Annotated in this window: 101 protein-coding genes and 1 riboswitch (2 of these 102 cut by a window edge); of the genes, 44 read left to right on the forward strand and 57 right to left on the reverse strand. The window is 48.0% G+C overall.

Annotated elements, in window-relative coordinates; translation table 11 throughout:
* From KW844_RS20430 to KW844_RS20490, 13 genes are all read left to right on the forward strand, one after another.
* Window positions 1–1,016 carry the 3' portion of a hypothetical protein gene (locus KW844_RS20430; protein ID WP_218378642.1) on the forward strand. The gene continues 259 nt to the left of window position 1, outside the view, so the window shows 1,016 of its 1,275 coding nt (coding positions 260–1,275); its start codon lies off the left edge, out of view; it ends in the stop codon at window positions 1,014–1,016.
* A gap of 3 nt (window positions 1,017–1,019) precedes the next feature.
* Window positions 1,020–1,601, forward strand: a complete 582-nt coding sequence (locus KW844_RS20435) for a hypothetical protein (protein WP_218378643.1) — start codon at window positions 1,020–1,022, stop codon at window positions 1,599–1,601.
* 596 nt (window positions 1,602–2,197) lie between these two features.
* A complete protein-coding gene (locus KW844_RS20440; RefSeq protein WP_218378644.1) occupies window positions 2,198–3,070 on the forward strand; it encodes a hypothetical protein in 873 nt (290 codons plus the stop codon).
* A 457-nt stretch (window positions 3,071–3,527) separates the two neighbouring features.
* Window positions 3,528–4,718 (forward strand): ankyrin repeat domain-containing protein, encoded by a 1,191-nt coding sequence (locus KW844_RS20445; RefSeq protein ID WP_218378645.1) that lies wholly within the window; start codon window positions 3,528–3,530, stop codon window positions 4,716–4,718.
* A gap of 4 nt (window positions 4,719–4,722) precedes the next feature.
* Window positions 4,723–6,057 carry an ankyrin repeat domain-containing protein gene (locus KW844_RS20450; RefSeq protein ID WP_218378753.1) on the forward strand — a complete coding sequence of 445 codons (1,335 nt, stop codon included), beginning with the start codon at window positions 4,723–4,725 and terminating at the stop codon, window positions 6,055–6,057.
* 82 nt (window positions 6,058–6,139) lie between these two features.
* A complete protein-coding gene (locus tag KW844_RS20455) occupies window positions 6,140–8,767 on the forward strand; it encodes a sigma 54-interacting transcriptional regulator (RefSeq protein ID WP_218378646.1) in 2,628 nt (875 codons plus the stop codon).
* A 160-nt stretch (window positions 8,768–8,927) separates the two neighbouring features.
* Window positions 8,928–9,689, forward strand: coding sequence for an SDR family oxidoreductase (locus KW844_RS20460; RefSeq protein WP_218378647.1), 762 nt, complete (start codon window positions 8,928–8,930; stop codon window positions 9,687–9,689).
* A 290-nt stretch (window positions 9,690–9,979) separates the two neighbouring features.
* A complete protein-coding gene (locus KW844_RS20465) occupies window positions 9,980–10,165 on the forward strand; it encodes a hypothetical protein (protein WP_218378648.1) in 186 nt (61 codons plus the stop codon).
* Between the two features lie 108 nt (window positions 10,166–10,273).
* The gene (locus KW844_RS20470; protein WP_218378649.1) at window positions 10,274–10,576 is read left to right on the forward strand and encodes a hypothetical protein; all 303 of its coding nucleotides are present in this window, start codon (window positions 10,274–10,276) and stop codon (window positions 10,574–10,576) included.
* A gap of 58 nt (window positions 10,577–10,634) precedes the next feature.
* Window positions 10,635–11,663 carry an alpha/beta hydrolase gene (locus KW844_RS20475; RefSeq protein ID WP_218378650.1) on the forward strand — a complete coding sequence of 343 codons (1,029 nt, stop codon included), beginning with the start codon at window positions 10,635–10,637 and terminating at the stop codon, window positions 11,661–11,663.
* Window positions 11,664–11,679: 16 nt separating this feature from the next.
* Window positions 11,680–12,444 carry an SDR family oxidoreductase gene (locus KW844_RS20480; RefSeq protein WP_218378651.1) on the forward strand — a complete coding sequence of 255 codons (765 nt, stop codon included), beginning with the start codon at window positions 11,680–11,682 and terminating at the stop codon, window positions 12,442–12,444.
* Between the two features lie 41 nt (window positions 12,445–12,485).
* Complete coding sequence (locus tag KW844_RS20485; protein WP_218378652.1) at window positions 12,486–13,247, forward strand: alpha/beta fold hydrolase; 762 nt, start codon at window positions 12,486–12,488, stop codon at window positions 13,245–13,247.
* A gap of 43 nt (window positions 13,248–13,290) precedes the next feature.
* A complete protein-coding gene (locus KW844_RS20490; protein ID WP_218378653.1) occupies window positions 13,291–13,638 on the forward strand; it encodes a YciI family protein in 348 nt (115 codons plus the stop codon).
* A gap of 62 nt (window positions 13,639–13,700) precedes the next feature.
* Here the strand turns inward: KW844_RS20490 and KW844_RS20495 are convergent, their stop codons facing one another.
* The 5 genes from KW844_RS20495 to KW844_RS20515 all read right to left on the reverse strand — a co-directional run bounded on the left by KW844_RS20495 (window position 13,701) and on the right by KW844_RS20515 (window position 20,906).
* On the reverse strand, window positions 13,701–14,909 hold the full coding sequence (locus tag KW844_RS20495; RefSeq protein WP_218378654.1) for a CHASE2 domain-containing protein: 1,209 nt from the start codon (window positions 14,907–14,909) through the stop codon (window positions 13,701–13,703).
* Window positions 14,910–16,235, reverse strand: coding sequence for a caspase family protein (locus KW844_RS20500; RefSeq protein ID WP_218378655.1), 1,326 nt, complete (start codon window positions 16,233–16,235; stop codon window positions 14,910–14,912). It lies immediately after the preceding gene.
* A gap of 20 nt (window positions 16,236–16,255) precedes the next feature.
* Complete coding sequence (locus KW844_RS20505) at window positions 16,256–18,178, reverse strand: C1 family peptidase (RefSeq protein WP_218378656.1); 1,923 nt, start codon at window positions 18,176–18,178, stop codon at window positions 16,256–16,258.
* Between the two features lie 218 nt (window positions 18,179–18,396).
* Entirely contained in the window at window positions 18,397–19,950 is a 1,554-nt protein-coding gene (locus tag KW844_RS20510; RefSeq protein WP_218378657.1) for a S41 family peptidase, read from the reverse strand.
* 83 nt (window positions 19,951–20,033) lie between these two features.
* Window positions 20,034–20,906 (reverse strand): AraC family transcriptional regulator, encoded by an 873-nt coding sequence (locus tag KW844_RS20515; RefSeq protein WP_218378658.1) that lies wholly within the window; start codon window positions 20,904–20,906, stop codon window positions 20,034–20,036.
* Window positions 20,907–21,033: 127 nt separating this feature from the next.
* Between KW844_RS20515 and KW844_RS20520 the strand changes: the two genes are divergently transcribed.
* The 5 genes from KW844_RS20520 to KW844_RS20540 are packed head-to-tail and all read left to right on the forward strand — an operon-like array spanning window position 21,034 to window position 26,408.
* Window positions 21,034–21,795: an SDR family NAD(P)-dependent oxidoreductase gene (locus tag KW844_RS20520; RefSeq protein ID WP_255578555.1), complete on the forward strand. Its 762-nt coding sequence runs from the start codon at window positions 21,034–21,036 to the stop codon at window positions 21,793–21,795.
* A gap of 21 nt (window positions 21,796–21,816) precedes the next feature.
* Complete coding sequence (locus KW844_RS20525; RefSeq protein ID WP_218378660.1) at window positions 21,817–23,043, forward strand: enolase C-terminal domain-like protein; 1,227 nt, start codon at window positions 21,817–21,819, stop codon at window positions 23,041–23,043.
* A 9-nt stretch (window positions 23,044–23,052) separates the two neighbouring features.
* Window positions 23,053–24,690: a sodium:solute symporter gene (locus KW844_RS20530; protein ID WP_255578556.1), complete on the forward strand. Its 1,638-nt coding sequence runs from the start codon at window positions 23,053–23,055 to the stop codon at window positions 24,688–24,690.
* 18 nt (window positions 24,691–24,708) lie between these two features.
* On the forward strand, window positions 24,709–26,007 hold the full coding sequence (locus tag KW844_RS20535; protein WP_218378661.1) for an alpha-L-fucosidase: 1,299 nt from the start codon (window positions 24,709–24,711) through the stop codon (window positions 26,005–26,007).
* On the forward strand, window positions 26,004–26,408 hold the full coding sequence (locus tag KW844_RS20540) for an L-rhamnose mutarotase (RefSeq protein ID WP_218378662.1): 405 nt from the start codon (window positions 26,004–26,006) through the stop codon (window positions 26,406–26,408). Before KW844_RS20535 ends, KW844_RS20540 begins: the two co-directional genes overlap by 4 nt.
* Here KW844_RS20540 and KW844_RS20545 read toward each other — a convergent pair.
* Entirely contained in the window at window positions 26,405–26,752 is a 348-nt protein-coding gene (locus KW844_RS20545; RefSeq protein ID WP_218378663.1) for a PKD domain-containing protein, read from the reverse strand. The genes KW844_RS20540 and KW844_RS20545 overlap by 4 nt on opposite strands.
* Window positions 26,753–26,952: 200 nt before the next feature.
* On the reverse strand, window positions 26,953–27,696 hold the full coding sequence (locus KW844_RS20550) for an SDR family oxidoreductase (RefSeq protein ID WP_218378664.1): 744 nt from the start codon (window positions 27,694–27,696) through the stop codon (window positions 26,953–26,955).
* A gap of 85 nt (window positions 27,697–27,781) precedes the next feature.
* Between KW844_RS20550 and KW844_RS20555 the strand changes: the two genes are divergently transcribed.
* Window positions 27,782–28,114, forward strand: coding sequence for a helix-turn-helix domain-containing protein (locus tag KW844_RS20555; RefSeq protein WP_218378665.1), 333 nt, complete (start codon window positions 27,782–27,784; stop codon window positions 28,112–28,114).
* Between the two features lie 90 nt (window positions 28,115–28,204).
* Here KW844_RS20555 and KW844_RS20560 read toward each other — a convergent pair whose 3' ends face one another.
* The 5 genes from KW844_RS20560 to KW844_RS20580 form a co-directional block, all read right to left on the reverse strand.
* Window positions 28,205–28,429: a helix-turn-helix transcriptional regulator gene (locus KW844_RS20560; protein ID WP_218378666.1), complete on the reverse strand. Its 225-nt coding sequence runs from the start codon at window positions 28,427–28,429 to the stop codon at window positions 28,205–28,207.
* 3 nt (window positions 28,430–28,432) lie between these two features.
* Complete coding sequence (locus KW844_RS20565; RefSeq protein ID WP_218378667.1) at window positions 28,433–28,975, reverse strand: DUF2975 domain-containing protein; 543 nt, start codon at window positions 28,973–28,975, stop codon at window positions 28,433–28,435.
* Window positions 28,976–29,072: 97 nt separating this feature from the next.
* Window positions 29,073–30,308, reverse strand: a complete 1,236-nt coding sequence (locus tag KW844_RS20570; protein ID WP_218378668.1) for an MFS transporter — start codon at window positions 30,306–30,308, stop codon at window positions 29,073–29,075.
* A gap of 10 nt (window positions 30,309–30,318) precedes the next feature.
* Window positions 30,319–31,008, reverse strand: a complete 690-nt coding sequence (locus KW844_RS20575; protein ID WP_218378669.1) for a DUF2461 domain-containing protein — start codon at window positions 31,006–31,008, stop codon at window positions 30,319–30,321.
* A gap of 18 nt (window positions 31,009–31,026) precedes the next feature.
* Window positions 31,027–31,386 (reverse strand): hypothetical protein, encoded by a 360-nt coding sequence (locus KW844_RS20580; protein WP_218378670.1) that lies wholly within the window; start codon window positions 31,384–31,386, stop codon window positions 31,027–31,029.
* A gap of 133 nt (window positions 31,387–31,519) precedes the next feature.
* Between KW844_RS20580 and KW844_RS20585 the strand changes: the two genes are divergently transcribed.
* The 3 genes from KW844_RS20585 to KW844_RS20595 all read left to right on the forward strand — a co-directional run bounded on the left by KW844_RS20585 (window position 31,520) and on the right by KW844_RS20595 (window position 33,672).
* On the forward strand, window positions 31,520–32,377 hold the full coding sequence (locus KW844_RS20585) for an AraC family transcriptional regulator (RefSeq protein ID WP_218378671.1): 858 nt from the start codon (window positions 31,520–31,522) through the stop codon (window positions 32,375–32,377).
* Between the two features lie 91 nt (window positions 32,378–32,468).
* Window positions 32,469–33,011, forward strand: coding sequence for a YbhB/YbcL family Raf kinase inhibitor-like protein (locus KW844_RS20590; RefSeq protein ID WP_218378672.1), 543 nt, complete (start codon window positions 32,469–32,471; stop codon window positions 33,009–33,011).
* A gap of 151 nt (window positions 33,012–33,162) precedes the next feature.
* A complete protein-coding gene (locus tag KW844_RS20595; RefSeq protein ID WP_218378673.1) occupies window positions 33,163–33,672 on the forward strand; it encodes a hypothetical protein in 510 nt (169 codons plus the stop codon).
* A gap of 41 nt (window positions 33,673–33,713) precedes the next feature.
* Here KW844_RS20595 and KW844_RS20600 read toward each other — a convergent pair whose 3' ends face one another.
* The 5 genes from KW844_RS20600 to KW844_RS20620 form a co-directional block, all read right to left on the reverse strand.
* The gene (locus tag KW844_RS20600) at window positions 33,714–34,433 is read right to left on the reverse strand and encodes a DUF1080 domain-containing protein (protein ID WP_255578557.1); all 720 of its coding nucleotides are present in this window, start codon (window positions 34,431–34,433) and stop codon (window positions 33,714–33,716) included.
* Window positions 34,434–34,463: 30 nt separating this feature from the next.
* Window positions 34,464–35,213, reverse strand: a complete 750-nt coding sequence (locus KW844_RS20605) for a DeoR/GlpR family DNA-binding transcription regulator (protein WP_218378674.1) — start codon at window positions 35,211–35,213, stop codon at window positions 34,464–34,466.
* Between the two features lie 113 nt (window positions 35,214–35,326).
* Window positions 35,327–36,199 carry a sugar phosphate isomerase/epimerase gene (locus KW844_RS20610; RefSeq protein ID WP_218378675.1) on the reverse strand — a complete coding sequence of 291 codons (873 nt, stop codon included), beginning with the start codon at window positions 36,197–36,199 and terminating at the stop codon, window positions 35,327–35,329.
* A gap of 166 nt (window positions 36,200–36,365) precedes the next feature.
* Window positions 36,366–37,550, reverse strand: coding sequence for an MFS transporter (locus tag KW844_RS20615; RefSeq protein WP_218378676.1), 1,185 nt, complete (start codon window positions 37,548–37,550; stop codon window positions 36,366–36,368).
* A 192-nt stretch (window positions 37,551–37,742) separates the two neighbouring features.
* A complete protein-coding gene (locus tag KW844_RS20620) occupies window positions 37,743–38,726 on the reverse strand; it encodes an aldo/keto reductase (protein ID WP_218378677.1) in 984 nt (327 codons plus the stop codon).
* A 251-nt stretch (window positions 38,727–38,977) separates the two neighbouring features.
* Between KW844_RS20620 and KW844_RS20625 the strand changes: the two genes are divergently transcribed.
* Window positions 38,978–39,871: an AraC family transcriptional regulator gene (locus KW844_RS20625; RefSeq protein WP_218378678.1), complete on the forward strand. Its 894-nt coding sequence runs from the start codon at window positions 38,978–38,980 to the stop codon at window positions 39,869–39,871.
* Between the two features lie 132 nt (window positions 39,872–40,003).
* Here the strand turns inward: KW844_RS20625 and KW844_RS20630 are convergent, their stop codons facing one another.
* From KW844_RS20630 to KW844_RS20640, 3 genes are read right to left on the reverse strand one after another with little or no spacing between them, the layout of a single operon-like run.
* A complete protein-coding gene (locus KW844_RS20630) occupies window positions 40,004–42,217 on the reverse strand; it encodes a xanthine dehydrogenase family protein molybdopterin-binding subunit (protein ID WP_218378679.1) in 2,214 nt (737 codons plus the stop codon).
* A 9-nt stretch (window positions 42,218–42,226) separates the two neighbouring features.
* Window positions 42,227–43,204, reverse strand: a complete 978-nt coding sequence (locus KW844_RS20635; protein WP_218378680.1) for a xanthine dehydrogenase family protein subunit M — start codon at window positions 43,202–43,204, stop codon at window positions 42,227–42,229.
* A complete protein-coding gene (locus KW844_RS20640) occupies window positions 43,201–43,791 on the reverse strand; it encodes a (2Fe-2S)-binding protein (protein ID WP_218378681.1) in 591 nt (196 codons plus the stop codon). Before KW844_RS20640 ends, KW844_RS20635 begins: the two co-directional genes overlap by 4 nt.
* Window positions 43,792–44,353: 562 nt before the next feature.
* Between KW844_RS20640 and KW844_RS20645 the strand changes: the two genes are divergently transcribed.
* The 3 genes from KW844_RS20645 (at window position 44,354) to KW844_RS20655 (ending at window position 48,639) form a co-directional block, all read left to right on the forward strand.
* Window positions 44,354–45,004: an NAD(P)-dependent oxidoreductase gene (locus KW844_RS20645; protein ID WP_218378682.1), complete on the forward strand. Its 651-nt coding sequence runs from the start codon at window positions 44,354–44,356 to the stop codon at window positions 45,002–45,004.
* Between the two features lie 536 nt (window positions 45,005–45,540).
* A complete protein-coding gene (locus KW844_RS20650; RefSeq protein WP_218378683.1) occupies window positions 45,541–47,454 on the forward strand; it encodes a zinc dependent phospholipase C family protein in 1,914 nt (637 codons plus the stop codon).
* A gap of 39 nt (window positions 47,455–47,493) precedes the next feature.
* Window positions 47,494–48,639, forward strand: coding sequence for a hypothetical protein (locus tag KW844_RS20655; protein ID WP_218378684.1), 1,146 nt, complete (start codon window positions 47,494–47,496; stop codon window positions 48,637–48,639).
* 80 nt (window positions 48,640–48,719) lie between these two features.
* On the opposite strand, the gene KW844_RS20660 is transcribed toward KW844_RS20655, so the two are convergent.
* Window positions 48,720–49,391 (reverse strand): YceI family protein, encoded by a 672-nt coding sequence (locus KW844_RS20660; protein ID WP_218378685.1) that lies wholly within the window; start codon window positions 49,389–49,391, stop codon window positions 48,720–48,722.
* Between the two features lie 256 nt (window positions 49,392–49,647).
* On the opposite strand from KW844_RS20660, the gene KW844_RS20665 reads away from it, so the two are divergent.
* Window positions 49,648–50,313, forward strand: coding sequence for a hypothetical protein (locus tag KW844_RS20665; RefSeq protein ID WP_218378686.1), 666 nt, complete (start codon window positions 49,648–49,650; stop codon window positions 50,311–50,313).
* Between the two features lie 66 nt (window positions 50,314–50,379).
* Here KW844_RS20665 and KW844_RS20670 read toward each other — a convergent pair whose 3' ends face one another.
* Complete coding sequence (locus tag KW844_RS20670; protein WP_218378687.1) at window positions 50,380–50,682, reverse strand: DUF493 domain-containing protein; 303 nt, start codon at window positions 50,680–50,682, stop codon at window positions 50,380–50,382.
* Between the two features lie 165 nt (window positions 50,683–50,847).
* On the opposite strand from KW844_RS20670, the gene KW844_RS20675 reads away from it, so the two are divergent.
* The 3 genes from KW844_RS20675 to KW844_RS20685 are packed head-to-tail and all read left to right on the forward strand — an operon-like array spanning window position 50,848 to window position 52,736.
* On the forward strand, window positions 50,848–51,501 hold the full coding sequence (locus KW844_RS20675; protein ID WP_218378688.1) for a FadR/GntR family transcriptional regulator: 654 nt from the start codon (window positions 50,848–50,850) through the stop codon (window positions 51,499–51,501).
* Between the two features lie 3 nt (window positions 51,502–51,504).
* Window positions 51,505–52,338 (forward strand): sulfite exporter TauE/SafE family protein, encoded by an 834-nt coding sequence (locus KW844_RS20680; protein ID WP_218378689.1) that lies wholly within the window; start codon window positions 51,505–51,507, stop codon window positions 52,336–52,338.
* 5 nt (window positions 52,339–52,343) lie between these two features.
* Entirely contained in the window at window positions 52,344–52,736 is a 393-nt protein-coding gene (locus tag KW844_RS20685; protein ID WP_218378690.1) for a DUF1634 domain-containing protein, read from the forward strand.
* Window positions 52,737–52,827: 91 nt separating this feature from the next.
* Here KW844_RS20685 and KW844_RS20690 read toward each other — a convergent pair whose 3' ends face one another.
* From KW844_RS20690 to KW844_RS20720, 7 genes are read right to left on the reverse strand one after another with little or no spacing between them, the layout of a single operon-like run.
* The gene (locus tag KW844_RS20690) at window positions 52,828–54,750 is read right to left on the reverse strand and encodes a hypothetical protein (RefSeq protein WP_218378691.1); all 1,923 of its coding nucleotides are present in this window, start codon (window positions 54,748–54,750) and stop codon (window positions 52,828–52,830) included.
* An 11-nt stretch (window positions 54,751–54,761) separates the two neighbouring features.
* A complete protein-coding gene (locus tag KW844_RS20695; protein WP_218378692.1) occupies window positions 54,762–57,038 on the reverse strand; it encodes an FAD-dependent oxidoreductase in 2,277 nt (758 codons plus the stop codon).
* 26 nt (window positions 57,039–57,064) lie between these two features.
* On the reverse strand, window positions 57,065–58,807 hold the full coding sequence (locus KW844_RS20700) for a sodium:solute symporter family protein (protein WP_218378693.1): 1,743 nt from the start codon (window positions 58,805–58,807) through the stop codon (window positions 57,065–57,067).
* Window positions 58,804–61,350: a glycerophosphoryl diester phosphodiesterase gene (locus KW844_RS20705; protein WP_218378694.1), complete on the reverse strand. Its 2,547-nt coding sequence runs from the start codon at window positions 61,348–61,350 to the stop codon at window positions 58,804–58,806. The genes KW844_RS20700 and KW844_RS20705 overlap by 4 nt, the downstream gene beginning before the upstream one ends.
* Before the next feature lie 6 nt (window positions 61,351–61,356).
* Window positions 61,357–62,175 (reverse strand): sialate O-acetylesterase, encoded by an 819-nt coding sequence (locus KW844_RS20710; protein ID WP_218378695.1) that lies wholly within the window; start codon window positions 62,173–62,175, stop codon window positions 61,357–61,359.
* On the reverse strand, window positions 62,141–63,637 hold the full coding sequence (locus KW844_RS20715; protein WP_255578558.1) for a RagB/SusD family nutrient uptake outer membrane protein: 1,497 nt from the start codon (window positions 63,635–63,637) through the stop codon (window positions 62,141–62,143). Before KW844_RS20715 ends, KW844_RS20710 begins: the two co-directional genes overlap by 35 nt.
* Window positions 63,638–63,664: 27 nt before the next feature.
* Complete coding sequence (locus tag KW844_RS20720) at window positions 63,665–66,685, reverse strand: TonB-dependent receptor (protein WP_218378696.1); 3,021 nt, start codon at window positions 66,683–66,685, stop codon at window positions 63,665–63,667.
* A gap of 215 nt (window positions 66,686–66,900) precedes the next feature.
* Between KW844_RS20720 and KW844_RS20725 the strand changes: the two genes are divergently transcribed.
* The 4 genes from KW844_RS20725 (at window position 66,901) to KW844_RS20740 (ending at window position 70,285) form a co-directional block, all read left to right on the forward strand.
* On the forward strand, window positions 66,901–67,941 hold the full coding sequence (locus KW844_RS20725) for a LacI family DNA-binding transcriptional regulator (RefSeq protein WP_218378697.1): 1,041 nt from the start codon (window positions 66,901–66,903) through the stop codon (window positions 67,939–67,941).
* Between the two features lie 161 nt (window positions 67,942–68,102).
* The gene (locus KW844_RS20730) at window positions 68,103–68,549 is read left to right on the forward strand and encodes a hypothetical protein (protein ID WP_218378698.1); all 447 of its coding nucleotides are present in this window, start codon (window positions 68,103–68,105) and stop codon (window positions 68,547–68,549) included.
* Window positions 68,550–68,677: 128 nt separating this feature from the next.
* A complete protein-coding gene (locus KW844_RS20735; protein WP_218378699.1) occupies window positions 68,678–69,058 on the forward strand; it encodes a hypothetical protein in 381 nt (126 codons plus the stop codon).
* A gap of 15 nt (window positions 69,059–69,073) precedes the next feature.
* The gene (locus KW844_RS20740; protein WP_218378700.1) at window positions 69,074–70,285 is read left to right on the forward strand and encodes a hypothetical protein; all 1,212 of its coding nucleotides are present in this window, start codon (window positions 69,074–69,076) and stop codon (window positions 70,283–70,285) included.
* On the opposite strand, the gene KW844_RS20745 is transcribed toward KW844_RS20740, so the two are convergent.
* On the reverse strand, window positions 70,282–70,755 hold the full coding sequence (locus KW844_RS20745; RefSeq protein WP_218378701.1) for a MarR family winged helix-turn-helix transcriptional regulator: 474 nt from the start codon (window positions 70,753–70,755) through the stop codon (window positions 70,282–70,284). The genes KW844_RS20740 and KW844_RS20745 overlap by 4 nt on opposite strands.
* 3 nt (window positions 70,756–70,758) lie before the next feature.
* Window positions 70,759–71,247 (reverse strand): GNAT family N-acetyltransferase, encoded by a 489-nt coding sequence (locus KW844_RS20750; protein ID WP_218378702.1) that lies wholly within the window; start codon window positions 71,245–71,247, stop codon window positions 70,759–70,761.
* 102 nt (window positions 71,248–71,349) lie between these two features.
* Between KW844_RS20750 and KW844_RS20755 the strand changes: the two genes are divergently transcribed.
* On the forward strand, window positions 71,350–72,138 hold the full coding sequence (locus KW844_RS20755; RefSeq protein ID WP_218378703.1) for an acetolactate decarboxylase: 789 nt from the start codon (window positions 71,350–71,352) through the stop codon (window positions 72,136–72,138).
* Here the strand turns inward: KW844_RS20755 and KW844_RS20760 are convergent, their stop codons facing one another.
* Window positions 72,139–72,741, reverse strand: coding sequence for a hypothetical protein (locus tag KW844_RS20760; protein WP_218378704.1), 603 nt, complete (start codon window positions 72,739–72,741; stop codon window positions 72,139–72,141).
* Window positions 72,742–72,834: 93 nt separating this feature from the next.
* Between KW844_RS20760 and KW844_RS20765 the strand changes: the two genes are divergently transcribed.
* Window positions 72,835–73,275 carry a PepSY-like domain-containing protein gene (locus KW844_RS20765; RefSeq protein WP_218378705.1) on the forward strand — a complete coding sequence of 147 codons (441 nt, stop codon included), beginning with the start codon at window positions 72,835–72,837 and terminating at the stop codon, window positions 73,273–73,275.
* Here KW844_RS20765 and KW844_RS20770 read toward each other — a convergent pair.
* From KW844_RS20770 to KW844_RS20785, 4 genes are all read right to left on the reverse strand, one after another.
* Window positions 73,238–74,248: a hypothetical protein gene (locus KW844_RS20770; RefSeq protein WP_218378706.1), complete on the reverse strand. Its 1,011-nt coding sequence runs from the start codon at window positions 74,246–74,248 to the stop codon at window positions 73,238–73,240. The two genes, KW844_RS20765 and KW844_RS20770, sit on opposite strands and share 38 nt — an antisense overlap.
* 1 nt (window position 74,249) lies before the next feature.
* The gene (locus KW844_RS20775) at window positions 74,250–75,686 is read right to left on the reverse strand and encodes an MBOAT family protein (protein ID WP_218378707.1); all 1,437 of its coding nucleotides are present in this window, start codon (window positions 75,684–75,686) and stop codon (window positions 74,250–74,252) included.
* Window positions 75,687–75,819: 133 nt separating this feature from the next.
* The gene (locus tag KW844_RS20780; protein ID WP_218378708.1) at window positions 75,820–76,482 is read right to left on the reverse strand and encodes an NAD-dependent epimerase/dehydratase family protein; all 663 of its coding nucleotides are present in this window, start codon (window positions 76,480–76,482) and stop codon (window positions 75,820–75,822) included.
* A gap of 33 nt (window positions 76,483–76,515) precedes the next feature.
* Window positions 76,516–76,893 carry a helix-turn-helix domain-containing protein gene (locus KW844_RS20785; RefSeq protein ID WP_304502640.1) on the reverse strand — a complete coding sequence of 126 codons (378 nt, stop codon included), beginning with the start codon at window positions 76,891–76,893 and terminating at the stop codon, window positions 76,516–76,518.
* Window positions 76,894–76,970: 77 nt separating this feature from the next.
* Between KW844_RS20785 and KW844_RS20790 the strand changes: the two genes are divergently transcribed.
* Entirely contained in the window at window positions 76,971–78,374 is a 1,404-nt protein-coding gene (locus tag KW844_RS20790) for an MFS transporter (protein ID WP_218378709.1), read from the forward strand.
* 75 nt (window positions 78,375–78,449) lie between these two features.
* On the opposite strand, the gene KW844_RS20795 is transcribed toward KW844_RS20790, so the two are convergent.
* The 14 genes from KW844_RS20795 to KW844_RS20860 form a co-directional block, all read right to left on the reverse strand.
* Entirely contained in the window at window positions 78,450–79,031 is a 582-nt protein-coding gene (locus KW844_RS20795) for an alkylphosphonate utilization protein (RefSeq protein ID WP_218378710.1), read from the reverse strand.
* Window positions 79,032–79,100: 69 nt separating this feature from the next.
* Window positions 79,101–79,400, reverse strand: coding sequence for a GNAT family N-acetyltransferase (locus KW844_RS20800; protein WP_255578559.1), 300 nt, complete (start codon window positions 79,398–79,400; stop codon window positions 79,101–79,103).
* Window positions 79,401–79,547: 147 nt separating this feature from the next.
* On the reverse strand, window positions 79,548–80,132 hold the full coding sequence (locus KW844_RS20805; protein ID WP_218378711.1) for a pentapeptide repeat-containing protein: 585 nt from the start codon (window positions 80,130–80,132) through the stop codon (window positions 79,548–79,550).
* Window positions 80,133–80,324: 192 nt separating this feature from the next.
* The gene (locus KW844_RS20810) at window positions 80,325–80,708 is read right to left on the reverse strand and encodes an acyl-CoA thioesterase (RefSeq protein WP_218378712.1); all 384 of its coding nucleotides are present in this window, start codon (window positions 80,706–80,708) and stop codon (window positions 80,325–80,327) included.
* 32 nt (window positions 80,709–80,740) lie between these two features.
* Window positions 80,741–83,059, reverse strand: a complete 2,319-nt coding sequence (metE, locus tag KW844_RS20815; protein WP_218378713.1) for a 5-methyltetrahydropteroyltriglutamate--homocysteine S-methyltransferase — start codon at window positions 83,057–83,059, stop codon at window positions 80,741–80,743.
* Between the two features lie 146 nt (window positions 83,060–83,205).
* Window positions 83,206–83,398: riboswitch (cobalamin riboswitch) on the reverse strand.
* A gap of 206 nt (window positions 83,399–83,604) precedes the next feature.
* On the reverse strand, window positions 83,605–85,206 hold the full coding sequence (locus KW844_RS20820; protein WP_218378714.1) for a PKD-like family lipoprotein: 1,602 nt from the start codon (window positions 85,204–85,206) through the stop codon (window positions 83,605–83,607).
* 22 nt (window positions 85,207–85,228) lie between these two features.
* Window positions 85,229–86,104, reverse strand: a complete 876-nt coding sequence (locus KW844_RS20825; RefSeq protein WP_218378715.1) for a DUF4843 domain-containing protein — start codon at window positions 86,102–86,104, stop codon at window positions 85,229–85,231.
* Between the two features lie 19 nt (window positions 86,105–86,123).
* The gene (locus KW844_RS20830) at window positions 86,124–87,497 is read right to left on the reverse strand and encodes a RagB/SusD family nutrient uptake outer membrane protein (protein ID WP_218378716.1); all 1,374 of its coding nucleotides are present in this window, start codon (window positions 87,495–87,497) and stop codon (window positions 86,124–86,126) included.
* 10 nt (window positions 87,498–87,507) lie between these two features.
* Window positions 87,508–90,852 (reverse strand): SusC/RagA family TonB-linked outer membrane protein, encoded by a 3,345-nt coding sequence (locus KW844_RS20835; RefSeq protein ID WP_218378717.1) that lies wholly within the window; start codon window positions 90,850–90,852, stop codon window positions 87,508–87,510.
* Window positions 90,853–91,053: 201 nt separating this feature from the next.
* Window positions 91,054–92,190 carry a FecR family protein gene (locus KW844_RS20840; RefSeq protein WP_218378718.1) on the reverse strand — a complete coding sequence of 379 codons (1,137 nt, stop codon included), beginning with the start codon at window positions 92,188–92,190 and terminating at the stop codon, window positions 91,054–91,056.
* Between the two features lie 104 nt (window positions 92,191–92,294).
* Entirely contained in the window at window positions 92,295–92,924 is a 630-nt protein-coding gene (locus KW844_RS20845; RefSeq protein ID WP_218378719.1) for an RNA polymerase sigma factor, read from the reverse strand.
* Window positions 92,925–93,018: 94 nt separating this feature from the next.
* Entirely contained in the window at window positions 93,019–94,278 is a 1,260-nt protein-coding gene (locus KW844_RS20850) for an MFS transporter (protein WP_218378720.1), read from the reverse strand.
* 33 nt (window positions 94,279–94,311) lie between these two features.
* Entirely contained in the window at window positions 94,312–94,905 is a 594-nt protein-coding gene (locus tag KW844_RS20855; RefSeq protein WP_218378721.1) for a TetR/AcrR family transcriptional regulator, read from the reverse strand.
* Window positions 94,906–95,033: 128 nt separating this feature from the next.
* Window positions 95,034–95,414, reverse strand: a complete 381-nt coding sequence (locus tag KW844_RS20860; protein WP_218378722.1) for a nuclear transport factor 2 family protein — start codon at window positions 95,412–95,414, stop codon at window positions 95,034–95,036.
* Between the two features lie 270 nt (window positions 95,415–95,684).
* On the opposite strand from KW844_RS20860, the gene KW844_RS20865 reads away from it, so the two are divergent.
* The 4 genes from KW844_RS20865 to KW844_RS20880 all read left to right on the forward strand — a co-directional run bounded on the left by KW844_RS20865 (window position 95,685) and on the right by KW844_RS20880 (window position 101,066).
* Window positions 95,685–97,679 (forward strand): sigma 54-interacting transcriptional regulator, encoded by a 1,995-nt coding sequence (locus tag KW844_RS20865; RefSeq protein WP_218378723.1) that lies wholly within the window; start codon window positions 95,685–95,687, stop codon window positions 97,677–97,679.
* A 26-nt stretch (window positions 97,680–97,705) separates the two neighbouring features.
* On the forward strand, window positions 97,706–99,643 hold the full coding sequence (locus tag KW844_RS20870; RefSeq protein ID WP_218378724.1) for a tetratricopeptide repeat protein: 1,938 nt from the start codon (window positions 97,706–97,708) through the stop codon (window positions 99,641–99,643).
* A 2-nt stretch (window positions 99,644–99,645) separates the two neighbouring features.
* The gene (locus KW844_RS20875; protein ID WP_218378725.1) at window positions 99,646–100,011 is read left to right on the forward strand and encodes a response regulator; all 366 of its coding nucleotides are present in this window, start codon (window positions 99,646–99,648) and stop codon (window positions 100,009–100,011) included.
* A gap of 197 nt (window positions 100,012–100,208) precedes the next feature.
* Window positions 100,209–101,066 carry an AraC family transcriptional regulator gene (locus KW844_RS20880; protein ID WP_218378726.1) on the forward strand — a complete coding sequence of 286 codons (858 nt, stop codon included), beginning with the start codon at window positions 100,209–100,211 and terminating at the stop codon, window positions 101,064–101,066.
* A gap of 42 nt (window positions 101,067–101,108) precedes the next feature.
* On the opposite strand, the gene KW844_RS20885 is transcribed toward KW844_RS20880, so the two are convergent.
* The 3 genes from KW844_RS20885 to KW844_RS20895 are packed head-to-tail and all read right to left on the reverse strand — an operon-like array spanning window position 101,109 to window position 104,490.
* Window positions 101,109–101,777 carry a hypothetical protein gene (locus KW844_RS20885; protein ID WP_218378727.1) on the reverse strand — a complete coding sequence of 223 codons (669 nt, stop codon included), beginning with the start codon at window positions 101,775–101,777 and terminating at the stop codon, window positions 101,109–101,111.
* 55 nt (window positions 101,778–101,832) lie between these two features.
* Window positions 101,833–103,023: a M20 family metallopeptidase gene (locus tag KW844_RS20890; protein ID WP_218378728.1), complete on the reverse strand. Its 1,191-nt coding sequence runs from the start codon at window positions 103,021–103,023 to the stop codon at window positions 101,833–101,835.
* Between the two features lie 39 nt (window positions 103,024–103,062).
* Complete coding sequence (locus KW844_RS20895; protein WP_218378729.1) at window positions 103,063–104,490, reverse strand: DNA/RNA non-specific endonuclease; 1,428 nt, start codon at window positions 104,488–104,490, stop codon at window positions 103,063–103,065.
* 380 nt (window positions 104,491–104,870) lie between these two features.
* Here KW844_RS20895 and KW844_RS20900 point away from each other — a divergent pair, with 380 nt between their 5' ends.
* Window positions 104,871–106,376 (forward strand): succinate CoA transferase, encoded by a 1,506-nt coding sequence (locus tag KW844_RS20900; RefSeq protein ID WP_218378730.1) that lies wholly within the window; start codon window positions 104,871–104,873, stop codon window positions 106,374–106,376.
* A gap of 213 nt (window positions 106,377–106,589) precedes the next feature.
* On the opposite strand, the gene KW844_RS20905 is transcribed toward KW844_RS20900, so the two are convergent.
* Window positions 106,590–107,051 carry a GNAT family N-acetyltransferase gene (locus KW844_RS20905; RefSeq protein ID WP_218378731.1) on the reverse strand — a complete coding sequence of 154 codons (462 nt, stop codon included), beginning with the start codon at window positions 107,049–107,051 and terminating at the stop codon, window positions 106,590–106,592.
* A gap of 299 nt (window positions 107,052–107,350) precedes the next feature.
* Between KW844_RS20905 and KW844_RS20910 the strand changes: the two genes are divergently transcribed.
* Entirely contained in the window at window positions 107,351–108,586 is a 1,236-nt protein-coding gene (locus KW844_RS20910; protein WP_255578560.1) for a multidrug effflux MFS transporter, read from the forward strand.
* Window positions 108,587–108,724: 138 nt separating this feature from the next.
* Window positions 108,725–111,097 carry an ABC transporter permease gene (locus KW844_RS20915; protein ID WP_218378732.1) on the forward strand — a complete coding sequence of 791 codons (2,373 nt, stop codon included), beginning with the start codon at window positions 108,725–108,727 and terminating at the stop codon, window positions 111,095–111,097.
* Between the two features lie 70 nt (window positions 111,098–111,167).
* On the opposite strand, the gene KW844_RS20920 is transcribed toward KW844_RS20915, so the two are convergent.
* The 3 genes from KW844_RS20920 to KW844_RS20930 form a co-directional block, all read right to left on the reverse strand.
* Window positions 111,168–112,949, reverse strand: coding sequence for a glycoside hydrolase family 9 protein (locus KW844_RS20920; RefSeq protein WP_255578561.1), 1,782 nt, complete (start codon window positions 112,947–112,949; stop codon window positions 111,168–111,170).
* A gap of 97 nt (window positions 112,950–113,046) precedes the next feature.
* Window positions 113,047–115,197, reverse strand: a complete 2,151-nt coding sequence (locus KW844_RS20925; protein WP_218378734.1) for a glycoside hydrolase family 3 N-terminal domain-containing protein — start codon at window positions 115,195–115,197, stop codon at window positions 113,047–113,049.
* Window positions 115,198–115,287: 90 nt separating this feature from the next.
* Window positions 115,288–115,343, reverse strand: partial view of an aldo/keto reductase gene (locus KW844_RS20930; protein WP_218378735.1) — the end only. Its footprint extends 778 nt past the window's final position; the window shows 56 of its 834 coding nt (coding positions 779–834); the start codon falls outside the window, past its right edge — the gene reads right to left on this strand; it ends in the stop codon at window positions 115,288–115,290.

Below are 115,343 nucleotides of genomic sequence, written 5' to 3' on the forward strand. Positions count from 1 at the left end.
CACCAACAGCAGATTTCAAACTGAACAACGACAAATATGGGTTCCTCCGAAAGGCAATATTCGTTGAAAAAGAGGGCGAAATAATTTCGGGAAATATTGTGGAGGCTTACGGAGATCCCAAAGTCCTTTCAAGTAAGAATAATAGCCTATTTGAACAAATTAACTCTTCCACAATTCCGAAATTTAATGGTGCTATCATAGTATACGATATAACCTATTTTCGATTAGAAGGACGCTACTATAAAGAAGGCATAGTACAGGGCAACTCAAAGTTAACATCCGGCGACACTTATCAGAATACCCTATCAGGCAAGCACACCACTCCCAGCCTGAGTACAGAGAGCGAACAGGATTGCAGATATGTTTTTCTCGTTACTTATTGGAGTGATGGTACTCAAACCTGGGATTTTCTATATTCCTATTGTATAGATACCGGGTCAAATCCAGGAGGCGGTGGTGGAAACACAACGGAAAATGCCTTAAGTAGAAACTTTAATGTTAATTCGGTTTATGGAGGTAATGGCAACAAACCAATCGCAGAATACCCTATAACATGCTCTGGTGTCCAGGGATCATGGGATAGAGCAGCCACTCTGGATAAAGAAGTTGTTAGTGTATTAACCGTTGACAACCGTGTTATGACAGTTGCTGTCCTGGGATATGATGGAGGTAGGGCTAGTGGCTTTTATATGCATGAAGGCCAGGCATATTATACTTATCCTGAAAGCCAGGGTGCTCCTCAACAACAATACGCTGGAATGATTAAAGCCGCAGGACAATATTTCATACCAATTCGGGCTACAATTCATACCCATTCACCATGTATACAAGATGGAACGGATGGTGTCTCTAATCAAACTTTAAGTAACGGAGACCAAAATATGGCAACCAGTTATCCATCCATCGTTCACTATATAATTGGTTGTGGGGCAATTGGACAATTCAAGGCCGGTGAAACAAGTGCTACTGTAATTGCTACCGGCCCTTTAAACGTAACGTGTTCCAGTATAAAATAAATTATGAAAGTCATTTTTCTATTTCCTGTATTACTTTTTTTCACACTTGATTGTATTGCTCAATCAAAATGCAATTTTGTTATTCAGCAAATTGTAATTAAGGATAGTGTAATTATTGAGGTAATTCAACAAGTAATTAATGAAGAAGAGAAAAGTCCTGATTCATTAAATCTCTTTAAAAGAAGACTCGGTTATGTGAACCTTTTTGTCTCAGAACAAAACAATGGAGATACAGTGTTGAAATACTTCATAACTCCCGCTATGTATTCAATAAAGAATGATGACAAGGACGAAATATATTCACCATATTATGCCTACATTAACAACAGACTGGTATTAGTATATCTCAATACATTAAAAAACATTTCTGATTGCCCTTATTCCGCTAAAAGCAAAAGGGCAATCAGAAAAAAAATTAATAAGTGCCTTGAAGCAACGAAAAAAGTGACCTTTTATGACATGAATAACCAACCTGTATTTACAGATAAACATTTCAGGAAGGACTATTTTAAATTTCATGCTGGCAAAACTGTCTATATACTAAAAAATCAAAAACGACTGATAATCAATAATAAATATCAGTAATATATCCGAATTACAGTGCTATTCAGAATATGATCGCTACTTGATTCACAAAATATATTACTAATAAACGGCATCAAAATGGGAATTACCCACCCCATAAAAAATATATACAAGACACTATTACTTACATGTTTCTACTTAGTGGTAACAGGTTTCTTCTCCATTCAAATATTCACCACAGAAAGCAGAAAGAACAAGTTTATTGAATATGACCAGCATCTGCTATTTTTCCTTTCAGGAATTGCAGGTATATTGTGTATAAATTTTCTGATCTCTTCAAAAGTACTAGTATTCAATAGGATTGACGCAATTATTATCCTTTTCACAATATATGCATTACTTAACCTAATCATTTCGCACCAAACCTATTTTATACCCCATTTTGTGGGATTTCCACTTTTAATCGCATATTTTTTCTTTAAATATATCAACAAATTAAAGTTCAATAAATCACTTATAAACTGGGGATTTATAGTTTCTTATATCACATTTCTTTTTTTAGACTTAACAAATGAGTCACTATTTCATAGTGGCCATATAGAGATAAAAGTCATAATTGGAATACACTTTTTGTTAGCGATAGCGCTAAAACGATCATGTTTCTTGGAACAGAAGACAATCCAGGATCACCTCATAAACCGTTTACAAAAAAGGCAAAAGTTTATAGACGAACTTTTTCGAAGAATAACAATAGCCTAGCAGCTATTAAATCAGAGGCTGAAATTGTTCCATCTCTATTTCTGGATGACAAAATAATAGATGTTACTGACCAATATGTGACTTGCAAGGACATAACAATACCTGTTAAAGAAATAGATTCAAATAAATACGCTTACATTGGTGTTTTTGACAACAATGACTGGGTTCCTATTGACTGGGGAAAAATTAAGAATAATCAGGTAACATTTAGAAAAATAGAAGTGGGTATTGTATACGCCCCATTATATTTCGGCAGAAATGGTATCCAAATGGCTAATTCTCCATTTATTCTGGATAGCATGGGAAAAACTACCTTTCTAATTCCTGAAGCTCATAAATTAAGTATACATAAAAGGATGGAGATAAACAGAGTATTTCCCGACACACCAGATGATTTTTACGTAGGTGATTTTGACAGTGCGCGCTTTCAAGGATCCAATGATCCAAATTTTAATGCGAATACTGATTTGTATATTGTCCCCAGACACCCTCTACCTTATTGGAATACAATAAGTCTCAATTCTAAACAAGCTTTCAGATATATCAGATGTTTACCCTCCCATTCAATGAATTGTTGTTTGGCTGAAATTGCTTTCTATAGTGGGCCAAATAAGCTAAAAGGAAAGATTGTCAGCTTCAATGAAAGTACAATTAAAAACTCCCAGACAGGTCCTGAAATGGCTATGGACGATAATTTTTATACTGCTTTCGAGACACATAAGGGGAAAGTGGGTTGGATTAGATTTGGGAAAACCTATTCAAATCGATAGCATTAAGTTCTCCTCAAAAATTTATAAAAAAAGGGAAAATTATCTTGTGGAAGGTCATTTATATGAATTGTCTTATTGGGATCGTGATGGATGGAAATCATTTGGGAAAAAATATGCAAGGGAAGAAAAATTGATATTCTACAATCTACCCCAAAATGCCTTGTTTATTCTAAAAGATTTGACTAAGAAAGCTAAAAGTAGAATTTTCACGATAAATGCTGGACGGCAAATTTGGTGGTAACTACCAAGGCATGGTTGCTTAGTCCTTCCATTAGGCGCGAAAAAATGTATCCGTTCCCGTTAGTTTTCAGGGAGATGTAAATGCTGCATATTCAACCCCATCGGATATCCCTGGAACCAGGGATTTATCCTGCTGCCTATTGCATTTTTATTTTTATCCCTTACATTTGAAGCCCAGGCCCAGCCTGATACCTTAACCCACATATCTTTGGTAACCATGACTGATGTGAATAACCTGGCGGCTGCGCTCAGGAAAAGCCAATGGGCCGATGCCCTGCAACGGATACAACAGAACGAGCAATTGCAAAAAGATCTTGCCGATCATGATAAACGATATATCTACGATCAGTTAGCCAGAGCAAAGCAATATGAAATACTGCTTGCACTGGCCGATAATGGCAGTATTGATACCGACGTATACGAATACGAATCGCTGGACAGGTCGGCACTGGAATGTGTACTCCGATACACCACCCATGAGCCGGCATCACTTGATTTTCTCACAAAATTCATCGCAAAGTTCGACAATATCAATGATGCCGTCAACAATAAAACATTGCTGCAACTGGCTTTCACATTAAACGTTCCCGTAGAAGCCATCGCTATCCTCGTAAACGCCGGCTGTGATCCCCGGTTCAAAAATAATTATGAGGAGAACTACCTGTTTAATATCACCAGGGAATTCAGCATCAGGGAAGATACCGGTATTAAGTACCTGGAATATCTCATGGATCAGGGCATTGACCCCAACGATGGTAATATCGTGAAAGAAACGCCGCTGCACATCGTAATAGGTAACCGAAAATTAAAATACATGCAGCTGCTCCTGGAGCGGGGCGCTGATCCTAATCAACCCGGTAAAAATGAAGAATCAGCCTATTATGCTGCACTCGTACACCAGGTATGCGAAGCTGCGATGTATGAGCAACTGACAGCGTATGCCCCGGCAGATTTCAACCAGGCCAATAAATCAGGTGAAACACTGATCTGTGGAGCTTTACGTATGCGCAGCAGGGCTTCTGCTGAAGAAGTGGCATTAATAAAATTATTATTGAGAGACGGGGCCGACATCTATCAAACCTCCCCGTATTATAGCAAACTAAAAGCAGCACTCGACTGGGTAGCTGAATACCCTGCTGAAATGCTCGCCGGCATACTGGAATCCGGAGTGGTTGACGTCGACCGGAGAGACGATGAAGGGAACACACTGCTGCATAAAGTATGTGGTTACAACGTGAACTACGACCAAAAGGCCGCACAACATCTCTACAAAAAAGTAAAATTATTACTTGAAAACGGTGCAGATGCCAGCATCACCAACGACCGTGACCAAAGTGCCATGGACCTGGCCGGACAGGATAACCTGAAAGCCAAAGCGGTGGAACTTCTTCTCAAACAAAAAGCATAGTATTATGTCCATGTCTTTTATTGTTGCCTGTGAAAGCGGCAAACGTAAAATTGCCGAAATCCTGCTGGCCAACAACGAAGTTGATGTTACCTATACAGACGAAAAGGGCCGCACTGCCCTGCATTACGCCGCACACCACGGCTACCTGGACCTCGTAAAGCTGCTCCTGGATGCAGGCGCCGCACTCGACTACGAAGACCATAACGGCGAAACACCCTTTTATTTCGCCTGCCTGCAAAAACAAAAACAAACAGCCCTGCACCTGCTGGAAAGCGGCGCACGTACGGATATCAATGATTACAATGGTAATAGTCTCCTCCACCTCACTGCCCGCAGCGGTCAGAAAGAAGTGATGGAAGCCCTGCTCCGCAGCGGCAGCAATGCAGACGTTGCCAACAACGAAGCGGAAACGCCACTACTCATTGCGGCCGCCTGGCGTAATAAGGACATTGTACAGCTACTGCTGGACAACGGTGCGGATGTAAACACCACCAACAAAGCGGGCGACAGCCCTCTGCTGGTGGCCGTGCGCGCCAAAAATCCGGTGATTGCCGCCCAGCTCATTGACCATTACGCGAACCTCAATCACACCAACCATGCCGGCGAATCCGCCCTCCTGATCGCCTGCTACGATACCAACCGCGCATTAACCAACCTGCTGGCAGATAAAGGCGCAGATGTGAATATTACTTCTAAAGACGGATTGTCGCCCATCTGGTACGCCTGCGCCAACAACCAGAAAGAAATTGTGAGCATGCTGCTGGGCAAAGGCATTGACGTGAATTTCAGTCAGCCCGTTTCCGATAACACCACGGTGGTCAACAGCTACCTCGAATGGGTGGAAACAGCCAATAACTTCTCGCTCACCAGCACTTTTTCCTTTAACCACAGCTATTCCAACGGTGGCGAAAGTTTGCTGCATGTAGCCGCCAAAAACGGCCACCTCAGCATGGTGAAGCTGCTGCTCGAACAAGGCGCAAATATCAACATCCAGGATGAAGCCGGCAACAGTGCCCTGCACTACGCCGCATCGGCCGGAAAAAAAGATATCGTGAAATACCTGTTGGAACAGGGTGCGGACGTCAGCATCGTCAACAGCAAAGAGCAGAAAGCCATAGACTACGCTGCCATCAAAGGGTTTAATGAAACAGCTGCCCTGTTGTTGTCGTACAACTCCTCGCCGGCGAAAGCAGGCCCTGCTCCCGCTACTGCCGCTGAAGCCATCAATCCCATGGCCGATAAGAAAAAAGCGCTGCTGGATTTGAAAGAGCTGCTGGATGCAGGAATTTTATCGCAGGAGGAATTTGATGCAGAGAAAGCAAAGATCCTGAAAGGATAACCCTAAGCCCCGGATGCCGTTGACATCCGGGGCCGTTTCCCCCCAAACGAACATTTACCATTTCCCGTTGGTTCTTTTCAGTATGAAAAGAAACGTTAAAAACGACGCCTCTCACGCACCATCAAAAGCTATACTGGAACAGGAAAGGAAGGTATTGCTCGAACTTGGCAATGACATCACCAAGATCCGGGAGAAAAATGACCTGATTACCCTGTTCAAAAAGCGTATCAAAGGCCTGTTTTACTTCACTCATACCATCATCACCCTCATTGATCATAAAGACGAAACCTACTGGCCTTTTCTGCTCGATAACGAAGGCTCCCCCATCCGCTCCCATCCCCGTTACAAGGAAATGGTGGCATCGCACTTTTCATTGAACGACCCCTTCATTCAGGGCGTATTGCATTCGGAAGAACCGGTGTCTTATATCCTGGAAGACATCATGGACAATCCGCAAAGTCCCCCGTTCCTGCGGGTCAATTACGACGGTGGGGTGCGGGAAATCCTCATGACCCGACTCATGAAAGAAGGAAAGCCCATGGGCTTTATACACCTCTACTCCGATCGGACAGACAGCTTCACCGCCGAGCTGAGAGGAGTCATGAAAGGCTTTGCCCCACAGCTTTCCAGCGCAGTATCCAATATTATCAAGAATGAAGAAATACTGAACAAGGAAAAGGAAAAGTCGTTTCTGCTGGACTTCAGCAGTGAGATTGCAGCAGTGCGCACCAAGGAAGACCTCACCCGTGCCCTGCGCGCCGCCCTACGTAAACTGGACCAGGATAGCGGCTTTGTGATCCGCAGGGTCAATGAAGATAAAACTACACTCACCGCCTATGTGTACGACCTCGGCACCATTCAGCGGGATGAAAAGGCCTTGCAGGTGCTGGTGAAAACGAAATACCCTATTAACGACGGCCTTCAAAACCGGGTACTTAACAGCTCCATTCCCCTGTTGTTTAACGTAGAAAGGGAAATACAACGAGGCATCACCTCCAGCTATCTGCCCCTCTGGAAAAAGATGGGCTTCAAAAATTTTGTTGGCGTGCGCCTGCGCAATGGAACAACCAACCTTGGTATACTATTGCTCGATATCCAGGAGATAAAAATAGAATTGCTGCAGGGCATCTGCTCCCAGATATCCACCGCACTGGCCAATATCATGGCCAATGAGCAGGTGATCAAAAAGCAGGAAGAACAGGCCTTTCTGCTGGGTTTCAGCAGCGCCATCACCAAGGTACGCACCAAAGCAGAGCTGCAGGCAGCGATTTCGGAAGTGCTGGCACAAACCATGAATACCCAGCTGGCTATGATCCGCGTATTGGAAGATGATGGTATTCATATGAGTTTGTTCATGTCCGACCCCACCTTGTTTGCAAAGGCAAAGGTGGATTTCGATAAGAAGTCGTCCCGTACCATCACCGTGCATGAGCAGTATACCTCACAGGTGCTGGCCAGCAGGGAGGGCGTGGTTTTCAACGTGCAGGAAGAGCTGAAAAAAGGCAGTGAGTATGCGAAGCTTTGGAATACTACCGGGTTTAAAAATATGTACGGCCTGCCGCTGCGGGTGGGCGATAAAAACATTGGTACCATATGGTTGCTGGCAGACATGCTGGGGCCATTGCTGCTGAAAGGCATCTGCTCGCAGATTGCCATTGCCGTGGCTAATATCCTGGCCAACGAAAAGCTCATCGCCTATAAAAAGCAGCTGGAAATTGAAAATGACTACCTCAAAGAACAGATCAAAACCATCTATAATTTTTCAGAAATCATAGGCAGCGGAGAAACCATGCAGGAGGTATACCGCCTGATGGGACTAGTGGCAGAATCCAATACCACAGTTTTGATTTTGGGAGAAACCGGTACCGGCAAGGAATTGATTGCAAGGGCCATCCACAGCAGCTCCCCGCGAAAAGAGCATTTAATGGTGAAGGTCAACTGCGCGGCGCTTCCTGCTAACCTGATAGAAAGTGAGTTGTTTGGCCATGAAAAAGGTGCATTCACCGGCGCCATCGACCGGCGGCTGGGCAAATTTGAACTGGCAGATAACAGCACGCTGTTCCTCGATGAAATTGGGGAGCTGCCGCTTGAAGCGCAGGCCAAGCTGTTGCGTGTGATCCAGGAAAGAGAGCTGGAACGCGTAGGCGGCAAACAGGTAATCAAAATAAATGTGCGGTTGGTAGCTGCTACCAACCGTAACCTGGAAGAGGAAGTAAGGGCCGGCCGTTTTCGTGCAGATTTGTATTTCCGGTTAAATGTATTCCCGATTTCACTGCCGCCACTACGGGATCGGATGGAAGACTTAGAAGCCCTCACGCAGTTCTTTGTCCGCAAATACAGCAGGAATACAGGTCGCAACATCCGCAAGATTTCCCCGCGCGTTATACAGCAGCTCCGCAGTTACACATGGCCGGGTAATGTGAGAGAGCTGGAGCACCTGATTGAAAGAAGCATATTATTGACCACAGACTGCACTTTAAATGATATTTATATACCGCGGAACAATGATTCCGACAAGCAGGAGCAGGCATTTCTATTGAACCGGACACTGGAAGAAGTGGAGCGCGCCTATATTATAGAAACGCTGAAACGCTGTGCAGGAAAGATCTCCGGTGTGGGCAGCGCCGCAGAGGTATTGGATATTCCCGGCAATACACTACACTCCAAAATGAAGAAACTGAAAATTACTAAAACCGACTACTTCTCGTGATGTCAATTCCCCATATTTGGTGAAAGCGATGGTGGTTTCACTGAATAAAGTGAAAAATCGATAGGGCAATTTTATATTTTTTATTGATTATCAATTATTTACGCGCATTGGCACAGCGTTGGCCTAATAGGTAACATCACTAAAAAATAAAAATCAAATCATGAAAATCGTCGTAATAGGAGGTTCTGGCCTCATAGGAACAAAAGTAGTAAACAACCTTCGTCAGGCGGGTCACCAGGTAATTGCGGCCTCACCGGCAACCGGCATCAACACCATTACCGGTGAAGGGCTGGCGGAAGCGATGCAGGGTACAGATATTGTAATAGATCTGGCAAACTCTCCTTCATTTGAGGATACTGCGGTGATGGAATTTTTCCAGACAGCCGGCCGTAACCTGCTGGCAGCAGAAATTAATGCAGGAGTGAAACATCACGTGGCATTGTCTATCGTAGGTACCGACCTGATGCAGAACATTGGTTACATGCGTGCCAAACTGGTACAGGAAGACCTGATCAAACAATCGGGTATCCCCTATACCATTGTACGCAGCACCCAGTTCCTGGAGTTCCTGGGCGGCATTGCCAACCAGGCCACTGAGGGCAACGAAGTACATTTATCGGATGTGCTCGTTCAACCAATTGCCTCCGACGATGTTGCTAGATATGTCGCCAACCATGCAACCGGTACACCAGTGAATGGCTATGTTGAAATTGCAGGGCCTGAACGGTTTAAGATGTATGAGATCGTTGAGCATTACCTGCAACAGGCTAATGACCCCAGGAAAGTAATACCTAATGGCAAGCCGATGTACTTTGGTGGCGAAGTTTCCCATGAAGCCCTGGTTCCTGCCGGAAAAGCAGAATTAGGCGCTATCAATTTTGATAAATGGTGGGCCACACAGGCTCAGACTGTAAAGGCATAACCACCTGAATTGCTACTTGTTGATAAAACGAAGATGACGGGTGTCAGCCTGTAGAGGCAGTTGTAACGGGAGTGCACTTTCCACCTGTTCGTGCACGAGGATATCCCCACGCCGGCGTATTTATCCGTACGGAAATCCGGTCAGCTACACTACAGGTCAACAGGAGGCAATTCATCTACTCCACTTTTTCAATGATTCCCATATGGCGGTATAATCTGCACGCTCTCTTACGGAGCGGCCTGGGAATCTTTTGTCTGAAAAACGATCTCTCACCATAAAAATCTTGCGTCATGAATATTCCATTTTTTCATCCTCATCACGAGAAGGATTTACAAAACGGCGAACCTGAATACCTCCATGTTATCCATGTAGAGCCGGATCATAATGAAAGTGAAGGTGCTGAATTCATGAACGATAACCTCCGCATGGTGGAACAACCTTTCGCCGGCGAAGATGCACCAACGCATGAGGAATAGCAGATAAAGTGCCGCGCTGCAAAAATGCAACAATAGCCAGGATTTAATACAATATAACGGATACGCATACACTACCCGAACATTTTTAAACCTATAATGATTAATCATATGAAAGATTACGTTTCACTCGCAGCAGCGCTGCAAGACCTGTACAGCATCGGCTACTGCGTGGACTTCACCACCGACACCGTGTGTTTGTACTGTGGCGAATATGATATCCGCCTTGATCCGGAAGATTTTCATATCGATGAATATGTTGAGTTGACAGCCAGTGCAGGTAGTGATGCCGGAAAAATAGTTTACGCCATCACCTCCGTTTCAGGAGAGAAAGGCACACTCGTACTCAGCGCAGGCACTTATATCGCTTCCATCAATGCCCAAATGGCAAGAAAGTTAAGGCTGGACCTCTAGGTCCCACACCCCGCTTACCACTATTCTACATGCTATTATTAACAATAATTTTCAAACCATGACACAAATTGTTAAAGCAGAAAACGACCCCCAGATCCTCAAAGAAGTGAGAGCATTTTTAAAAGTATTAAACGCCGGAAAAGGCAAGCCCATTGAGGAGCTGACCCCGGCAGCGGCGCGACAGGTACTGACGGATGCACAAAATTCCGTGGCAGTTGATTACTCCGGCATCGAAGAGTCCCAGCTCACCATCACACAGGATGGGCTGGAAGTAAAGCTCCATATTACCAAGCCGCTTAATTGTCCAGTTAACGCACCCGTGTTCCTGTACATTCACGGTGGCGGCTGGGTGCTGGGCGATTATCCCACTCACCGGCGGCTGGTGCGCGACCTGGTGGTAAATTCCGGTGCCGTAGCCGTGTTCCCGGACTACACGCCATCTCCCGAAGCAAAATACCCGGTAGCTATTAACCAGATCTACGCGGCATTGAAGTGGGTAGCAGAACGAGGTATTGAAATAGGCGTAAACGGTAAGAACCTGGCAGTAGTGGGCAACAGCGTAGGCGGTAATATGGCGGCAGCCACCGCACTGATGGCGAAAATGAAACATGGCCCCGCCATTAAACAACAGGTGCTGCTGTGGCCTGTTACCGATGCAGATTTTAAAACGGAATCCTATAAAGCCTTTGGCGAAGGACGCTTCCTCACCAGGAATATGATGAAGTGGTTCTGGGATAACTACCTGCAAGAGAAAAAAGACCGTAAGGAAATATATGCGTCACCGTTACAGGCGAGCCTGGAGGAGCTGAAAGGCCTGCCACCGGCGCTGATCCAGACAGCGGAAAATGATGTACTGTGCTCCGAAGGGGAAGCATATGCCCGCAAACTGAACGAAGCCGGGGTGGCGGTTACTCTCACCCGGTATGGTGGCCTGATTCACGACTACGGTTTACTCAACCCACTGGCCTCCGTACCTGCTGTACAAACAGCGCTGTTACAGGCAGCAGCAGTGATCCGCCATGCGTTAAAAGTAGATGTTGCAAAGCATACCTACGAAAACGCTGAACGCTCCTTTGTAATTAACTAACTAAAAATCTGAGGTTATGAAAATTGTAGTTATAGGAGGTACCGGCCTGATTGGTGCGCGACTGGTAGACAAGCTGAAAAAGGAAGGTCATACCGTAATTGCTGCTGCCCGGCAAACCGGCGTCAACACCCTCACCGGTGAAGGTCTGCCCACCATCATGCGCGATACTGAAGTAGTGATAGATGTTTCCAATACGCCTTCTTATGAAGGCCCCGCCAGTGCTGCATTTTTTCCCGCATCTACCACTAATCTGCTCTCGGCAGAGCAATATGCAAACGTGCGCCATCATATAGCCTTGTCCGTTGTAGGTGCAGAGCGGCTCCAGGAAAGTGAGTATATGCGCTCCAAAATAGCGCAGGAAGCACTCATCGAGGCTTCCGGTGTACCTTACACCATCCTGCGCTCCACCCAGTTTTTTGAGCTGGCCGGACGTATCGCCAATGCTACCACCATCAACGACCAGGTGCATATTTCTCAAACGCCGATGCAGCCCATTGCAGCAGATGAAGTGGTAGCTGCACTGGCCGCTATCGCCATCAGACCGCCACAAAACGGTACCATCGAAATCGCCGGCCCGGAAACCATGCCGATGTATGAACTCATCCGCTACTTCCTCAACGAAACGGAAGACTCCCGGCAGCTGATTGAAGATCCCCAGGCGACCTACTTTGGCGCATCATTACAGGACAACTCCCTCCTGCCCGGCGACCATGCCATCCTCGGTAAAATAAGGTACGAGGACTGGTACCACCGCCGCCTGACAGGACAAACCATTGCATAACCTCAGCTTCATCTCTCTTTACAATTTTAAAAACAACGATCATGACTCCAATAAAAAAAATAAGCGCCGCCTTATTACTGTTAACCATTGTGTTTCAGACAGCCACTGCCCAGGTGGCCCCTAACAAAATCAAGAATATCGTTTTTGTACACGGCGCATTTGCCGATGGCTCCAGCTGGGCAAAAGTATTCCCCCTGCTACAGGCGAAAGGCTACAATGTAGTAGCGGTACAAAATCCGCTAACCTCCCTCACAGATGATGTGGCGGCCACTAAAAGAGCCATCGCGCTGATGGACGGTCCGGTGCTCCTCGTAGGCCACTCCTATGGCGGCATGGTGATATCCGCCGCAGGTAATGATCCCAAAGTAGTGGGCCTGCTGTATGTATGTGCGCTGGTGCCGGATGAAAACCAATCAGTCGTAGATGTAACCACGCCATACCCCGCGCCAGGCAGTGCGGAATTCAGACCGGATGCAGAAGGTTTCCTGTCCCTTTCTCCTAAAGGCATCAAGGAATATTTTGCACAGGACTTGCCCCTGGAAGAACGTAAAGTAGTATACGCCACGCAAGTACCATGGGCTACCCGCGCTACTACCGAAAAAGTTGCAAACCCAGCCTGGAAAAACAAGCCATCCTGGTTTATCATAGGCCTGGAAGACTACATGGTACCTCCGGCACTGGCAAAAGCGGAAGCAAAAATGATCAATGCTAAAACACTGGAGTTGAAATCCAGCCATATCCCAATGGTATCACAACCTAAGCGTGTAGCAGAATTCATCGCAACTGCCAGCCAGCAGTTATAACCGAATACAAACTCAAATTTATAACGACAAAAACCCAGAAAAAATGAACGAATTTTTGATTGCAATCCACAGAGATCTGACCAGCAAAACCCCGGTTCCAACACCAGAACAGATGAAAGAAGCCATCCAGCCATACCAGGAATGGATTGCCAGCATTGCCGCACAGGACAAGCTCGTAGCGCCTGTTAAAAGATGGGATGTTGATGGCCGGGTGATCAGCCACGGTAAAAAAACACATCACGGTCCTTATGTGGAAGATCATACCTCCATTGGTGGTTTATTCCTGATCAAAGCAAAAGACTATGAAGAAGCTGTTGAAATTGCGAAGGCTTGCCCGATTGTGAAATACGGTGCAGTTGTGGAAGTACGCATGGCCGTACCGGCAGCTTAAGAGTGGATGTACAGGAGCGCCCCTTCCAGGTGCTCCTGTTTTATTATTCTTACGGTAGATTGCTATCTCTCTATCACCTTAATAGCAATACCCCAGCGCGAGCTTTTACGGTCCAGCTTACCCGCTACCAGGCGCCATACATCTGACAGTGAAAAAATAAGAATCAGGTGAAACATACTAATGTTGACCTGAAATACCAACGCCGACATTACCGTAAATACGATCAGCAATAAAGTCACGGAAATAATATTGAACGGCAGCTCAAAAGGCAGGAAATACCTGGGCTGCAAAGCAATGTGATAAATAAAGGACTTCCTTTTCCACTGCACCCAAACCAGGAAATAAATAAACAGGTACAAAACTACCAGGTACCAAATGCTTACAATTTGCCGCTGCGCTTGTAACTGCCAGAAAGCATTAAAGAGAATCAGCGAACCCGGCTGGGTATTTAGATAGGTATCGTGCAGGTCCTGCTTAAAATCGCCCACCAGGATATACCTGTTCTTCAGGTACAGATCAAACAGCTCCGGTGTAATATTCATAAGCGACACCAGTTCCCCTAAACCAATTTTCGTATAGCCTCCCTCTGTGAAATCATGCGCCCGCAGGTATAATTCAGGTATCTGTGTGTTAAAAGCAATACCCGCCTGCCGGAAACGAGTATAGAAGGGATGCAGCACAGCGCCACCGGGGTTCATATCCAGATACATTTGAAATGGAACCATAGTATCACCCCTGGCCCCGGTAAACGGAATTTTATATATACTTCCGGATTGCAGGCGCAAGGTAGCCGTAGCAGCACGCACACCTAATATATTCCGCTGCAACGTATCCGCTTCGTAGCTGTTAACCGCAAGAAATTTATTACCCAGGACTTTAATACCGGCTACCAGTGCACTATCGTCAGGAGTGGATATATCAAACACTACATCAGCCAATATATACCGCACCTGCTGCTGATGCGCCACTATATATGCCAACAAGTCCGCCAGGTATTTCCGGTTGGTAATTACGTCATTTGCTGAACCTTCTTCATTTAACGGCACCAGGTATTTTGCGGCCGACACATCAATAAAAATCACGGAATCCGCCGATGGCTTTCGCATTTCTGGCCCTGCGATTTTGAGCAGCTGGGTCCATTTATGCACCGTCATATCCAGCCCGTTATTGTATGGCAGCGCCATCCAGACAAAGGTGGCTGCCATCAATAAGAGCGTGTAGACATGCAAACGCAGCAGCCCTAAAAACCGCCATGCAGAAGTAAATTTCATTTATCGGATATATGCGGCGGTATGCCTTACAGAAGAAATGCCCGAACACTTTTTCCGGTTAGGAGAATCGATTTTTTTAAGCTCCTCCCTGAATTCAACCACGTTATTGGTGCCGGGAGGTAATGTAAGCACCTTTGTCCAGAAACCATCTTCCACGAAATTATCCGGATCAGCCACACAATTTTTGTAATAACCATATGGCAATTGAACACCTATTTTGATCGTGTATTTTGAATCGTTGAATACACTGTATGCCCTGATATAAATATGCCCGTCCGAGGTAGACTCACTATCACGACTATACTCACTCACCCGAATAAAATCCGCTGCTGGCTTAGCCGGAAGTGGCTCTTCCACCACAAATACTTCACCTTTATTGGAATAAATTTTACCATATAGCAGGTTGCGCTTCATAAAGCCTTCCGCATCTGCTACTGACGCAAACTGTTGACTGCCTTTGGTTCCACGTTGATCTACATAGTAATAGTATTTCTTTTCCACCACAACCGGGGCAGGTATCTCATTGGTTTTAGGGAGAAAATAAAAATCGCTCCGGATACTGCTGTTTTTAAACGGCGTTTGTAAGTCGTTGGTAAGCGTAGCCACATCATTGGTTACATTGTTGAACACCTGGTCGATGGTGAGTCCTGGCTTCACAATTTCCTGTTTGAGGTAGTAAGTAAATACACCATTCGGGAGATTGTAATTGCCTCCATCCTGTGCGGTGGAGCCGGGCAGGGCGGCAAACGCGATATAAGTACCTTTTGGGGCCGACATGGTAGCCAGTCCCGGGCTGCTGGCACTCCTGGACCAGCTCCGCGAAAAAGGATTATCCCGGCATGCATCCAGGATAAGCAACTTCATACGCACTCGCTTTTCATCCATATTTCCCAGTACCTGGTTTACATTCAAGGTATTAAATTGTGCATCGGTAGCGGAATTCAGCGTAGCGCCAACAGGAATCAGATAGTTCTGTCCATTGATCTCGATGCCATGGCCGGCGTAATAAAATACGGCCATATCATTACCGCTGATGGAGTTATACCATTCCGTGAGGTTGGTAAGCAGGGTACGTAAGTCATTATTTTTAAGGAGGGTCACTTCAAAGCCAAGGCGGGTGAGCACTTCCGACATATCATTGGCATCATTGAGTGTATTATCCAGGTTTCTGCCTTTTTCATAATCACTCATCCCTATCACCACTGCTTTGCGCTTCTGGCCGGTGGGATTTTCTGCAGGAACTTTTATTACACGGAAGTTCCTGGTTTGCGCTGATACAACTAAGGCAAACAGCATACACAAACACATAATTATCAGGTAACGCATATGGGGGTTATTTTCAGGGTCTATTGATGTTTAAAACCGATAAAAACCGGCACAGCAGTGCGTTTAGCGGATGCTGCATCAAATGAAATTTTATTTTTATCGAATGCTACCTCTTCGTCATTCACAATCCTGCCGGCTAGCGCTTCTTTTACCGCTTTCACAAAGCTCTTGCTGGAATTTTGCAGACTGCTTTTGATCACGTTCATATCCAGTGGTTCCTTAGAGTAGATCACGCAGAGATAATCTTCTCCGGGTGTTTCATCCATTTGAATATAATGGCTTTCATCCGGGATGCTCACTTTCACTTCGGAGCGGAAGTCGAGCAGGGCGGAAATATTCCTGGATTCATCCGGAAACAGCTGTACTACCGGGCTGCGTTTGGCATCGGTACCCAGCAGGTATACATATGCGGGCTGGGCGCTGGTAAACTGCAAGCGAAAATTAGTATTGGAAGGATACGCCTCTGCGATATTGTAAGTCATTTCATCTACATTGGTGAGTCGCAGGCCGCGCACGCCATTTTCATTTCTTACAGCTTTCATATCGTTGCCATTGGCCAGTACCAGGCTGAAGGAGCCCGATAATTTTTTCAGGGTATCAACCACGATTACCGGTGTTATAGTATCCGCAGGCACCAGTGGCTGTGGTTTCACCTCGTCATATACGGCAATGGCTGCACGCAGTATTCTCCGGAGGTCCGCATATTTCACGTGTATAAACCCACCGTTACCCCAGAACGGGCTCCAGCTGTTGAGGATTTCCACCGCGCCTTCTCCGTTTGAAAAGTTGTCGTCATAACCGATGATGCAGATGGCATGGCCACCCAAATGATTATCAAAAACGCCGTTCCAGACTTTGCCTTTAAAGGTGCCATAGCAGTCGATTGCCGCGATGATGGGCTTTTTCTGACTGATAGCAGTTTTAATATTAAATAGTGTTTTCTTAAACTCTTCTTCTGGTGCGTTGGCGCCATAGCGCTCATTCAGCGCCTGAAAATCCTTGATGGTATAGTTCATCGCTGCGGTACGGTAAGGTTGCAGGTTGGCGTTGCAGCTGAAATTCAGATCGCTCAGGAAAGGAACACCGCTGGTTTTCATCAGTTGCACTGCCCTGGAAATGGAGGCGCCTTTGGAGCAGTTGAGGTCATCGCTGTCTTTGATTTGCTCGTATATAAAAGTGGGTGAAAATGCCTGGTTGGTGATGTCATTGGTGGCGGTGAGGTTGTTGCGCACGGCCCAGGAAATGGTCCTGGTACCGTAGGCTGCCGACCAGCCAACACAGGTGCCAAAGCGGCCCTGGTCGCCCGGGATGGGACAATATTTTTTCAGGGAAGCGGCGTTCGGCAGGTAGTCCCTGGTTTTCACGCTGGCCATTTTCGGAATCGCCTCAAACGCTGCGGCAGTAAGTGTATTACCGGTGCTGGCATTCACCTGAAAACCGTATTTGGTTTGTAGTATTTCTCCTATTGCTGTCCAGTAGGGAGATGTAAAAGTTGCCACGCAATAAGGGCTGATGTAGGTAAACACCAGTTCGGAAATATTGCCTGCATGAGCTCCCAGCAAACGGCATAGAGAATCTACCAGCTGCACCTGTTGCTGCGCGCCGTATTCGGCCTGATACGCTCTGGTGCCCAGCGTAGCCACGGAATTTTTGTGGATGGTAGCTGCCACCAGCTGCATCAACTCCGATTTTGGCTGCTGCTGATAATCTTTATACCGGATCACACAAACACCCTTAGGTGATAACAGATGTACTTCCGGGCTTACCATTCCATTTGGCCGGAATAACAATACCGCATTGTTTTTGATATTATCTCCCTTCTTTACTGGCTGGGAGTTTTCCAGCATAATATTTCCCTTTACGGCGATGACAATATTCTGGCTATGTAATGGAGGGATGACTACAAACAAACACAGAATAAACAGGAGTGCTGCATACTTCATGACTGGTATATTTGGATATGATTTTTGGGGGACGTGACACTATTATTTTACGCGCACGTTTTCATTTTTGGAATTAATTTTTATCTCGTACAGAATTCACACAACACAAAAATAGCGGTTTTCCTGATATCACTTCATAATTGTTTGGTGAACGGGTTGTTAACAAACAATCCCCACCGGGATGGTGAGGATTGTATAAAATTGCTGTTGCCTGCCGGCTACTTTTTCTCTCTGATTAATCGCAGCACATATTCCATCTGCGTATCTTTTCCGTTCATAAAATCGGCGTAGCTGGGCCATACTTCATAGTCCGGCATAGTACCGCGGCCTTCCGGCTGATTAGGTTTTACCGGCGCATCCTGGGTAACGGCTACCATAGAGAACTGCGTTTTTATTTTGGAATTCGGCAGTTCATATACCAGTGGAGCGTGACCGTTATGATAGTAATAACCACCTACGGTTTCCACACCCACGATGGTGGTATTTCTGGCGTATGCCCGTACCAGTGAGGCCAGGTGTGAGGCTGCTGAGGCGGTATTTTCATCTATCAGTAAATACAGATGGCCTTTGTAGGCAGGCTGCTTGGGATGGTATACCGGGTTGATCTTCGGGTTTTGCATACTCTTGCCATCCTTGTAAGGCAGGTAGGTTTCCTGCAGATACTGAAGGCCTGCTTTGATTTCCTCCGCGCTGTATTTCTGACTGGCGCTTACTCCCCAGAAATACTGTGAAAAAGGTATTGCATCCCGGTTAAAGGAAATATAGGCAGATTCATTTTCTTTGAAGTCATGGTCGGTCAGGTACATCATCGGTTGCTCGAAGTTAGGATCGCTGCCACCTGGATTACTTCTGATATCGATCACCAGGTTAGGCACTGCCTGTTTATCCAGCTGTTGGAAGATGCTATCTACCCACCTGGCATATCCCGGGAATGCCGGATCATCTGATCCCCAGGCCATGCTGAAAATACGGAAGTTAAGCAGGCCGGTTTTATCATCCAGCATACGGAAGCTATATTTCGGCTGCACGTTATAGTCGATAATACTATCCAGCTTAGCGCTGTAGCGGCCCACGAGGTTTTGCTTGCGCGTTTCCAGGGTCACTGCCGGCAGTGTGGCAGATTTCACTTCGTTGGAATTGGGTGGCGTGAACGTGAGTACGAATTGGTTGTGTATACCATATTCCAGGAGGTAGCGCACACCGTAGGCGCGACTCACACTGCCCGACAACTTCTGCGTGGTCGTATAGCCGTCGCCGGTAAGGTATTTATAGAACGACTGCATCAGGGTAGTATCCCTGACACCGTTGATACTCAGGATTCGGGAGCCGGCAGGGATTTCAGGTAGCTGCTGGTTGAAAATCATTTTGCCTTCCAGGTACTTCAGGTCATAAGGAAAAAAGCCCTGCGAGCGGTTAAGATACTTGAACAGGTCCGCGCCCACCTCGGTGTAGTTATGGCAGCTGCCCTCAAAATCAGTGAGCTGGAGGATGATCTTAAAAAATCCTGTTATCGGCAATGGCTTTTTAACAGCCGCATAGGCCCATTTATAAATGCTGTCAGTTTCCTTTTTGGAATGATAACGGTATATGCCTGAATTGGCTTTTTCGCGGATATCGCGGAACAACTTCAGGTCCGCCTGCATTTCTTTGGGTTGCAGCATCCTGTTATAGATTTTAAGGCTATCAGTTGCCGGCGCAGGTTTGGTTTGGGCTACAGCTGTAACTGCCGGCAGTTGGGCGGCGAGCAGTACAAGCAAAACTAGTTTTCTCATAAATCGTTGCTGCGTTTTGCAGAATTGGTTGAAATGTTATACTGCAAGCTACAAAACTAATCCCTTCAGCACAATATTTATTCCTACTCCACCAGCCTGAGTTTATAATCCCGTGGCGCCATCCCTTTTATTTTTCTGAAGTAGCGGTTAAAATTGGTGAGCGTGTTAAATCCGCAGGTTGCCGCAATTACACCGATGGAGTGCTGATCCGCAGCAATAAGTTTACAGGCATGCGCGATGCGGACCTCATTCACGAAGTCCACAAACGTTTTTTGGGTGCGGGATTTAAAGTAACGGCAAAATGCCTGCTTGTTCATGAATGCCAGGGCAGCGGCTTCGTCCAGGCTAAGCGTATCCGAAAAGTTAGCGAAAATGTATTTGAATACCCGGTCCATTTTTTCATTATCCTTGTTGGAGTAGGTATTAACGTACCCGGCACCTGCCAGCTGTTCATATTCCGCAGTCGCAGTTAGCAGCTGCAATACTTCCAGCAATAAAATCAATTTCGCCGGCCCGGGTGGCTGGTCGGCCATCCTTAACAATAACTGTTTCAGGTCCTCTTTCGTTTGCCCATAGAATTTCATCCCTCTCCTCGCCAGCTCCAGGCAGGTGGCGATTTTTTTCACACTAAAAAACGGCGATAAGAGTTCAGTAAGTTTACCGGCATGAAAAAACAGGGCTACCGATTTAGCTGGCGTTCCTGTTGTGATTTCCTTATCCCCTGTACGGTTATACCATACATGTGGAATATCCGGCCCCAGGAGGGTCAGTTCTCCCGGTTCAAAATTTTCTACACAATCCCCTACTACCTTATGCCCTGCACCCTGCACGATATAGGTCATCTGGCACTCCGCATGAAAATGAAACTCGGTGGTAAAAAACGGGCGCTCAATCAACCGGGTGGTAAACACCTCATTTTCCAGTCCCTCTAATACCTTGGCATATACAGGCTTCATATTAGCACTTATTTAAACCCTATTCATACATTTTGCTAATATAAGCCCAAAAATCATCACTTCCCGTTTAAAATTGCATCACATTTGTCCATACTTTCGTAACAGTTTCACGTTTACAGCTATGCACATGCTACATCAAAAGATCATATTACTTACCGGAGGTGCTGCAGGCATTGGGTGGGCCTGTGCTCAGGCCTATGCGGCCAATGGAGCAACCGTATGCATTGCCGACAAACAAGCGATTTCGCCGGCGCAAATGGCTGTATTGGGCAGCGGACATCTCTACCTGCCTTGCGATGTGAGCAAGGAAACAGCCGTAAAAGAAGCAATTGCACAGGTAATAAATACCTACGGCCGTCTTGATGCGATTCATAACAATGCTGGCATCACCCATCCTTCCAAACCCTTACACGACACTACAGATGAGGAATGGGACCTGTTGTTCCAGGTGAACCTGAAGAGCATACTGTACACTGTACGTCATGGCATCCAGCATCTCACCAAAACAAAAGGCTGCATTTTAAATACCAGCTCTATGGTAGGCGACATAGGGCAGGACAACCACGCCGCCTACGTAGCCACCAAAGGGGGTGTAAATGCCCTTACAAAAGCGATGGCGCTCGATTACGCCCCTTTAGGCATCCGCGTAAATGCCATTAGTCCGGCAGCCGTTAAAACGGAGGCTCTGGATGCCTGGAGCAAAGCGCAGCCTGGCCACGCTGCCATCCAACAATACCTGGATCACCTCCATCCCCTTGGCAAAATGCCGGAAGGCGATGTGATTGCCGATACGGCCGTGTTTCTGCTCAGTCATGCCGCCCGGTTTATTACCGGCTGTATCATGCCGGTAAGCGGAGGCGCTGAACTAGGCTACCGTACTATACTTTAAAGCAAAATATTCCTGAAATAAATGATCGCAAAAGTAACAATCAGCGACCGGCGGTTTGCACTCGCAAAAGGCGCCGGCAGCGACGCCGTGCACAGAGATCCGGTATACTCCTATGCTGTTACACAGCTCACAGACGAACAACACCTTACCTCCAGCGGACTCGCCTTCACCGTAGGCGCCGGCAATGAACTGGTGTGCAGCGCCGCTAAATTTTATGCGGACACCCTGGTGGGCAGAAATGTGGAAGAACTCATGGCCGATTTTGGTACCTGGTTCAGAAACGCCTCCAATGAACAGCAATTCCGGTGGCTGGGACCACATAAAGGCATCGTACACCTGGGCCTGGCCAGCGTTACCAACGCCTGCTTTGACCTGTGGGCCAAACAAAAACAGGTGCCTCTCTGGAAACTCCTGATCGACTTATCACCAGAGGAAATTGTGAATACCCTGGACCTCTCCTACCTCGAGGATGTACTCACCCGCGAAGAAGCCATAGCAATGCTTCAGGAGCAGCAGGCTACCAAACAGGAAAGGATGAAGATCCTCACCCAGGGCTACCCTGGCTATGATACTTCAGTAGGCTGGTTTAATTATAACAATGAACAGGTACGCGAAAACTGTAAAAAAGCCATCGATGCAGGCTTCAATGCCATGAAGCTGAAAGTAGGCGCCACCGATGCTGCCAGGGATATTGAACGTGCTAATATTGTGCGGGAAGTAGCGGGTGCCGACAGAAAAGTGATGCTCGACGCCAACCAGCAATGGACCTTACCGCAGGCGATTGCTATTTGTGAGCAGCTAAAACAAATGAATCCTTACTGGATCGAAGAGCCCACTCACCCTGATGATATCCTGGCGCATCAAACGCTGGCTAAACAGATTGCACCATTAAAGCTGGCGCTGGGTGAGCATGTACCTAACCGCATCCTCTTTAAAAATTACTTACAGACGGGCTGCGCTTCTTTCATGCAGGTAGACGCCGTGCGGGTAGGTGGGGTAAGTGAATTTATCACCGTCAGTTTGCTATGCAAAAAATTCGGCGTACCGGTTGTGCCACACGTAGGTGATATGGGACAGCTACACCAGCACCTGGTGCTGTTCAATCATATTGCCATGGGACATGAAGCATTGTTCCTGGAGCACATCCCACATCTTAAACCGTATTTCACACAGCCTGTGCACATCGAAAACGGCGTGTATGTAACACCGATGGAGGCAGGCAGCAGTTGCGATCTCTTACCGGCCTAATACTTTAATATGATGATATCCACAACAGACATCACCATTAGCATTTTATACCTGCTGCTGATTGTTACCATCGGGTTATGGATTCCTAAGAAAAAACAGGACACCATCAGTAGCGATGAGTATTTTCTGGCAGGAAAAAATCTGAAATGGCCTATGATCGGCCTGGCATTATTTGCCAGCAACATTTCCTGCTTGCATCTGGTGAGTCTTGCCCAGAGCGGGTTCGACTCCGGGTTGCTCAACGGCAATTTTGAATGGATGGCCTCCTTCACGCTGATCCTGCTAGCCTTATTTTTCATTCCATTTTATATCCGTTCCGGTATTTCCACTTTGCCCGATTTCCTGGAGAAGCGCTACAACAGGGCATGCCGGGACTGGCTGGCCTTTGTATCCATTTTATCCGCCATCGTTATCCATATTGCCTTTTCGTTTTTAGCCGGTGGTATTGTGCTGGAAACCTTGTTTGGGGTAAACATGTACGTTAGTATAGGTCTTATTGCCCTGCTGACGGGAATATACACCATCATTGGCGGTTTGCGGGCGGTGGTAGTAACGGAAACTATCCAGAGTATTGTACTCATTGGAGGGGCGCTTATCATCACCTGGTTTTCATGGCAAAAGGTAGGCGGCTGGGAGCCACTTACACATGTTTTATCTGTTGAGGGAGAGATGAACAGGCTGAGTATGATACGGCCCATAGGTGATGCCAGTGGCCTCAGCTGGATCGCCGTATTTTTGGGTTATCCGGTGCTCGGTATCTGGTACTGGTGTGCCGATCAAACCATCGTACAGCGGGCATTAGGCGCTAAAGATGAAAACCATGCAAAAACAGGCGCTATCTTTTGCGGGTATATAAAACTGCTGCCGGTATTTATTTTTGTACTACCGGGTTTACTGGCCTATGTGTTGTATAAATCCGGCACACTGGATCTGTCGGGCTTACCCATGATACAGCAGGGCGACCATATGGTACCCGATTCCAAAGGCATTTACACGCTTATGATTACGCAACTACTGCCGAAAGGGCTGGTGGGCGTACTCATTGCGGCTTTGCTCTCCGGATTAATGAGCCAGATTGCCGGGGCACTCAACTCTATCAGTACTCTGGCCAGTTATGATATTTACAAACGCTTTAAGCCAGCGGCTACAGACAAAAATCTGGTCGCAGCCGGACGTTGGTCCGCCGCTATTGCACTCGTAGTTTCGCTGCTGTTGCTGCCGCTGTTGAATAGATATACCAGCCTGTTTGAAGGCATCAACGATGTGATTGCCCACATAGCGCCACCTATTACCTGCGTGTTTCTGACAGGTATTTTCTGGAAGAAAGCATCCGCAAAGTCGGCCCAATACACCCTCTGGTGGGGATCGCTGGCGGGGATCATTGTATTTGTAACCGGTAAACTCGGTGCAGGCCCTGCTATTCCTTTTATGATGATGGCATTTTACCTGTTTGCGGGCTGTTTGCTATTGCAGATAGTATTATCCTACTGCTACCCGGTGGTACATACGGAGCAAAGCAACCAGCTATACTGGCGTTCCATTGCGGCACCGCTGCGGATTCCGGGCTGGAAGGGCTTAGCCAACTACAAAGTGCTTTCCGGCGGACTGCTGTTGATCATGGCAGTATTATATTTTCTTTTTCGATAACTATTAATCTCGTGTACAATGAAGAAAATTAGATTAATCGGGGTGCTCTTCCTTTTGGCCATCACTAACGTGTATGCGCAAACGAAAGATATTGCACTCAAAAAATTCATGGGTGATCGTTTTGGCATGTTCATTCATTGGGGACCTGTTTCACTCCGAGGCACTGAAATTGGGTGGAGTCGTGATAAAGAGGTGTCCAAAGCGGATTATGATAATTTATATAAAGAATTTAACCCGGTGCTGTTTAATGCAGACGATTGGGCAAAGGCAGCCAAAGATGCGGGCATGAAATACCTGACTATAACTGCCCGCCACCATGATGGGTTTTGCTTGTGGCCATCTAAATTCACCAGTTATACCATTGCCAACACACCGTATAAAAAAGATATTGTAAAGGCGCTTCAGGTGGCCTGTAAAAAGCAGGGGATTAAGTTCTGTATTTACTATTCTGTGCTGGACTGGCATCATCCGGATTATCCCATCCATTCGGCGCACAATAACACCGTAGACCCGAAGTCGGATATGCAACGGTATCTCACTTATATGAAAAACCAGCTGAAAGAGCTGATCACCAACTATGACCCTTATATGCTCTGGTTTGACGGGCAGTGGGAAAGTCCATGGACCGATGATATGGGTAAAGAGCTCTACGCTTACCTCCATCAGCTGAAACCGGACATCATTACCAATAATCGCCTGGGTAAAGAATTTGCCGCTATGAAGAACAAGGAGATTGATGTGAATAAGATGGTGGGTGATTACGACACACCGGAGCAGGTGGTGGGGCGACTGAACATGACGATGCCCTGGGAAAGTTGCTTCACGCTTTGCAAGCAATGGGCCTGGAAACCGAATGATAAAATACAGTCGCTGGAGCAATGCCTTTCCATCCTTAGCCGCACTGCCGGCGGTAATGGTAACCTGCTGCTCAACGTAGGTCCTATGCCGGATGGCAGAATAGAAGCCCGTCAGATCAAACGTTTACAAGAGATAGGGGATTGGCTGAAAGTGAATGGGCAGGCGGTATACAACACACTGGGAGGACCTTACGAACCAACCGCTAACTATGCCACTACCAGAAAAGGCAATAGCATCTACCTATATGTATTAAAAACGGATACAGCACAGCTGACGTTAAAAAGTATACCTGATGTGAAGATAGTGCGCGCCCGACTGCTCAATGGGAATGCAGTAACTATAACGGAAAAAGATCAGCTACTTACGGTGCAGTTGCCGGCGAACAAAAGAGGACAGCTGGAATACATCATTGAGCTGGAAACCACTACCAATACAGAAAAACTACCTGTTGTACAATGAAAATACGCCTCCATACGCAGCTTTTCTGCCTGCTGGTATTAGCCGCCTGCAGTTCCAAAACCAGCACCCGTTATGGCATGGTCACCGGACTTAAGCCCGAAAAGGTGGCCTATTATAAGCAATTGCATGCAGCGGTATGGCCGGCAGTATCCGCAAAAATCAAGGAATGCCACATCACCAATTATTCGATTTACTTCAAGGAGATCGACGGGAAGCCTTATCTGTTCAGCTATTGGGAGTATACCGGCAACGATTACGCTGCCGACATGGCTGCCATGGCTGCGGATACCACTACCCAGCGATGGTGGAAAGAAACAGCGCCCCTGCAGGCTCCGTTACCTGATGCCGCTGCAAAAGGTGAAACCTGGGAACGGATGGAGGAAGTGTACCATCAGCGCTAGTAAATCGTTACATTTTTTGCAGGAGTGATAGCACATATCACTCCTGTGCTATTTTGCAGCGTAAGCGTAGCTTTCACGATGTAAGACCCGGGCTGTGTGTAGGTATGCGTTCCCTTTAGCACCGACAGGCTTTCGGTTTTACCATCTCCATAATCAAAAGTAATGGAAGTGATGACGATATCACCGGTGTAGCTGATGGTGTAATCGAACTTGCGTGCATTGGCGGGGTCTTGAGCATATTCAAATTTGACCGAATTGGATTCACCGAGGCAGTCGATGTCTGTATGTTCTGTTTTACCACAGGCGGTGAACAGGAGGAGTAAAAAAAATGATAACTGTTTCATGTCGGGGTAATCTGGAGGTTGAAAATTGGATTGGGGTACCTAGATAACAACGCTGCAAGATTTATGTTCACGAAAGGCTGGGTGTTGGCAAACGCGCGAATGATTTGCTGATGAAGCGTGTGGAGGAACTGGAGAAAAAAGTTCAACCATCGAAATAAATGAAAGGGGGTGTATCGGCCATGATACATCCCCTTTCAACATTATATCGTTAACCCGCCATCCATCACAAATTCCGCTCCGGTAATAAATCCGGCGGCATCATCACATAGGTAGGCCACCATTTTAGCCACATCACCGGCAGTACCGATTTGGCGCAGTGGGATGATGCTTTTCAGGTGTTCATAGGTAGCTTCAACCGCCTGTTGATCTGCTCCTGTTTTGCTGAGCACTTCTGTTCTGGTAGGGCCAGGACTCACGATATTGACCCTTATTTTCCTTGCTGCCAGTTCAGCAGCAGCAGTTTTAGCGATCGAATTCAAGGCCGCTTTGCTGGCCTGGTACATAGAGCTCATGGGCTTATACATGTTGGCTACTATGGAGGAGAGCATCACCACGGATGCGCCATCGGCAAGCAGCGGTATAAATTTGCTCAGGGTGAAGTAGGCCCCTTTGAAGTTGATGTTCATCACCTGGTCAAAATTTTCCTCGGTGGCATCAGCAATCAGCAGCTGATGGCCGGTGATGCCGGCGTTAACAAAGAGGATGTCGAGGTGTCCGTATTGCTGCTTTACTTCCGCTACGAGGGTGTTGGTATCTTCCAGACTGGCCTGGTCGGCCACAAAGTAGGCGGCGCCTATTTCTGCCGCTGCCTTTGCAAGTGCCGCCACTCTCCTGCCGGTGATGATTACTGTTGCTCCCTGTGCCACCAGTTCCTGTGCTGCTGCATATCCTATTCCGCTGTTTCCGCCGGTGACTAACGCCGTTTTTCCTGTTAACTTTTTCATGCTTTTAAATTTTCCTCAAAATTATAGGCAAAATGGTATACTTTTGTAACCAGTATCACCGAGTATACCAGTTAAACTTTATATTATGGAAAGAAGTCAGACCGAAGAATTAATGGCCTTACAGGATACGCTCTATTTCATCGGGGGCAAGTGGCGGGTACCTATCATCAACTCGCTCTGTAATGGCAACAGGCGTTTCCGGGAAATAGAGCGTAGCATTCCGGGCATTACTACCCGTATGCTATCCAAGGAACTGAAGGAAATGGAACTGAATAAGCTGCTGGTACGAACCGTTTATGATGAAATACCAGTGCTGGTGACTTATGAGCCTACCCCTTATTGCCGCACATTTGGGAATATTATACAAGAGATGATTAACTGGGGACGGGCGCATAGGAAGGTGGTGATAAAGCAGTAGCGTAGCACCTGCATCTCCCTAAAAATTAAAATCCCACAGCTACAGTGCTGCGGGACTTTACTGAATCTATGCTGATAAAAAATGCTGGCTTTATTCATCTTCCTCCATCGGATCATTGGTAAACTCCAGCAGATCACCCGGCTGGCATTCCAGTGCCCTGCAAATGGCGTCCAGCGTGGAGAAGCGGATTGCTTTGGCTTTCCCGGTTTTGAGGACCGAGAGGTTTGCCAGTGTTAATCCTACTTTTTCTGATAGCTCGCTCAGGGAAATTTTACGCCTCGCCATCATCACATCCAGGTTTACTATTATGGCCATATACTATACTGTTAATTCGTTTTCCGTCTGGATTTCAACACCCCGTTTGAAAATTTGTGATAAAATAAATACCAATCCACCCAGTATCAAAAACTGTTCTATAGAAATTTTATCCAGGGAGATGTTAAGGTCCTTGCGGATATAAGCCAGCTGTGTATTATACAGGTACGCAATGGCAGCCGCACTCAGAAAAAAGTAACTCATTTTTTCCAGAAGCCGGACTGTTTTTGGTGTAAACGGGCTTTGCATTTTTACACCGGATAAGAGCTGCAACATAATCTGTGACAGGTATACCTTTACCAGACTAAATACGATCAGCAACGAGCCCACACTGTAATACTGCAGTGGCCCCTGCTCTTGTAATGTTGCCAGTTGCGACCAGTCCATCAGCTTTGGTGCGATGGCCGGATTAATCAGACTTACAATAAAGCAAATGAGTACGGCGCCGAAGTTGATGGACAAGCCAATGAAAACAATCCAGGCAAATACGTACATCACTTTTAATAACTGTTGTGTTTTAGTATAGGAGGAAGTAATTGCGTTCATAAATAAATCATTTTTCTATTTCAAATATACGATAAATATTTATCGATAATCGATAAATAATAAATATTTTTCGATAAATATTGAAACAGATTGATTTTCAGCTTTTATGCGTCTCTTTCATGATTAACCAAACTGCGATGCCGGATAGGAAGGTTAGCAATCCCGCAATATGAACGGCCCATATCAGCCCAAATACACTTGCCACCACTCCTGCCATCAGTGCACCCACTGCATAACCCATATCCCGCCAGAAACGGTACACACCTAATGAAGAGGCACGCCATGCAGGATGTGCCGCATCACTCACCGCCGCCAGCAAAGCCGGATATACCATAGCTGTACCGGCTCCTAGCAACACAGAGCCTGCCATGCCCGAAACAAATGGCGAAAACCATTCAAAACCAATGACTACATGGCCCAATACCTGCACCATCATCCCCCACACGATCAGCGGCTTGCGACCGAAACGATCCGCCAGCGGACCGGTGATAATCTGACCTACACCCCACACCACCGGGTAAATAGCCTTGATCCATCCCACACCATCCAAACCTACCCCCATGGAAATAAACAGGAGCGGAAACACTCCCCATGACATACCATCATTCAGGTTATTAATCAGACCAGCCTGTGATACCGCAAACAGGTTTCGGTTTTTCAGCGATGTTTCTTTGAACACCCATAGCAGGTCCGGTTTGTGCGTTTCTTCTCCAGGGGTGGTAACAGTGGCAGATTCAAGTGCAGCAAATGCGCGGGTATCCCGGATCACAAAAATGGAAAGCAATAATCCGATTATCGTATAGGCGATACCGATATAGAAAGGTTGTGGGCGCAAACCATATGCTGCAGCCACATAACCCGTAAACAAAGCCGTGAGTCCTACAGCTCCGTAGCCGGCGGCCTCATTGAGCCCCATCGCCAGACCGCGCTTCTTAGGTCCTACGAGGTCAATTTTCATATTCACCGTCATGGACCATGCCAGGCCCTGACTAATACCCAATAAAACATTGGCGCCAATAATCCACGCCCAGGTAGGTCCCCAGGCCAGAATAAAAGGAACAGGTAACCCAAACAACCATCCCAGTACCAGCACGCGCTTACGGGTATACCTATCCGCAAGTACACCGGAAACCAGGTTGGTAAAAGCCTTCACCACTCCAAATGCGATGATAAAAGAAAAGACGACAATGTCTGCACCTATCCCAAACTCCTCCGTGCCAATCAGTGGCACCACCGTTCTCTCCAATCCCACCATTCCTCCCACCATCATGTTCACCAACACGAGCAGGGTAAATTGCTGCCAGTTTTCTTTTAATCCAAGCTGTATTTGCATATATGATGTCTTACACCCCATTCCCATCGCTGCTCAGCACCTCACTCATATAATCAAAGAAAGGACGCATTGCCTTAAACGTTTTATTCGCCTCCTCCAAAAACCCAGGGCTCAGCACCTCCTCATCGGTAAACCAACGACGGAGTAAAAACTGTTTGTAACGCAACAGGTCAATCGCAGGATGATCGTTAGGAAACCCTTTGGGAGCGGTTTTCAGCTGCTCGCCTTCCAGCGCACCAAACATCGTCACAAATGATTTGCTGGTGATGATCTTGCGCAGTGGCCCATCGTCAAAAGCAATATCATCGCGGATCAGTTTCAGGTCTTCCGGCACAGGCCCCCAGAAACCACCACCCAGGAAACTATTGCCCTTTTCGATCTGAAAGTAGTACCCGCCACGGCGCGCTTTGGTAGCGCGTTTGAAGCTACCGCTGAAATGGGTTTTATACGGCGTTTTATCGTTGGAGAAACGGGTATCCCGATATATACGGTATAAACTATGCTTGCCGGAAGGCGTTTCTATTACATCATGTTCGTTCATTTTTTGTAAGAGCGCCTCTGCAAAATTCTCCACCTGGTGGAGCTCCTGCTGATACCTGGCTTTATGCTCATGAAACCATTCCCTGTTATTATTGGTGCGCACGTCCTCCAGGAAATTAATCACGGAGCGTTCAATCTTAGGTTGTTCTTTTTTCGCCATAGTGCGGTTTTTTGCGGACTAGAATACTTCCCAGCCGCCGTTTTGTGGATCATATTTTTTGAATTCATCGGAGTCAGCAAACTCGGAAGCAGTCATACCAGCTTCGAATACACTTTCCTCATCCCAGCCTGCGGTGAAATACAAACCTGTTTTAGTAAGTAAAGCAGTGAGATTATATTCCGGATGCTTATATTGTAACTGCTCCGGCGCCTCATTGATCAAATTGAATTCGTAAGCACCCAATCGCTCCTTCAGGCCCTGAAATTGCTCTTCAGTAAAGGGTTCCAGGTTTGCGGGGTTATCAAAGAAACCTTCGATTTTTCGCTGCTGTTCCTTTTCCATCGTTTCCGTTCTGAATAATTGTACATCGAAACTCATATGACATTTGTTTTGGAGGATTTAAAATTACAGGAAAAATATGGATTAGAAACTCAGCAGATTTGAACGTCCGGCAACATTTTTTGACCCTTCGCCTCTCTGAAAAACCACCCTTTTTTCCTACTTTTAGGCCATGGCAACGGAAAACAACACGATTCAGGAAATGTATCTCCCACAGGGGCTCGTTCCTCACATCCCTGGTGAGGTTTTCGCACTTCCCTATCGTACCGGTCAGGTAAATCAGAAAGCACGTATAGTGCTGGAATGGCATCTCTTTAATTTCCTGATGGAAGGTGAAAAGTCCGTGAGCTACGCCACCGGCACACAGCGCCTCGGCGCTGAAGGTTTTTTCTTCCTGCCCGCCGGCAACTGCCTCATGAGCGAAAAGGTAGCCAGCAACGGGAACTACAGCTGCATGCTGCTGTTTGTAAGTCAGCATGCGCTCCACCGCTTTTTCCAGTCCTACCCGTTTGATGATGCCGCATCAGACCTCACCGATCCGTCACCGGTAGCTTTTCTTAAAGATGCCTACATCGCTAATTTCATTACCAGCCTGCAATTGATGCAATCCGCCGGGAATGCGGCATTGTATGAACTTAAACTGCACGAACTGCTCCTGTACCTGATCAGCAAAAACAAACGGCTGATCACCTACTTCAAAGGATTGTGCAACGAATATGATGAGGAAACGCAACTCCGCAAAATTGTAAATACCCACCTGGAAACCGCGATCACCGTGGAGGAACTGGCCTTCCTCTGCAACATGAGCGTTTCTACTTTCAAACGCAAATTTGCCCGCATCTTCGGCGACTCCCCCAAGCAGTGGTTCCTGAAAATGCGCATGCAGAAAGCCGCCTCCATGCTCAAAAACAAAAGTCTCAAAGCCAGCGAAGTTTACTATGATCTCGGCTACGAAAACCTCTCCAGCTTCGTGCAGTCGTTCAAGCAAGTCCATGGCATCACCCCAAAACAATACCAGCTCGCCAACTAACAATGATCCTTTAGCCACATTTTTTGAACGGGCGGCCGATAAGTACACCGCCCACTTGCGCATAATTTTGTAGCAGATAAATACAATTATTATGAAGCACCTCATCGCAACCTTATTGCTGGTGGCCATGGCTGGCCTTAGCTCCTATGCCCAGAACTTCACCCTGAAAAGTAATGAACTCGGTGGTCAGTTAACCAACAAACAATATTTCAACGGCTTCGGCTACAACGGGGAAAATCAGTCGCCGCAACTCTCCTGGGTAGATGCCCCTGCCGGCACCCAGAGCTTTGCCGTAACCATGTACGACCTGGACGCGCCCACCGGCAGTGGCTTCTGGCATTGGGTAGTATTTAATATCCCTGCGGACGTACACGAAATTAAATCCGGTGCCGGCGACGTGAAGAAAAATCTGATGCCTGCCGGTATAATACAAAGCAAAACCGATTTCGGCGTACCCGGCTATGGTGGCGCTGCTCCTCCTGCCGGCCCCGTACACCGCTACATGATAACCGTATACGCACTGAATAAAAAGCTGGAACTGAACGCAGATGTATCGCCTGCACTCGTAGGATTTAACCTCCACTTTGCTACCCTTGCACAAGCGTCCATTGTGGTGTGCGCACAGCATAAATAATTGTTAGTGCCACGGGAACACATCCACTCCCGTGGCTTTCCATCTCCCAATATAACCTCCTGCAACAATTACCTGCCCCATTACACGGAAAATGCTAACTTGTAAAATAAAAAATTTACAGATACCCACCCCCACGTATAAACGTAGTGCTATGAGAAAACGCTCCCTATTAATCCTACTATTTTCAGGACTATTTATGAACGCCCAGGCGCAACAGCCCGTTAAAAAACTCCCTGCTGACTTTATCAATTATTTTGCCGGCTATTACAATGGAACAGGAACATTTGCCAACGGAAAGCCCATACAGGCCAATGCAGAATTTCATATAGCCATGGACAGCTGTTGGATCACCTATGATCATTACGACCAGCCACCCAATCAATACAAAGCACACTCCCTTTGGGGCATGGAGGCCAATGGCGATATCCTCGCCATCGTATTCGATAATTTCGGAGGTCACCGGCAGTTTAAAGGAAAATTTTCGGCAGAAGGCCTGGTACTGAATAATGCCTTCCTGGATAAGAATGGAAATAAGCGATATGAACATTTCATTTACCAAAAGCTGCCCGAAGGCCCGCTTAAGATGAGCTACGAGGTAAGCCCGGATAGCATCCAGTGGAGAATGGTGGACACCTTACACCTTCAAAGAAACAAGAAATAAAACTGGGTGTATCAATTTGAATTGATACACCCTGACTCTTTTTACAGTTGCTTAATCTTGATATTTTTAAACGATACCCCTTTGTTCCAGTCCTGCAGCGCGATATGGCCTGCGGTATACTTCCCGAAATCGGCATAGTTCTTAAAATGTGTAGCCGCCACCGTATCCTTCCATTGCCGGGAGTTCAGGTCCTGCTGTGCGGTTAACTGACCATTCAGGTAGAATTCAAATTTACCATCCACCTGCCTGATCTTCGCCTGGTTCCATTCCTCCTGCGGCTTCATAGGTGCGGCATTTACAGGTGCGAACAGCGCAAACAAACCACCGGAACGTTTTTTAGGGTTTTCATTATCGTGGTGACTCGTTTCCAGTATCTGGTATTCCGGTCCTGTAGCCCATGCTGCCGGCAAATCCGGGCGTTCTGCCACATTGATAAATACCCCACTGTTTCCTTCCTTGCTGATTTTCCACTCGAACAGCAGCTCATAGTTTTTGTATTCCTTATCCGTTACCAGGTCGCCCACATCTTTGGCCGCTCCCTGTGTACATACCAGCGCACCGTCTTTCACACTCCAGGCAGACGGTACATTGCCCATGTTATAGACATGCCATCCATGCATGGTTTTGCCATCGAACAGCAGCTCCCATCCTTCATTTTTTTCAGCGGAGGTCAATTCATTATCGCCTGTACCCTGCCTGCCGCAGGATACAGTTAAAACGGTAAGGGCGGCTAATACAATAGCGCTTTGTTTCATTTTCATATTGATGGAATTTTAAAATACCGATGTTGCCTACACCAGCTGCACACCCTGATTGCGGAAGGCATCCAGGTCAGCATGATCACTTTCCAGGTCCGTTATTAAAATATCAATTTCATCAAATGCCGCTACCCGGAAATTTTTATTACGGTGTAAAATATTATGATTAGAGAGAGAAATAGTTTGTCGTGCATGACGCAGCATCGTCCGCTTTACATGCGATTCGGGCTCAATAGTGCAGGTAATCCCAAATTGATCGTCGATACCACAGGTACCCATGACGTACATATCCGCCATATAATGCTCCGCTTCCCTGCAGGTGATGGTACCGGTGTTGGTAGCTGTGCTGCGGTCGTACACTCCTCCCAGCACAATAATTTCTATATGCCTGTATGCTTCCAGGATAGGCACCAGCGGCTGGTTATTGGTAATAACGCGCAAGGATATATCAGCCGGCAACACTTTAGCCAGGGTACAAACAGTGGTACCGCCGTCCATAAACAGCGTCATGCCAGATTTAAGGAAGGGAATCGCTTTCAAGGCGATCATCTTTTTTTGTTCACAAAGGAAATCACTGCGATCCCGGAAGGTGAGCGGATTTTTGGATGGTAACATAGCACCGCCGCGGATCTTCGACAACAAGCCATTGCGGTACAGCTGATCAATATCTCTACGGACCGTATCCTCCGATACCAGCAGTGAGGTTGCCAGCATTTCATAAGTTACCTGCTCCTGTGCTTTTAATTCATTCAGAATAAAATCAAATCGCTGTTCCTTCATCATAACGGCGTACAGTTTAGTGATAGGTTAGAATAGGGTGCTGCTACTAAAGGGAATTACAAAATACCACCAGGAGTAGCTACTCCCGGTGGTAATGGTGCCTCATGCGTAAAATCTTATCTGATATTTTTACTGATGTAATTGAAGCTGGTGGCGATAGAACCTAATTCATCAGGTTGATAGTTATTTTCATGCTCTACAAAGAAATGCTTCAATCCTGCAGTGGATGCATGTTTAAAGATATCTTTGAAATCGATGCTGCCGTTACCTACTTCAGTATTCTGATTAGGATTGGCTTTGTCCATGTCTTTCACATGCCACATCGGGAATCTGCCAGGGTGCTGCGCAAAGATCTCTGTAGGCTTCTGTCCGGAGTGTACAGCCCAGTAAATATCCAGTTCAAAGCTCACCAGCTTGGGATCGGTTTCTTTCAGCAGAATGCTGTAGCCGGTTACGCCGTTATGCTGTTTGAACTCGAAATCATGATTATGGTAGGCGAAACGCAGACCGGAGGCTTTACACAATTCCGCTGCCTGGTTCAGTTTTTCCGCCACTTTTTTATAGTCATCTGCGGACTGGCGCAGGCTCTCATCCAGGTAAGGCACGGTGAAGTAAGTAGCACCAATGGTTTTCAGTGCTTCAATGTTGGCTTTCAGTTCATCGGTATTACCTGTTCTGATGAATGGATCAACGCCCACGTGACCGCTTGGTGCTGCCAGTTTGGTTGATTTCAGCAATTGTGCCAGCTGCCTGGCAGGCATGCCCCAGAAGCCGCTCTGTGGGTTATAGCCGTAAGTTTCCACTTCCTTGTAACCTACTGCCGCTACTTTGCGGATCACTCCTTCCACATCTTTGGGAAGCAGGTCGCGAAGGGTATATAACTGTAAACCTATTTTCTTAACAGATTTAGCGCTGGCAAAGGAAGGCAGGAATAATGCCCCTGCAGAAACCAGGGCCGCCTGTTTGATAAAGTCTCTCCTCGAATTCATAAATACTGATTAATTAACGTGAACAGCGGACAAATTATTCAAACATTTGCAAATTTGCAACCTTTTGCAAATTATTTAAAACGGGAACTCCCCCGGAACCTTCGGTTCCCGGGGAGTTCCCGTTTTAACCCTCGCCTTAGGCGAGGGTCAAAACACATAAACAACATCAATGTCCCAATACCTGTACCGGCTGGAAAGGCACCGGGTTATTCCGCTGCCGCCTCACAATCATCATCGCAAACACCACACCACCGGTAGCCATAAACATGCCCACCAGCGACGGATAATTGTAAGTAAGACCATAGGTAATGGGCAGCCCGCCCAGGAAGGCGCCTAATGAGTTACCAATATTAAAACCTGCCTGTGTGATTGAAGCACCCAGCATTTGCGCATCTTTAGCACACTGCATCATCAGCACCTGTATAGGCGCCGCCAGTGAAATACTTAAGGCGCCTGCTACGAAAGTGAGCAACAGGGATATTATTTGGAACCGGGAGAAAAGGAAGATGCCCAGCAGGGTCACCGTCATCGCGAAAAGCAGCCAGGCGCAAGCCTTTCCGGCCGACATACGATCCGCCAGCTTACCGCCAAACCAGTTACCAATCACCATACCGAAGCCTGCAAGCACCATTATCCACGGCACCGTAGCGGAAGAAAAGCCGGAGATTTCCGTCATCAGCGGCGCAATATAACTGATCCAGCAAAACAGGCCGCCCGTGCCAATAGCAGTGATCAGTATCACCAGCCATACATCCGCATTCTGAAATATCTTCAACTGTGTTTTCAAACTTTCGCTGCGCTCAGCAGGAATTGCCGGCAACCAGTATTTGATAGAAACGATCGTGATCAGTCCTATCACCGCCACAAGGCCAAAGGTATAGCGCCACAGGAAGTTATGACCTATCCACGTACCAATGGGCACCAGCGCCAGGTTGGCAATGGTAAGCCCCGCAAACATGGTGGCCACCGCCTGCGCCTGTTTTCCTGGTTCGGCAAGCCGGCTCGCCATAATAGCCCCTACCCCAAAGAAAGCACCATGTGGCAGCCCGGCAAAAAAGCGCGCAATCAGCAGCGTATGCTCATCAGGCGCAAAGGCCGACAAGCCATTGAACACGGTGAAAATACACATGAGCGCTATCAGAATTTTCTTGGGCGGATAATTACCGCTGATCATTACCAGCAAAGGCGCACCTATCACCACTCCCAGCGCATACGCTGAAATAAGGTGTCCCGCCACCGGTATACTTATTTTAAGGTTCTGCGCAACATCCGGGAGTAAGCCCATCATGACAAACTCGGTCATCCCTATACCAAGGCCCCCTAACAACAGGGGAAATAATTTCTTATCCATATACCTAAAAAAAAAGATACAGGCCCGTAAAGGCCTGTATCATAACCAATGAAATTTATATCTTAAAACTACGTGATCGCTGGAAAGAACAATGGCAACACGATTGCCCATCTGACCACAAAGATATTCTTAATTTTCAGGATTTATTAGTCAGTTGAATGATAGCAGCTATCAGCAAAATGATGATAGCGATTATTTACCGACCACTTTTTGAAAAATCTCCGGATAGCGGGCGCCCTGTATCGCTATTTTCGCAGCTGCCGCTTCGATGGCTTCCAGGTCGGCGGCAGTGAGCGTGATATCCACCGCACCAATGTTTTCCTGCAAGCGGTTAATTTTGGTTGTTCCAGGGATAGGCACTATCCATGGACGTTGTGCCAGCAGCCAGGCCAGCGCAATTTGTGCAGGCGTTGCTTTTTTATCCGCCGCAATACCTTTCAGCAGCTCCACCAGCGCCAGGTTCGCTTTACGGTTTTCTTCCTGGTAGCGCGGCAGCCGGTTCCGGAAATCATTCGCTTCAAATTTGGTGTCCTCGCCGATAGCACCAGTGAGGAAACCACGGCCCAGCGGACTGAAAGGCACAAAGCCGATGCCCAACTCCTCGAGCAGTGGCAGAATTTGCTGCTCTGGTTCCCGCCACCAGAGAGAGTACTCGCTTTGCAAGGCCGCTACCGGCTGTATGGCATGCGCCTTACGGATCGACTCCACTCCCGCTTCTGACATTCCCCAGTGACGCACTTTTCCGGCCTTGATCAGTTCCTGAACGGTGCCTGCCACCTCTTCAATAGGAACCGCAGGGTCTACTCTATGCTGGTAAAATAAATCGATATAGTCTGTTTTAAGGCGGCGCAAAGCAGCATCAGCCACAGCTATAATGTTCTCCGGCCTGCTATCTACTCCCAGGTCAGGTATACCTTTTTTAAAACCAAATTTAGTGGCAATAATCACTTTATCACGATATGGCGCGAGTGCTTCGCCCAACAGTTCCTCATTTTCATAGGGCCCATAGGCTTCTGCCGTATCAAAAAAGTTGACGCCGGAATCCACCGCCGCATGCAGCAGTTTAATGCCTTCACTCTTTGCAGGCGCAGTACCATAGGCAAAGCTCAATCCCATACAGCCTAATCCGAGTGCGGATACTTCCAGCCCACTGTTTCCTAATTTTCTTGTTTTCATAGACTTGCTGTTTTAATTTTTTAATTTATCGGGGAGATGTCAGCCACGCTTTACTTTTATGCCGGCGTAACTGACTAATGCAAATGTAGGAAGGGCTGCCCTACCGGATGGTATACCGATTACTGCAATGGATACCAAAATTACAGGTCGTACCAGTGGTAGGATATGTAGTACTGAATTTACTACCAAAATTACAGATAATCAGGAGCGGCGGACAGGAAAACAATAAATTTGCACTAAATCAGCCTACCATGGAAGAAATCATTCAGCTGGAAAGCATCAGTCAGTATTGTAAGCTACGTGGCGTAGAAACATTACACCCGCTGGTATCCGTCATTGATCTTTCACAGGCAGCGAACCTTCCTGCCCAAACGTATAATTTCAACCTGTACCACATATACCTCAAGGAGCTGAAATGCGGTGAACTTAAATATGGCCGCAGCCATTACGATTACCAGGAGGGTACCCTAATGTTTATAGGCCCCGGACAGGTGGTGGGCGTGCTGCCGAAAAATGGCGTACAGGTAAGAGGCTGGTCCCTGGCCTTCCACCCCGACCTGTTAAATGGCACTTCCCTGGGTAAAAACATTCATGAATACTCCTTCTTTTCCTATGATGTGAATGAGGCGTTGCATTTGTCGGAAAAAGAAAGGCAGATTGTGCTGGACTGCCTGGCGAAAATTCAGTATGAATTAATGCATGCCATTGATCATCACAGCAAGAAACTCATTACTGCCAATATCGAGTTATTCCTGAACTACTGTAACCGTTTTTATGACCGCCAGTTTATAACGCGTGACAATGACAATAAAGGTACGGTAGCAAAGTTCGAGCGTTTGCTGCACGATTACTTCCTGTCCGATCAGGTGCAACAGCGCGGCCTTCCCACGGTTGGCTACTGTGCAAACGCGCTCCACTTATCCGCTAATTATTTTGGAGATCTGATTAAAAAAGAAACCGGTAAATCGGCCCAGGAATATATCCAGAACAAGGTGATTGAACTGGCAAAAGAGCGGGTATTTGATTTGGATAAAACAATCAGCCAGGTGGCGTATGAACTGGGATTTAAGTACCCGCAGCATTTTACGAGGCTGTTTAAGCAGCGGGTGGGCGTTACGCCGAATGAGTACAGAGCATTGAATTAGGAGTAAATACGGCATAATCAACCCCTGAGAGGATATATAAAAACTAACCGAACACCCTGAGACCTGACTCCCTCAAGGCCCGCATAAAAAAGGGCGTATCAGATTGCTGATACACCCTCTCAACAACTAAGATTATATAAGCACCTTATCAGGCGTAATCGGCAAATCTCTCAACCGCTTGCCCGTTGCATTATAAATCGCATTGGCAATGGCAGGTGCACAACCGATAATACCTACTTCTCCCAAACCTTTGGCACCACTGGGGTTCACGTAAGGATCAGGTTTATTGATAAATGCCACTTCAATCATCGGCGCATCGGCGTTGACTGCAAAGTGGTAACCGGCTAAATCATTTCCTACCAGGTTACCCAGCTTATCATCCGGGTGGATTTCTTCCATCAGTGCCATTCCGATACCACCAACGATAGCGCCTGAAATCTGATTGGCAGCGGGTTTCTCGTTTACGATGGTACCTCCGTCTGCCACACATACTGCTCTTTCCACTTTCACTTTGCCGGTTTTGGTGTTCACGCGTACTTTCGCAAAATGCGCGGTGGAACAGCAGAAGGCGTATTGCTGGCGTTCCGCACCGGGGCCGGAGCTGGCTTTCACGGCGATGGTGGTCAGGTTATTTTTTTGCCAGATGTCGGCCAGTGATACAAATTCGTTATTATCTGATTTTAAAGAAACACCAGTTGCAGACAGCAGTACATCTCCCGGCTTAGCATCTTTATACGCCGGGTTGATGGCCGCTGCATATGCTGCCAGTTGCTTTTTCAGCACCTCGCACACAGCGGATACGGCGCCACTTATGGACGACATACCTGTACTTCCTCCCTGGCTTCCTGCAGTAGGCAGCGTGGAGTGTCCCAGCTCAATTTTAATTTTATCCTTCGGCATACCGGTAAATGTATGCGTCATGTTTTGCATGGCGGTGCCGGTGCCGGTACCAATGTCGGTCATGGCTGTTTTAACCGTCATGGTTCCATCTTTTTCCATGCTGATGCCGGCGCTGGCATTGCCGCGGCCTGCCCCCCACATTCCCACAGCCACACCATATCCGACTTTCCAGTCGCCCTCGGTGATTGCGCCAGGTTGTTGTTTACGTTGTTTCCAGTCTATCATTTCCGCGCCTTTGGTAATGCATTCGTCGATGAAGTTGCTGGAGTAAGGTTTTTTATTTTCCGGATCATGGGTGATCGCGAAGTTTTTGAGTCGCAGCGCTACCGGGTCCATGTTCAGCTGATAACTGAGTTCATCGATGGCGCATTCAACAGCGAAGGCGCCGGTGCAGTCGCCGGGTCCGCGCATCCAGGTGGGTGTACCGAGGTTAAGTGGTACGATAGATTGTTCCGCCTTCAGGTTATCGAAGTTGTAGATCATCCTGGTGATGGTGGTCAACCCTTCCTGAAAAGGCTCAAATGCCGAAGTCCCGTTTTTTCCCTGGTGGTGTATGCCGAGGAATTTACCTTCTTTGTCGGCGCCGAGTTTCACGCGCTGCCATGCGGCCGGGCGATAACCGGTGAGTGAAAACATCTGTGGGCGGGTAAGCATCAGCTTCACGGGGCGGTCCACCTGTTTGGCGGCCATTACGGCGCCAACGGCGTTTGTCCATACCCGTAGTCCGGAGCCGAAGCCGCCACCTACAAATTCACTGAATACTTCAATATTTTCGGTTGGGATCTCAAATATTTTGGAGATGGTACGCTGCACATTTACCACGCCCTGCGTTTTATCGTACAGCACCAGTTTATCTGCTGCTGTCCAATGGGCGATGGTGGCGTGCATTTCCATGGGGTTGTGTACTTCAGCGGCGATATCATATTCCTGGTCTACCACCACAGGGGCGCTGCTCCAGGCGTCCAGGGAGCCCCTTTCCCTACCTTGCAGGCTAAGCGGTACAGTGGGATGCGCTTTTTTGAAGTCCACGGTGGCCTTATCTTCCTCGTAGGTTACTTCTATCAGCGAGGCGGCATAGGTGGCTTCTTCCAGGGTATTGGCCACTACCATCGCTATCGGCTGATTTCTGAAATACACTTTATCAGTATGGAATAGTGGCAGTCCTGCCCGGGTATCTTTGATTTTGGCTTCCGTTGTAAAGCCGGGAACGCCGGGTTTGTTGAGATGGGTGATGATGGCCAGCACCCCTTCTACCTGTTTTGCGTTTTCGAGGTAGATGCTTTTGATGGTACCTGCGGCGATGGTGCTGCCTGCAAATACGGCATGGCACATGTTGTCCACCCTATATTCCGCAGCATATTTACCGGCGCCAGTTACTTTTGCAATTCCTTCCACACGCCCCTTGAGTACAGCGGCAGCCTTATTTTTAGCGTTGAATAATCCCATGATGATAGATTAAGCTGTTAAACAATTCTGCAAAGCAGTTTCAATAGCGCCCATGAGCATTACCTTCTTAAAACCGTTGCCTGGCAATGGTTTCACTTCATCGGCCACCATGGCGGCGGCGGCGCTGAAGGTAGCGGCATTGGCTTCTTTTCCTTTGAGATATTGCTCTGCTTTTTGCCAGCGCCACGGTTTGTGGGCCACGCCGCCGGAGGCCAGGCGGGCATCTTTGATGCGGTTGCCTTCCAGTTCCAGGGCGGCGGCTACTGATACCAGTGCGAAGGCGTAGGAGTCGCGGTCGCGCAGCTTCAGATAGGCGAAATGCTTATTAAACGGGTTATCCGGAATATCCACCGAGGTGATAATCGCATCTTTAGGGAGGTGATTATCCAGTTCCGGCGTGCTTTCCGGCAGTTTATGAAAATCTTTGAAGGGGATCACCAGTTGCTTATTCCCTTTGTCGGTAACGTTTACAGATGCACTGAGTGCTGCCAGTGCGATGCAGAGGTCGGACGGGTGTACGGCCACGCAGGCATCGTTATATCCGATGATGGCGCTCATGCGTTGCTCTCCGTGGAGGGCGCTGCAGCCGCTGCCTGGATTGCGTTTGTTACAGGGGGTACTGGTTTCGTAGAAGTAGGGACAGCGGGTGCGTTGCAGGAGGTTACCTGCGGTAGAGGCCATGTTCCTGATTTGCGGGGAGGCTCCTGCCAGCACGGCTTTGGCTACCAGCGGATTTTTTGCGAGTATCTGCGGATCGGTGGCCAGGGCGCTGTTGCGTACCATGGCGCCGATGCGGGTATTAACGGTCTGTGCTTCTACTTTATCGGAGAGCACAGCACTGATATCGATCAGCCCATCGGGAACGGCTATATTTTTTTTCATGAGGTCGACCAGGTTGGTACCACCTGCCAGAAACTGTACGGCTTCTTTTTTTGCAGATAAAGCCTTACTTACTTTATCGGATTTGCTAAAGCTGAATGGCTTCATTTTGCTACTTTTTGAATGGATTCAACAATACCGTTATAAGCGCCGCAGCGGCAAAGGTTGCCACTCATGAATTCTTTGATTTCAGCAACGGATTTGGTATGCCCTTCTTTGACGCAGGCAACGGCGGACATGATCTGCCCTGGTGTGCAGTAGCCGCACTGGAAGCCATCGCATTCCAGGAAGGCCTCCTGCATAGGATGCAGCTGGTCGCCATCAGCAAGACCTTCGATCGTGGTCACCTCTTTACCTGGCAGTGTAGCCGCCAGGGTTAGACAGCTGAGTACGCGCTCGCCGTTGACATGCACGGTGCAGGCGCCACACTGGCCGTGGTCGCAGCCTTTCTTGGTGCCGGTCAGGTGAAGGTCTTCCCGCAGCAGGTCCAGCAGTGTGGTGCGGGTATCCGCTTCCAGCCTATGGGTTTGTTTGTTGACCTTTACGATCAGCGGCTGCTTTTGCCGCGGGGGGATGATCAGACGTTTTGCATCCAGGTAAAACGACTTCACCGTGGCCGGGATTGCTGCCAATGCTGCCAGGGCCCCTGAAGTTTTCAGGAAAAAACGTCTGCTGTAAAAATTTTTGCCATTCATAAACGCAGTGTTGTTGTTAGAAAGGTGTGATGCTACCTCCTTTACACTAAATAGTTCCTTATCAGAATATCAATTAATCAAGCTACCAGCCGAATCAGCACAAATCTAATTATAACGGCTTGTATTTGGTTATACTATCCGCACAAAAAATTATGTTTTTCAGACCGTTTTTCCAAATGGAATACAGGGCCGGTCATTACCAGGAACAAGCGGTGGGAGACAATGCGAAAAGTGTCGAAAGACTTCGACACTAATTAATTACGAAACTAGCTAATTACAGCATCCCCCATCAGGCCGGGCCGTGAAGAACTCATGGAGTGATAGCCAGGCCATAAGTGACAGGAAAATGTGATGTAATTAAAGCGATAAAAATGTTTTGAATACAGGTTCACTGCAAAGATGCGGCATGGTGAGGAGGAGAAAATACCCTGATTCCGGATTTAATAACCACTTTTACTGGTTTAGCAAATGAACTTCAACCTTTAGTGTAATGCGTGTGGCTATCCCGCCCGCAGCAACATTTTCACTTACCAATTGTTAACCCTATATAAAAGGAAATTATATGGCAAATATTGTAATCATAGGTGCCAGCGGCTTCGTTGGCTCGGCGCTGGTAAAGGAGGCTCTATCCAGAGGACATCAGGTAAAAGCAGTAGTCCGTAACCCCGAAAAAATAAATATCCAAAACGACCACTTCAGTGCGGTGCATGGCGATGTGCTAAACCCCGGTATTGTGGCGGAAGCTGTTAAAGGCACTGATGCGGTGATATCAGCATATAATCCAGGCTGGAACAATCCGCACATTGCGGATGATACGGTCAGTGGCTATAAATCCATACTTACCGGCGTAAAGGAAGCAGGTATCCAGCGATTGCTGGTGGTAGGCGGTGCAGGATCACTGTTTGTAAAACCAGGTGTAACGATTATTGACAGCGGGCGGCTTCCCCCTGAAATACTGCCGGGTGTGAAAGCGCTGGCAGAAGTATATGAAGACCTGCTACTGAAGGAAAAAGACCTGGACTGGGTATTCTTCTCACCGGCAGGTGTTATGTCGCCCGGTGAGCGCACCGGCAAATACCGGCTCGGCAAGGACGACCTCATCCTCAACGATAAAGGTCAGAGTAAAATCTCTGTGGAAGATTATGCTGCGGCTATGATTGATGAACTGGAAAAGCCACAGCATCACCGGGAAAGATTTACCATTGGGTATTAGGTTACTATAGCACAAGAAGCAGGGGGCCATCGGCCTCCTGCTTCTTGTGGAGTGACGCGCCTGTGGCGCGCTACTCCATAGACTAATAAACATACTGCTCCTATGTTTACGACAAACAACAAAACACCATCCTTTGCTGCTTACCAGCCTGGCTGCTTTGCGAGAAAAAAAGATCGCTCCTGGCGCCAAAGGCGCCTTTGCTGGCTTAAAACCCTTACGTCTCCTGCGAGAAAAAAAGCCCTGCGTATTTCTACGCATTTGACAACTACGTATCCCCCTGTTTCCGTTTTTCAAATAATTTCTGCCAGTTACAGATAAATTTCAGCCAGCCGTCCACCACATCTCCCCAAAAAACAGTAAACCAGCATTTTCCCTCTTTTCAACAATCTGCGGCATCCCTAATTTTGCATTCAACATCAAAGTATTCGTCACCTCAAAATAAGCTGGTACTGTAGCACTAAATGTTTATTAATCCCACCAGCAGCGATGCTTCCTGATGAATCATTTTATTTTTTAAACCCCCAAAAAATTTAGTTATGCCCGGACCATCGATGCATCACTTGATTGCACAACAATTACGGTCGCAAATTCAAAATGGCCAAGGACTTGGTGGCAGTGCGGCGTATGCCGACATCAAAGCAACCCTTTCTGATCCTAAACACCTGCCCTATCTGTTTCTCGGATGCCAGGGACCTGACTTCCTGTTCTTTAACACTAAAGACTGGAACGGCACTGTGGGCGATCTTGCTCAGATCTATTTTAAAGTATATGACGCCATTGAAGGCTTCAAAAAAGGTTTACTGGATGCGGTGCCCCAGCCTATCATCGATGCGGTGGAAGCAGCCGGATATGCTGCCGATCAGGTGATCGACAACTCTTCTACCCTTTCTGAAATTGAGGAACTGTTCAAGGACATGCAGAAAGTGATTGACGGCCTCGCTGCTACCCTCGTGGAAATGCTGAAAGAATTCGTTACCGAGTTCAACGTGTACAATGTATTGGCACATCCTTACCGCGACGGACAGGACAAAGGCAAATGGTGGTGGTTTGATGCCATGCACTACCGTAAAACCGGCAGATTCGCCAAAGCCCTGCTGGATAAAACCCAGCCCAACACACCTGAGCATTTGTATGCCCTCGGTTACCTCACCCATTTCACTGCCGATACCGTAGGCCACCCTTTTGTAAATATTAATTCAGGCGGACCTTACCGCATTCATGCACAACGGCATAAGACACTGGAAAATTACCAGGATGTGTTTAACATGAAGGCGAAAGACAATGTAGACTTCAACCGCTCCAAGCTGCATGCCCTCTACAACTTCAAATTTGAAGGTGTTATTTCCGCACCGGACGCCGAGGATGAAATTCCGGATCCAGATACGCACATGCCGGATGGATTGGCCAAATTAATTGCTGAAACGCTGAAAGAAGTATTTAACAACGGCTCTGGGGATGATAATGAATACGGCCCATCTATCAGTGCAGAAGATGTAAACAATGCCTACCGCCTGTGGTACAAATGGATGCGCAATGCTACTGATACCGGTACGATACCAAAACCAGAGCCATACAGTCTCACCGCTGAGCTGGAGGAAGTTTGGGAAAAAGCCATGGAAGACCTCGGCGATATCGGCGACTTCATCGAAGATGCAGTAGACCAGGCTGGTAACTTCAGCTTCCTGGCCATCTTCCTGATCCTGGCGGCGTTGATCCTGGCGGCGATTGCAGCGGCACATGCCCTGATCGATGCCATCCTGGGCTCTATCACCACCCTCACTACTGCAGGTATCCGTTACGCGGCCAGCCTGGTGTACGAACAATTGTACAATGCCTTCCAGAACTTCAGGTTGGGCGTGGCTTTCAATGGTCTTGCATTTCCAATGCAGGAACACCTCAATGAACCTCGCTTTGCTCAGTTTAAAAATACCAGCTTCCCTGACCCACTGGGTACTAAAGCCGGCGATCTGTTTGGCCAGCTGCCGAAACTCGCTGTAACCTTGGGTGCAGGCGGATTCCTGGATGAAATGTTCCATAGAGAAAAACACATGATCTATCCGCCGGTATCTGGTGCTACCGAACAGAATCCTGCACATGCCGCGCCTAACAGCTATTTCAGCAATACGGCCCTGCACTATGCATTCGATAAAATTCCGCTTAGTAAAACACTGATCGATACACTGGCTACCCTCAACGGTCCGGAATCACAGGTAACAGCAGCATTCAACCCTGCTGCCACTACTGGTATCAAGCCATCTCTTGGAAACGCGATGATGCTGACGGAAGAGATTTACGACCGCTGGAAAAAGAATATCAAGTTCCCGGATTTTAACCTGGACGCCGACAGAGGCTATGGTTATCCTTGCTGGACACAGAAAGGAGATCCGCGTGAGCAACCTGATGAGTTAGACACCACTCCTGTTGATCTTACTTTCATTCCACCGGCCTGATAAATCCGTTGTATTTCATCTCCCCAAAAAATTAAATTCATGAACGAAACAATTGCAAAAATACAGTCATACCTGAAAGAGCTGCAAGGTTCTACAGACAAATATATTGCTGAAGCACCAGCGCTGATCGACCGCCTTTATGCAACCAACAGTACCACTGGTGGTAAAAGACGCCCTGAAAAAGTGAACGACAGTTCATTCCTGTACATCAGGTCATATGGTACTGATCTCGGTGTACGTCCGTTTAGTAACATTACTTTCTGGAACTCACCGGATATAACGGTAACGCCTATGGCGAATCCTGGTGCACCCACCACAGCGTTGCAGGCTGGCCAGCAGTATAATATCCAGTGTACGGTTAATAATCGTGGAGACATTACTGTTCCTACCGCCAAAGTGGAATTTTTCCTCTGCACACCATCGTTGGGCTTTGACACCCGTTATGCGGAGAACATTGCACTCACACAACTGGATAGCTTTCTCCTGCCACTGAGCAGCGGCAGTGTAAACGTACCTTTTGATGTACAAAATCATCAGGCTGGGCACCGTTGCCTGTTTGCACGTACGTATTCTTTCAGTCCGCTGGACAAGCCCATCAGCCTGTACGGCCTCGATCCAACTATCGACCGCCACATCGGACAGAAGAATTTGAACATTACCGGTCAGGCGCAGAACTACAACTTCCAGCTGATTCATACTGCCAATGCTCAGGAAAATATCAAGTTTGTACCGCTGTCAAAAGATGAGATCATCGGACTACAGCACCCGGCGCTGGGCAACTTCCGCTTCCGCGAAAATGCCGCCGACCTGGTAAGCAAACTGGTTCCGGTGCTGGAAAGTAAGGGTGCTGAAAATGTAACCCTGAAAGCTGGTCGTGCAGGCTTTGACGTTATCAGTCAGAGTAAGGAGGGCATGAGTGTGGAAAGACAGCAGGCTATCCAGAAGCAGGTAGATGCGGCGATTGCGCAGATCTACCGCGGTGCCGCTCCTGCCAACTCTTTCAAAGCCTTGTTCAAGGAGTTCAATGCGATCTTCGACAGCAACAAATGTTCAAAGTTCAATCTGAAAATTCCTGATTTCGGACTGGCCGCCGGAGAGGCAATTGCAGTGAACATTGTGAACACCAATGTAGGAACCGGCAAAGTAAAAGGTGGGATTACCCTCATCATTACGGGAAACAAATAACAGTGAATGCTGTAAAAATAGAAAAGCGCCTGGCTGGTTTGCCAGGCGCTTTTTCGTTTATTTCAAACACAAATGCTGAATTATTTTTTCGCAGCTTTCAGGCTGAAACCAATTTCAACATCTTTGCTGATCATCCAGTTTTCAGGGCTACCGTCAGTTTTGTAGCTGATACCCCAGGCAGAACGATCAATAACGAATTTTGCGTTTGCAGTAACTTCTGCGTCAGTAACAGTGATTTGTGCAGGGAACGTGATGTTCAGGGTGCTGTCTTTCAGGGTAAGGTTACCGCTGATCAGGTTAGTAGCACCTGGTAACAGGCTCTGACCTTTGGTGCTGTCGAAAGGAGCAACAGCAGTGATCACAAACTTAGCGGTTGGAAACTTTGCAGCATCGAAGAAGTCGGCACTTTTCAGGTGACCGTCCAGATCAGTAGATTTTTTGTCTGCTTCGGTTACAGCAGCAGGATCTGTGGTCAGGGTGTTCATGTTAACTTCGAAGTTACCACCGGTTACTGCGCCGTTTTCCACGTTCAGGGTACCGTCGGTTACTTTGATAACACCAAAGCGAGGTGCGAAACCACCTTTGTGAGTTGCACGCCAGGATACGGCGGCAGTAGTGGTGTCAATAACATAAGCTGTGCCGGTGGCTACAGCTGCTTCTTGTTTTGCTTCGGTCTTCGCCGCATCGGTCGAAGCACCGCCACAAGCTGCCAGAGTGAGCAGCAGCGCGAGCGCAGGTACTGTTTGCTTCATAAATTTGAATTTATTACATATATATTAGTGCACAAAAATAGGTTATTGTCGTCAATTGTACCTACAAGATATCGAAATATGTCAATACTTTAACAATTCTGAAAATTGGCGCGTTAAAATCTCCGGTTTTTACATGATAAAAAGCTGAACCAATATCCAAATTAAGATCGGCTGATACCCACCGATTTACATCCTGAACTAACAAATTAATCAATAAAAAGGACGAAATTCAGCAATAATAAATAATATCAACCAAATGAGAACCTTGCTTTTATTGTTAATGCCAGTAATACTATTGTGGTCGTGCAAAAAAGATGACACCATTCCTGCGAATGAAGATGTAACCCAGGGGAGCCGATGGGGCATCATCATCGGGAGCACCCCGGAACAGGTGTATCAACAACTACAGACGCTACAGAGCCCCCTACGTGTAAAATCTGTATATCGCATCCCCCGAACACAGTATGAAAAAATCGCTGATTTCAAAAGCGATCCAACACTCTACAATAGGTTCCTGATACATGGGGTGGACTCTGCCGGCGTAGTAAGCATTGATTACGAGCAAAGCATCACAAAAATTATGTGGTCCGGACCAGATGGTACTTACAGCCTTGACAAATGGCCTGCTAACACTGATACGTACTTAACAGTTGGAGATTCAGCTACTGTGATACAATCCAAAATGAGTAAAATCTTTGAGAAGTGGCCATACCACGCCAGATATGAAATCGCTACAGGCAGAAAACCACTCTCAGCCGGTTTTGATGTTGAAATGAAGAAGTGGAATTTATGGCAGTTTACGGCCAGTGCGTTGGTAACGTCCGAGACGTTTGGTGTATATGTAATATCATTATATTTCAGCAGTAATAAACTCAGCCGGATAAATATCCAGTATATGGAAGATCCTGCCGTGATTAAGTAGGATAGCTAATTTGGAGACTTCTTATTGAACAACAGGGCAGCGCAAATGGCGCCGCCCCTGTTGCATTTATAACATTATTACAGATTCAATTTTGGAAACCTCTTTATAAAAAGTAATTACTTCTTCCTCATCTTTTACCGGTACTACCACGCTAAATGACCTGTATTTCCCCTGGGAGGAGTTATTTTCAGTGATCTGTGCATCTGTGCCAGCAAATACCGCCAGGACCTGATCATGTTTCTGATCATCCACTTTCACAATAAACTTGAAGGTATAGTTACAAGGGAAACTCACATTTTTCTGCAGCAGCGTCCTGAAGTTCTCATACGGATCTGCACCGGTGTTGGCATTATTTGCGTTTGTACTCATATGCTTTCGTTCTATTGACGGGGTCGCCCCTCAGTTAAAAAATCAACTACGAAAATAGGCAGAATCGGCGAAAAAACCCTGCATTACGCCCATTTCTATCTCTATGGAAAATGCATTGCCAAAATAAAACATCTGATGTTTACACAAACATCATACCTTTGTAACATGGAACACCTACCTAAACTCTCTGATAAGGTGATCAGCGCCATTCAGAAAGACATATCCCGGGGCAAATACAAGCCCGGCACTAAAATCCCGGCAGAGCCGGAGCTGATGGAACAATACGGTGTGGGCAGGTCTACCATTCGCGAGGCTATTAAAACGCTGGCCAACAGCGGCATACTCCGCGTACAGCAGGGCGCCGGCACGTTTGTGAACAACGACATCCAGCCGGAGTCGCTGGACCAGCGGCTGCGCCGGGCCGACTTCGAAGAAATCAACCAGGTACGCCGCATGCTGGATACGGAAATAGTGAAGCTGGCCGCGGAACACCATACTGCCGCCCAGCTGGCAGCCATAGAAAAGCAGTTGCAGCTGCGCAAAGCGGCAATCATGGCTAACGACAACCAGGCCTGCACCGACGCCGATATTGCCTTTCATACGGCTATTGCCAGGGCTACGCAAAATGAAGTGCTGGCAGACCTCTACCAACGCTTCACCGTGGTGATACGGGATTTCTTCAGCAAACGCGATAAGAACGGCGTGGGCCACTTCGCCATCAGCCATCACCTGCATGAACAACTGTACAAAGCCATCAAAGCAAAAAAACCGAAAGCCGCCTTGCAGGTAATGCAGGAAATTATTGACAACAACTATTAACCCATGACCGTCTTAACTTTTACACTGATCATGCTCGCAGCGGCCTATGTGGCCGGCCTGCTGGGTTCTCTCACCGGCCTGGGCGGCGGCGTAGTACTCATTCCGCTGCTAACACTGGTATTCCATGTAGACATGCGCTATGCCATAGGCTCCGCACTACTGGCCTCTATTGCCAATTCATCCGGCGCCGCCAGCGCCTACATCAAAGAAGGAATCACCAACATCCGCCTGGGGATGTTTCTCGAAATAGCTACCACCATAGGTGCGGTATGTGGTGCCGTGATTGCGGTTTTCACTCCTACCAACACCATCGCCATCCTCCTCGGCGTTGTCCTGCTCTTCTCTGCCGCCATGACACTGCGTCGCAAAAACGAACAGGCGCTGCAACAGGGCAGCCGCCTATCTCACCTGCTAAAACTCAACAATAGCTACCCTACCAAAGATGGGATAGTACATTATGAACTGAAAAATGTTGCCGGAGGCTTTGGCATGATGCTGGTTGCCGGTGTGCTCTCCGGATTGCTAGGTATCGGCTCCGGCGCACTCAAAGTACTGGCCATGGACTCCACCATGCGCATTCCTTTTAAAGTGAGCACCACCACCAGTAATTTTATGATTGGTGTAACAGCAGCAGCCAGCGCGGTGGTTTACCTGCAGCGTGGCTACATTGTTCCGGATATTGCCTTCCCGGTGGTACTGGGCGTGCTGGGCGGAGCATTCACCGGTGCGCGTTTATTAAAGGTGATTAACGCAAGTACCCTACGCTATATCTTCTGCGCAGCCATCGCCTTTATAGCGCTGGAAATGATGTATAATGGCCTTCACCATAAATTTTAACTGCAATGAGCTTTATAAAAAAATTAGTGGATAGAGATGTGGAAGTACTCGTGGGCAAAATGCTGCGGTACGGCGTATTTACAGCCAGCGGCATCGTACTGGCAGGGGGTATCTTCTACCTGATACAAATGGGCAGTGCCCTGGTACCCAACTACCAACACTTCCACAGTGAAGGAAAAGAATTTACCACTTTCAGTGGTATCCTAAAAGGAGCCGCCACCTTTAGCAGCACAGAAGTAATTCAACTGGGGGTAATGGTACTGCTGGCCACACCCATCCTGCGGATTGTGATGTCGCTGGGGGCGTTTGCGTTAGAAAAAGATAAGCTGTACGTAGGGATTACTGCACTGGTATTGGCGGTGATCTTGTTTAGTATGTTTGGGGGATTGAAAGTCTGACCCTGCGGCAGTCTTATCCCCGCCCGCGGCGGACATAAGACTGCCGGCTAATGCTGGAACAACGTTCCCGGATTAACCGGCAGTGATGCCGCTATATCGTAAGTTCCAGCTTTTTCGCCAGAAACCCGCTCCCGTATACTGCCGTTACCTTATCCCCCTGCTTCACGCCTTTGAGCTGACTCACCGGCACTACTGCCGTATAGTCGTTGCCGTTAGCAGGTTTCAGGTTTACGGTTGTTTTAACTTTGCCATTTACCAGCAACTTCACTGGCAGGGTTTGCCCCGGCATCAACGGCGCTTGCCAGGTGATTTTCAAACCATCTTTTTCACGGGTAAACGCCTGCGGGCGGTTATCGTACCAGTTGAGCACGGCCAGACTCACATTCCATGCAGTATTGTGGTTTACCCAGCCTTCCAGGTGACGGTCCTTCCCGGTTGGATTGAAGGGGTACATTTCTGTACCTGGCACACAACTGATGGTACCGCGGCACAATTCCAGCCGTGCCGTTACGTTTTCATGATAACCCCTCGGATAACCTTTGCTGATACCGGTAAAGCCCATTTCAGGATGATGTGCAGCATGCACGTTCAGCGGATTACGGCCGTACAGGTTATCGAAGTGAGAGAAAGCCAGCTGCTCCAGTCTTGCCTTTTTGCCGGCATCTTTTATGACAGCGGCAGCGAGCAGTGCGGAGGCAGGGAAGCCCGCCACATTACCCACCTCGTTCATTTCCGGAACCGTCCAGTTACTATCGAGGTCATAGCGCCTGAAATCCCAGGCATTTTCGGATCTGCTGATGGCCACATCTGCCCACTCAGTAATCTTTTGCTGTAAGCCGGCAGGTGCTTTGTCGGGATATTGCAGCTGGAAGGTGGCCAGGCCCGTCATCAGGTTGTATTCACTCATGCGCTGCCCTTTGGTATTAAGCGGCACCTGCAGCGATAAGGAGTCGATGATCCAGGCGGTTTGATTATAGGCTGCCTGCATGAATTTAGCGGCATCCGGGAGCTGTTCCCGCCTGGCCACTTCATACATCAGCAGATTAGGCAATACCGAAAAACCAGGTGCGTGGCGGCCTTTCGTAGTGCCTACTTCCCGCTGTATATCCAGTAACCCGATTTTTTGCCAGTTGTTTAATGTGAAATCAAGTACCTGGCGATAATATTTTTGTGAGAACCATTGCTGTAGCTCCGGACAGGCATACAGAAAATAAGCAAATTGTGCCAGCGTTTGCGGATGCAATTGCTTCGGCAACGGATCACCGCTAGGGTCCTGCGTTTCAGGGTTCACCATGTAGTAGCCAAGCCCCCAGTGCAGGTCCATAATAACATCCGGCACTCTTTTGCCCAATGGTTTTTCTATGGTCGTAAAATACTTTTTAGTGGCAGCCAGTGCGCTTTCATCATTACGCTCCTTGGTAGGTTTATAATCCGCACTAAGCACCATTGCCTTCAGGCTATCGTAAGAGATAGTAGCCGGCAGCTCCGTATATACTTTCGGGTTAGAAAGATACATCCAGATCAGCGATGGAATCTCGTAGGAATAATAAGTACCATCCCTCCAGGGGCAGCCACCATAGGCCGAATGGTGCGTGCCCGTCATGCTGCGGGAGTCATTCATAAACCATACCGATGGCAGAAAACCTGCCCGCTCCAGCTGGTAAGGGGCTACAGAGAAGGGATAGGAAACTCCTTCCGGCAAACTACCTCCCTGTGCATGAATCACATAGCGTTTACGTGTATCCGTTGGCGTAAAGGCGGTAAAGTCTCCCAAACCATTACTGGCAGTACCTTTAAATAACGGGGTATTATCCCCTTCTGCGGTGATGTAAAAGGATACAGTTCCCTGCAAAGCCGTAGGCACAGTAAAGCGTTTGGGGGCATTGGTGTTATAACCCGTCTGATTTACACATACCCAGTGGGCATCCGGCGTAAAGCTGGTTTGAGCCGCAACGGGGCCACCGGCAGCCAAGCCCGCCGCTATGATCAGTGAAGTAAGGAAATGCTTTGGCATAAAGTAAAATTTTAGTAACATCTGATGGCGAACAAGCCCGCCGGCGTACCGCCATGCGTGCCTTGCAGGTGCAGCGTTAAACTGCCCGTATGCAGCGGCTCCTTCAGCTTAATCCGGTGCAGCGACTGATGGTTATCCGTCACCTTCAGCACCGCCTCTTTTTTATCGTTACATAACACAAACGACTGTACGCAGAAAGGCATCGCCGTTTCAGGATGATGGTAAATTACATTCTCCATCGGATGATCAAAGTCGGTATCAAATACCAGCTCTATCTCGCGGATGGTTTGCTTTTCGGGCCAGGTGAGCGTAATGGCAGGATCGGCATCCCCTTCTGCCGCCAGCCAGATATTTGGCTGATGGGTAGGGCGATTGATCCCGTTCCGGATATTTTCCGCACCAAACAAGGCAATGCCTTCCGGTATCACCAGCGCCAGGTTTTTACCTGCCGGCCTGCGTTCCGGACACCAGAACTCAAATGCTTCCACGCCGATATCTTCCGTTGGTACCTGCGCACCGTAGTTAGACACGGCCGGATTTGTTTTATTGAACACCGTCAGCACACCACTAACCCTATCACTGCTGCTTTTCAGACTGATCAGCGGATTCTTCATAAAACACAGGAAGATATAATTATCCTCCGGCAATATTACATCAAAGTTGATCGTCAATTCCTGCGCACCACGTATAACCGGTACCGTTAGCTCCTGTAAAATTACATCAGGCGTATGGTGCACCTGCCGGCTACTGGTACGTAAGGATATCACCAGCTCCGTATCTTCCTGTACCTCAGCAAATACAGTAACAGCAGGTATTTGACCGGCCCTGAGCGGTAATAGCTGGCCCATAGAGGCATCCAGCTTTATAGTACCACCATCTGGTGCTAATTCCTTCAATATATATTCACTGCTGGCAGTAATGGCTGCACCTGCCACCAGGTCCTGCTGATCAGCTGCCACCAATTGTGGTATGTACTGACCATTGCGCACCAGCGCTACCTGCAGCTCCTGCATTTTATCTTCCTGTAATAACGCCCTCGGCTGTACGTTGTGGCGGGTACACAATACCGCTGCCATTCCTGCTGCCTGCGCTGCACAGGCGCTGGTACCCATCACGCGGCTGGAGCCAAATGCCACATGTGTAGCACTGATGATACGCCCTGCCAGCAACAGGTTGCCGATGTTATGACTGTACATGCTGCGGAATGGAATCTGGTACACGCCCTTACTATGCCATTGGTTACAGGCAGGCTTTTCGCTAAACACGCCATCAGCAGGGTGCAGGTCGATAGACCAGCCACCGAAAGCCACGGCATCTTTGTGCGTGCGCTGTTCTACAATATCCTGCTGGCAAAGCATGTAATCTCCTTCAAAGCGGCGACTCTCCCGCTTACCGGGAATCTGCCCCACCCATTCCAAAGTCATGGTTTCCGCTTCCGGAAATTCGCCGGAATTTTTAATATAGTTCCAGATACCGTATACTACTTTCCAGAGCTCCCACTTGATGGCTTCAGTATCATGCACAGTATCCAGGCGGCCACCATATTCCAGCCACCAGAACTGGCAACCCTGTGCCTGTGCGTTAATGCGTTTGTAACGCGGGATTTCAGTAATATCTTTAAGGGCATATGCCGGTGGTACAAACTTCACCGGGCGACCTGTATCCTTTGTATAGAAATAGAGCGAATGCCCCAGTAATTCACCATATTCCTTGGAGGGCGCAAACTTCTCCCCAAACTCTGACTCACTTTCTGCGCCCATGCGAAAGGCGGCACCAGCCAGGAAACCTACCACACCATCACCGGAAGCATCGCAAAACAAAGGGGCTTTCAGGTGATATAAAGTGCTGTTCTGACTACAAAACGCTGTAACGGATTCAATGGTATCATCACCGGATTTCTGCACCTCAAAGGCAGCTGTATTCAGCAGCAGGGTGATGTTTGGTTCGTTGGTTACTTTTTCCAGCAGGATGGTATCGTAGATCAGCGGATTCCCTTCGGGGTTGCGCCAGATATTTTCCGTCATGATTTCATCGATCACGCCTCCTTCCCTGGCCCAGCGATTGTTATTACCCATATGTGAGGTAGCACCCAGTACCCACAAACGCACTTCGCTGGAGGAGTTCCCTCCCAGCACAGGCCTGTCCTGTACCAAAATAACTTTTATCCCTTCTCTGGCTGCGGTGATAGCGCAGCATACACCTGCTAAACCACCGCCTGTAACTACCAGATCTGCTCTATATTCCGCTGTTTTTAATTCCCGGCTTTCAATGGACTGTTCTTTCAACATAAGCTTGATTTTTTATCCTGCAATCATCAGGATGCCACATTATTTTCTTGAATGATTCTGTTTCCCGAGGGAGTATGTATTTGTTTTAATTTAAGCTTGCGCAATGCCAGCAATGGAATGCCGGCGGCCAGTAATACCACTGATGCAATCACGGCTACCAGCACTTTTCCGGTAGCAGCCAGGGCACACAGTATAAACAGTAATACTGCTGTAAATGCGAGGGAGAAGGCAATGACGCGTAGTCCGAAAACATTCTGCCGGTGAATAGCGTCTACTTCTTCGGGCGACTGCGCAGCAGCCTGCTCTTTTTGTTGCTGGCGGAAAACCTTGTACTGCTGGTAATCCACTGATGGTCCTTTACGTGCTGCCAGTACAAATTCGTATAGTAGTAACAGTAAGAACGGTAAACCTGCGCCCAGCAACATTTCCTGGGAGCGCGACAATTTCAGGGCACTCACCATCGGCACTAAAAATTTAAACACCAGGTTCACCGCCAAACACAGCGCTGAAATGATGTAGGCTACACGACCCGTGAGCTTCTTCGAAAACAGTGCCCACAGCGGTGGCAGTAAGGTTGGCCCACCGGTGATGGCAGCAATACTGATCACCACTTCTATCATCCCTCCTACCATCGGTACCATCAGTGCAATACCGATCATGCCGATGCCCAGCAACAATCCGGACAGGCGTGCAACGCGGATCAGCTGTTTGTCGGTAGCGCCGGGATTTACCACGCCCTTGTAAATATCATTGGTGATAACCGCAGAAGTCACGTTCAGCGTGGTGTTAGCCGTTGCCGAAGTGGAAAAATACATACCCGTCAGCATCAGGCCCATAAGCCCCGGCGGAAGCACCAGCCGGCATACTTCCAGGTAGGCATTTTCTGCATTGAGTCCCGCCAGTGCAGGATTGATGCTTTTATATATCATGGGTGGCAGCATCCAGATGACAGGACTTATGAGATATAGTCCGGCAAACAGCAGCGCCACTTTCCTGGCCGACTTCGGCGAATCCACGCTGGTATAGCGTTGCACGAAAGTCCAGTTACCACCGATATAGCTGATGTGGTATAACGCGAACGCCAGTATGAAACCGAAGGTATACTCACCATTGACGAGGGAGAAAAAATCTTCCGGTACGTTTTGCGTAAACTGTTGCCAGCCGCCGGCATGGTCGAGCGACAATGGCAGCACCAGCATCACCGCAGCCGTGAGTATTACAAACTGCAGAATGTCCGTTACCATTACGGCCCAGAGGCCACCCACTGCGGTGTAGGCAATCATCATAAGTCCCAGTACAATGGTGCAGGGCACCAGCGGGAACCCTAATGATACGCTTACCAGTTTAGCCACCGGATATAGCACCGCGCCTTTATTTACGAGTGATACTATCAGGAACGTATATACGTAGAATTTTTGTACCGGAGCGCCGAGGCGCTGGCGGATGAATTCTGCGGCGGTCAGTGCGCCGGTACGTTTCCAGCGGGGTGCCAGCAGAAAGGCCGTGATTAGGCCTCCCAGGCACATGGTCCACTGAATAGTGACGGATACGAAACCGTATTTATAGGCGATACTTCCCCAGGCCACAAAGGTGCCTGCTGAAAAGAAACTCATAAAGAGCGAGAGGCCCCCAATGAACCAGGGAACAGCTTCTCCCCCTGCAAAAAAGGATTTCATATTCCGACCGGTACGGGCGAACAACAAGCCTATTACCAGCACAAAGGCAGAAAACACAAATATGACGCCTGTATCTATCGTTGATGTACTCATGAGCGGATTTTAATAATTTTCAGTCCATACGCAGGAATCGTCACTTTCCAGCTGTTGCCGGTCAGCGCCTGTTTCTCCGGTTTTCCATCAGCACCCAGCAGCTCCACGTGTTTAGTATTTTTCAACTGATTGGGGGAGATGTTAATCACGCTTTGCTGCGTGTCATCGTCGTTATTGAGCAGCATCACATATACGGTGCGCTGGTCGGTACTACGGGCGCAGAGATAGTCCACATACGGGTTCCCGGCTGTCAGCATACCATCCGGCATATACAGGTTGGCAGCGGCGCCCAGCACTGTACCCGGCGCAAAGCCATAGCTGGTATGTGGTCCTACTTTCGGCGTTACAAAGCCTTGCGGAAAACTGATTTGTTTATTACTGCGTAAGGTGATTTCTGACACCAGGTAATCGGTGAGTAGTCCCACCTGCCACCAGGCGTGGTGCGGGTAAGGACCTGCACCTTTGTTCATCACATCCCAGTAATAGGAGGCTACCTGTGTGGGCTGGTCTACAAAGGCATCGCGGCCCAGCACAGCGGCACGCGCCATGTTGATGAAAAGGGAGTCGTGCGTAAGGCCAAACATGCGTACAAACATACCGGCGTGGCTCGCCAGCATAATTGGTCCGTGCGGATTGGCAGAACCAAGGCTCCCCCCGTGTTCAAAGCTCAGGCCTGTCTGCGTAATTTCCCAGTCCTGCCGCTGTGTACCTTTCACGGTTTTTTGTTCTGTGGAAGGTATCGGGTGGGTGTATATAGATGCCGTGTAAACTTTTGCTGCGCTGACAGCGGCATTTTGATAACGTTTATCTTTTGTGAGGTCGTACAAATCCAGCATGGCCTGCACGGTTTGGGCGGTGGCAAAGTCGGCAACAAAGCGGGTATCACCGCATACGCCGAGGTAGGCGCCTTTATCCACTCCGTTTTTAATTTGCCAGTCGGCTCCTTTGCGGGCGGCTGCCAGGTACTTTGGATCTTTCAGGATACGGTAGGCTACCAGCAGTCCGTAGAAGGTGGGCCTCAGATCCGGTATATCCGTAAACGTTGGTCTGGTAGCTTCGTCGTAGGCTACTTCCCAGTGGCCATCGCTATGTTGCCATTCCAGCAGTTTATCGGCACCGAGGCGCAGGCGCTGCTGTAATGCCGTGTTATGGGGCTCAAACAGGAGGATATTGCCGATATCCAGCATGGTGTAATAGGTGAGCGCGATCGGCTCTACATAGTGCCCCCATTCCTCTGTAAATCGTTGTCTTTTCCAAAGGTAGTACTGCCCTACTGCGGCGCCCTGGAAAAATCCGGGTTCTTCCTGTTGCTGCACCAGTTTAAAGTTGAGTGCTGCGGGCAGGCGGTGTCTGAGCAGGGTGGTATCTTTGGTGATATTGGCCAGCATCCACATAGCACCGTAGTCGGAGTTTTTCATGGCATCGCCGGAGGAGCCAACCACGCCGCCCAGGTATTGCTGCGCGCCTATTTCCAGGCCTTTGTAGGTGAAGGTACGCCACATGGAAGTACTGTCGTTACCGAGGTAATGCAGCATAGCCATGATTCTGCCGGTGAGGGAGGTGCGTGTATTTTTCAGCTTCAGGAAATCCGGGAAGCGATATACATCGTTGATGGCGTGTTTGTAAACGGTATACCAATCCGCCGCTTGTACGGTGTAGCGGAAGGAAAAGGTGCGTTGCTCACCTGCACGCATATACGAATCTTCCTGGCCCAGCACCGGGTGATAGGCGACGGGAGTATACTGCCCGGCGCGATTCATCACGGAGAGGCCTAGTTTCCACTGGCTGTGAGTGTTGCGGTCGTTCTCCCAGGGATCGCGGCCGGTGCCGGGATCGGGGATTACTGCCATGGTGATGCCATTGCTGCTCACGAGCGGACTCAAGGTAGAAGCGGCACGTTCCCGGAATACCACGGGTTTGTTCGGGATGCCTTGTCCGTATGCGTAAGCCAGCACCAGGTCGGGTTCTATCGTGTTGCTCTGGAAGTAACCCGGCACCATGGCAAAGTCGGGCTTATTTTTCGCTACCGTTGCCAGCGTAGGAGAGGCAATGGAGTAATAGCCTGCTTGTTTGGCGGTGAGGGTGATACTTACCAGGATATCGTTTTCATTTTTGTTATCCAGTTTCCAGGCAGATGTGATGTTACATTCGGCATTATCTGCGCGGAATTCCAGGCTGCCATTGGATGACGTGGCTTGCGACGGAAAGAACCGTATCGCCTTTCCTGCGGTGTTCATGGCCACCGGGCCCAGGTTGCGTTCCCAGTTTTTGGTGAGGTAGATATAATCTTTCAGTGGGAATCCTCCGGGGTGGGAATCAGCCAGGCGCATATCCGGGACGGTGTCCGGCTTATCGGCCGAGTAGATCACCAGATACTCTCCGGAAGGCTGCGACAGCTGCCGGCCGCCAGCGGTAATATGCTGGAGCTGGTAGCCCTGGTTAGTTTGCTTCCATTCCAGCAGCAGGCGGTTGTTTTGTAGTCGCTGCTGCGCGAAAAGTCCGGGTGTAATAAACAGTGATAATAGCAACAAGCAATTTCTCATACCAAACTATTTTTTCACGGCGTCTGCTACAGTTGCGCCGATATGGTTTAATCCGTTTTGATTATAGTGGATATCATCTGTCATCCAGTGCTTAGCGGGAAACTGAGGCGTATCGCGGTATACGATGAATACCTGCGGCATGGTCTGTGCCAGCTCCGCCTGTATTCTCCGCACTTCGTTGAAGCCGGTTTCCGGGTGGCCTTTGTAATTGCCTGTTTGCACAATGTAGAAGGGAAGCCGGGCACCCAATGCTTTTCTGAAACGGCGTATCAGATCGCTTAAGGCCGCCTTGTATTCGTCCGGTTGCAATACACCGCTGTTAATCGCATTGGCATCTCTCTCTCCCTGTAACCAGATGATACCCTTTAATGAACCCTTTGAAAGGGCCGCTGCTGCCTTTGTTTTGGCAACAGCGGCGTTAAAGAGATTCCCGGAGATATCCCAGGTATCCATATCCCCAAGGCGGGCTTTCTGGTGACAGGAGGCACCTCCTCTGGCTGCCGGCACAATGATAACGGTGTCGCCTGTACGCTGGTGAAAGGCATCTGCAAATGCCGGCCACATACTGCCTGTGGTTGCCTGCTGGAGATACTGGTAATTTTCTCCTGCCGGGTCCTGCAAAGGCACAAGGGTGTTATGTTCCCATTTATATTCCCAGGCCGTTTGCGGCGCAGGATGTACAGACGCACTGCTGTCCCCCTTCCCTACTGCATTGCTTTGCCCTGCAGCCAGGAAAATACTACGTTGTGCCGTTGACGTTAGTGATATACCGGTTAACAATACCATCAGGCTATTTCCAGTCAGGATTCTGATCCAGCTTGTCATTCGCGTTCACTTCTGATTGAGGAATCGGGAAATATTTATTTCTTTTCTGTGGTGCCCTGGTTGGGAACACATCATTCACTGCTTTCGGCACTACCTGCTGGTAGGTATCGGTGCGCGATAAATCGTACCAGCGGTCACCTTCACCAAACAGCTCCCAGCTGCGCTCCTGCAATACTGCTGCGATAAACTCAGCAGCACCAAGGCCAGTAGGAAGTCCATTTAGTCCGGCACGCAATCTAACCTTATCGATATACGTATAGGCTTTATTGGTAGGACCATTCAACCTTGCTTCTGCTTCAGCAGCAATCAGGTATACATCCGCCACACGCAGAATCGGAATATTGGATGCGTGTGCATTGCCGATGGAATTAGGGTCCGCATACTTTCTCATCAGCACCCCTTCCTTGGTAATTGGTGTGATAGCAGATTGCGGTACAATTACGCCTTGTTTATTTACGTAGTTGGTATCCAGGAGAGCACGGCGTTTATCTTTTGGATCAAAGGATTTGAAAAAGGAAGGGTACACAAATGCAGAGCCAAAAGAACCTTTACCGTAGGCAGGAGCCGCAGCGCCCGTAGGGCCATACAAGCTCATGATTTGTGAGGTACGGCCATTAGCCACAGACTCAGCTTCAAAAGCCCAGAGGTTTTCCTTGCGGGCCGCATCTTCTTTTGTTACATCGAAAACATCCTGGAATTCATCCATCAATCCGGTGCCGCTGCCGGCATTGATTACTTTTTCTGCTTCCTGGATGGCAAGTGCGTAGTTTTCCATATACAAGGCAGCCTTTGCATGCAGGGCCTGTACGGCCTGTTTGCACGGACGACCTTTTACCAGTCCGGCACTGTAGTCAGGCAGTAATGCTTCTGCTGAATCCAGATCCTGGAAGATTTGTTTATATACATCCGCCTTAGGGCTCTTGGGCACATAAGCATCTGTCAGCGTTTGGCTGGGTTTAATTCTGATCACCACATCACCGAAAGTTTTGGTCAGCATCCAGTGGAAGAAAGCGCGGAGGAAATACGCTTCTCCGAGGATCTGGTTCTTACGGGTGTTGTTCGACATCACGGTGTTCGGCACTTTCTGCAAAATCCAGTTGGCGTTTTCTATGCCGCCATAGCTGTTATTCCATATGTCTATCGGAGATTCGTTTGTGCGGCTAAAACTCACTACCGCGCTGTATTGCGGGTCAAAGCTGAACAGCGTATATGTATCTCTCCCTACCACCGGACGAGGATAAATCTGATCAGCGCTTAAATCTGCCACCAGCAATGGCGACGGACCTGCATACAGATCTGCCAGTTTGCTGTACACTGCGGCCAGTGCGGCCTCTGCATCCTCAGCCGTTTTATAGAAACTTTCTGTATATATTGAAGAATAAGGTGTTTCTTCCAGCTTGCTGCAAGCGTAGCAGGACATTGCCAGCAAACCAATCACGCTATATTTAAGTATACTTTTCATGCGAATTACAATTTAAGAAATGAAACATCAGAAGCCAACCTGTAAACCTACGAGGAACGAGCGCGCGGTAGGATATACCAGGTTGTCGACCCCGATTTGTTTGTTAGAGTTGCCGAAGCTGTTTACTTCCGGATCAAAGCCGGTGTACTTTGTAACCGTGAAGAGGTTGTTAGCGCTCACGTATACTCTTGCTGAAGAAATGCCTTTGATTTTTGGAACCCTGTAGCCCAGTGTAATGTTTTTGCAGCGCAGGAACGAACCATCTTCCATGAAACGGTCTGTCAGCGGTAAACGTCCACCCTGGAAGCCACTCACGTATTCGTTAGATGGGTTGGTGGGTGACCAGCGATCCACTAATGCAGCATACATATTTCTGCTACCCAGTGGATTTTCGAAAGAGTAACGGGTAAGGTTATATACTTTGTTGCCCTGTGTACCAGAGAAGAAAGCGCTGAAATCAAATTGCTTGTAGCTCAGGTTGGTGGAGAAGCCGTAAATGAAATTCGGATTGGCGTTTCCTACCACTTTCTGATCTTCTGCACTGATTACTTTATCATTATTCAGGTCTTTCACTTTCATACCACCGGTGCGACTACCAGAGCCATCCAGCACGGCTTCCCCCGTTTGGTATACCCCATCAAACACATATGTTTTGAACAAACCTAAAGGCTGGCCAATCTGCATCACCTGGTAGTTGCTGACAGCGTATTCGTCGAGGCCGCCGGCAAGACTCAGCAGTTTATTCTTATTAAAGGAGATGTTACCTGCAACAGACCATTTCACGGCACGTTCCACCAGCACAGCGTCCGCAGAAAGTTCAATACCTCTGTTTTCCATGCTGGCAAAGTTGCCTGTTACATCAGCATATCCCGAAGATCCTGGCAGGGCGCGAACAAACAGCAGATCATCTGTCTTTTTGTGGTAGATGTCGGCGGTCACATTCAAACGGTCTCTGAACAGTCCCAGATCAAAACCGAAGTCGGCCTGCACAGAGCGTTCCCATTTCAGGTCCTTATTGGCAATCCCGGTAGGGCTGATACCAGTTACCGGTTCGTGATTGAAGTAATACTGGCCGCTGGTACCTTGTAAGGAGAGCGATTTATAAGCATCGATAGCACCGGCGTTACCTGTAGTACCGTAGCTAAGGCGGAGTTTCAGATTGCTGATGGCATTGATATTTTTAATGAATGGTTCTTCAGAAGCGCGCCATGCGAAAGCTGCGGCGGGGAAGAAGCCATATTTATTATTTTCACCAAACTTCGTAGAGCCGTCTACGCGGGCGATCAGGTCCAGCAGGTATTTATCGCGGAAACCATAGTTGATACGACCCATGTAGGAGTCCAGTCTGTCTTTTGAACGATTGCTGTTTACAGTTCTGATAGTAGCCAGTTGCACTGCTTCGTTGGCAGTAGCATCGTTGGGGAAGTTGCTGGCATTGATGCTATTGGAATTTGCACTGTTGCTTTGGGTAGCGAATACGCCGGTTGCTTTTAACGAATGTTCTTTACCAATGCGTGTTTCATAGGTAACGATGTTTTCGAACAGCAGTACGAGCGTATTGGAATTATTCTTCTGCGCTTTACCTGCGCCGCTGGACAGATCACCACTGTTCACGATAGAACGCGGCGAGTAGTAGTCATTGAGAGAAGAAGACAGGATCGGGCTGAAGTTAGCGCGATAGGTCAGTCCTTTCAGCGGGGTAATTTCAGCATACAAATTTCCCAGGGTGCGGTTGATTTTATCGCGGTTCAGAATCTGTGCCAGGCCCAGTGGGTTTACCACTTCGCGGTAACGGCTGTTCATCTGGTCGCCGAAAGGCAGAACGCCACCGTTTTCGTTGTAAGGCTTCAGTGTAGGAGGTGCGCCCATGGCGGCTCCGAGAATGCTGGTAGTTACAGCGCCGGCATCGATACTGGAAGAACCTGTAGGGATGCTGTTATTGACAACGAAGCTGGTAAGCATGCTGGCGCCTACTTTCACTGCATTACTAACGCGATGGTCGAAGTTGAGGCGAAAGGAATAGCGGGTGAAGTCCGAACTGATGAGCACCCCTTCTTGTTTGAAGTAGTTACCAGACAAGGCGAATTGCGTTTTTTCGCTACCGCCGGCTACGGATACCTGGTGGCTTTGCATAGGGGCGGTGCGGAAGATGAGGTCTTGCCAGTCCACCCCTTCGCCCAGTGTTTCCGGGTTGGCGTACACGGTTGTTTTATAGACTTCATTTTCCAGGGCGGCAAATTCTGCTGCGTTCATCATGTCCATGCGTTTGGTGGTGTTTTGCACCCCATAATAGCCGTCATAGGTAACGATGGTTTTACCTGCTTTACCGCGTTTGGTGGTGATGAGGACTACGCCGTTAGCGCCGCGGGCGCCATAGATGGCGGTGGCAGAGGCATCTTTGAGTACCGCTACCGATTCAATATCATTTGGATTGATAATAGAAAGGGAGCTGATATCATTTACGCCCCCGGAGTTGGATAGCTGTACCCCGTCCACTACGTAGAGTGGTTCGGAGGTACCGTTGATAGAGTTGACACCGCGGATACGCATGCTGATGCTACCGCCTGGTGCGGAGGAGTTTTGAGTGATCTGCACCCCTGATACGCGGCCCTGGAGGCCTTGTACCACGTTTGAAATAGGTGTTTGTTTCAGATCACCGGTTTTTACCGAGGCGATGGAGCCGGCAACGTTAGCTTTTTGTTGTGTACCGTAACCTACCACTACCACTTCGTCAAGGGCTTTGTTGTCGGTCTGCAATACTACGTCAACGGTAGTACGACCATTGACCGGTACTTCCTGAGAAAGATAGCCTGTATAAGTGAATACGAGGGTGGCATCCCCCTGTTTTGTTGTAACCGAGTAGCGGCCATCTACCCCTGAGACGGCGCCTTCGGAGGCTCCCTTGACTCTGACGGTTACCCCAGGCAGTGTTTCTCCGTTTTCTGCGCTGGTCACCTTACCCTTCACCGTCAGCTGCTGACCAAACGTCAGCATTGGGATGAGTAAAATTGGGAAAATTCCCATTAATTTAGTGAACTGTTTCATCATAACTGTGGATCTTGGTGTTTGTCGGGATTCATAATTAGCAGCCTGTCAATTAAGGCGCATTCTCCGATAACATGGAATAATTCGATCTCAATTTTGCCAAACAATCTGAGCATTCAAAATATTTTGGGAATTATTTTTCATGGGAACGGTCCCAATATTTTGGGATAGTTCCCAAATGATTATTTTTGATCCCGGTTGCGCTAAACTATCCACGTATGAAATCGAAATACACGACAATCATTGACATTGCGAAGCAATTAAACATCTCAAAATCTACCGTATCGCGGGCACTCACGGGGCATCCCAATGTGAAGGAGCACACCCGGAAAGCAGTAATGGAGCTGGCCTCCACCATGGAATACCAGCGAAACTCGCTGGCACTGGGCTTTAGTAAGCATACTACCCATACGGTAGGCATCATGGTACCGGAGTTTATGTCCACCTACTTTCCCAGCGTGATAGTAGGCGTGCAGGACGTGATGCAGGCCGCGGGCTATAACGTGGTAATCTGCCAGCAAAACGAATCTTACGAAACAGAGGTGGCTAATATGAAGTTGTTATTGTCTTATCGGGTAGATGGTATAATTGTATCCCATACCAAGGAGACGAGGAACTTCGACCATTTCACACTGGCACAGCGCCGGGGTGTACCCCTCGTGTTTTTTAACCGGGTGCCTGATGAGCTGAACGTGCCGAACGTAATTGTGAATGATTACGAGGCAGCATTCCAGGCAGTGGAACACCTGATCAGTATAGGTCGCAGGCGCATTGCGCACCTGGCAGGTCCGGATGCACTGGTGAACTCGAGGCTGCGCCGTCAGGGGTATATCGATGCATTGAAAAAACATGACATCCCCTATAACCCCGACCTGGTGCTGTCTTATGATCTCACCACAGAAAAAGTAAAAATTTACATGAAGCATTTCCTGGACCTGGGAACACCACCGGATGCGTTGTTTGCCATCAATGACCCTACTGCCATTGCTGCCATGGAAGTGGTGAAAGCAAAAGGATTGCGGATACCGCACGACATCGCCATTGTAGGCTTTAGTAACGACTTGTCCGCCGGACTGGTATATCCCGGCCTCACCACGGTAGCGCAGCCAACGGGCGAAATTGGCCGCATGGCCGCCGAGATGCTGCTGCAGGAGCTGAACGCAAAAGTGAAAAATGATTATAGCATCAAAAAGGCGCCTACGACGCAGCTTCCTACTAAACTGATTATCCGGGAATCTACTGTGGCAAAAACGAATTAGTTATTTACAGGGGTATTGCCGTTCCCACGCTTTCAGCAACTGATGGAGGCTTAAAAATCAGTACCAGCCTGGCTGGCTGTAGCATGTTGTTCACAGGTTGTTGTGGGCAGGATTGAATGAGTCCGGCAAAAGTTGTATTTTGTTGGCTATCACCTATACCAATGGAACAAGAGAGCATTTTTGGAACAGATTTCCCTGACGTAACACTGCGCAGGAAAGATTTATTACCGGTTGTGGCGAAGATTTACGCCTGGGCAGCGATTGTAATAGGCACTATTAATACTTTGATTACACTCCTACTGGTAATATTGCCAGATAGCACCAACGATCCGCTGATATCTTCACCAATAAATGTAGAAGTGGTTTCTGCATTTTTTTCGTCCATCTTATTTTTATTAATGGGCCTGCCTGTGATACTTGAAAAGAAAAAAGCTGTTCGCATTAATAATGTCATTGCTGTTATTTTCATCACTGCAGCTGTATTATGCATGATCCTATCTGCCAACGCCCTGCTGATGATTGTGTTGGTAGCAGTGCTTAGCCCCTACTGGATTAAGCTGCGCAGCATACAACGGAAATGGGAGTACGAAGCAGGACAGACTAAGTAATATTGCAGTTCAACCAAAACCTGTGGAACAAGAAACCATTATCATTTGCCCTTCTCCTTCCCGTTACCTATTTTTGCAAAAACACCTGACCTACATCAACCTGGCCAATAATCACCAACTCCCCACCCATGAAGGAAGTTTACTTCAAACCCGATGGCGGCGCCTTGCGTGCAAAAGCGATTTTCCCGCTGAGCACCACTGCTCCTGTCAACTATGAAATCATATTACGGGAAGCCGGCAGCAATAATACGATCAGTCTCCTGCAGGGCGACAATCTCAATCCCGAAGACGACATAGCCAGTCTGCCCTTCACCCCTGACCTGCTCCACGGCCGCCGGGTAATCCTGGACGCTACCTATGTGGGCCTGAACCCGGTGCAGTCGCCCGGTTACCGCATCCGCCTGGAAATATGGCAGGATAATGCCTGCCTGGGGTTTGTAGAAGAAACAGGTGTACTTACCGGCAAAGGTCAATACACCATTATGTTCATCCGGCTGCTGGCCAGCTAATTTCGTAGGTCCGTTATGTTTAGATATTTCCTGTGTGCCCTGTTGCTGTTTTCCATGGCCGCCCGTAGTCAGCAGCTGGACTCCCTCACACTTAGCAAGATGCGGCTCAATTTCATTGTGCCGGATATGCCGGCATTCAAAAGCTTAGGTACCGGGCCTTCCAACCTCCTGCGGCCTTCCACCCCTATGCCGGTAGCAGTAGCTATGTCGGAGTTTTTTCAGGGAGATAAAATTATTATCCCCAGGGCATTTGCGCTGGAACTAGCGCCAGCACAGCTGCTGAATGCGAAAAAAACGGTTGCTCAGCTGGACCAGCACTATAAACAATACCGCACCTGGCACAGCTTCCGCGTGTCATTGGGTAGTTCCCGCGATACCACTTTGGGTGTTAATGCCCGCAAGCTGGCGCTGGGCTTCCGCATCAACGTGATTGATGAAGGGGATATGGCTACCGACCGCAAAGCGCTGCGACAAATTATTGATGCCCTGGGCGGACTGCGACTGGAAACACGGGCCATCCGTAAAGCCTTTGCCGCAAAAAATCTGGATGCGGTAAAAGAATGGGCCATGGCAGAAAATCCGGCGGACTCCCTCCTCATCCGCAACGCTGCATTAATAGACCAGTTACCCGATTGGGATTACTATCTCCATAAAAAAATAAAAACAGACAGCAGCTGGGCCAATGCATATGACCAGTATATATACAACACCAAAGCCCCCGAATTCGACGCCTGGTTTGCGAACTTCAAAAAAGAATATAAAAGGGAAAACTGGAATGCGGATAAACTCGACTTTGCCCTTGCCGTGATGGGCGCTTCAAGAGATAGTCTGGTGGGCAATATCCGCTTTGCACAGGTTGGATTTTGGAGCACCTATGCCCTGCGTACCGGTAAAAACGGACAAACATTATTCGGCGTGAACGCCGGCATTTCCAAGGATACAGTGCTGAAACAGGATGCTAATAACTATTTCAATATATCCGTACCCGTTAGATACCTGCTGGGCACCAACCGGGTCAAAGGCTTCGGGGAGTTTCAGTATCAATACCGTGGTCGTTATGCCGAACACCATAGCTTCCTGAACATAGGCGCGGAGTTCAACCCCCTGGACGGACTATGGTTCAATTTTTACGGTGGCATTGATCATAATTTCACCGCGGGAAAGGGTAGCTTTATCACCAATCTTGACATAAAAATTACCTTGCCGGAGAAGTTCAGTTTGTTTTAGCGTATCCCCCGCTCCCGCTCAAAAAATCCTTTCACTTCCATCTGCGCTTCCACTTCAGCAATAGCTGCCATCAGGTTGTTGCTCGTATTGGTTAACGCGGTAAGTGCTTTTTCCATACGCTTCCATACCGGCAACATCTGCTGCACCAGCTCCTGCCCTTTTTCGGATAAGGTGAGTAATCGCTTCCGCTCATCCTGCTTATCCTTCCGGGAGCGGATCAGTTTCTGTTTTTCCAGCTCTTTCAGCAGACTGATCGTCGAAGGATGCGTATAACCTATCTCCGCCGCAATTTCCATCACACTCATGGTATCTTTCGAATACAAGGTATAAATCACCGGAAACCATTTGGGCTCAAAGTCAATACCATGAGCCTTGTAAATCTGCTGGCCATCTTTACGCAGACTATCAGCCAGGCGTTGCAGCCTCGTGGAAATCGCCAAAATGCCCGATTCATTTATTACGTTACTCATACCTTATTTTATTTCCAGGTGGTAAAATAAAGTATCTACCGCCATTCTGGGAAAGTGAGGCGGCAAATTCTCCGCAGCAATCGGCGCAAATCCATTGCGCTCATAAAACCGCAATGCTGCTTTCAGTTGCGGCACCGTGCCCAGATACAAATCGCGGATGCCCACCGTTTTCGCATACATCATCAACGTTTCCAGCAACGCCTGCGCTAATCCCAGCTCCCTGCCCCGGAATTCCTTTTTCACAAACATCTTGCGGATAGCACCCGCAGCGTGCCCGGTATTAATCAAGGCAATAGTGCCCACCAGCTCCCCATCCACATAGGCGCCCCAAAATCCGCCACCACCCTGGTGATAACTGCCCTCCAGGTCCTGTAGATCCGGTTGATCCGCTGCGGTAATTGGTACATTAAACTCCTGTACCTGAATGGGTAATATGATATCAATTACCTGCGGACAGGCGTCATTATAAATCAGTCTGATGTCCTTTTCCATAAGCTATTTCAATTTATGTATAAAACTACGTAGTTAACTACATAAATACAAGTTTTTTTTCAGTCCTGTAAGATGTTATCTTTATAAAACAAAAATTACCCCATGAAAAGGTATTTGATCCTATTGATAGTAACCATTGCGTTATATCACCCTGTAAACGCCCAGCAGGCAAAGCCCCATCACCTCTTTACCGCAGGTATAGCTTCAGGCCTGATGGGCGGACTGTTCGAAGGATTTTATCCAGTCAGCAAACTACTGCAACAAGGCAACTTCGGCCTCGGCGCACCGGATAAAATAGATGGGGAACTGATCGTGCTCAACGGGGTAGCCTATCAAACCACGGCCACCGGCGCCACCAATGTACTCCCCGGCAGCCACCTGGTATCCTTTGCCATGGTGCATCCGTTTGTGAGCAAACGCAGACTCCGCGCCCCGGCAGTAATCAGCAAATCCATGTTCTTTACCATGCTGGATACACTCCTGCCACAAAAAAACGCGATGTACGCCGTGCATATCAAAGGGAAATTCAAATACCTGAAAACACGGGCTTTCCCACCGGTTACCAATCACCCCTACCCCACTCTGGCCAGCATGATCCCATTGCAAAAATTCTTTGAATTTGAAAATGTTGAGGGGGAACTGGTGGGGTACCGATTACCCGCTTATATGGATAACACGAATATCTCGGGGTATCATTTTCATTTTTTATCGGCCGATAAAAAACATGGCGGGCATATAGTAGACCTCACCCTCTCAGGCGTGACCATTGAAATAGACCAATTAGAAAGCTACACGGTGGAAATTCCGGATACAGAAGCGTTCCGGCATTTCGACTTCCACCAGAACAGAGCAGAAGATATCAAACAAGTGGAAAGGGGCAGTAAGGATTAATTACTTTGCCAGCGGCTGCTGCTTGTCCAGGTTTTCCAGGGCAGCAGCAGCACCCACTCCCAGCTGGCGTATAATCGAAAACGTTTCACTAACACTCAGCGGCAGCAAGCGCACATCCCCTTTTAATCGCGCCGACACCGTTCCAGAAGTGGGCGTAGGCGCCCCCGGAAAAAACAGGCTGTAATAATTTTCCGTTTCATCTACCACAAAACAAATCACCTCGTTGCCATCAATCAACACACTGGCAGGGCGCCACGACTGATCCCGGCTATCCAGCTTATCGGTTGACAATGCACGCAGATAGGAATACCCCGGAATATGCGTCAATATCTTTGTTTCCAGCCAGTATTTAAAACGCTGCGCCGGTTTCGACTTCATAAACAATCCCGCCAGGAAACACAATATCAATAGTAACAAAATAGTCACCAGCGTTTCCTTGCCAATGCCTGGAATCTCAATAGGGAAATGATGCGCCACCGGCATCACTATCTTCTTCACCACCTCTACTATTTTCAATATTAAAAACACAACCGCCAATACTGGTATCAGCAGGAGCGCTCCTGCTGCGGTTGTTCGTCTGAGATTTTTCCAGAATGTTTTCATGGGAATATGTTATGCCACTATAACATTCTCATGCGCCCCGTTGTTCAATTGGAACATTCCCCGCCCTGTGTTGTTAAAAGAATAAAAAAGATCATGAAAAAACTCATGCTTTCCATATTACTAGGAGCCTTCATGGGCACAGCCGTAGCGCAGGACATCCCATCCAGCCAGGTACCGGTAGCGATTGTTAAGGCCTTTAAGCTCAAATTCCCCCGTACTTCCAAAGTAGACTGGGAAATGAAAGGCAACCTGTATGAGGCGGAATTTAATATCGACAGACGTGATTATAAAGCCCTCTACGATGCTGCCGGCAAACTACAGACGTATAAACGTGAAATCCCCGCCAGCGAGTTACCTACAGCTGTTCGCAATACCATCACGGCACAATACAAAGGCTTCCGCATTGATGATGCAGACCGGCTGGAGAAAAACGGAAAAGTTTATTACCAGGTAGAGCTCGATGGTGAGCCACATGATCAGAAGGTAGTGTTTAATGCTAACGGTACGGTTGCGGCTGATGTGGCCTATTGGTAGCAGTGTTGGTAAGCAGCATTTTTTCCGCATGCAGCTCCGCCGTCAATGGCTGTACTATTTTAATCAGCTGTTGCGTACGCAGGTTTCTGCCTGTTTTGGTGAGATGGTAATACGAATCATAATATAACGTATCCGGATATACGAAATCCTGCGGCCGGCAAATCACCGGAATACGCAGATCCTTGCGCAAACTAACTTCCAGAGTACTAATTGCGGCAATATTATTATCGTAGGATGATTGGCAGAACGCCGGAAACACAAAATAAAACCTGACCCCTCTTTGCTCCAGCACCTTGCTGGCAGCATTGATTTTTGGTATGCCATCCCAATATCCCGCATGTAGTTTCAGCGGAACTTTCGGCGCACCATAAGCCGGTAAATCCAAATGTGCCACTACATCTCCATAACTATTAAAAGCTTTGTGGGAATATACCTCCGCCGCATAATCCCTTTCAGGCGGCGCGTTCCGCTTACGCCAGCCAGCCATCAGGTAATCACGGTTATAGCCAATCTGCGTAAAGCGCGACTCCACACTGTACTTAAACACAGTATAAAAATCGTGTTTGAAATATTTTTCAGATGCCGGCATAAACGCCGCCACAGCGGCATCCAGCTCATAACGCCCTTCCTCCAGGAAATACTCCGGTGACAGTACCACCATATCCCCCGCACGCACCACATCTTTCAGTTCCTCCAATATAAAATCGAGCCCCAGCCCACCATGCAGCGCCAGGTTTACTACGGGCATATGCGTAGCCTCCTCAACAGCTTTGCTATCCAGCCCAAAAGCCATATTGGAGCCCCCTGCAAATATCAGCCGTGGCCCCTTTATTTCGTTTAGCCGTTTATGTTTGATCACAATTCCACCTACATAGTCCATTTCCCCTGGCTGTGCCAGTTTATAGGCAGATGCCAATACCAGCCCTGTAAAAAGGGTTCCGAAAATGAGCAGGCGTATCAGGAATGTTTTCATATCAGAATTGGAAATAGATAAATTGTTGTTGTTCAGATTTAAGCAGGATCAGGCAAAACAGCAGCACAGTATACAATGCCCAGCGCGCTGGCCGCGGCCATCGCGGCTCCAGATTAGCCAACGCATACGGATGCTCCCTCCCCTGCCACTCCGCTAACAGAAATAGCGTAGTGAGCAAGAGCAAGCCTTTCGGAAAAATCACCGGCATCTCCATAATAGAAAAAGAAAAAATACCGTTGATATAAACAACCGCCTCCGTCATATTCTCCACCCGGAAAAAAATCCAGGCAAAAGTCACCAGCGCAAAAGTCCGCAGCATTTGCCACAACTCCAGTACCGACGGCAACCGGCGCCCCTGCGCAACAATCTCCATATTTTTGCGGTTACGGTTGGCCAGCAGCAACGGCAGAAAATACAAGGCGTGAATACCACCCCAAAGGATAAACGTCCAGTTGGCACCATGCCAGAACCCACTTAGTAAAAAGATGATAAACGTATTGCGAATGGCCTTGAAACGCCCTTCCCTGCTACCTCCCAGCGGTATGTACACGTAATCCTTGAACCAGGACGACAACGAAATATGCCAGCGCCGCCAGAACTCCGCAATGTCTCTCGAAAAATAGGGATAGGCAAAATTGCGCAGCAATTCAAAGCCAAAGAGTCGCGCAATACCCAGCGCCATATCTGAATACCCGCTGAAATCGCCGTAGATCTGGAAGGCAAACAATACTGCTCCCACCACCAGCGTACTGCCGGAATAGGCATCCGGATTATCGAAAATCTGATTGGCATAAAAGGCGCAGCCATCTGCAATCACCATTTTCTTGAGCAGGCCCCAGAGAATCTGCCGCAGCCCGTCAGCCGCTTTACTCAGCTCAAAGCGCCGCGGCTGCTCAATTTGCGGCAACAGGTGTGTAGCCCTTTCAATAGGCCCTGCCACCAGCAAAGGAAAGAAGCTTACAAAAAGCGCGTAGTTATTGAAATTCCGTGTAGGCGTTACCTTTTCCCGGTAAATATCTATCACATAACTAAGACCGTGAAAAGTATAAAACGAAATGCCAACAGGCAGTATGATCTTAAGCGTCCATACATGCGGCTGCAACCCGAAGGTCCGCAGCAGGTCCGCAAATGAATCCACAAAGAAGTTGTAGTACTTGAAAAAAAACAGGAATCCCAGGTTGATGACAATACTGGCAAACAGCCACCATTGCTTAGCCCTGGGCGTTTTGGCCGCATGAATCTGCAGGCCGGAAGTATAGTCCAGCAGGATGGAGAAAAACAAGAGGAACAGGAAACGGTAATCCCACATTCCGTAGAACACAAAGCTGGCCGCCAGCAACACCAGATTTTGAAACAGCAGGGAGCCTTTTGCTACCAGCCAATACAATACAAACACGATTGGCAGGAATAGCGCAAACTCAAAGGAGTTGAATACCATAGATATAAGTAGAGGGGGTTTACCTTTCAGCCAAAGCTGGCAAACTATCGTTGGTCCGAAAGTAAAGATTTCCCCCAACAATTCAAAGTAAACTACAGATATTCATCCCCGTTAGGCACCCCAACTTATCATGCTACTGATCACCCAGTTTATTGATGTCTTTTACCTCCAGCACATTGGCCGGATAACCTTTGGTAACGGCATTGATCATAGCCCTGCCCACCTGTTGCAGGGTGGAAGTCATATTAGGCATCACCACTTTCAGGAAAGGGTACATCCATGCGAAAGCGTAGTAGAGCTTCGGCGGATTTTTTTGTCCGGGAACCGCTTTCATAAAGCCTGGCCGGAAATTATATTCACTTTTAAAAGGCAGTTTCGCAAGGTCGTTTTCCGTTTTGCCTTTCACGCGGGCCCACATAATCCTGCCTTTTTCGGAGGAGTCAGTGCCGGCGCCGGAAACATATATAAAGGAGATGCCAGGGCTGTGGTGGAGCAATTGCTGCGCAAAGGCCATAGTGGTATCATAGGTCAGCCTGGTATATTCATCCTCTTTCTTACCGAGAGAAGTTACCCCGGCACAGAAGAAACAGGCATCATAACCTTTAAGGTCCTCCCCAATACTGTCGAGGCGGTAGAAGTCGGGCACCAGCCGCTCTATGAGTTTAGGGTGCTTCAACTCATAATGTCTTCTGCTTACAATCAGCACCTGTTCCACCTGCGGATGATCCAGGCAGGTGAGCAATACCCCTTCTCCAACCATACCGGTGGCACCGGTGATTACTATTTTTAGTCCCATATGAGGTGTTGACGTATGAATGAAATAAATATTTTATACCATCCTGTTTTTATAGGCTTCGCCCCAATCGCACAGTGCGGTAATAACAGGCACGAGGGTGATGCCGAGCGGGGTGAGCTTGTACTCCACCCGTGGCGGCACTTCCGCGTATACTTTGCGTTCAATAATGCCGTCCTGCTCCAGCTCCCGCAATTGTGCCGTCAGGGTAGCATGTGTGATATCCTGCATTTTCCTGCGCAATTCCCCGAAGCGTGCAGGGCAGTCGAGCCGTATACTGTTTAACAGCAACAGCTTCCATTTTCCCCCTATTACCTGCATGGCATTTGTCAGCGCCATGTTATTTTCCATCAGCAGCCGCAATTCATCTGTATTGCTAACTGCCTGCTGCTCACTAATAGTATTCTTTTCCATACCAGGTATTATTCGATGAACTACTTGATAATGCCCTTGGGCGCCATCAACTTTGCTTCCTTAAAGTTAAGGAATAGATGATTAGTATAGTCAAAACGGAATACAACAGATGGGGACAGCTGTGGATCGTGTCGGCGGCCGCATTTTTATCGGTGATCGATATTTTCATTGTGAATGTGGCGCTGCCTTCGATCCAGGCGGGGCTGCACAGTACTGATGCAGATTTGCAGCTGGTGATAGCGGCTTACCTGATAGGATATGCGGCATTTTTAATTACCGGGGGGCGACTGGGGGATTACCTGGGCAAAAAGCGTGTATTCATTGCCGGTATGGCGACTTTCACGGTGATGTCGTGCTGTTGCGGGCTGGCACAAAGCGCCATGCAATTAAACGGCTTTCGCTTTTTACAGGGCGTATCTGCGGCCTTTATGGTACCGCAGAGCATTGCGTACATACATCTGCTATTCCCCCAGCATGAGGCGCGCATAAAAGCGCTGGGCATATATGGCAGCATTGCCGGCACCGCTTCTGTGATTGGTCAGCTGCTGGGTGGCATCATCCCTGATATACATTTCCTGATCGATGGCTGGCGCTGGATTTTCATGATCAACCTGCCTATAGGCCTCCTTGCTACCTGGCTGGCAGTAAGGTTCCTGCAGGAAACGCCGCTACTGGCACAGTCGCGCTTTGATGTATCCGGCGTACTGTTGCTCACCACCACGCTGATCTGCCTCATCTATCCACTTATACATGGCCGGGAGCTGGGGTGGCCGCTTTGGGCAGCAGGCATGTTGCTGGCATCGCCGGTGATGCTGACAGTTTTCATCTTTGACCAGCGGCGTAAAACACAGCCACTGATTGATTTACGGCTGTTTGGTTACAAGGATTTTAACATCGGGCTATTAGCTGTATTGTTTTATTTCATGGTGCAGGACAGCTATTTTCTGATCAATGCGGTACTGCTGCAAAACGGACTGGGCTTTAGTTCCAGCCTCACCGGATTGTTGTTTGCCGCGCAGGGTATCGGGTATGTAGTAGCCGCCGTATCGTCCATCAGGCTGGTAAAAATATATGGGCGTAAGGTGCTCATTGCCGGCGTACTCCTGATGGCTGTCACCTTGTTCCTGCACATTAGGTTTTTTCAGGGAGATGTAATAGCATCTCCCAAAATATACCTTTTGTTATTTGTGTATGGAATGGGTTGCGGATCTGTGCTTCCGTCGCTGCTGACCCTGAGTATACGCAGTATACCTCCTTCCTTTGCCGGCGCGGCTTCCGGTACGTATACCACTTTTCAGCAAACGGCAGTGGCACTTGGGATAGGCGTCAGCGGTGGTATATTTTTCGGATTGTTACAGGGAGAGCATTCAGTAGCAGCGTATGTGCATGCCTACCATTGGGCTACGTGGGTGAATATTTTGTTTTTGATGATGGCTGCGGGGTTGCTGTATATGATGCCGGAGAAAAACAATGCGTCGTGATATTGTGTAGAGACGGGCTGCGCCCGTCTCCTCGCCTATGTGAGACGGGCGCAGCCCGTCTCTACACAATATTAATCAGTTCTGCTTACGCAGATATTTAGTCAGAATTACAATCATCTGCCCTTCAATCTTACCTTCTATCTGTTCAGTATTATCCGGAACGAGGCGTATATTTTTCACTACTGTACCCAGTTTGGCGTTGAGCGTAGTACCTTTTACGTCAAGGGATTTGGTGAGCACTACGGTATCACCGTTTTGCAGCACGGCACCATTGGAATCGCGGTGCAGGTCTACGGTGGCGTCATTTTCATGATCACCGGAAGCCTTTGCCCACGCCAGCCGGTCCTCCTCGAGATACATCATATCCAGTTGCTCGGCGGCCCAGCTTTGATCGCGGAGGCGATTGAGCATACGCCAGGAAACAACCTGTACACCTGGCACTTCGCTCCACATACTGGTGGTAAGGCAATTCCAGTGGGCCAGGTCCAGCTCGGCCTTTTTCTCAATCTGGCTGCGACAGGTGTTGCAGAGCAAAATACTGTAGTCCTCCACAGCGCCTGTTGCCGGCAGTACTTCAAATGTTTTCAGGTCGGTATTGCCGCCGCATACTTCGCAGTTGCCGCCGCTACGTTCGTTCAAAATAGCATCCAGTGTCATATCTAGTCTAAAAATTGGGCAGCAAAGATACGTTTTTTTCAGCAGCGACTTATTTAAGGGGTGGCAGCACTAATGATGATAATTCTTGTCCAGTTGTGCTTTGTATTCCGGATGTTTGGTCAGAAAGCTGGCAACAAACGGGCAGTACACCATCACGGGCTTACCGAGTTCCCGCGCTAAATCAAAGGCGGCTACTGCCAGTTGGGTGGCAATGCCTTTCCCTCCCATCGCTGCCGGCACAGTGGTATGCATCAGCGCAATGTCGTTTTTGTAGAACCGGTAGGTAAGTGTTGCTTTATCATTACCATCGGAAACTTCCAACTGTTGTTCTTTGGTATTGTTGGTAACGGTGTAGATAGAATCTGCCATGTGATAGTTGCCTTTTTTAGGATAACAATGGAAATAGTAATGTTGTTTTCTACCGTGATCGCCAGGAGCGGCGGTACTGACCATCACGGGTATTCCTCCCTGCAACGATGGAGGAGCAACTGTGATGGGGTCTCACCTCCCCTAGTATTAAGCATCAAAATCGATATCAAGGTTATACTTTGTCAGCAGGCCCGACAAATTAGCGGCAGCAAACTTAGCCTTCTTGACTTTATTAAAGTCTGGGTCAATGCTAAAATTATATGCTGTTCTGAAATCCGTTTTTTCGAGCTGGGTATCAGAAAAACGCGTCAGCGTGAGGTCGCAGTTATTGAACACCGCCGACGTGAGGTCCGCTTCCGAAAAATCGGTTTCCTTCAGGGAACAGCCCTGGAACAGTGTTTTACGAAGGCGTGCGCCGAAGAAAACGCAGTAATCCAGTACGGTGTCAATGAAGGTGAAGGAAAACATGAACTTGTTGGAGCGACTAAAATCCACCCCCAATACCTTACACGACTGGAAGGTAATGTCTCTGAAACCTGCGCCGTCAATGAGTGTCAGCGAGAAATTACATTGCCTGAAAACACAGTTTTCAAAGTTATTATCCCGGAGGTCACTCTTCGTGAAATTGCAGTTTACAAATTCACATTTTACAAATTCCCTGTTTACCAGCCGCTTCTCCGTATAGTCCACATCCGTGAATACTTTGTTTTCGTGCAGGATAACTTCTCCCATTATTGTTATTTAATTTTTCCCAATTTCGTAAATCTTTTCTCTTTTTCGATTATTAAAATCTGCCGATGGGAGATATCTTCGCAGCGTATTAAAGATATTCTCTCCATAAAACCCTGTTGAACAAAGCCGACAAAAAAGCAGCCCCCGTGCAGTCATACTGCCGGGGGCCTTTTTATAGCAAGTAAACCTGGTTTATAACACGCTTACAGGTCGTTTCTGATCATCAATGGCTACAAAGGTGAAGGTGCCGGAGATAGCCAGTTCTCTGTAATCGCTGTACATTTCCTCTATGTAAATTTCTACGTTTACTTTCATGCTGGTGTTACCCACTTTGGATACGCGGCCTATCAGTTCAATGATGGTACCTGCGGGGATTGGCTTGGTAAAGTCGATCCTGTCGGACGATACTGTTACCACCTTTTTGCGCGTAAAGCGGGTAGCGGTGATAAAGGCCACTTCATCCATGAGGTACATAGCGGTACCGCCGAACATGGTATCATAATGGTTGGTACTATCGGGGAATATCGCTTTAAAGATATGCGTTTCCGATGCCTGCATGCGTTCTTCTATAGTCATATTACATTGTTTTCCTGGATCAATACTTCGAATCAGGCGGGTACTTTGTTCCTGAGTGTTTTGGCAGCAGCCACCATGGCGGCAACAGCAGCCCGGGTTTCCGGCCAGTCTCTCGTTTTCAGTCCGCAGTCAGGGTTTACCCATAACTGATCTGCCGGTATCACGGTCATGGCTTTTTCCATCAGGTTTACCATCTCTTCTTCAGAAGGAATACGGGGCGAGTGAATATCGTATACGCCCGGCCCAATATCGTTAGGATATTGGAAACTGGCAAAACCTTCCAGTAATTCATTCTGGGAGCGACTGGTTTCTATCGTGATTACATCCGCATCCAGGGCGGCTATGCTTTCAAAGATATCGTTGAATTCCGCATAGCACATATGCGTATGAATCTGTGTTTTGTCCTGTACACCGGAGGAAGCTACCTTAAATGCCCTCACTGCATGGTACAGGTATTTTTCCCAGTTTTCTTTGCGCAGCGGCAGGCCTTCGCGCAGGGCGGGTTCATCGATCTGGATTACTTTGATGCCGGCTGCTTCGAGGTCGCTCACCTCGTCGCGGATGGCCAGTGCTATTTGCAGGCAGGTAGCGGCGCGGGGCTGATCGTTGCGAACGAAGCTCCATTGCAGGATGGTGACAGGGCCGGTGAGCATACCTTTCACCGGGCGATTGGTGAGCGACTGCGCATATTGCGTGTAATACACCGTCATGGCGTCCTTACGGGCAACGTCTCCGAAAATCACCGGTGGTTTTACGCAGCGGCTACCATAGCTCTGCACCCAGCCATAGCGGGTAAATACAAAGCCTTCCAGCTGCTCGCCGAAGTATTCCACCATGTCATTTCTTTCAAACTCACCATGTACCAGTACGTCCATACCAATGGCTTCCTGCCAGCGGATGGAAGCAGCTGTTTCTTCCCTGATCAGTGCATCATATTCCGCGGGGGTGAGTTCTCCTTTTTTCCATTTGTTTCTCCAGGAGCGTACCGCAGGTGTTTGCGGGAAAGAACCGATGGTGGTAGTAGGAAACTTAGGTAGCTGCAATTCTTCCTGCTGCGTTTGTTTGCGCTGCGGGAATGCGGTAGCTCTGCGTGCATCCGTGTCAGTTACAGCGGCGGCGCGGGCAGATACAGCCGGGCGGTGAATCAATGAAGAAGTGCTGCGTGACTCCATGGCAGCCTGATTGTCTTTCAGCTCTTGCAGCGCATTCACAGAAGGATTTTCAGTGGAAAGTTCCGCCAGGGTTTTCACTTCATCCAGTTTCTGTTTGGCAAAGGCCATCCATGCTTTGATGGTAGCGGGCAGGCTCTCTTCGTCTGTTTCCAGGTCCAGGTCACAGGGTACATGCAGCAGCGAGCAGGAAGGCGCCAAAAGCAGGCGATCCGCACCCAGCGCTTGCTGTGCCTTGCGTATAAGTGTCAGGGATTTATCGAAATCGTTTTTCCATATGTTGCGGCCATCTACCACGCCAAGGGATAAACGAAGTTTTTTATGTTTTATATCGGTAGACAGGATGTCGTCCAGTTGGGAAGGGCAGCGTACCAGATCCAGGTGCAGTGTTTGCACCGGCAGGCTCAGGGCAGTTTGCAGGTTTTCGCCATAGCATTCAAAATAGGAAGCCAATATGAAATGCATATGCGGATATGCCTGCTGGAAGGTGTTGTAAGCTTTGGTGACAGCGTCCTGCTCTACTTTGTTGAGGTTGAGTGAAAGGCAAGGCTCATCGAACTGGATATAGTGTGCATCCAGGTCGTTGAGTTTGGACAATACTTCCAGGTACACCGGCAGTAACTTGCCCAGCAGCTGCAGGCGATGGAAACCTTTTTCCTTTTCCTTACCCAGCAGCAGGAAGGATACAGGCCCCAGCAGTACCGGCTTTGCCTGGAAGCCCGCGCGTTTTGCTTCGTGGTATTGCGTAATCACTTTTTCGGAGAACAGCGAAAACTGCTGGTTGGCGGAAAACTCTGGTACGATATAGTGATAGTTGGTATCAAACCATTTGGTCATTTCCATGGCGGTTACATCGAGTCCTTCCTTTTGGTAACCACGGGCCATGGCAAACTGCAGGTCCAGCTGAGTGAGTTGTTTATCCACCAGCAACTCATGATAACGGGCCGGGATGGCGCCGGTCATCAGACAGGTATCCAGTACATGATCGTAGAAAGAGAAATCGTTACACGGAATGATATCGATGCCTGCATCTTTTTGCAGGTACCAGTTATTAAGGCGGATACTTCTGGCAGTTTGTTCCAGCTCAGTAGCATTGATTTTGCCTGCCCAATAAGCCTCATTAGCTTTTTTCAGCTCCCTGTGGGCGCCGATGCGGGGATAGCCCAGGTTATGTGTAATCATGGTTCATCCGGTTTTAAAGTGAATAAGAACATTTACTTTAATACCTGCGTAAACCGGCAGCGGGAAGGAGGCACGATACAGCAACTGCGTACGTCAGGCCATGACGGCACTCCTGAAAGCTGACCCACTTCAGTCCACGAAAGTATTTGTCAACATGCAGACAAGGCAGGTTTCCTGGCTCGCAGTATTTTATCTGTTCTTCTCACCAGCGTTGCCGGCAATGAACATCAGGTAGATAAAATTCAGGTACTGCTTACAGTTGCGGGACAGCCAGTGATTTACACACTATTCCCTTTTAATGCCGTTATCCTAACAGCCACCATTGTCTGTATCAAAATGTGATATTGGCTGCAATTTATAGCATAAACGACTACAAAATCAACACCAAACAGAAATAAGTATAATATTCTACCTAATAAACAGAACAAAATATAAGTTTATAAAAATAAAAAAGAATAATTTTCTAAGAAAAATACAAAGTCCCGTAGGGATCACCTACAGGACTTTATTGCAATGGTTGGTTTTTGATTTATTTGAGGGAGAAATTATCTTTCCCGGTAGCTAAGTGCCTTGATTTTACCAAAGCCTGTGTAGGTCGTATACTTTGTAAATGCCGCATGGCTATTTACATAATCAGTAGTCGCATACCCTTCCAGCGTACCGTTACCTCTACCTTCATTGTAACTACCCACCATCACATGCATTGATACATGCGAGGGTTCTGTTTTGTAATAGGCCGCCTTCGCGAAAATATGCTGATCCAGGTAGGTGATTACCTCCGATCCCTTATCCAGTACCACGAAGCTCTCATTAGGATAATCTTTGTGTGTGGCGTATACCTTACCGCCTACGGCGTAAAATAAGGTACCGTAAATTTTATCTACCGTAAACAATGTAGCCTTATCGATATCCGTTCCGGTAAGCTGCACGTATTTATCCTGCGTATTAGCGTTAGTGAGATTGAAGGTAGCCAGCCACGTAGCGCCATCTGCACCACGCAGTACCGCATAGGTGAGGGTGTTATAACCGGTAGTCTTCATCCACACCAGATCTTTCTGGACATTATTAAAGTTAAAAAGGGGATTGGTAGCAGCATCTGTTGGCAACGATATGCACCCGCCTGCCGCAGCACCATATTTTAGAAACCTTTTTTTCTCTGCATCAAATAATATCGCGAAGGCACTGCTTGCACTGTTCTGTGTCCGGCAAAAGAATGGTGCAGCCTTAAATGGCTTACTCTCTCCCTGTACCACGTTAATCATTTTTGCCGTTTCGTAGTAATCATTACCTATCCTTTCATAAAAATTACCTTTTCCATCAAATAAATAGAGGTAGGCTGCATTAGCCCCTGTTCCTTTCCCATTGCCAAAAAATGCCGGACGGAAAGAGGCAGAATCCTGTTGAATGTATTCCCTGTGTACAGACCATTGCCATTTGGTAGTCAGGTTATCATTGCGCAGCTTCCATGAACCTTGATCAGTGGCTACATAAATCCATTCCGCATCTGCGGCGGAAGATGCTGTAGAATCGTGACCCGGCCCAGGCACCAGGTTCCTGGTAGGACCCGTAAAAGTATAACAGATATCCCTTGCCCCTGTCAGATTTTTTGGGATAATGGAAGACTGACTCAATATATCACGTGCATACGTTGGTGCCTCCCCACTCACAAAATTAACCATATCCAGTCGCGCCCGGCCCTGTACTTCACTGAATACCAGCCAGCCTTCGTAGGTGCCGCTCACTACCACAAAAGCATTGGCACCACTGCGTTTGGAATAAACGTTCCCTGTTTTAAGATCCCACATCCGAAACAGCAGTGTATAATTGCCCGTTGGAATATTCACCCGGTTATGCAACACCCGGTTGGTGTCCAGCTGATATTCAGCCGAACCGGCTATAGCAATCCAGCGGTAGCTAAATCGACCTTCCTCGAGTAGCACAGAGCTGTCCAGCGTCGCGCTGAGTGGTAGCTCCAGGGTAAGTGTATCATACTGGTAAACTTTCAGGTTATTGCCGAATTTTCCCAGTTCGATGGTATTTATCTCTTTATAATCATAATTACCTAAATCCTTATAACAACCTGCCAGTAGTAACACTGTAGCTACCAATGGCAACAGGAACAGGATTGGTCTGCTATATTTCCACATAATTTTTTTCTTGAGTGTTTATTTATTCTACCGGTGTCCAACAGCTGTTTACAGATGTTGCCCCTGCTTCCATTTCAAATGTTTTACCAGTAAGATCGTCTTTATCCATCACCGGCGTACCCGCTTCCTTCATGCTTTTGAGATGACAGTAAAACTGCCGGCCAATGCCGTTTATAAGCGATGGGGTAATGCTGCTGGCGGAAAGATAGGTGGTGGTCAGCCCCAGGAAATTAGCGAGGTACCTGAACTTTGTAACACTGTAAGGCCCCATTCGCACCACGCCATACGAGGACTTCCACCAGATTGGTGCAGGCAGGTTATCATAAATACCATAAGTACGTTTCACCAGCGGCTTCCAGGATGTATCCACTTTTTTCACATTATAAGCGGTGTCCAGTCCATCCCCAACACCTGCCAGGGTAACGGTCACGTACAAAGGTTTCTGCAGCAATTCACTGATCCGCTTAACACGCAGTGGCACCAGGGCCCTCAATTCCCCTGCTTTCACAAAACAGTCTGCCGGGTTGAGTGAAATAGCTGAAGCGGGGAATGTAGAAGAAGGATCTATCAACAGGTCAAATTTTCTGTCGGAAGAGGATGGCGTACCCATCACCCGCACATCCACCGCAATGATCAGCTCATCATCTTCACTTACAATAGTACCCGTGTTAGCCACAATGGTATCCACGCGGCGGCCGGTATCGGTGACGGTACGCGTCCAGTATACGCCCATCAGGCTATCATTGAGGTGATAATATACGGCCAGGGAATCGCCGGCGTTCTGGTTGAAATAAATGGCCGACTCCGCACTGAACCGCAGCAGCTCTGATTTCTTACAGGAAAAAAATACCGATGTAATACAGGCCAGCAAAATAGCAACTGGAATAATTTTTTTCATCTTGCTACAATTAAGGTGATTAGTTTTTTGGTTGATGAATCGCAAGTTCACTTTCCGGAAGTGGTACTACATAAGTAGCTTTCGACATCCTCACTTCCGCACCGCCATAATTATTTGGAATAGCCGCAGTCTGTTTACGCTTATAGTAATAAAACAGCTGTCCTTCCACCCAAAATTCCTTCATATACTCTTTACGGATATTGTCGTTCAGATTGGTGGCATCTGTCAACGTGCGGATATTCCTGGCCGCCCGCAGCAAATTCAGGTACCTGAGCCCCTCCGCAGGATCAGCCGCCGTTTCCGCAGCAATCAGGTAGCACTCTGAAGCCCGAATAATCGGCACCAGGTTACCTTTCGAAAATTTATAAATACAATAAGAAGTATGCGGCACCTGCGTCGGCAAAGCGAAAATAGAAGGCCTGAAACGCTCATCCGCCGTTTGCCCTTCGAAACAGTTACTTAGAACTTCCCCGAATGGAAATAATAACTGCGTTTCATCGGTAATGGCTTCAGAAAAATATTTATTATGTACATCTATCAATTTTGCATTTTGGAACGCCAGCACTGCATCTCCCGATAAAGCAGGATCAGTAGCGGCACCTCCGGGTCCATTAAATCCGTATTTACCAGGTTGATTCCGGATCACTTCTGTTGCAAAGTCAAATGCCTGCGCATTGGCGCCACGGTATAAACTCATACGCGCCAGCATAGCCGTAACCGCATGATAACTGAAGAAAGATTTTTTGTATGCATACTGGGGGTCCAGCAAAGCACGTGCAGCCAAACCATCCCGCATCAAACTATCCATCAACTGGTTTGCCGGCATATAATCGTTCGGCCCCCTGGTAACAGTAGAATAATACGGAATTGCATCGCGTGCTGAATCCACACTGTACACAGGCCCAAACAGGCGCAATAAATCAAAGTACAGGAACGTCCGTAATGCCAGCGCCTCTCCTTTCACCTTGTTGAATGCAGAGTCAACAAACAACTGCTTTTTACCATCTATCTGCTGCAGGATATTATTCAGGTTCGCAATCTGGGCATAGCTGCTGCTCCAGATACTACTGAACATAGCCTTTGTGGTAGGGTCACCCCATTGATAAGAAGATACTACCCTGTATTTGAAAATATCAGCACCACTTGGCGATGACTGCATATACCGTTGTGCCAGCAGTTCAGGGGCAATCATATTGGCCATACCTCCGTATAACGATTGTGACGCTAAGTTCAGGTACACACCATTCAGGTGGTTTTCAAAACCTGCCTGACTGCTGTAAGCCTCCGACTCCAGGATGCTTGAATTAGGTTTTACATCCAGGTACTTGCTACAGGCCGTCATCAGCAATGCCGCACAACTGACCAGGAAGATGTTAATATTACGTTTGATCATAACTATATAATTAGAAGGATGCATTGAGTGAGAAAGAAAGTGTTCTGGCATATGGATAATCAATACCGCGCTCCCTTTGAATAGTAGATAACCGGAAAATATCATTGAGATAGCCCGTCATGCGCAACCCTTTAAGTCCTGCATGCTTCAGCCATGCTGCTCCGTTCAGGTCATAGGAAATGGAAATGGACTCCCCGCTCAGCGTACTTTCTTTTTGAATAAAACGGCTGCTGATCGGTGCACTTACCACTGTACTGATTGCTTTAAATTCAGCTATATCCCCTGGTCTTTTCCAGCGGCCTGTCAAAGCACGCAAATCCAGGTTCTCCCGGTACACCATTGATGCACCTACGTTTTCTACCTTACTATACAAAGCTGTATTCAGCTGATAAGCATTCAGTGTGTAACGCATATTTACACTTAAGGAAAATCCCTGGTACTGGAAGGAAGTACCGATGATACCCTGCATGTCAGGCTGGCTATTCCCCACCTTCACCACATCAGCAGAATTATAGGTATAGGTTCGTACACCATCTTTTGACAGGAATACTTCACGACCCGTGGCAGGATCGATCCCCAGCGATCTTACCGCCCACATATCATCCGGACTGGCACCATCATAGTAGCGATAAAGCGATTGATTGATAGCGGACAAATCCTGTGAATAGTTATTATTCTCTCCTTTATTGGAGCCTTCGTTTTCTTTATTGAGTACATTCAGGCTGTTACCAATTCCACCAAATACCGATTTTACTTTGGTGGCGCTGGCATTTACGCGCCAATACAGGCGGCTCTTTGGTATGCTCACCACTGTAGCTCTTACGGCCAGGTCAAAACCAGTAGCCGTCATATTACCCAGGTTGATCATCTGGCTGGTATAACCAACAGATGGCGCATTCGGCAACGATACTACCAGCGGATCTGTAAACTTGTGGAATACGTTGAGGTTGAACGACAGCCTGTCTTTAAACAAACGGGCATCTGCACCTATCGTTTTGTTAATAGTTTTCTGCCATGCCAGGTAAGGGTTTCCCCACAGGGAAACCGACAGCCCATTGCCACGCTCGTTCATCAGCCCCTGCACGTAGGTAAGGGTGGTGAAGGAATTGTAGCTGCCAAAGCTCTGGTTACCGGGGTTGCCGATACTTGCACGTACCTGGAAATAATTGACCATCCCGCCTTTTTTAAACCAGCTTTCGTTGTGCAGGTTCCAGCCGGCGCTCATAGTCCAGGTATTGGTAAATCTGCGGTTGGTACCAAACACCGAACTACCGTCTCTGCGAATAGTAGCATCTACCATATAGCGGCGGTCGTATCCATAGTGGGCATTCATAAAACCACTCACACTACGGTTTTCTGCCTTATTATAAGTAGGAAAACCTCCTGCCGGATAGCCCGTAGCAAAGGAAGGGTTCATAATGGAGGACTGCGGAAATCCGGTAGCCTGATAACTATCGCCAGTGGTGGTAGAACTCTGGGTCGTAAAGCCCGGCACAAAATTAATTTCGTGACGGTCATGCAGCACGGCGCCATAACTAGCCTGCAGAAACGCTTCATAACTAAAACCATTGGTTCTGCTATGTCCATAAGTTCCCTTCTGATCAAATGGCGAATTGTCAAACTCTGTATTGTTCGGAGAACGTAATTTCTCTGATTCACCACTACGTTTAGTTAAAGCCAGCCGTGCTTCCACCCGTATGTTTTTGGTAGGCTGGTAATAGGCACCGAACCGGTTGGACAACTGCAGTTCGTTGCTGGTACTGGAATTCGGCACCTGCAACTGGTACATCGGGTTGTTTACTCTTCTGTAGAAGCCGGCGGCATCTTTTGTTGAATCGATATATTTCTTGCCGTTATCTTCATAGTAAGGAATGGTTCTTACATAATCCTCGAAGGAACCATAAGGGGAATCCGTTGCTTTAAATCCTGAGATCAGCAATTTATTTGAAAAGGTGAATTTGCCCGAACGGTAGGTAAGGTCGATATTACCGTTACCTACATTTCTGCCGGAGCCTTTCATCACACCATCTATTTTTCCATACTTAAATCCAATACCATAGCGGAACTTACCTTCTCCCCCATCCGCATAGATGGAGTAGTTTTGCGCCAGTGCCACGGACTGCAGCGGTTTACCCATCCAATACGTATTTACGCCACGCAGCACGTTATTGAGTCGGGTATTATAAATTGAATCCAGTTCTGCCTGTTTGTACAATCCGTCGGTAGAGGTATACACACCTGCCAGTCGCTGAAACTCCAGTATCTGCGCGGCATTCATCATATTATAATCCCGGAGGTCAGGCATGGAAGCGGTATAATCCGCGTTAAACGATAATCCCATCGCACCGTTTTTCGGCACCTTGGTTTCCACCACCACTACCCCATTAGCAGCCTTGGAACCATAGATAGCAGTAGAGGCGGCATCTTTCAGAATAGTGATAGAAGCCACGCGGTTGATATCCAGTCCCATGATGGTAACCAGATCGGATTCAAATCCATCGAGTATGAACAACGGTTGATTCGGATCATTCTGCAATGCGTCTGTTTGACCGAGCAAGCTGGTTTTCCCCTGGATGGCCAGGTTGGGCATCACATTGGGATTGGAACCTGCCAGGTTGTTTTCCAGTACCAGCATAGACGGGTCCAGGGAGCGTAAGCTCTGGATGATATTCTGGTTACCCATGGTCTTTAACTGGTCACCGGTATACACAGAATAGGCGCCGGTAAAGCTCTCTTTCTTGCGGGTGAAAATACCGGTAGTCACTACTACTTCATTAATTTTTTGCGCCGCCATCGCCAGTTGCACATTGATGGTGCTACGTTTGTTCACTTTCACCGTCTGCGGTTCGTAACCTACGAGTCGGAACAGCAGCACGGCATCCGGTGCAACGCCAGTGAGTTCATAGTTTCCGGATGCATCTACGGCAGCGCCGCGGTTGGTACCCTGTATCATCACAGTGGCACCAACCAGGGGCTGGCCTTCAGGATCGCTGATACGTCCGCGAACAGTAATAGTTTCCGGAGGAGGGTTGCCCACCAGATCCTTTTCGCCTGTTGTTTTCGCTTTCACAAAAACAGACTTGCTGCTTTCCTTGATCACAAAGGTGAGCGACGATCCTTGTAAACACTGGTCCAGTACATCTTTCAAGGAAGCATCCTTTACCTCAACGGTTACAGGTTTTGCCTGGTCCAGCTGTTCCTGGTTCCAGAAAAAAGTATACCCTGTTTGCTGGCGGATCTGGACAAACACCTTTTGCAAAGCCATGTTGCGCACATGTAAGCTGATGCGCTGTGCATAGGCATTTGCACTTACCTGTAGGGTAGCTACCAGTAATAGCACTGCAGTAATTCTCATTCTAATCAGCAATTTGGTTGATGATGACATTTGAATCAATGGTTGGTTTTTGATCTTTAGTTGGTATTGGAATAGTGGCAAAGCATTCGCTGGCCTTATTGCTAAGGCAGGCGTACCTGGCATAAAATCTTTGGGTATGAATGAATGAATGAATTCAGTGGGAATTGTTCACTGTCCGTAATTACATCTCTTTATCGTTTATCATTGCCTGGTTGTTACAATGATCGCTGATCCATTTATTTTTGTCTGTAACCCGTGTTCGTGCAGCAAGTCCAGCATGGTGGACAGCGGCGTATTTTTATCCGTTATATATCCTAACTTATCCTTCGGTAATGTACCCCTGACTTCTATATCCACATTATAGAGGCGGGATATCTGCCGGAGTACCGCTGCAATTTCCTGTCCCTGCACATTGATTTCTCCCGTTCTCCAACCCATAATACTACTGGTATCAGCATCGGTCACTGACAGACTGTTTTCCTTTACCACGGCCATTTTTCCGGGCTTTAGCACTACTGCTTCAGTACCTGCGGTTACTTTTACAGCACCGCTCACTAGGGTGGTTTGCTGTTGCCCTTCTTCTGCGTAATCCATGATATTAAAGGCAGTACCCAGCACTTGTATCGATGACCTGGAAGTATTTACTATAAAAGGTTTGGCGGCATCCTGACGAATTTCGAAATAGGCCTCTCCGGTAATACTTACCACTCTTTCTCTGGCGAATGCCACCGGGAATTTAATACTGGAAGCAGCGTTGAGCCATACTTTCGAGCCGTCCGGCAGCAGGAGCACGAACTGTCCGCCCCTGGGGGTCGACAGCTGATTATAGGTAATAGTGGCAGTTGTGGCGGCTGATTCATATTTCAGCTGCCCGTTTTGTTGTTGTATGTTGGCATTTCCCTGTTGCAGTTGCTGGTGGCCTATGCTGTCCAGCTCCACCTGGCGGCCATCGGCCAGCGTCAGCACGGCTTTGTTGGCTGCCGGGCGGCGTTGTTCCATGGCCAGGGTATGCTGTTGCTGTTGTTTTTTCAGGGAGACATAAACGCCGGTGGTACCAAGTAGTAAAGTTACGGCGGCGGCCACACGCCATATGCGTGCGGGGATTCGGCGTACCGGTTTTTCCTCCTGGTGTGCCCTGGACATTACTTTATCAAACAGCCACTGCTCCCGCTCCGGGGCCAGCAGGCCGGTATTGGTGCTATCCTGCAGCAGTTCCTCAATGGCCTGCGCGAAATCAGGATCACCCGCACGGATACCCTGCATTAATTCCGCCAGTTCGGCTGAGGTAAGCGTATTGTCCGCCAGTCCTTCCAGTAATTTTTTCTTTCTTTCCAGCATACTACTATTTCACTGCTGCGAGTGATAAAACCCGCATACATTAATAAAGACACAATTTGAAACAGGGAATACTAGTCTGCGTTAAAAAATTTTTAACTTTTTTTTCAGGACAGCAACTCAGCGATACAAATAAGGAGTAAAAGCCCGTTGGCATTGGATTCCAGGAAATAACGGATATTCTGCAACGCCTGGGCCATGTGATTGCGCACCGTATGTTTGCTGATGCCAAGCCGGGCGGCTATTTCCTCCTGGGTTAAATTTTCATCCCGGCTTAACTTATATACCAGCTGCTGCTGCATGGGCAGGTGCTGTATAGCTTTATGTAATAATTGGCGACTTTCCTTTTGCAGCAATGCATTTTCGGGTGTGTCCCGGACTTCTGAAAAATAGTCCAGCAGCTCGTCGGTAAACTCCTGCTTATCGGCCTTTTTTCTTAGTTCATTGAAAATATGATTCCTGGCATGAATGAAAATGTAACTTCGGATATTATGTACATCTGCCAGCGCGACCCTGTTGAGCCATAGTTTGAGAAAGATTTCCTGCACCATATCTTCCGCCATTTCAGCGGATTTAGTGAGCATGAAGGCAACGGTATATATATTATTACTGTACTCGTGAAAGAATTCACGAAAGGCAGATTCATCTCCTGCGGCTATGCGTAGCAACAGGCTATTGTTATTATTTGTTACGGCGTCCTCCAATGCTGCGATCTGTATCAGGGCTAAAAATAGCAAAAAAAGCAAAGAATTTATAGCCCTAAAAAAACACCGGCCGGCAGAATAAATCTGCGCGGCCGGCGGTGCCCGTATTCTAATGGCTTAAAAGTCCTTAGGATGCAGGTACTGGCTGCTCCAAGGGTTGCTCCGCTGCCTTTTTTGTTTTGATCATTTTACTTACCCTTCCTAACAAAAAGATGCCGATCATGCTGAATGCAACTACCACCCAGCCTACAGTATCGTAATGTTCGAGGCGACTAAAATTATCCTTTTGCGTAACGATGCGGCCTGCCAACACCGCTGCCAGTCCGCCGGCAATGGACTGTAAAGAGGCGTTGATGCTCATAAACGCACCTCTGTCCTGCATTTGCGGCACTGCGGATATCAAAGCCGTAGCCGGCACCATGCGGGAAAGTATACCTACCAGCATCAACACGTTGAGCAGGATGATCACCCAGAACGGACTAGGGCCCATATTCGTATACACCACAACCATCACCATCGTATAGAGGGAAGCGATGCTGAACAGGGCAAACTTATCGATCTTATCACTCAGCTTACCAATCAGCGGCACGGATATCAGGGATACACAACCGGCAAAAGTAAACAGCAGCGGCAACTGCTCCGTAGTAACGTGCAGGTTATTGATGGCAAATGCGGAGCCAAAAGGCATCATCATAAAACCACCTACCGATAGTAACGCCGTTGCCAGAAAGGCAATGCGGTAATTGCGCTTCCTGAAAGTATGTAACAGGTGCTGGATGGGACTTTTATCTGATTGCAGTGCCAGATGCGCCGTTACTGCCGGCAACCGCATAACAATCAGCGCCATCACCGCAGCCGCCAATACCACCACCATGAAAAAGGGCGATTCCCATCCCCAGTGGTTGGCAATATACAGACTGATAGGAATCCCCAGCACCTGGCTGGCACCAAAGCCCATCTGCATAAAGCCCATTACACGGCCACGCATTTCAAGCGGAAATAAATCTGTGATAATAGCCATGGACACACTGCCGATCACCCCACCAAAAATCCCGGTGACGATCCTGGCCGCTACCAGCATAGGGTAGGTTTGCGCCAGGCCACAGCAGAGCGTTCCAACGATAAATCCTGTGTAAAAAAAGATGAGCAGCTTCTTGCGGTCGTACTTATCAGCAAATCCCGCTGTGAGCAACCCCGAGATGCCCGCACTAAAAGCATAGGCAGCCACCACAATGCCGAAATGATCCGGCGAAATTTTCATCGACTTCATCAGCATATCTCCCAGGGGCGACATCACCATGAAATCAAGAATAACAGTAAACTGCGTCAGTGCCAGCATCACTACGATCAGCTTCTGTTGTGGGCTAAACGATTGTTGTGTTTTCATAAAAATTACTATGTATATATGGAGCTAAAAAACTTATGATTTTTTTAATGATCTAATAACCCGGTCAAAGGTTTGGCGCATAATGGTATCCGACATTTTGAAGGCCCTCCCCCCAATACTCCTGCCCTCCTGGTGAAAGCGGATCAACGTATACAGTGGTCCAAAGGCCACCGCCCAGTAGGCCTCCAATGGCATGTCATCCACCTCGTTATTATCTTTCGCATGTTGCAGAAAGCTCCCCATATGCTTTTTCATTTCATCTGAAATGCCATGCAGAAAGCGCTCTCCAAAGGCTGTATTGCGGATTTTTTCCATGAAAAGATTCAGTTCCCTTTGCGTCATGGCATGCTCCGAACGGTTCTTCCATTGTATCCATAAGCCCTCTTCAAAACTCATGTCCGGCGAAAAGCCTTTAAAAATATGCGCAATCCATTTCTCCGTTTCCTCCTTTACAATGGTGGTGATGAGATCGTCCTTATCCTTATAATAGATATAGATGGTGGCCGGGGATACGCCCGCCGCCTTCGCCAAACGATTAATGCCAAAATTCTCCAGCCCCTCTGTGGCAATCATTTCAATTGCACGGGCCTTGATATTCTGTACTTTATTTTCGTCACGATATCTCATAATGCAAAAATAAGTAAGCGTTCGCTTATTTAAAAGAAATACTTTTTTTTTATTTTATGAGAAGGGCCCGACCGGATGGTCGGGCCCTTCTCATAATAAGAGGTTCAGGCCAGAGGCCGGAACCTCTTTTATAAAAAACACTTCGACACCAGCGCCGTATCCAGGCAAAACAGCTGCACCTCCGCAATCCGCCCCCCTTCCACAATCCATACATCCGCAAAAGGCGCCTCCCCGATTACCTCATCATTGACCAGCACCTGGGTATTACCGCTTACCATTACCCGGTCGTCCTGACTCACCATCTGCACAATATGCTTGCTGATGCGGCTCCCACCCTGGTAAAACCGCCCAATCAGCAGCAACAGCCCTTCCCTGCCCTTATAGGTGCCACCCAGCGGCTTATCAAGTTTAAATAATATCTCTTCATCCACAAGGGTCATTATCTTTCCGGTATTCCCCTGCTCCAGTGCCAGGTAAATATCCTGGATAGACTTCCAAACATTGGACATAAGCAATTTCATTTCCTTCTCCTATTCAACCCCTGTACCATAAATATTGCAGGCCGCAAACCATTGTCACAGCGGTACTTTTCATAATATCTCCGAAAACCGGAACAAACAGCCTCCGAAATTTTCGGAGATATCCGAAATTTTATACGATTTAAACCTACTTTTATCCCGTAAATGCAGGAATAACGGGGGATATCGATCCGGACCTTTTTTTGCATACCCATCACCGCTATCCTCTCTGTAAACTAACGGACTAATTTTTATCGAGACATGGAAAAGAAGATTTTAATTGTAGAAGACGAGTTTGTAGTGGCTAATGACCTGCGTACCATCCTGATGAAAGCAGGCTACCAGGTATGTGGCATTGCCGACTCAATGGATGAAGCACTGGAACTGATTCATAAATACCATCCGCACCTGGTGCTGCTGGACATATACCTGAAAGGCAAAGAAACAGGTATTGACCTGGCACCCATGCTTACGGAGAAAAATATAGCATTCGTATACCTCTCTGCCAACAATAACGACTCTGTACTGGAAGCCGCCAGGGCCACGCAGCCTTATGGCTTCCTGGTAAAACCCTTCCGGGAAAAGGATGTACTGGTCACACTCGACATGGCCCACTACCGCCACGCTCACAGCATGGAATCCAAACTCCGCAAGGAGCAATCCCTGCAACTGGCCATCACCAACATCATGACGGACGACATCTCCTGGGATGAACGCCTGCTGCAGGTCGCACAAACGCTGCAACCCGTGGTGCCATTCGATTTCCTGACCATTGGCCTGAAGCACAATAACACCGGCCAACTCACCTACGCAGCCTCCTATTTTCGTATAGGCTTCAACGATTACCAAACCATCCCCATTCAAAGTTTATATAACATTCTGGGTACCGACGCTGCACAGTTTTATCATATGTGCGTGTCTAAACCAGCCAATAAAAATATTTTTAACGGTGGCGACTTCCAACAACTATTTGCCACTCAGCCACTCAAACAAATCATTGCCAAAAAATACCAGTTGCAAAGCAACCTGGCCATACACCTGGACCTGGGCGCTGATAACACCTTTATCTTTTCCTTTTACAGCAAGCTGCCAGATAATTATACGCATGAACACCTGCAGGCGGTAAGTCAGCTGGAAGCCTCGCTGCGACTGGCAGTAGACCGCCTACTGGCACATGAAGAAATTCAAAAGCTCAGCGAACGACTAAAAGTTGAAAAGAATTACCTGCAGGAAGAACTGAAAACCAATTCCAATTTCGAAGAAATCATTGGTACCAGCCCCCTGCTCCTCAAGGTGTTTGACCAGGTAACCCGCGTGGCGCCTGTTAATACCTCTGTTTTATTATTGGGAGAAAGTGGAACCGGCAAGGAATTAGTAGCCAGGTCCATCCACGGCCTCTCTCCGCGAAAAGACAAATTGCTGGTGAAAGTGAACTGCGCAGCCCTTCCTCCCAGCCTCATTGAGAGCGAGTTATTCGGCCATGAAAAAGGCGCCTTCACCGGTGCCTTCGACCGTCGCATTGGCAAGTTTGAACTGGCCAATGGCGGAACCATTTTCCTCGATGAAATCGGTGAAATGCCGCTCGATATGCAAACAAAGCTGCTCCGGGTTCTCCAGGAAAAAGAAATCGAACGCATAGGCGGCAAACTAACCATCAAAGTGGATGTACGCATTATCGCCGCCACCAACCGTAACCTGGAAAGTGAAATCAGTGCCGGCAGATTCCGGCTCGATCTGTATTACCGCCTCAATGTGTTCCCGGTAATGCTGCCACCACTCCGCGAAAGAAAGGGCGACATCCCACTACTCGCCAACTTCTTCGGACAAAAATTCGCCAAAAAAACGGGCAAACAATTTCATGGCATCAAACCGGCAGCCATGGACGAACTATTGCAATATCACTGGCCAGGCAACATCCGCGAAATGGAAAATATTGTGGAGCAAGCCTTCGTACTCAACAATGGCAATAGTCCCCTCGAATGGGGCCGGGAACTCCGCAATCCCTTTACCATGCCTTCCATGGCCGATGCCAATGCTCCGGAAGCTACCCCCAGATCTCTCCATGATGTAAAAGAATTACAGCAGGCTACTGAAAGAGAATACATTTTGTCGGTACTCAAAAAAACCAACGGCCGCATACGCGGCGCTGGCGGCGCCGCCGAAATCCTCCATCTCAAGCCTACCACCCTCGAATCCAGGATGGAAAAGCTGGGCATCAAAAAAACATTTATCACTCACTCCGATAGTCAGGCCTGAGTTTTCCATTTTCACAAAGCAACCGTATGTCTGTCCGCAACACGCTTATACTATTATCCCTGCTGCTTGCCAGCACCTCATTTGGTCAAAAGCCCAATGTGGTAAAGCAATACCTCGACTCCGTAAAACACTATCGCTATCTCGAACCTGAAAAAGCCAAAGTATTCGCTACACAGGGCATGGACATCGCCCTGAAGGTAAAAGACAGCAACGGCATCGGCCAGCTGCTGCTGCAACAGGGTATGATAGATGACAACGATGGCAACTTCGAACAGTCCAAACAAAAATATGAACACGCGCTGGAAATCTTTCGCAGCCTGGATTCCGCTAAAGGTCAGGCCAGCACAGAAATTCGTATAGGCGTGGTGCATCTGCGCAATGGTAACTATGATAAAGCCATCGCCGAGTTTCTGAAGGCACTGAAAATATCAGAAACCTCCAAAGACAAATTCGGTATCATGGAGGCCTATTACAATATTTCCTGGGTGTACCTCGACCAACTCAAAAACGAACAGGCACTCGAATATTTAAAGCTGGCAGAGTCGTACAATGAGCAATTGCCATTCTCCAATATCTCCCTGAATATTTACAACCATTTCGGCGTAGTATACAATCGATTGAATAATTTTAAAGAAGGAAAGTTTTACCTCCAGAAAGGCTATGACCTGAGTAAGGACCGCCCCGAATACCAGGGCCTCAACATCAATATCCTCAATAACCTGGCAGGTATTTACTCCAAACAGGGCATGAAGGAAAAAGCCATCGCACTCAGCGAAGAGGCACTGCAAAGATCGAGGACTATCAACAACTACCTGCGCGAACTACAGTCGCTGCTGGCCCTCAGTAAAATATATGGAGAAGCCCAACCACATAAGGCTATTTTCTACCTGAACCAGGCCGTACTGCTGTCCCGCAAACAAAAGGTGCCACGTCAGGAAATACGCTACCTCGACATGCTCACCGAAATGTACATAGCGGAGAAAGATTATAAATCCGCACTGGAAGTAAAAACAAGGCAGTATGTAGTGGCGGACAGCTTTTTCTATAAAACTATGTCGCAAAACATTGAAGCACTCAAAGCCGAATATGAGCTCACCAAATCCAATGCGCGCATCAAGGAGCTGAACCTGATCAATAACAAACACCAGCTGGAACTGCGTCACGCAGCACTCCAGCGCAACATCACCATGGCCAGCATTTTTCTGCTGCTGGTGATCCTGGGACTACTGTACAACCAATACCGCATCAAGCAACAAAGCAATCAGGAAATCAACCTGAAAAATACTTCGCTCCAACAGCTGCTGGTGGAAAAAGAATGGCTGATGAAGGAAATCCATCACCGCGTAAAAAACAACCTGCAAATCGTTATCAGCCTACTAAACACACAGTCCAAATACCTGGACAACAGCGAAGCTATCGCCTCCATCCAGGAAAGCATTCAGCGCATGCAGGCCATCTCCCTTATCCACCTCAAACTTTATCAGAGCAAGAATACCGCTTTCGTACACATGCCCAACTATATCAATGAACTGATCGCTTATCTCGATACAGGTCTTACCGGTGATAAGCTGATCAGCTTCCAGGTACATACCGATCCGGTGGACCTTGATATCTCCCAGGCCATCCCTATTGGACTGATACTGAATGAAACAATCACTAACGCTATAAAACATGCTTTCCCTAACAGCACCAACAACATCATCACCATTGAAATGAAAAAAGAAGAAGGCAACCACATCACCCTTGATATACGCGACAATGGCCGCGGTATCCCTTCCGGCTTTGACATTGAACATTCCGATACCATGGGGATCAGATTAATCAGAGGACTGGCCAAACAAATCAACGGAAAGATCCGCTTCAGCAATGATGCAGGCCTGCACGTACATATCCGTTTTGTGGCCGAAAGTAACCTGATGCTCCTCACTACTCACCAGGCTGATCATGCAGCCGTTATTTCGTAGTTATGAAAAAGAAAATACTTATTGTAGAAGACGAATTTATTGTGGCGGAAGATATACAACTCACCTTGCAACGGGCTGGTTATGAAGTGACGGATATCGCCATTTCCGTACCTGCTGCCATTCAGAGTATCAACGATCACCTCCCTGAACTGGTGCTGCTCGATATCTTTTTACAAGGCCCCGAAAATGGGCTCGACCTGGGAAAAGAACTGGAATTGCGGTGCATACCGTTTATCTACCTGACGGCCAATAACAATCCGCAGATACAGGCAGCAGCCCGGCGCACCAACCCGAAGGCCTTTATGGCTAAGCCCTTCCGGGATAAAGATTTACTCGCCAATGTACAACGTGCATTGCTGGCTCCGTAATTTCCGTAGCTCACTAAAAAACTCCGAAATTATCATAGCTATTCCATCAACCACTAAACAATATTTGCCAACAACAGATCAACCAAACACTTTACAGACAAGCATTTCATAACATTCTCCCCCTACATGCAGGGATTGGCATATTAATAGGAATACCCTAACAGTCAATTTCCTTTAAGTAACTAACAGAGATAATTATGATAAACAACCGTTCCGATCTGAGCTTCGCCATTACCAACATTTCAATGGAGGGCCAAGGCGATGCTGCTGATAATACCGGCCGCCAGGCCGACTTCCGCATCATCTGGATTACGGCGGGCCATGGCGTTATTACAGTAGATCTGCAACAATTTACGTATGCACCACAGCAGTTGTTTTTCGTACGTGCGGGACAGTTAATATCCTGGAAACCCGACACCGGGCCACAGGGCTTTGTGCTGAGCTTTTCCGCCGGCTTCATTCACAACAGTGAACCGGAATTCAACGAAGCGTTTTATGGCCTCCTGCAGCAATTGCTCAGCGATGTGAAGATCAATAGCAGTGATGCCGCAGAAACGCCGGAAATGGAGGATATACTGCTGAAAATGGAAAAAGAATACCTGGGCAACAACTCCTGGAAAACTGAACTATTAAAACGCTATCTGAAAATATTTCTGATTCACTTATCGCGGCTCCTGGAAAACAGAATGGAGCTGCCACAGATACACAGGAATGGGGAGCTCCTGCAAAAATTCATGGCCCTGCTGGAAAAGCATTACCTCACTGAAAAAATGGTAACTGCTTATGCCGATATGCTGGCGGTTACGCCCAACTATCTTAATATGGTGATCAAACGCTGCACTGGTTATCCTGCAAGCTATCATATCCGCCAGCGGGTAGTGCTGGAAGCCAAACGCAGGGCCGCCCATTCAGATTTGAACATGAAAGAAATTGCCTACTTCCTGGGCTTTTACGATACCTCCCACTTCAGCAAGTTCTTCAAAAGTGCTACCGGTATGAACTTCACAGAATTTAAAAAGGAATTGATTTACTTCAATGCAACAGCTGTAGCCTAGTAATCAGCCGGCTGGCCGGGAGCAAGTCCCGGCCAGCTTTTATTATTTGGAAATACGCAACATCTTCAATCCAAAGTTATCATTTGCACTTACAATTCCTTTTGAACCGTCTGTGAAAGTGTTAAGACGGTCCGTGATCACGAGTTTACCACTCATAATCAGCGTATCTCCTGAAAAGGCATAGTGCATAGTCACTGTTTCCGGTACACCTGTACCTGCACCCACTGCTGCACCACTCAGGCTCATTACTTTCAGGGTAAGTGAATCAGTTCCCTTTAGGGTATATGGACTGACTACATTCATTACCGGATATTTGAACGATATATTTTGTGTAACCGGCTCCATAAATGGCTCACCATCAATATAGACCATCATGGTATAGCTCATAGCCGCCATATAGGAAACATCTTTCGGCGTCATATTTTTTGAATCAATCACATAAGTACCCTCGGCATTAGTACCCTCAATTTCATAATTCATTACAGAGAGCATGTCTTCTCCATCCGTAGGTTTGGTTTCACTTCTTCCTTTCTGTGAGGTAGAAATCAGCTTATAAGTACCAGCAATCGGACTCGAAGAGGGGTTGGATGGTTCTTCCTCACCACCGGCGCCAGGAACCGTCATCCTTGGTTCAACAATCACTTCCTTACTGCAGGAGAATAACAAGAGTGCGCAGACGGCCAGACACCAGGTTTTCATGGGAGCTTTCATAGGCTTGTATTAGACGCCCCAAATATAGATAATAATTTATTATAATTTATAAATTTTAGTCGTTGCCCAACGTCTTTAATGCCAGGTAGCTCATCAGCCCCGGCCCTGTTTGCAGGCTCAGTTCATCCACATCAAACGTAGCGGTATGTAGTCCGGAGGTAATCTGCCGTTCTTCATTGCGTACCCCTAACCGGTAGAAACAGGAAGGTCCGGCCTGACTATAATAGGCAAAATCTTCGGCCGCCATCCAGATGTCCAGGTCCACTACATTGGCGGCCCCGAGGTATTCAATCGCATGCGCTTGGGTAGCAGCAGTCAGTGCATCATCATTGATCAGCACCGGATAGCCCTGGTGTATTTCCACCACGCAGCTGCCCTCCATTCCTTCGGCAATGGATTCGGCCATCTTACGGATTTTTTCGTGGGCCTGTTTTCGCCAGGTTTCATCCATGCTACGGAAGGTTCCTTCAACCCGTACTTCATCCGGAATCACATTGGTAGCACCATTTGCGAGCATTTTACCGAAGGAAAGTACAGATGGCAAACCGGGTTCAGCCCTGCGGGAAACGATTTGCTGCAAGCCGGTGATGATATGACAGGCAATCAACACCGGATCAATGCCCAGGTGAGGCATAGCGCCATGGCCCCCTCTTCCCTTGATGGTGAGAAAAATTTCGTCGTTGCTGGCCATATACCGGCCACCACGGAACCCTACTTTACCAGCGGGTAACTCCGGCATAGTATGCTGCCCGAGGATGTAGTCCGGCTTTGGATTTTGCAGGACGCCTTCTTTGATCATCATGCTGGCACCTCCAGGGATCAGCTCCTCTGCCGGCTGAAAAATAAATTTTACTGTTCCGGAAAACTCGCTTTTCAGGCGGGTAAGAATTTCAGCGGTAGCGAGTAACGAGGACGTATGTACGTCATGGCCGCAGGCATGCATAACACCTGGGTTTTGCGACTTGTACGGCACTTCGTTCAGCTCCTGGATGGGCAGCGCGTCAATATCCGCCCGCAAGGCTACCACCGCACTGGAATCAGCCTTCTCACCTTTCAGCAACGCTACAATACCGGTATTGGCCATGCGCTCAAACGGCAGTCCGATGGCTGCCAGTCGCTCCTCAATGAAAACGGCTGTTTCAAATTCCTTATAAGACAACTCAGGGTGGGTGTGCAAATGTCTGCGATTCACCACTGTACTGGCATGAAGGGCAGCTGCCAGCTCCCTGATCTTTTCTTTCAACATAATTTTCCGGATTGAACGACTCCGAAAATACGCTATCTATCAGTTTCCAGTGTCAATTTTTTTCACCAGCTCCTGGCGCACCTCTTCCGGCACACGACTCAGCAGCTTCAGCTGCGTGGCCTGCTCTATCTCTTCAATGGAAGTGAGGTAGGCGGACCATTTCGTACTCACATCGTTTTTATTCGGTGTATTAACCGCAATGATGCGGGTATGTTTATTGATCCTTTTCAAGTCATTATTGCCTTCCGGAATCACCACGATCACCTTCCAGATGTGATCCGGCACCGTAATATTGTTGCGGTCGATTTTCTTTTTAAGCCCTTTTTCGCCGTAGCCACCAACGCCGTAGCTGCCCATGACCACATATACTTCATTCCCGGCCTTTACCAGGTCGCGGGTATAGCTTTCGAGCCCTGACCACAGGTGCTGATTATGATTAGGCGCCTGGGGTATCATGTTGGTCATCAGGAAAGTGGCATCGTTGGCGGCTCTGCTGAACGTGCGGTCACCCGAAGGGCAGTTATGCCCTCTGTCAAACCCACTGCCGATATAGCTCGTGTGCGACACCTGGTACCAGTTGTCCGGGACGTCTGCATCCGGCTTGAAATCGTTGGAGCGCGACATATGACCCAAATCCCTGGACGATACATGCCAGCTCACCCAGTTGGGTGTACCACGGTCACGGTTATACGATAATTTGTAAAATTCCTTATCCATCAGGTAGTTATTGGGAGATACCATTGCCGGCGTAGCATCACTCGGATTTCCTAGCAGCAGGTTATCGTCATCGCCGGCCACGGCATTGCCAGAGGGCGCCGGCGTATTGTCTTTGGGCGTTTGGCTGCTGCGCACTACGCTGAGTTCATCAAAGTTGAGGCGGCCGTTATCCTTATCAGTGTTACGGATCCGGAGTCGCAGTGTTTTTTCTGCGGAGATGGTAAAGGTAGAAGTGCGGAGCTCTTTCGAAGTTGTTTTAACGGCACTTCCTGCCTGGGTGAATCGCTGGCCTTTGTTGACCGAATACCACAATTCCCAGTTACCACCGGCATCGGTACCATACGCCGCATGTTTAAGTGTAACCGTTACCGTGCCTTTTACCGCAATATCGAAATCCATGGTAGCACTACCGCCACCGCGTATACGAAGTGCCTGCTTTCCTTGTTTATGATCTTCCGCTCTTGCCCCTACCACAGCGTCTTTCAGTGTCCATGCACCTGACTTGAGGGTAATAGTTTCGGAATTATAATTTTCTTTTACGGGAGATGTAGTCTCGAAGTTTTCTTTAAATAAGTCAGCCTGCTTATTTTTCCCGTTAGCAGATGGCTGCTTTTCGCGGGAAGTAGCGGGCACTTCTTTCCCCTTGTCTGTAGTGAATTTGCGGGTACAATAGGTTACTACAAACGTAATAATGGCTAGGATAATAACGATAGAATAATTACCGCTACTTTTCTTTTTTCTCTTTGGCATAGTCGTGGTACGAGCGCGCGAAGATAGAAAATTTTACACTCGGATCACTGCAGTAATACTAAAAACTTTTTGTGGCTGCGGGGTTTACATCTCCCTGAAAAAATATTTAAAAATTGCTGCCCTAACGGATGCTGCATTCAGAAAATAAAATATACAGTATGGCTGCCGTTTCCATCCTAAAAACTTCGTGAATTGACGTATAGTCATGGCCGTTTTCATCTTACCTAAAAACCTATTGTTGATCACACCAAATTTAGCTAACACCAGTATGGAAGCATCGGTTATACCATGACCGGTTTGAGCATCATTTTGACCCATTATCACATTTTGGCCATATCAATCCTTCGTAATTTTAGGTGTTCCACAAACCTATCACTAAGATGTACGAAGAGAGAATAAAGAGATCGGGCATGCAGGGGTTGATCACCAGTGCGGCCAACGCAGCCTCCTATATTAAGGACGGCATGGTAGTGGCCAGCAGTGGTTTTACCAAAGCGGGAGACAGTAAGGCCGTGCTGAAAGCATTTGCAGCATTAGCCACCACTTCTCCACGCAAAATCACCCTGCTCACCGGCGCTTCGCTGGGCCATGGTACGGACGGCACCCTTACCGAAGCAGGAGCAGTACATAAGCGGATGCCGTTTCAGGTAGATCCTGTGCTGCGCAACGCCATCAACGAGGGTAATGTATTATTCATTGACCAGCACCTCGGTGAAAGTGCAGAGCTGATCAACGAAAACATCATCCGCCCGGATGTAGCCATCATCGAAGCACTCCTGATCGAAGAAGACGGCAGCATTGTTCCCACCACTTCCGTAGGCAATACCGCCACCTTTGCCGCAAAAGCAGATAAGATTATTGTAGAAATAAATGTATCAGTGCCATTGTCGCTCTACGGGGTACATGATATTTTTTCCGCCGGCGTTTGGCCCGACAGAAAAATCATTCCTATTACGGCGGCAGGCACCCGTATTGGCAGTACTTCCATCCCGGTAGATCCTGAAAAAATTATTGCTATCGTTATTACGGAAACAATTGATAGTCCCGCAGCGATCAATGACCGTGACGATAAAACCCGCTCTATTGCCGGTCACCTGCTGCAGTTCTTTGAACACGAAGTAAAAAAAGGACGCCTTACCAATCAACTAAGACCACTCCAGTCGGGCATTGGAAAAGTAGCCAATGCCGTTCTGGAAGGCTTCATCGATGGCGACTTCCAACACCTTACCATGTACTCAGAAGTTTTGCAGGACAGTACTTTCAACCTTATTGATGCGGGTAAAATGGACTTCGCTTCTGCCAGCAGCATCACGGTGTCACAACCTTGCTATGCACGGCTGATGGAAAATTTCGAAAGATACAAACCACATATCATCCTTCGCCCGCAGGATATCAGCAATGCCGCTGAAGTGATCCGCCGCCTGGGTGTGATCAGTATTAATACCGCCATTGAATTTGATATTTATGGAAATGTAAACTCTACACATATTGGAGGCACCAAAATGATGAATGGCATCGGTGGTTCCAACGATTTTGCACGCAACGCTTACCTGAGCGTATTTGTAACGCAGGCATCGTCAAAAAATGGCGCGATTTCGCATGTGGTGCCCATGGCTTCACATGTTGATAACAGCGAGCATGATGTAGACATTGTAGTAACCGACTTCGGCCTGGCTGATTTGCGCGGACTGGCGCCACGTGAGCGTGCAAAAGCGATTATCAGCAACTGCGCTGACCCTGTGTATAAGGACTTACTGAAAGATTATTTCCTTGCAGCCTCCCGCAAAGGCGGCCATACGCCACACTTGCTGGAAGAAGCGCTCAGCTGGCATGCAAGAATGGATATTAACGGCTCCATGCAAAAGGAAACAAATTCCTTTGCCTGATGCATTAGAGCCATGCTTATGAGAAACAGGTGTGAAAGGCAGAAAGGTCGTTACTGAAAAGTGACGGCCTTTCTTTTTTGGGTTGAAAGGAAACATAGCCCTGGCTGCCTTTTTGCCCGTAAAAAATCTGCTACTATTTATTAAAACTTCCGCGCTTTTGCGCAAAAAAAACGCCGCTCATAGGCGGCGTTCACAAATTTTTACTGAGGTTAATCAGGAACCCAGGCGTTTACGCATACAAATACTGGTGTCCATACCAATATAGGGCCCATAGTTGTCCATCACCGTAAAGCCACTTTTCTGGTACAGACTAACGGCTTCCGGCTGACGCTTGCCCGTTTCCAGGATGGCATAACTGTAATGCAGTTCTTTCGCCCAGTTTTCCAGTTCATGGAGTATGCCGAAAGCAATCCCCTTTCCCCGCAATTCGGGCTTTACAAACATCCGCTTGATTTCAATGGTGTGGTCATTGAATTCACGGAAACATGCACATCCTACGGCCTCCTGCCCCATGTAAGCAATCACAACAGTGTTGATCGCTTCAATCACATTGTGTTCATCGTAAATTTCCTGCAATTCCTGGTAACGATCACGCAGGTCCTCGTCCAGCGCATTAATCAGCGCTTCAAAATCCTGCTGCTCGTTGTTGGTCCGGAGATAGGTTACCGTATTCATCGCTTTTCTGTTTTATGTGGGCTACGTTTCGTACCCCAATGATATAACCAAAAAAAGTATCTACAAAAAAAATAAAAATAGCTGGTTGACTACTACTTTTCGTTTATCCATTAACGTTAGAATCACAGATTACAATACCGTTACGCTCTCGCAATAGAACAAAAAAAATTAATTTATGGATAGTTATAACATATACTGATCGTTGTATAACTATTATCGATATCGTCTTTCAATGGTACTGCGAAAAATACAGTGTAACTTTGTCCACTTCTGTAAACGAAACCATAAATACGTACTCCTTGACAACAACGATAACGCCCTCGCGGTTCTTTTTTTTAATTTTAATTTTAGGGGCACTCACCGCCCTCGGTCCGTTTTCGATCGACATGTACCTGCCAGGATTCCCTGCCATGGCGAAAGACCTCGGTACGGACGTACCTACCATCGGTTTTTCCCTCACCAGCTTTTTTATTGGCATCTCCGCCGGCCAGCTCTTGTATGGTCCGTTGCTGGATAAATATGGCCGTAAAAAACCACTTTATGCCGGTCTTGTACTCTATATCGCCGCCTCTATTGGTTGCATGTATAGTCACACTATACAAAGTTTGATAGTACTGCGCTTTTTCCAGGCCATCGGTAGCTGTGCCGCCACCGTTGCAGCGGTAGCCATGGTGCGCGACATATTCCCGGTGAAAGACAATGCCCGGGTATTTGCCCTTCTCATGCTGGTAGTGGGGGCCTCCCCAATGGTTGCACCCGCTGTAGGCGGTTATGTTACAGCCGCATTTGGATGGAACGCCGTATTTCTTATCCTCACCATCCTGGGAGCCATTATTTTTCTCGCCTGCCTGCTCTGGTTACCGGAAAGCTATCAACCGGATAAATCCATGTCTCTCAAGCCCAAACCTATTATTACCAATTTCCTGGCTGTACTCACCAACGCACAGTTTACCACCTACGCCCTCGCCGGCGCGCTCAGCTTTGCCGGTATATTTACCTATGTTTCCGGTTCACCAAAGGTGTTCATGGAAGTATACCAGGTAAGTGGTGAAGTGTATGGTTGGATCTTTGCCGGATTATCAGTTGGCTTTATCGGCTGCAGCCAGATAAACAGCATCCTGCTGCGCAGGTTCCAGAGCCGCCAGATAATACCCATCGCGCTGGCGTTTCAGTCGGCCTTTGGTATACTCCTGCTCCTGGCCGCCATCACCCATATACTAACGCTTCCGATGCTCCTGATATTACTTTTTGGTTACCTCTGCTGCCTGGGGTTTGTAAATCCCAACACCGCGGCACTTTGCCTGGCTCCTTTTTCCAAAAATGCCGGCAGCGCCTCAGCCGTAATGGGCGCCCTGCAGCTGGGCATAGGCGCCATCACCTCCGCCGCCGTAAGTGCGGTAAAAACACCGGATGCCACCCCCATGACGCTCACACTCGCCTGCTGTGGTATCAGCGCACTGGCAGTACTGCTGATTGGTCGTAAATTTATTAAAGAAGAAACGCAAATGCACGGCGCACACGCAGTCCTGCATTAATTTACTTGTCCGCTTCCGCAACACCTATGTCCGGAAGCGGACATTTTTCAAGATTCCCCCTCCCCCAAATCCCCTGTTTTCAATACTTTCGTAAGGTGGCACCGTTCTGGTTAAAACCCATCCAAAGGATTTTTCATCATGATATCGAATTATCTGAAAACGGCACTTCGCAACCTGAAAAAAAACAAGACCTACGGGTTGCTGAATATCTTCGGACTCAGCATAGGTATTGTTTGCACCTGCCTCATACTCCTATGGGTAGAAGACGAGGTAAACTTCAATGGCTACATCCGGCAGAAAGACAATACCTGGCTCACTAAAATCCATTGGAACCTCAACAACGAACTGAGAACCTATACTTCCACTTCCGGCCCTGTAGGACCATCTGCCATTGCCGAAATTCCAGGTGTTAAATCATACGCACGCAGCACAGAAGGCTATACCTCCGCATTATTCAACTACGGCAACAACCCTATGTACAGTTACGGCCGGTACGTAGATCCAGCCTTCCTGCAAATATTTGAATGCCAGTTCGTGGAAGGCACGCCAGGGGATGCACTCACACAAGTGCACTCCCTCGTGATCACCGAAAAAACCGCAAAAAAATTATTTAATGCTACCACCGGCATCATAGGGAAAACTATTACGGTAGATAACGCAAACGCCTATACGATTACAGGTGTGGTAAAAGATATACCGCTAAGCGCTTCGGTGCGGTTCGACTGGCTCGCCCCACTGGAGGCTGCCTACCAGGGTACCAACTCGCTCAGCAACTGGGAGGCTTTCCAACTGGAAACCTACTTCCAGACTACACCCGGCGCCAACATCGCCGCCATCACCAGTAAAATGAACCAACTGGCTAAACAAAATATTCCTACTTATGCCGTCACCTATTCGTTGCTAAACATGAACGACTGGCGACTCCGCAGTGAATACGAAAACGGCATCCAGAGCGGCGGCCGCATTGTATACGTCCGCCTGTTCCTCCTCATCGCCGGGATTATTTTGCTGGTTGCCTGTATCAACTTCATGAACCTTTCTACCGCCCGCAGCGAACAACGCGCAAAGGAAGTAGGTGTGCGAAAAGCACTAGGCGCAGGGAAAGGAAAACTGATCATACAGTTCATCGGGGAAGCTATCGTTCAGGCAGCATTTGCCACCCTGGTAGCCATACTGCTGCTGGCTTTGGTATTACCGGCCTTCAATACTTTAGTGAATAAAATATTATCGCTGCAATTACTGCAACCTTCGCACCTGCTGGCTTTAGTGGCACTCACCCTCTTCTGCGGACTGCTGGCAGGTTCCTACCCTGCCTTGTATTTGTCCAATTTCAACCCTGTAGCGATTCTGAAAGGCTTCAAAGTGAAATCCGGCGGCGCGGCATTTATTCGCAAAGGCCTGGTGGTAGCGCAGTTCAGTATTTCGATTGTACTCATCATCGCTACGGTTATTATCTACCAGCAAATACAGCATGTTAAATCAAGGGATCTCGGATTTAATATCGAGCGCCTTATTTCTATAAATGCCACCGGCGATGTTGTCAAAAACTTCGCCTCCATCCGCGATGCACTCTACCACACCGGTGCCATAGAAAAAGCTGCCCTGGCGGATCACAACCCGTTATACGATGGCAACAGTACCGACCGCATTACCTGGGATGGCAAGCCGGCGAACGCTTCCTCCATCACCTCCATGCGTTTCATCGGCCCGGGCTTCCTGGAAACTACAGGTATGCAGCTGCTGGAAGGGCAAAACCTAACCCGCGAAGCGGACGACAGCATCAACGTAATGGTAAACCAGGCTTTTGCCAAACAAATAGGCGCCGGCAGTCCACTCGGGAAAATGCTGTACGCCAGGGTATCCGACAGCGTTACCATGAAATTTCGTATAGCCGGTGTAGTGAAAGATTATGTGTATGGTGATATGTACGGCAGTCCGGACCCCGTCATGTTCCTCGGTATCCCTTCCCGTACCAACACCATCTATGCCCGGTTAAACGCCAACATTGCGCCGGAAGTAGCCATGGCACGAATTGGAGACGTGATGCGCCGGTTTAATCCTGCTTATCCTTTTACCTACAGCTTCACGGATAAGCAGTTTAATGATATGTTTCAGAATGAAATGCTGATGCAGCAACTCAGTCGCATCTTCGCCGCTATTGCCATCATTATCAGCTGCCTCGGCCTCTTTGGCTTATCCGCCTACACAGCAGAACGCCGCACCAAAGAAATCGGTATCCGCAAGGTACTCGGCGCCAGCACACAAAGCATCACAACTTTATTGTCGCTCGATTTTCTTAAGCTGGTAGCCATCTCCATGTTGATTGCATTTCCTGCTGCCTGGTGGATGATGGCGCAGTGGCTGCAACAATATAAATACCATGTACAGGTAGGCCCGGCAGTGTTCCTGTTTGCTGGCATCACCGCCATCCTCATTACCATGCTTACCATCAGCTATCAATCCATAAAGGCCAGCATGGCCGATCCGGTGAAGAGTTTAAAAACAGAATAACATACATCTCTCCAAAATGCAAAAGAGAGACAGCGCTAATGCTACTGTCTCTCTTTTGCATTAAAGCATTTTAATTACCTTCTGCCACGGCCCACATATACCACGCCGCATGCGGCAGCCACTGTTCTGCCCATCGCCAGTCATCATCTTTACCAGTAGTTTTGTAAGATAAATTAAACGCAATGCCATGTTCATCCGCAATGCCGGATGTAATGCCATTCACGATTCCACCGGGTGCGTTGGTGTACTCAAACGTACCAAAAAATCCATAGGCGGGATTGTTATGACCCGTCCCCTGCATCATACAGGCATCATATGGGTTTAGTCCCAGTATCCAATTGAGCTGATTGGTAGCATAATTTCTTAGGCTGGCAGCCAGTTTGGGATCATCCGCAAAAAATTTCGCGGCCATGCGTGCTGCCGTAGCGATGGAGCCAAGTCGCGCATTTTCACCCTGCCACCACGGGGCAGCATCGCTGCCATGCGGAAAAAAGAAACTGCTGCGTCTTACACCAGCCGTATCCTGTACTAATTGCCGACCATATCCAAATGGATTCGCTACTTCGGTGGTGATACCGGCTTCAAATGAAAAAGAGCGCTGTAGGGCAGTGCGAATAGTAGCTTGTTGCGCCGCCGTAGCATAAGGATAAAACTTCATCAGACTCACCGCCGGCAAACCCGCATCAGATGGATGAAAGAAAGGCCGGTCCTTATCATCCGCACGCCAGTAGTTTTTATATTGGTTCCATTGTTGCAGCCGGTCAGTCAGTTGCTTTGCTCTGGAAGCCGCATAGGCCTGGTAATGCGGCGCTTTTGTGGCCTCATACAAGGCTGTAGCCGCTGCTAATGCACAATAGTCATCTACAATATTTTCTTTGCCATCATTGGTCATTTCCAGGTTGTGCTTTTCCAAATAGGCAAATGCCCGTTTGGCAGCTTCCAGATATTGCGCATTCGTATAGTCGCCACAGGTATCATAGGTTGCAGCTTTTGCCAGGGCGGCAATCGCAATACCACCGCCGGAACGAAAGCTCACCTGGTAGCTTTGCCATTCGGTATTATCATTTCCGGAAGTAAAGCTCTGGTCTTTGTTTTCCTTAATGCGGTAATTCTTTTCTTCCGGCCTGATCACGCGGTCCACGGCTCGTTTACCTGGTCCGGGAGCGCTTACACTTCTGAAAAAAGAACCTTCCTTTACCTGCAACCTGGTAAGGTAATCAGCACCATACATCGCTTCATCCAGCAGCCTGCGTTTAAACTGTCTGAAATCATTACCGGGCCTTGCCTGCAGCAGTTCGTAAGTATTGAGCAGGCTCCATACGGTGAGAGAAATCTGCTGTGGATTAAAATAAGTAGAAAAAGACAGGTGAGAGAGATGTTTGCCGTAATCGCCGGTAGCATCGTACCAACCGCCATGAGCGTCCACCGTATCGCGGGTATGGAGCAATCCCACGTGGTGGTCGGCCGCATCCGGCAATCCGCTGCTGCGCTGTCCCTTGAAATAGTAAATCACATCTGATAAGGTCTGACGTTCCAATACATCTGTACCGATTTCAAACAATTCGGAGGTCCATTCCTGCTGGTTAAAGGTCGCTCTCAGTCTGTATTTACCAGGCGTTGCAAATTCGGAGAAATCCATCTCCCGGAAATAACGCTGCCAGTTATCAACTGTTTGCGCTTGCTGCGACACCTTACCGGAATAAACCACCTGGTTGTTGACATCCAGCAGCTGAAAGTTGCCGGCGGTGCCAGGTGTTTCGCTTTGAAGGATGGCGCGTTTGGGGCCTGTAACTTCATAACCAACATGATTAGTGAGTACCCGTACAGTTTGGGAAAAGACGGAAAAAGGCAATAATAGCCCTATGATAAATAGTAATCGAAAGGATAGAAAAGGCATAAAAAAACGGGAATGTTTCTATTAAGATAAACATTCCCGTTTTTTAAACTAATTATTTTACACTAAAGGAAGATGTCAGTTTTGACTGTTGTGAGTCGCCGCCTACATGCACGGTATATTTACCCGGATACAGTTTCCATTTACCCTGTTGCAGATCCCATTTCTGTAATTCAGCAACGGGTATAGCCAGTTGTAATTCCTGTGCACCACCTTTGGTGGTATGCACGCGGCCAAAGGCTTTCAGCTCTTTCAGCGGCATACGGTCCACCGCAGGATAGCTGATGTACGCCTGTACTACCTCATCCGCATCATAGCTACCGGTGTTGCTAACCTTTACGGACATACGAATAGTATCGCCCTGCTTATATTTTTCCTGTGGCTTGCCGGCCCAGTTGTAATCAAAAGTGGTATAGCTCATACCAAACCCAAACGGCCACGCGGCTTTGCCGGTAAAGTAGCGGTAGGTGCGGTCCTTCATGCTATAGCTGTTATAGTCGGGCAGGTCTTTCACGGAATGATAGAAGGTGAGGGGGAGTCGTCCTGATGGTGCATACTTACCATACACCAGATCAGCCAGTGCGGTACCGCCCTGCTCACCAGGATACCATGCCAGGATGATCGCATCTGCATAAGGTTCAATTTCAGTGATATCTACTGCGCTGCCTGCGGTTACCACGGCTATGATAGGCTTTTTATGAGCAGCCCTTAGCTTCTTCATAAATAAAACCTGTGAACGCGGTAAGCTCAGGGTGTTTTTATCACCACCGGCGGGCGACAAAAACGCATCTCCGTCTTCGCCTTCCAGCAGTGGCGTTAAGCCGATTACAGCTACGGTAACATCACAGTTTTCTGACGCCCAGATACCGCCGAAATGCAGCGTATCGGTGAAGTCGCAACCCTGGTCGTACTGCATGGCTACCGCCGGACCTGCGGCCTTACTGAGGCCTGCAGCGAAGGTGACCATGTTACCGGATACACCGTGGTAGTTACCCATCAGGGCTTCCAGCGATACGGAGTTGGAGCCGGTTACCAGCATAGAAGAATATTTATCATGCTGTAGTGGCAGCACGCCATTGTTTTTCAGCAGCACCATACTTTTTCTGGCCGCCTCCAGGGCCAATTGTGCATGCCAGGCGTTGTTAACACTGTCGGCGCCATAGCTGGCATAGGCACGATCCGCGGGATTGTTGTACAGTCCCAGCTTCATCTGCGTGCGGAGTGATTTGATCAGGGCCGAATCTACATCTGCGGCTTTGAGCCATCCTTTGTCGATGGCTTTCATCACATCATCCTGGAGGATGTTGGCGCAGTCGAGGTTCACCCCTGCCTTAATTGCAGCAGCAGCCACTTCTTCCCGGGTAGGAATCGCTTTATGGCGTTGCCAGATATCATCGAGTGCCCAGCAGTCGGTTACTACCTGTCCGCCGAATTTCCATTCTTTACGAAGGATATCCTGGAGCAGGGTGTTGCCGGTGCAGCAAGGCTCACTATTTACGCGGTTATAGGCGCACATGATGGATTCCACTTTCCCATCCACCATTTTTTTGAATGCATAGAGGTAGGTTTCGCGCAGGTCCTTTTGATCCACGATGGCGTTGAACTGGTGGCGATCTTTTTCTGGTCCGCTGTGTACCGCAAAGTGTTTGGCACAGGCAGCTGTTTTCAGATGTTCCGGATCATCACCTTGCAAACCATTTACGAAAGCACCTGCCATGGTAGCAGTCAGATAGGGGTCCTCACCGTAGGTCTCCTGTCCTCTGCCCCACCTTGGATCGCGGAAGATATTGACGTTAGGTGTCCAGAAGTTCAGGCCCATGTATTGCACATGTCTGTTTTTAGCGACAGACATATTATACTTTGCGCGTGCTTCCGTGGAAATGCTGTTGGCTACAGCCTTTGCCAGTTCCGGATCAAAGGTGGATGACAAACCTACTGCCTGCGGATAAACAGTAGCTTCTCCGCCTCTGGCTATGCCGTGTAGCGCTTCATTCCACCAGTTATACGCCGGAATACCCAGGCGTTCAATGGCCGGACTGTTATAGCCGAGCAGGGAGATTTTTTCTTTCAGGGTAAGGGTGTGCATCAGGTCCTGTACTCTGGTTTCTGTTGGCAGGTCGGCCCTTCGGAACGCTGGCTGCTGTTGAGCATCCAGCTGTTGTACCGCAAAAATTCCGAGGGCGATCGCAAATAGTCTACGTTTCATCTCGTGCAAGATATTAATAAAATTTAAAAAGAGGAAAGTGCAGCCGTAGCTGTTCTTTCCTCTTTTTAAGCAATTTCTGATACTATTTTTTTAGAAATTGAAATTCGCCGGATCAGGACCTACACGGGTACCTTTATCCAGCGCAT

Origin of the sequence: Chitinophaga sp. sic0106, assembly GCF_019219075.1 — a bacterium.
Lineage (GTDB): Bacteria > Bacteroidota > Bacteroidia > Chitinophagales > Chitinophagaceae > Chitinophaga.

What these genes read in the sequence shown, in the direction of transcription:
- KW844_RS20835 (WP_218378717.1), bottom strand. Translation starts at nt 90,852, where the DNA reads ATGAGAATTACTGCAGTGCTATTACTGGTAGCTACCCTACAGGTAAGT.
- KW844_RS20580 (WP_218378670.1), bottom strand. Translation starts at nt 31,386, where the DNA reads ATGAGTTTCGATGTACAATTATTCAGAACGGAAACGATGGAAAAGGAA.
- KW844_RS20525 (WP_218378660.1), top strand. Translation starts at nt 21,817, where the DNA reads ATGATCGCAAAAGTAACAATCAGCGACCGGCGGTTTGCACTCGCAAAA.
- KW844_RS20700 (WP_218378693.1), bottom strand. Translation starts at nt 58,807, where the DNA reads ATGAGTACATCAACGATAGATACAGGCGTCATATTTGTGTTTTCTGCC.
- KW844_RS20765 (WP_218378705.1), top strand. Translation starts at nt 72,835, where the DNA reads ATGAAAAAACTCATGCTTTCCATATTACTAGGAGCCTTCATGGGCACA.
- KW844_RS20655 (WP_218378684.1), top strand. Translation starts at nt 47,494, where the DNA reads ATGAACGAAACAATTGCAAAAATACAGTCATACCTGAAAGAGCTGCAA.
- KW844_RS20735 (WP_218378699.1), top strand. Translation starts at nt 68,678, where the DNA reads ATGAAGGAAGTTTACTTCAAACCCGATGGCGGCGCCTTGCGTGCAAAA.
- KW844_RS20795 (WP_218378710.1), bottom strand. Translation starts at nt 79,031, where the DNA reads ATGACACTGGATGCTATTTTGAACGAACGTAGCGGCGGCAACTGCGAA.
- KW844_RS20645 (WP_218378682.1), top strand. Translation starts at nt 44,354, where the DNA reads ATGGCAAATATTGTAATCATAGGTGCCAGCGGCTTCGTTGGCTCGGCG.
- KW844_RS20825 (WP_218378715.1), bottom strand. Translation starts at nt 86,104, where the DNA reads ATGAAAAAAATTATTCCAGTTGCTATTTTGCTGGCCTGTATTACATCG.
- KW844_RS20485 (WP_218378652.1), top strand. Translation starts at nt 12,486, where the DNA reads ATGACTCCAATAAAAAAAATAAGCGCCGCCTTATTACTGTTAACCATT.
- KW844_RS20560 (WP_218378666.1), bottom strand. Translation starts at nt 28,429, where the DNA reads ATGGCCATAATAGTAAACCTGGATGTGATGATGGCGAGGCGTAAAATT.
- metE (WP_218378713.1), bottom strand. Translation starts at nt 83,059, where the DNA reads ATGATTACACATAACCTGGGCTATCCCCGCATCGGCGCCCACAGGGAG.
- KW844_RS20470 (WP_218378649.1), top strand. Translation starts at nt 10,274, where the DNA reads ATGAAAGATTACGTTTCACTCGCAGCAGCGCTGCAAGACCTGTACAGC.
- KW844_RS20660 (WP_218378685.1), bottom strand. Translation starts at nt 49,391, where the DNA reads ATGAAGCAAACAGTACCTGCGCTCGCGCTGCTGCTCACTCTGGCAGCT.
- KW844_RS20495 (WP_218378654.1), bottom strand. Translation starts at nt 14,909, where the DNA reads ATGAAATTTACTTCTGCATGGCGGTTTTTAGGGCTGCTGCGTTTGCAT.
- KW844_RS20860 (WP_218378722.1), bottom strand. Translation starts at nt 95,414, where the DNA reads ATGTCCAATGTTTGGAAGTCTATCCAGGATATTTACCTGGCACTGGAG.
- KW844_RS20925 (WP_218378734.1), bottom strand. Translation starts at nt 115,197, where the DNA reads ATGAAACGTAGACTATTTGCGATCGCCCTCGGAATTTTTGCGGTACAA.
- KW844_RS20565 (WP_218378667.1), bottom strand. Translation starts at nt 28,975, where the DNA reads ATGAACGCAATTACTTCCTCCTATACTAAAACACAACAGTTATTAAAA.
- KW844_RS20505 (WP_218378656.1), bottom strand. Translation starts at nt 18,178, where the DNA reads ATGAAGTATGCAGCACTCCTGTTTATTCTGTGTTTGTTTGTAGTCATC.
- KW844_RS20600 (WP_255578557.1), bottom strand. Translation starts at nt 34,433, where the DNA reads ATGAAAATGAAACAAAGCGCTATTGTATTAGCCGCCCTTACCGTTTTA.
- KW844_RS20435 (WP_218378643.1), top strand. Translation starts at nt 1,020, where the DNA reads ATGAAAGTCATTTTTCTATTTCCTGTATTACTTTTTTTCACACTTGAT.
- KW844_RS20620 (WP_218378677.1), bottom strand. Translation starts at nt 38,726, where the DNA reads ATGAAAACAAGAAAATTAGGAAACAGTGGGCTGGAAGTATCCGCACTC.
- KW844_RS20575 (WP_218378669.1), bottom strand. Translation starts at nt 31,008, where the DNA reads ATGGCGAAAAAAGAACAACCTAAGATTGAACGCTCCGTGATTAATTTC.
- KW844_RS20750 (WP_218378702.1), bottom strand. Translation starts at nt 71,247, where the DNA reads ATGGAAAAGGACATCAGACTGATTTATAATGACGCCTGTCCGCAGGTA.
- KW844_RS20710 (WP_218378695.1), bottom strand. Translation starts at nt 62,175, where the DNA reads ATGACAAGCTGGATCAGAATCCTGACTGGAAATAGCCTGATGGTATTG.
- KW844_RS20550 (WP_218378664.1), bottom strand. Translation starts at nt 27,696, where the DNA reads ATGAAAAAGTTAACAGGAAAAACGGCGTTAGTCACCGGCGGAAACAGC.
- KW844_RS20720 (WP_218378696.1), bottom strand. Translation starts at nt 66,685, where the DNA reads ATGATGAAACAGTTCACTAAATTAATGGGAATTTTCCCAATTTTACTC.
- KW844_RS20490 (WP_218378653.1), top strand. Translation starts at nt 13,291, where the DNA reads ATGAACGAATTTTTGATTGCAATCCACAGAGATCTGACCAGCAAAACC.
- KW844_RS20805 (WP_218378711.1), bottom strand. Translation starts at nt 80,132, where the DNA reads ATGGGAGAAGTTATCCTGCACGAAAACAAAGTATTCACGGATGTGGAC.
- KW844_RS20480 (WP_218378651.1), top strand. Translation starts at nt 11,680, where the DNA reads ATGAAAATTGTAGTTATAGGAGGTACCGGCCTGATTGGTGCGCGACTG.
- KW844_RS20440 (WP_218378644.1), top strand. Translation starts at nt 2,198, where the DNA reads ATGTTTCTTGGAACAGAAGACAATCCAGGATCACCTCATAAACCGTTT.
- KW844_RS20895 (WP_218378729.1), bottom strand. Translation starts at nt 104,490, where the DNA reads ATGCCAAAGAGAAAAAAGAAAAGTAGCGGTAATTATTCTATCGTTATT.
- KW844_RS20790 (WP_218378709.1), top strand. Translation starts at nt 76,971, where the DNA reads ATGATTAGTATAGTCAAAACGGAATACAACAGATGGGGACAGCTGTGG.
- KW844_RS20680 (WP_218378689.1), top strand. Translation starts at nt 51,505, where the DNA reads ATGACCGTCTTAACTTTTACACTGATCATGCTCGCAGCGGCCTATGTG.
- KW844_RS20540 (WP_218378662.1), top strand. Translation starts at nt 26,004, where the DNA reads ATGAAAATACGCCTCCATACGCAGCTTTTCTGCCTGCTGGTATTAGCC.
- KW844_RS20840 (WP_218378718.1), bottom strand. Translation starts at nt 92,190, where the DNA reads ATGCTGGAAAGAAAGAAAAAATTACTGGAAGGACTGGCGGACAATACG.
- KW844_RS20780 (WP_218378708.1), bottom strand. Translation starts at nt 76,482, where the DNA reads ATGGGACTAAAAATAGTAATCACCGGTGCCACCGGTATGGTTGGAGAA.
- KW844_RS20625 (WP_218378678.1), top strand. Translation starts at nt 38,978, where the DNA reads ATGGAAGAAATCATTCAGCTGGAAAGCATCAGTCAGTATTGTAAGCTA.
- KW844_RS20475 (WP_218378650.1), top strand. Translation starts at nt 10,635, where the DNA reads ATGACACAAATTGTTAAAGCAGAAAACGACCCCCAGATCCTCAAAGAA.
- KW844_RS20830 (WP_218378716.1), bottom strand. Translation starts at nt 87,497, where the DNA reads ATGATCAAACGTAATATTAACATCTTCCTGGTCAGTTGTGCGGCATTG.
- KW844_RS20595 (WP_218378673.1), top strand. Translation starts at nt 33,163, where the DNA reads ATGAGAAAACGCTCCCTATTAATCCTACTATTTTCAGGACTATTTATG.
- KW844_RS20530 (WP_255578556.1), top strand. Translation starts at nt 23,053, where the DNA reads ATGATGATATCCACAACAGACATCACCATTAGCATTTTATACCTGCTG.
- KW844_RS20665 (WP_218378686.1), top strand. Translation starts at nt 49,648, where the DNA reads ATGAGAACCTTGCTTTTATTGTTAATGCCAGTAATACTATTGTGGTCG.
- KW844_RS20820 (WP_218378714.1), bottom strand. Translation starts at nt 85,206, where the DNA reads ATGTGGAAATATAGCAGACCAATCCTGTTCCTGTTGCCATTGGTAGCT.
- KW844_RS20730 (WP_218378698.1), top strand. Translation starts at nt 68,103, where the DNA reads ATGGAACAAGAGAGCATTTTTGGAACAGATTTCCCTGACGTAACACTG.
- KW844_RS20500 (WP_218378655.1), bottom strand. Translation starts at nt 16,235, where the DNA reads ATGCGTTACCTGATAATTATGTGTTTGTGTATGCTGTTTGCCTTAGTT.
- KW844_RS20635 (WP_218378680.1), bottom strand. Translation starts at nt 43,204, where the DNA reads ATGAAGCCATTCAGCTTTAGCAAATCCGATAAAGTAAGTAAGGCTTTA.
- KW844_RS20555 (WP_218378665.1), top strand. Translation starts at nt 27,782, where the DNA reads ATGGAAAGAAGTCAGACCGAAGAATTAATGGCCTTACAGGATACGCTC.
- KW844_RS20775 (WP_218378707.1), bottom strand. Translation starts at nt 75,686, where the DNA reads ATGGTATTCAACTCCTTTGAGTTTGCGCTATTCCTGCCAATCGTGTTT.
- KW844_RS20510 (WP_218378657.1), bottom strand. Translation starts at nt 19,950, where the DNA reads ATGAGAAAACTAGTTTTGCTTGTACTGCTCGCCGCCCAACTGCCGGCA.
- KW844_RS20725 (WP_218378697.1), top strand. Translation starts at nt 66,901, where the DNA reads ATGAAATCGAAATACACGACAATCATTGACATTGCGAAGCAATTAAAC.
- KW844_RS20650 (WP_218378683.1), top strand. Translation starts at nt 45,541, where the DNA reads ATGCCCGGACCATCGATGCATCACTTGATTGCACAACAATTACGGTCG.
- KW844_RS20585 (WP_218378671.1), top strand. Translation starts at nt 31,520, where the DNA reads ATGGCAACGGAAAACAACACGATTCAGGAAATGTATCTCCCACAGGGG.
- KW844_RS20450 (WP_218378753.1), top strand. Translation starts at nt 4,723, where the DNA reads ATGTCCATGTCTTTTATTGTTGCCTGTGAAAGCGGCAAACGTAAAATT.
- KW844_RS20900 (WP_218378730.1), top strand. Translation starts at nt 104,871, where the DNA reads ATGTACGAAGAGAGAATAAAGAGATCGGGCATGCAGGGGTTGATCACC.
- KW844_RS20685 (WP_218378690.1), top strand. Translation starts at nt 52,344, where the DNA reads ATGAGCTTTATAAAAAAATTAGTGGATAGAGATGTGGAAGTACTCGTG.
- KW844_RS20760 (WP_218378704.1), bottom strand. Translation starts at nt 72,741, where the DNA reads ATGAAAACATTCTGGAAAAATCTCAGACGAACAACCGCAGCAGGAGCG.
- KW844_RS20800 (WP_255578559.1), bottom strand. Translation starts at nt 79,400, where the DNA reads ATGGCAGATTCTATCTACACCGTTACCAACAATACCAAAGAACAACAG.
- KW844_RS20885 (WP_218378727.1), bottom strand. Translation starts at nt 101,777, where the DNA reads ATGAAAGCTCCCATGAAAACCTGGTGTCTGGCCGTCTGCGCACTCTTG.
- KW844_RS20855 (WP_218378721.1), bottom strand. Translation starts at nt 94,905, where the DNA reads ATGAGATATCGTGACGAAAATAAAGTACAGAATATCAAGGCCCGTGCA.
- KW844_RS20535 (WP_218378661.1), top strand. Translation starts at nt 24,709, where the DNA reads ATGAAGAAAATTAGATTAATCGGGGTGCTCTTCCTTTTGGCCATCACT.
- KW844_RS20905 (WP_218378731.1), bottom strand. Translation starts at nt 107,051, where the DNA reads ATGAATACGGTAACCTATCTCCGGACCAACAACGAGCAGCAGGATTTT.
- KW844_RS20640 (WP_218378681.1), bottom strand. Translation starts at nt 43,791, where the DNA reads ATGAATGGCAAAAATTTTTACAGCAGACGTTTTTTCCTGAAAACTTCA.
- KW844_RS20675 (WP_218378688.1), top strand. Translation starts at nt 50,848, where the DNA reads ATGGAACACCTACCTAAACTCTCTGATAAGGTGATCAGCGCCATTCAG.
- KW844_RS20545 (WP_218378663.1), bottom strand. Translation starts at nt 26,752, where the DNA reads ATGAAACAGTTATCATTTTTTTTACTCCTCCTGTTCACCGCCTGTGGT.
- KW844_RS20610 (WP_218378675.1), bottom strand. Translation starts at nt 36,199, where the DNA reads ATGAATTCGAGGAGAGACTTTATCAAACAGGCGGCCCTGGTTTCTGCA.
- KW844_RS20870 (WP_218378724.1), top strand. Translation starts at nt 97,706, where the DNA reads ATGTCTGTCCGCAACACGCTTATACTATTATCCCTGCTGCTTGCCAGC.
- KW844_RS20915 (WP_218378732.1), top strand. Translation starts at nt 108,725, where the DNA reads ATGATATCGAATTATCTGAAAACGGCACTTCGCAACCTGAAAAAAAAC.
- KW844_RS20875 (WP_218378725.1), top strand. Translation starts at nt 99,646, where the DNA reads ATGAAAAAGAAAATACTTATTGTAGAAGACGAATTTATTGTGGCGGAA.
- KW844_RS20850 (WP_218378720.1), bottom strand. Translation starts at nt 94,278, where the DNA reads ATGAAAACACAACAATCGTTTAGCCCACAACAGAAGCTGATCGTAGTG.
- KW844_RS20615 (WP_218378676.1), bottom strand. Translation starts at nt 37,550, where the DNA reads ATGGATAAGAAATTATTTCCCCTGTTGTTAGGGGGCCTTGGTATAGGG.
- KW844_RS20715 (WP_255578558.1), bottom strand. Translation starts at nt 63,637, where the DNA reads ATGAAAAGTATACTTAAATATAGCGTGATTGGTTTGCTGGCAATGTCC.
- KW844_RS20630 (WP_218378679.1), bottom strand. Translation starts at nt 42,217, where the DNA reads ATGGGATTATTCAACGCTAAAAATAAGGCTGCCGCTGTACTCAAGGGG.
- KW844_RS20690 (WP_218378691.1), bottom strand. Translation starts at nt 54,750, where the DNA reads ATGCCAAAGCATTTCCTTACTTCACTGATCATAGCGGCGGGCTTGGCT.
- KW844_RS20740 (WP_218378700.1), top strand. Translation starts at nt 69,074, where the DNA reads ATGTTTAGATATTTCCTGTGTGCCCTGTTGCTGTTTTCCATGGCCGCC.
- KW844_RS20455 (WP_218378646.1), top strand. Translation starts at nt 6,140, where the DNA reads ATGAAAAGAAACGTTAAAAACGACGCCTCTCACGCACCATCAAAAGCT.
- KW844_RS20445 (WP_218378645.1), top strand. Translation starts at nt 3,528, where the DNA reads ATGACTGATGTGAATAACCTGGCGGCTGCGCTCAGGAAAAGCCAATGG.
- KW844_RS20865 (WP_218378723.1), top strand. Translation starts at nt 95,685, where the DNA reads ATGGAAAAGAAGATTTTAATTGTAGAAGACGAGTTTGTAGTGGCTAAT.
- KW844_RS20460 (WP_218378647.1), top strand. Translation starts at nt 8,928, where the DNA reads ATGAAAATCGTCGTAATAGGAGGTTCTGGCCTCATAGGAACAAAAGTA.
- KW844_RS20670 (WP_218378687.1), bottom strand. Translation starts at nt 50,682, where the DNA reads ATGAGTACAAACGCAAATAATGCCAACACCGGTGCAGATCCGTATGAG.
- KW844_RS20745 (WP_218378701.1), bottom strand. Translation starts at nt 70,755, where the DNA reads ATGAGTAACGTAATAAATGAATCGGGCATTTTGGCGATTTCCACGAGG.
- KW844_RS20770 (WP_218378706.1), bottom strand. Translation starts at nt 74,248, where the DNA reads ATGAAAACATTCCTGATACGCCTGCTCATTTTCGGAACCCTTTTTACA.
- KW844_RS20465 (WP_218378648.1), top strand. Translation starts at nt 9,980, where the DNA reads ATGAATATTCCATTTTTTCATCCTCATCACGAGAAGGATTTACAAAAC.
- KW844_RS20590 (WP_218378672.1), top strand. Translation starts at nt 32,469, where the DNA reads ATGAAGCACCTCATCGCAACCTTATTGCTGGTGGCCATGGCTGGCCTT.
- KW844_RS20880 (WP_218378726.1), top strand. Translation starts at nt 100,209, where the DNA reads ATGATAAACAACCGTTCCGATCTGAGCTTCGCCATTACCAACATTTCA.
- KW844_RS20570 (WP_218378668.1), bottom strand. Translation starts at nt 30,308, where the DNA reads ATGCAAATACAGCTTGGATTAAAAGAAAACTGGCAGCAATTTACCCTG.
- KW844_RS20605 (WP_218378674.1), bottom strand. Translation starts at nt 35,213, where the DNA reads ATGATGAAGGAACAGCGATTTGATTTTATTCTGAATGAATTAAAAGCA.
- KW844_RS20755 (WP_218378703.1), top strand. Translation starts at nt 71,350, where the DNA reads ATGAAAAGGTATTTGATCCTATTGATAGTAACCATTGCGTTATATCAC.
- KW844_RS20515 (WP_218378658.1), bottom strand. Translation starts at nt 20,906, where the DNA reads ATGAAGCCTGTATATGCCAAGGTATTAGAGGGACTGGAAAATGAGGTG.
- KW844_RS20810 (WP_218378712.1), bottom strand. Translation starts at nt 80,708, where the DNA reads ATGACTATAGAAGAACGCATGCAGGCATCGGAAACGCATATCTTTAAA.
- KW844_RS20520 (WP_255578555.1), top strand. Translation starts at nt 21,034, where the DNA reads ATGCTACATCAAAAGATCATATTACTTACCGGAGGTGCTGCAGGCATT.
- KW844_RS20705 (WP_218378694.1), bottom strand. Translation starts at nt 61,350, where the DNA reads ATGAGAAATTGCTTGTTGCTATTATCACTGTTTATTACACCCGGACTT.
- KW844_RS20890 (WP_218378728.1), bottom strand. Translation starts at nt 103,023, where the DNA reads ATGTTGAAAGAAAAGATCAGGGAGCTGGCAGCTGCCCTTCATGCCAGT.
- KW844_RS20695 (WP_218378692.1), bottom strand. Translation starts at nt 57,038, where the DNA reads ATGTTGAAAGAACAGTCCATTGAAAGCCGGGAATTAAAAACAGCGGAA.
- KW844_RS20785 (WP_304502640.1), bottom strand. Translation starts at nt 76,893, where the DNA reads ATGGAAAAGAATACTATTAGTGAGCAGCAGGCAGTTAGCAATACAGAT.